84 protein-coding genes, 18 tRNA genes and 1 pseudogene are annotated in these 115343 nt (G+C 67.1%); 54 read left to right on the forward strand and 49 right to left on the reverse strand.

Annotation, left to right across the window (positions count from 1 at the left end):
- Positions 1–275 precede the first annotated feature (275 nt).
- Positions 276–1439, forward strand: a complete 1164-nt coding sequence (locus OXU32_08400; protein MDE0073985.1) for a site-specific integrase — start codon at positions 276–278, stop codon at positions 1437–1439.
- Between the two features lie 282 nt (positions 1440–1721).
- Positions 1722–4808, forward strand: coding sequence for an AAA family ATPase (locus OXU32_08405; protein ID MDE0073986.1), 3087 nt, complete (start codon positions 1722–1724; stop codon positions 4806–4808).
- 80 nt (positions 4809–4888) lie between these two features.
- On the opposite strand, the gene OXU32_08410 is transcribed toward OXU32_08405, so the two are convergent.
- Entirely contained in the window at positions 4889–6484 is a 1596-nt protein-coding gene (locus OXU32_08410; protein ID MDE0073987.1) for an alkaline phosphatase family protein, read from the reverse strand.
- Positions 6485–6680: 196 nt separating this feature from the next.
- Here OXU32_08410 and OXU32_08415 point away from each other — a divergent pair, with 196 nt between their 5' ends.
- Together OXU32_08415 and OXU32_08420 are read left to right on the forward strand one after the other, a co-directional pair.
- Positions 6681–7229 carry a hypothetical protein gene (locus tag OXU32_08415; protein MDE0073988.1) on the forward strand — a complete coding sequence of 183 codons (549 nt, stop codon included), beginning with the start codon at positions 6681–6683 and terminating at the stop codon, positions 7227–7229.
- 47 nt (positions 7230–7276) lie between these two features.
- Positions 7277–7349, forward strand: a tRNA-Asn gene (locus OXU32_08420).
- 36 nt (positions 7350–7385) lie between these two features.
- Here the strand turns inward: OXU32_08420 and OXU32_08425 are convergent.
- The 5 genes from OXU32_08425 to OXU32_08445 all read right to left on the reverse strand — a co-directional run bounded on the left by OXU32_08425 (position 7386) and on the right by OXU32_08445 (position 13527).
- The gene (locus OXU32_08425; protein MDE0073989.1) at positions 7386–8540 is read right to left on the reverse strand and encodes a hypothetical protein; all 1155 of its coding nucleotides are present in this window, start codon (positions 8538–8540) and stop codon (positions 7386–7388) included.
- The gene (locus OXU32_08430) at positions 8537–9430 is read right to left on the reverse strand and encodes a hypothetical protein (GenBank protein ID MDE0073990.1); all 894 of its coding nucleotides are present in this window, start codon (positions 9428–9430) and stop codon (positions 8537–8539) included. The genes OXU32_08425 and OXU32_08430 overlap by 4 nt, the downstream gene beginning before the upstream one ends.
- Before the next feature lie 13 nt (positions 9431–9443).
- Entirely contained in the window at positions 9444–10832 is a 1389-nt protein-coding gene (locus OXU32_08435; protein MDE0073991.1) for a sigma-54 dependent transcriptional regulator, read from the reverse strand.
- Between the two features lie 147 nt (positions 10833–10979).
- Complete coding sequence (locus OXU32_08440; GenBank protein MDE0073992.1) at positions 10980–12488, reverse strand: HAMP domain-containing sensor histidine kinase; 1509 nt, start codon at positions 12486–12488, stop codon at positions 10980–10982.
- 76 nt (positions 12489–12564) lie between these two features.
- A complete protein-coding gene (locus tag OXU32_08445) occupies positions 12565–13527 on the reverse strand; it encodes a hypothetical protein (protein ID MDE0073993.1) in 963 nt (320 codons plus the stop codon).
- A 188-nt stretch (positions 13528–13715) separates the two neighbouring features.
- On the opposite strand from OXU32_08445, the gene pyrE reads away from it, so the two are divergent.
- Positions 13716–14306, forward strand: coding sequence for an orotate phosphoribosyltransferase (pyrE, locus tag OXU32_08450; protein MDE0073994.1), 591 nt, complete (start codon positions 13716–13718; stop codon positions 14304–14306).
- 36 nt (positions 14307–14342) lie between these two features.
- Here pyrE and dnaN read toward each other — a convergent pair whose 3' ends face one another.
- Together dnaN and dnaA are read right to left on the reverse strand one after the other, a co-directional pair.
- The gene (gene dnaN / locus OXU32_08455; GenBank protein ID MDE0073995.1) at positions 14343–15458 is read right to left on the reverse strand and encodes a DNA polymerase III subunit beta; all 1116 of its coding nucleotides are present in this window, start codon (positions 15456–15458) and stop codon (positions 14343–14345) included.
- A gap of 295 nt (positions 15459–15753) precedes the next feature.
- A complete protein-coding gene (gene dnaA, locus OXU32_08460) occupies positions 15754–17142 on the reverse strand; it encodes a chromosomal replication initiator protein DnaA (GenBank protein ID MDE0073996.1) in 1389 nt (462 codons plus the stop codon).
- Between the two features lie 276 nt (positions 17143–17418).
- Here dnaA and rpmH point away from each other — a divergent pair, with 276 nt between their 5' ends.
- From rpmH to OXU32_08555, 19 genes and pseudogenes are all read left to right on the forward strand, one after another.
- Entirely contained in the window at positions 17419–17568 is a 150-nt protein-coding gene (gene rpmH, locus OXU32_08465) for a 50S ribosomal protein L34 (protein MDE0073997.1), read from the forward strand.
- Positions 17569–17618: 50 nt separating this feature from the next.
- The gene (rnpA, locus tag OXU32_08470; protein MDE0073998.1) at positions 17619–17948 is read left to right on the forward strand and encodes a ribonuclease P protein component; all 330 of its coding nucleotides are present in this window, start codon (positions 17619–17621) and stop codon (positions 17946–17948) included.
- Complete coding sequence (gene yidD, locus OXU32_08475; protein MDE0073999.1) at positions 17945–18166, forward strand: membrane protein insertion efficiency factor YidD; 222 nt, start codon at positions 17945–17947, stop codon at positions 18164–18166. Before rnpA ends, yidD begins: the two co-directional genes overlap by 4 nt.
- On the forward strand, positions 18163–19830 hold the full coding sequence (gene yidC, locus OXU32_08480) for a membrane protein insertase YidC (protein MDE0074000.1): 1668 nt from the start codon (positions 18163–18165) through the stop codon (positions 19828–19830). Before yidD ends, yidC begins: the two co-directional genes overlap by 4 nt.
- 42 nt (positions 19831–19872) lie before the next feature.
- Positions 19873–21345 (forward strand): tRNA uridine-5-carboxymethylaminomethyl(34) synthesis GTPase MnmE, encoded by a 1473-nt coding sequence (mnmE, locus tag OXU32_08485; protein ID MDE0074001.1) that lies wholly within the window; start codon positions 19873–19875, stop codon positions 21343–21345.
- Positions 21346–21476: 131 nt separating this feature from the next.
- Entirely contained in the window at positions 21477–23420 is a 1944-nt protein-coding gene (gene mnmG, locus OXU32_08490) for a tRNA uridine-5-carboxymethylaminomethyl(34) synthesis enzyme MnmG (GenBank protein ID MDE0074002.1), read from the forward strand.
- 2 nt (positions 23421–23422) lie between these two features.
- The gene (locus OXU32_08495) at positions 23423–23779 is read left to right on the forward strand and encodes a hypothetical protein (protein MDE0074003.1); all 357 of its coding nucleotides are present in this window, start codon (positions 23423–23425) and stop codon (positions 23777–23779) included.
- Positions 23780–24008: 229 nt separating this feature from the next.
- Positions 24009–24812, forward strand: coding sequence for a ParA family protein (locus OXU32_08500; GenBank protein MDE0074004.1), 804 nt, complete (start codon positions 24009–24011; stop codon positions 24810–24812).
- Positions 24809–25726: a ParB/RepB/Spo0J family partition protein gene (locus OXU32_08505; GenBank protein MDE0074005.1), complete on the forward strand. Its 918-nt coding sequence runs from the start codon at positions 24809–24811 to the stop codon at positions 25724–25726. Before OXU32_08500 ends, OXU32_08505 begins: the two co-directional genes overlap by 4 nt.
- A gap of 31 nt (positions 25727–25757) precedes the next feature.
- Positions 25758–26465, forward strand: a complete 708-nt coding sequence (locus tag OXU32_08510; GenBank protein ID MDE0074006.1) for a M23 family metallopeptidase — start codon at positions 25758–25760, stop codon at positions 26463–26465.
- Positions 26466–26525: 60 nt separating this feature from the next.
- Positions 26526–26912 carry a polymer-forming cytoskeletal protein gene (locus OXU32_08515; protein MDE0074007.1) on the forward strand — a complete coding sequence of 129 codons (387 nt, stop codon included), beginning with the start codon at positions 26526–26528 and terminating at the stop codon, positions 26910–26912.
- A gap of 240 nt (positions 26913–27152) precedes the next feature.
- Positions 27153–27905, forward strand: coding sequence for a Nif3-like dinuclear metal center hexameric protein (locus OXU32_08520; GenBank protein MDE0074008.1), 753 nt, complete (start codon positions 27153–27155; stop codon positions 27903–27905).
- A 97-nt stretch (positions 27906–28002) separates the two neighbouring features.
- A pseudogene (locus OXU32_08525) lies at positions 28003–28125 on the forward strand (zinc ribbon domain-containing protein).
- Between the two features lie 63 nt (positions 28126–28188).
- Entirely contained in the window at positions 28189–28761 is a 573-nt protein-coding gene (locus OXU32_08530) for a hypothetical protein (protein ID MDE0074009.1), read from the forward strand.
- A 51-nt stretch (positions 28762–28812) separates the two neighbouring features.
- A complete protein-coding gene (locus tag OXU32_08535; GenBank protein MDE0074010.1) occupies positions 28813–29988 on the forward strand; it encodes a DUF819 family protein in 1176 nt (391 codons plus the stop codon).
- A gap of 342 nt (positions 29989–30330) precedes the next feature.
- The gene (lipA, locus tag OXU32_08540; GenBank protein MDE0074011.1) at positions 30331–31365 is read left to right on the forward strand and encodes a lipoyl synthase; all 1035 of its coding nucleotides are present in this window, start codon (positions 30331–30333) and stop codon (positions 31363–31365) included.
- Positions 31358–32422 carry a pyruvate dehydrogenase (acetyl-transferring) E1 component subunit alpha gene (gene pdhA / locus OXU32_08545; GenBank protein ID MDE0074012.1) on the forward strand — a complete coding sequence of 355 codons (1065 nt, stop codon included), beginning with the start codon at positions 31358–31360 and terminating at the stop codon, positions 32420–32422. The genes lipA and pdhA overlap by 8 nt, the downstream gene beginning before the upstream one ends.
- Before the next feature lies 1 nt (position 32423).
- Entirely contained in the window at positions 32424–33404 is a 981-nt protein-coding gene (locus OXU32_08550; protein ID MDE0074013.1) for a pyruvate dehydrogenase complex E1 component subunit beta, read from the forward strand.
- A 58-nt stretch (positions 33405–33462) separates the two neighbouring features.
- Positions 33463–34782, forward strand: coding sequence for a dihydrolipoamide acetyltransferase family protein (locus OXU32_08555; protein ID MDE0074014.1), 1320 nt, complete (start codon positions 33463–33465; stop codon positions 34780–34782).
- On the opposite strand, the gene msrA is transcribed toward OXU32_08555, so the two are convergent.
- Complete coding sequence (gene msrA, locus OXU32_08560; protein ID MDE0074015.1) at positions 34779–35327, reverse strand: peptide-methionine (S)-S-oxide reductase MsrA; 549 nt, start codon at positions 35325–35327, stop codon at positions 34779–34781. The two genes, OXU32_08555 and msrA, sit on opposite strands and share 4 nt — an antisense overlap.
- Before the next feature lie 110 nt (positions 35328–35437).
- Here msrA and OXU32_08565 point away from each other — a divergent pair, with 110 nt between their 5' ends.
- The 20 genes from OXU32_08565 to OXU32_08660 all read left to right on the forward strand — a co-directional run bounded on the left by OXU32_08565 (position 35438) and on the right by OXU32_08660 (position 42052).
- Positions 35438–36826 carry an ectonucleotide pyrophosphatase/phosphodiesterase gene (locus OXU32_08565; GenBank protein MDE0074016.1) on the forward strand — a complete coding sequence of 463 codons (1389 nt, stop codon included), beginning with the start codon at positions 35438–35440 and terminating at the stop codon, positions 36824–36826.
- Between the two features lie 102 nt (positions 36827–36928).
- Positions 36929–37002: transfer RNA gene (locus OXU32_08570), tRNA-Met, on the forward strand.
- 270 nt (positions 37003–37272) lie between these two features.
- Positions 37273–37345 (forward strand) — tRNA-Phe (locus OXU32_08575).
- Positions 37346–37387: 42 nt separating this feature from the next.
- Positions 37388–37460: transfer RNA gene (locus tag OXU32_08580), tRNA-Trp, on the forward strand.
- A 16-nt stretch (positions 37461–37476) separates the two neighbouring features.
- Positions 37477–37548: transfer RNA gene (locus OXU32_08585), tRNA-Glu, on the forward strand.
- 30 nt (positions 37549–37578) lie between these two features.
- Positions 37579–37652 (forward strand) — tRNA-Asp (locus OXU32_08590).
- Positions 37653–37691: 39 nt separating this feature from the next.
- A tRNA-Ala gene (locus tag OXU32_08595) sits at positions 37692–37764 on the forward strand.
- A 24-nt stretch (positions 37765–37788) separates the two neighbouring features.
- Positions 37789–37873: transfer RNA gene (locus OXU32_08600), tRNA-Leu, on the forward strand.
- 67 nt (positions 37874–37940) lie between these two features.
- Positions 37941–38024, forward strand: a tRNA-Leu gene (locus OXU32_08605).
- Between the two features lie 53 nt (positions 38025–38077).
- Positions 38078–38151 (forward strand) — tRNA-Arg (locus OXU32_08610).
- A gap of 42 nt (positions 38152–38193) precedes the next feature.
- Positions 38194–38267 (forward strand) — tRNA-Val (locus OXU32_08615).
- A gap of 35 nt (positions 38268–38302) precedes the next feature.
- Positions 38303–38375: transfer RNA gene (locus tag OXU32_08620), tRNA-Ala, on the forward strand.
- Between the two features lie 32 nt (positions 38376–38407).
- Positions 38408–38480: transfer RNA gene (locus tag OXU32_08625), tRNA-Thr, on the forward strand.
- A 46-nt stretch (positions 38481–38526) separates the two neighbouring features.
- A tRNA-Gln gene (locus tag OXU32_08630) sits at positions 38527–38599 on the forward strand.
- Between the two features lie 4 nt (positions 38600–38603).
- Positions 38604–38689 (forward strand) — tRNA-Ser (locus OXU32_08635).
- Between the two features lie 431 nt (positions 38690–39120).
- Positions 39121–39204, forward strand: a tRNA-Ser gene (locus OXU32_08640).
- A 330-nt stretch (positions 39205–39534) separates the two neighbouring features.
- A tRNA-Pro gene (locus OXU32_08645) sits at positions 39535–39608 on the forward strand.
- Between the two features lie 56 nt (positions 39609–39664).
- Positions 39665–39747 (forward strand) — tRNA-Ser (locus OXU32_08650).
- A 131-nt stretch (positions 39748–39878) separates the two neighbouring features.
- Complete coding sequence (locus OXU32_08655; protein MDE0074017.1) at positions 39879–40736, forward strand: DUF1295 domain-containing protein; 858 nt, start codon at positions 39879–39881, stop codon at positions 40734–40736.
- A 173-nt stretch (positions 40737–40909) separates the two neighbouring features.
- On the forward strand, positions 40910–42052 hold the full coding sequence (locus OXU32_08660; protein MDE0074018.1) for a peptidyl-alpha-hydroxyglycine alpha-amidating lyase family protein: 1143 nt from the start codon (positions 40910–40912) through the stop codon (positions 42050–42052).
- A 13-nt stretch (positions 42053–42065) separates the two neighbouring features.
- Here OXU32_08660 and OXU32_08665 read toward each other — a convergent pair whose 3' ends face one another.
- The 12 genes from OXU32_08665 to OXU32_08720 all read right to left on the reverse strand — a co-directional run bounded on the left by OXU32_08665 (position 42066) and on the right by OXU32_08720 (position 61132).
- Positions 42066–42557: a protein-disulfide reductase DsbD family protein gene (locus OXU32_08665; GenBank protein MDE0074019.1), complete on the reverse strand. Its 492-nt coding sequence runs from the start codon at positions 42555–42557 to the stop codon at positions 42066–42068.
- A 56-nt stretch (positions 42558–42613) separates the two neighbouring features.
- Positions 42614–43741 (reverse strand): ASPIC/UnbV domain-containing protein, encoded by a 1128-nt coding sequence (locus OXU32_08670; protein ID MDE0074020.1) that lies wholly within the window; start codon positions 43739–43741, stop codon positions 42614–42616.
- 21 nt (positions 43742–43762) lie between these two features.
- Positions 43763–45535 (reverse strand): VCBS repeat-containing protein, encoded by a 1773-nt coding sequence (locus OXU32_08675; protein MDE0074021.1) that lies wholly within the window; start codon positions 45533–45535, stop codon positions 43763–43765.
- A 92-nt stretch (positions 45536–45627) separates the two neighbouring features.
- Positions 45628–46137 (reverse strand): hypothetical protein, encoded by a 510-nt coding sequence (locus OXU32_08680; GenBank protein MDE0074022.1) that lies wholly within the window; start codon positions 46135–46137, stop codon positions 45628–45630.
- An 82-nt stretch (positions 46138–46219) separates the two neighbouring features.
- Positions 46220–47473 carry a RagB/SusD family nutrient uptake outer membrane protein gene (locus OXU32_08685; protein MDE0074023.1) on the reverse strand — a complete coding sequence of 418 codons (1254 nt, stop codon included), beginning with the start codon at positions 47471–47473 and terminating at the stop codon, positions 46220–46222.
- A gap of 77 nt (positions 47474–47550) precedes the next feature.
- Positions 47551–50568: a TonB-dependent receptor gene (locus OXU32_08690; GenBank protein ID MDE0074024.1), complete on the reverse strand. Its 3018-nt coding sequence runs from the start codon at positions 50566–50568 to the stop codon at positions 47551–47553.
- Between the two features lie 155 nt (positions 50569–50723).
- Positions 50724–52379, reverse strand: a complete 1656-nt coding sequence (locus OXU32_08695; GenBank protein ID MDE0074025.1) for an amidase family protein — start codon at positions 52377–52379, stop codon at positions 50724–50726.
- A gap of 69 nt (positions 52380–52448) precedes the next feature.
- Positions 52449–53894 (reverse strand): amidase, encoded by a 1446-nt coding sequence (locus OXU32_08700; protein ID MDE0074026.1) that lies wholly within the window; start codon positions 53892–53894, stop codon positions 52449–52451.
- Positions 53895–53908: 14 nt separating this feature from the next.
- A complete protein-coding gene (locus OXU32_08705; protein ID MDE0074027.1) occupies positions 53909–55186 on the reverse strand; it encodes an MFS transporter in 1278 nt (425 codons plus the stop codon).
- Positions 55187–55313: 127 nt separating this feature from the next.
- Positions 55314–57116: an ankyrin repeat domain-containing protein gene (locus OXU32_08710; GenBank protein MDE0074028.1), complete on the reverse strand. Its 1803-nt coding sequence runs from the start codon at positions 57114–57116 to the stop codon at positions 55314–55316.
- Positions 57117–57124: 8 nt separating this feature from the next.
- Positions 57125–58549: a DUF1552 domain-containing protein gene (locus tag OXU32_08715; GenBank protein MDE0074029.1), complete on the reverse strand. Its 1425-nt coding sequence runs from the start codon at positions 58547–58549 to the stop codon at positions 57125–57127.
- 132 nt (positions 58550–58681) lie between these two features.
- Positions 58682–61132, reverse strand: a complete 2451-nt coding sequence (locus OXU32_08720) for a DUF1592 domain-containing protein (GenBank protein ID MDE0074030.1) — start codon at positions 61130–61132, stop codon at positions 58682–58684.
- A 325-nt stretch (positions 61133–61457) separates the two neighbouring features.
- On the opposite strand from OXU32_08720, the gene OXU32_08725 reads away from it, so the two are divergent.
- On the forward strand, positions 61458–62357 hold the full coding sequence (locus OXU32_08725; protein MDE0074031.1) for a creatininase family protein: 900 nt from the start codon (positions 61458–61460) through the stop codon (positions 62355–62357).
- Positions 62358–62420: 63 nt separating this feature from the next.
- On the opposite strand, the gene OXU32_08730 is transcribed toward OXU32_08725, so the two are convergent.
- The 8 genes from OXU32_08730 to OXU32_08765 all read right to left on the reverse strand — a co-directional run bounded on the left by OXU32_08730 (position 62421) and on the right by OXU32_08765 (position 75004).
- The gene (locus tag OXU32_08730; GenBank protein ID MDE0074032.1) at positions 62421–64319 is read right to left on the reverse strand and encodes an amidohydrolase; all 1899 of its coding nucleotides are present in this window, start codon (positions 64317–64319) and stop codon (positions 62421–62423) included.
- A 207-nt stretch (positions 64320–64526) separates the two neighbouring features.
- Positions 64527–64991: a hypothetical protein gene (locus OXU32_08735; GenBank protein MDE0074033.1), complete on the reverse strand. Its 465-nt coding sequence runs from the start codon at positions 64989–64991 to the stop codon at positions 64527–64529.
- A 75-nt stretch (positions 64992–65066) separates the two neighbouring features.
- Entirely contained in the window at positions 65067–67319 is a 2253-nt protein-coding gene (locus OXU32_08740) for a TonB-dependent receptor (protein MDE0074034.1), read from the reverse strand.
- 165 nt (positions 67320–67484) lie between these two features.
- Positions 67485–67838 carry a hypothetical protein gene (locus OXU32_08745; protein ID MDE0074035.1) on the reverse strand — a complete coding sequence of 118 codons (354 nt, stop codon included), beginning with the start codon at positions 67836–67838 and terminating at the stop codon, positions 67485–67487.
- A gap of 112 nt (positions 67839–67950) precedes the next feature.
- Complete coding sequence (locus OXU32_08750) at positions 67951–71106, reverse strand: efflux RND transporter permease subunit (GenBank protein MDE0074036.1); 3156 nt, start codon at positions 71104–71106, stop codon at positions 67951–67953.
- A 12-nt stretch (positions 71107–71118) separates the two neighbouring features.
- On the reverse strand, positions 71119–72666 hold the full coding sequence (locus OXU32_08755; GenBank protein MDE0074037.1) for an efflux RND transporter periplasmic adaptor subunit: 1548 nt from the start codon (positions 72664–72666) through the stop codon (positions 71119–71121).
- Positions 72663–73922 carry a TolC family protein gene (locus OXU32_08760; GenBank protein MDE0074038.1) on the reverse strand — a complete coding sequence of 420 codons (1260 nt, stop codon included), beginning with the start codon at positions 73920–73922 and terminating at the stop codon, positions 72663–72665. Before OXU32_08760 ends, OXU32_08755 begins: the two co-directional genes overlap by 4 nt.
- Before the next feature lie 50 nt (positions 73923–73972).
- Positions 73973–75004: a cation diffusion facilitator family transporter gene (locus OXU32_08765; GenBank protein MDE0074039.1), complete on the reverse strand. Its 1032-nt coding sequence runs from the start codon at positions 75002–75004 to the stop codon at positions 73973–73975.
- Between the two features lie 403 nt (positions 75005–75407).
- On the opposite strand from OXU32_08765, the gene OXU32_08770 reads away from it, so the two are divergent.
- On the forward strand, positions 75408–76304 hold the full coding sequence (locus tag OXU32_08770; GenBank protein ID MDE0074040.1) for a creatininase family protein: 897 nt from the start codon (positions 75408–75410) through the stop codon (positions 76302–76304).
- Positions 76305–76366: 62 nt separating this feature from the next.
- Here the strand turns inward: OXU32_08770 and OXU32_08775 are convergent, their stop codons facing one another.
- Together OXU32_08775 and OXU32_08780 are read right to left on the reverse strand one after the other, a co-directional pair.
- Positions 76367–77998, reverse strand: a complete 1632-nt coding sequence (locus OXU32_08775) for an amidase (GenBank protein MDE0074041.1) — start codon at positions 77996–77998, stop codon at positions 76367–76369.
- A 34-nt stretch (positions 77999–78032) separates the two neighbouring features.
- The gene (locus OXU32_08780; protein ID MDE0074042.1) at positions 78033–79823 is read right to left on the reverse strand and encodes a creatininase family protein; all 1791 of its coding nucleotides are present in this window, start codon (positions 79821–79823) and stop codon (positions 78033–78035) included.
- 320 nt (positions 79824–80143) lie between these two features.
- On the opposite strand from OXU32_08780, the gene OXU32_08785 reads away from it, so the two are divergent.
- Positions 80144–83509 (forward strand): amidohydrolase family protein, encoded by a 3366-nt coding sequence (locus OXU32_08785; GenBank protein MDE0074043.1) that lies wholly within the window; start codon positions 80144–80146, stop codon positions 83507–83509.
- Between the two features lie 197 nt (positions 83510–83706).
- Here the strand turns inward: OXU32_08785 and OXU32_08790 are convergent, their stop codons facing one another.
- From OXU32_08790 to OXU32_08805, 4 genes are all read right to left on the reverse strand, one after another.
- Positions 83707–84084 carry a hypothetical protein gene (locus tag OXU32_08790; GenBank protein MDE0074044.1) on the reverse strand — a complete coding sequence of 126 codons (378 nt, stop codon included), beginning with the start codon at positions 84082–84084 and terminating at the stop codon, positions 83707–83709.
- A 216-nt stretch (positions 84085–84300) separates the two neighbouring features.
- A complete protein-coding gene (locus OXU32_08795; protein MDE0074045.1) occupies positions 84301–84894 on the reverse strand; it encodes a YdeI/OmpD-associated family protein in 594 nt (197 codons plus the stop codon).
- A 44-nt stretch (positions 84895–84938) separates the two neighbouring features.
- Complete coding sequence (locus tag OXU32_08800; GenBank protein MDE0074046.1) at positions 84939–86636, reverse strand: GMC family oxidoreductase; 1698 nt, start codon at positions 86634–86636, stop codon at positions 84939–84941.
- Positions 86633–87244 carry a gluconate 2-dehydrogenase subunit 3 family protein gene (locus tag OXU32_08805; protein MDE0074047.1) on the reverse strand — a complete coding sequence of 204 codons (612 nt, stop codon included), beginning with the start codon at positions 87242–87244 and terminating at the stop codon, positions 86633–86635. The genes OXU32_08800 and OXU32_08805 overlap by 4 nt, the downstream gene beginning before the upstream one ends.
- 75 nt (positions 87245–87319) lie before the next feature.
- Here OXU32_08805 and OXU32_08810 point away from each other — a divergent pair, with 75 nt between their 5' ends.
- The gene (locus OXU32_08810) at positions 87320–88192 is read left to right on the forward strand and encodes a TIM barrel protein (protein MDE0074048.1); all 873 of its coding nucleotides are present in this window, start codon (positions 87320–87322) and stop codon (positions 88190–88192) included.
- A gap of 90 nt (positions 88193–88282) precedes the next feature.
- On the forward strand, positions 88283–88636 hold the full coding sequence (locus OXU32_08815; GenBank protein ID MDE0074049.1) for a GYD domain-containing protein: 354 nt from the start codon (positions 88283–88285) through the stop codon (positions 88634–88636).
- A 28-nt stretch (positions 88637–88664) separates the two neighbouring features.
- On the opposite strand, the gene OXU32_08820 is transcribed toward OXU32_08815, so the two are convergent.
- Positions 88665–89723, reverse strand: a complete 1059-nt coding sequence (locus OXU32_08820) for a D-2-hydroxyacid dehydrogenase (protein MDE0074050.1) — start codon at positions 89721–89723, stop codon at positions 88665–88667.
- 315 nt (positions 89724–90038) lie between these two features.
- Here OXU32_08820 and OXU32_08825 point away from each other — a divergent pair, with 315 nt between their 5' ends.
- Both OXU32_08825 and OXU32_08830 read left to right on the forward strand, forming a co-directional pair.
- Positions 90039–92660, forward strand: coding sequence for a M14 family zinc carboxypeptidase (locus OXU32_08825; protein ID MDE0074051.1), 2622 nt, complete (start codon positions 90039–90041; stop codon positions 92658–92660).
- Positions 92661–92727: 67 nt separating this feature from the next.
- Entirely contained in the window at positions 92728–93711 is a 984-nt protein-coding gene (locus OXU32_08830) for a 2-dehydropantoate 2-reductase (protein ID MDE0074052.1), read from the forward strand.
- Positions 93712–93747: 36 nt separating this feature from the next.
- On the opposite strand, the gene OXU32_08835 is transcribed toward OXU32_08830, so the two are convergent.
- The 7 genes from OXU32_08835 to OXU32_08865 form a co-directional block, all read right to left on the reverse strand.
- A complete protein-coding gene (locus OXU32_08835; GenBank protein ID MDE0074053.1) occupies positions 93748–96018 on the reverse strand; it encodes a DUF2723 domain-containing protein in 2271 nt (756 codons plus the stop codon).
- The gene (locus OXU32_08840; GenBank protein ID MDE0074054.1) at positions 96018–97199 is read right to left on the reverse strand and encodes a YncE family protein; all 1182 of its coding nucleotides are present in this window, start codon (positions 97197–97199) and stop codon (positions 96018–96020) included. Before OXU32_08840 ends, OXU32_08835 begins: the two co-directional genes overlap by 1 nt.
- Positions 97196–99181: a hypothetical protein gene (locus OXU32_08845; GenBank protein MDE0074055.1), complete on the reverse strand. Its 1986-nt coding sequence runs from the start codon at positions 99179–99181 to the stop codon at positions 97196–97198. The genes OXU32_08840 and OXU32_08845 overlap by 4 nt, the downstream gene beginning before the upstream one ends.
- Positions 99182–99263: 82 nt before the next feature.
- Entirely contained in the window at positions 99264–100112 is an 849-nt protein-coding gene (locus OXU32_08850) for a DUF481 domain-containing protein (GenBank protein ID MDE0074056.1), read from the reverse strand.
- 47 nt (positions 100113–100159) lie between these two features.
- Positions 100160–100615: a rhodanese-like domain-containing protein gene (locus OXU32_08855; protein ID MDE0074057.1), complete on the reverse strand. Its 456-nt coding sequence runs from the start codon at positions 100613–100615 to the stop codon at positions 100160–100162.
- Between the two features lie 55 nt (positions 100616–100670).
- Positions 100671–101585, reverse strand: a complete 915-nt coding sequence (locus tag OXU32_08860) for a methionyl-tRNA formyltransferase (protein ID MDE0074058.1) — start codon at positions 101583–101585, stop codon at positions 100671–100673.
- A 3-nt stretch (positions 101586–101588) separates the two neighbouring features.
- Positions 101589–103628 carry a S9 family peptidase gene (locus OXU32_08865; protein MDE0074059.1) on the reverse strand — a complete coding sequence of 680 codons (2040 nt, stop codon included), beginning with the start codon at positions 103626–103628 and terminating at the stop codon, positions 101589–101591.
- Between the two features lie 157 nt (positions 103629–103785).
- Here OXU32_08865 and OXU32_08870 point away from each other — a divergent pair, with 157 nt between their 5' ends.
- Complete coding sequence (locus tag OXU32_08870; protein MDE0074060.1) at positions 103786–104259, forward strand: hypothetical protein; 474 nt, start codon at positions 103786–103788, stop codon at positions 104257–104259.
- On the opposite strand, the gene OXU32_08875 is transcribed toward OXU32_08870, so the two are convergent.
- The 3 genes from OXU32_08875 to OXU32_08885 form a co-directional block, all read right to left on the reverse strand.
- A complete protein-coding gene (locus OXU32_08875) occupies positions 104256–105689 on the reverse strand; it encodes a DNA-processing protein DprA (GenBank protein MDE0074061.1) in 1434 nt (477 codons plus the stop codon). The two genes, OXU32_08870 and OXU32_08875, sit on opposite strands and share 4 nt — an antisense overlap.
- Positions 105689–107767 (reverse strand): RecQ family ATP-dependent DNA helicase, encoded by a 2079-nt coding sequence (locus OXU32_08880; GenBank protein MDE0074062.1) that lies wholly within the window; start codon positions 107765–107767, stop codon positions 105689–105691. Before OXU32_08880 ends, OXU32_08875 begins: the two co-directional genes overlap by 1 nt.
- An 89-nt stretch (positions 107768–107856) precedes the next feature.
- Positions 107857–109419, reverse strand: coding sequence for an amidase family protein (locus OXU32_08885; protein ID MDE0074063.1), 1563 nt, complete (start codon positions 109417–109419; stop codon positions 107857–107859).
- A gap of 227 nt (positions 109420–109646) precedes the next feature.
- Between OXU32_08885 and OXU32_08890 the strand changes: the two genes are divergently transcribed.
- Positions 109647–110567, forward strand: coding sequence for an NAD(P)-dependent oxidoreductase (locus OXU32_08890; protein MDE0074064.1), 921 nt, complete (start codon positions 109647–109649; stop codon positions 110565–110567).
- A gap of 65 nt (positions 110568–110632) precedes the next feature.
- On the opposite strand, the gene OXU32_08895 is transcribed toward OXU32_08890, so the two are convergent.
- Positions 110633–112939, reverse strand: coding sequence for a penicillin acylase family protein (locus OXU32_08895; GenBank protein MDE0074065.1), 2307 nt, complete (start codon positions 112937–112939; stop codon positions 110633–110635).
- A gap of 140 nt (positions 112940–113079) precedes the next feature.
- Here OXU32_08895 and OXU32_08900 point away from each other — a divergent pair, with 140 nt between their 5' ends.
- On the forward strand, positions 113080–113682 hold the full coding sequence (locus OXU32_08900; GenBank protein MDE0074066.1) for a hypothetical protein: 603 nt from the start codon (positions 113080–113082) through the stop codon (positions 113680–113682).
- An 8-nt stretch (positions 113683–113690) separates the two neighbouring features.
- Here OXU32_08900 and OXU32_08905 read toward each other — a convergent pair whose 3' ends face one another.
- Entirely contained in the window at positions 113691–114875 is a 1185-nt protein-coding gene (locus OXU32_08905; protein ID MDE0074067.1) for an NAD-dependent epimerase/dehydratase family protein, read from the reverse strand.
- A 16-nt stretch (positions 114876–114891) separates the two neighbouring features.
- Positions 114892–115305, reverse strand: a complete 414-nt coding sequence (locus OXU32_08910) for a hypothetical protein (protein ID MDE0074068.1) — start codon at positions 115303–115305, stop codon at positions 114892–114894.
- Positions 115306–115343 lie beyond the last annotated feature (38 nt).

Raw genomic sequence — 115343 nt, forward strand, 5'->3', positions numbered from 1 at the left:
TGCAGCGGCAAATCGAGCGGCTCGACGGGCAAGTGACACGCTTGGCCGAGTACTATGGGACATCCGCCGTCGCGAGACCGCGCGGCCTCCGTATCTGATGCGCCGCCCGGGACCGGATCGCGATCAGGGTCCGAGCCGCTGAGATGGCGTCCAGTCGCTTGCCACCCGAACGCCGTAGCACGTGGCGCGCCGCCGACCGCCGGTCTGGCGGAGAATCCCTCCCGGCGCGAACTTCCAACCGCGCAGATCGTGCGGTCCATCACGAGAGGAATCGAATGATGGCACGCACGAAGCGGGACCGGCGCAGCTACAGCGCCGGCGAGTGGGGCCGGAACCGGGTGAGGGTGTTCGCCGATCCCAAGACCGGCCTCTACCAGATTGAGTGGCGGGAGAACGGGCGCAGGCTCACCAGATCGCTGAAGCACCGCGATTGGGTGAGAGCGAAGCGGCAGGCGGACGAAGCCGCTGCGGACTTCGCGATGCTTCAGCCCAACGGCAAGGCGGAAGCCGAGCCCGAGCCGCTCACGCTGGGGATGCTCTTTGACATCTACGGTGAGGAGGTGACGCCCACCAAGGGCGGCACGTCCCGCATGCACGACCGGGCGGCGACGGCGATGTTCCTCAAGTTCTTCGGCAGGGACCGAAGACCTGAGACGCTATCGCGGAGGGACTGGGACCGGTTCATTCGGGAACGCCGGGCGGGAAGGATCGGTCCGAGCGGAAAGCCCGTGTCCGACCAGACCGTCGGAGGGGACCTCACGTTACTGATGGCGGTCCTCAACTGGGCCGCGAGGTCGAGAGACGAGCACGGCCGCCTGCTCCTCGACAGGAACCCGCTCAAGGGTCTCAGGAAGCCCGTCGAGAAGAACCCGGTTCGCGTTGTCGTCACGAACGAAGAATACCGGGCTTTGCTCGGGGTCTCCCGGCAGGTGGGATGGCGGTTCCATGTCGCGCTCGTGCTTGCGCACGAAACGGGACACCGAATCGGGGCGATCCGGCATCTGAAGTGGTCGGATGTGGACATCGACGGCGAGGCCATCCGGTGGCGCAGCGAGCACGAGAAGACGGGATACGAGCACCGGACTCCGTTGTCCGCCCCGGCGCTGGCCGTGCTCAGGCAGGCGTGGAGGAAGAGCCCCCGGATCGAGGACGCGCCGGTGCTGCCCTCTGCAAACCATCCCATGAAGTGCCTGAGCCCGTCGCAGCCGCACGTCTGGTGGCGCAGGGCCGAGCGACTCGCTGGGATGGAGCGGAAGCGCCGAAGGGGTTGGCACTCGCTGAGACGCAAGTTCGCCAGCGACCTCATGGACCAGCCGCTGAAGGTGCTCTGCGAGCTTGGCGGCTGGAGAAACGCCAAGACGGTGCTCGCCTGCTATCAGCAGCCCGACGAGGGACAGCTTCGGAAGGCTCTGGAAGCCCGCCGAGGGGCACACGGCTAGAATCTCACTTGGCGGGAACCGAACAGCGGGAACTGGATTGAGGAATCCCGTAAGATCAAGTGATCCCAGCATATAGCCAGTATCGGGATCAATGTCCGCCCAACGTTTCGTTTGGTGACCTTCGGCGGCCCCACGTTGTACGCCGGCACCAGGCATCTTGCGTTGTCTCCCCTCAAAGCGGCGCTACTCGGCATGCTCGCGGCCGCGCCGGGCGGCGTGTCTACCGCGCGCGCCATCAGACTGCTCTGGCAGCCTGCGCCGTCCCGTCGGCTCAGACACCGGATGAGTCAGCTCATCTATTCGCTGAACCGCGAGTTTCGCGAGCGGCTGGTCGTGAGGAAACATGACCGCCAGTGGCTGAGTGATGCGATTGCCACGGACTACAGTGTCGTGTTGGCGGCGATATCGGACGAACGCCTGGCTGAAGCCGCGGCACTGTGCAAACGAGGGTTCCTCTCGGAGCTGACCAAGTCCCCCTCGGATGTGTTTTCGGAATGGCTGGACGAAACGAGCCTCCAGCTCCGGTCCCGGATCCGACAGGCTGCCGTGGAACAGTGGACCCGTCTGACCGGCCAGGGCCGCTGGCATCACGCCATCGAACCGGCTCGAGTCCTGATTTCGTTCAATCCGTATGACGAACGCGCACTTCGGATGCTGATTCGAGCCGAGGCCATGTCCGGAAGGGTGGGCGAGGCGGAGGCGGCCTTCCACAGTTTCGTTGAAAGGTCCGGGATGGGTGACCCCGACTGGTCTCCACATGCGGAGACGCTGTCACTGGTCGGCCATCTCCATGACATGCCCGGGCAGGCCAGCAGCGAGAGCGCTGGCCGACCGATCGTCGGCCATCCCCTGATCGGACGCTCCGAGGAACTGGCCGCGCTCCTGGGTGCGATGCTCCCTCGGCCCGGCGACGGGTTACGCGTGGTCGTATTGCGCGGCGAGCGCGGCATCGGGAAGACGCGGCTCGCGGAAGAAGCCCTGGCTCGGGGCCTGCTGACCGGTATCCGGGTCATTCGCAGTCACGTGACGAGCCCCACGCAGGTCTCCTTCCTGGACACCCTGCTGGATGCGCTTGGATCCTCCGATCTCGACGCGGAAATCACCCAGCTTGCGGAACCGTGGCGGGGCATCATCCTGAGACTGTTGCCAAAGGCCACCAGCCGTACGGAGTCATCCGCCGAACGGGCTGCGGCTGCGGCCGGTAGATCCAACCGGCGATGCCTTGAAGCAGTCTGGCGGTTGCTCATGGAGGTTGCCCGCAACAAGCCCACCGTTCTCTTCATCGATGATTTCCAGTGGGTTGATTCGGATTCGATAGCCGGTCTGCAATACGTTCTGGAGCGATGGCCCTCCCTCCCATTGGCCGTCGTGCTGGCGACCCGGACGGATAGCCTGCGTGAGAAGGACGCCGTCAGCCGGCTGCTTGGTGGTTCCCTGATGCGATACGAGCCGAGCGAGTTCTTTCTCGGCGAACTCACCAGGAAGGCTGCCTCGGAATTGGTGGACACCATTTCGGAGGGCCGGGTCGAAGGGGAGATGCAGGACCGGATCTTTGAACTGAGCGGCCGGAACCCGTTCTTCATTGTGCAACTCACCAATCACGCAAGCGCGGGCGGGCGTCTGCCGAACCTCGATCCCGGCGACTTCGTGCCGGCCCCGCAGTCCATCGCCAGTGTTTTTGCGGGCCGCCTGGCAGAGTTGGATGACGACGCCGAGCGCGCATTGCAGCTCCTCACCGTCCTTGGGCGTCCCATGGACGTCGACACGTTGGCCGAATTGACCGGCAGCTCGCACGACTCGTGCCTGCAGGCGCTCGACCAGCTGCAGGAGTCCCGGCTCATCGAATGGGACTCGCGGGGGTTTGTTGCCCGCTACGACCTCATCCTCCATACGGTCTACGATCGAATGAACGACGCGCGCAGGGCATGGACCCACGGTCGCGTTGCCGCGCATCTGGATGGTTTGAACAATCCGGCGAAATCGGGGGAACTGGCGACGCACTATCACCATGCCCGAATGCGGGCTCACGCGCTCCGGCACGCCCTCGCCGGAGCCAGGATCGCCGAGAAGGCGGGTGGATTCGCGGAAGCCGCCAGGCTGTTCGCCGTTGCCAGGGAAGACACCGAGGATCCGCGGATCCTCGCCCGGATCACCGCCCGCATCGCTCGTCTTCACTACGTGCGCAGAGACATCGTGGAGGGGCCGGCGTGTTTGACCGAGGCGGCGATTCAGCTTCGAAACGTCCAACGCCGGGAGAGCGCCCTGGTTGCCGACATCCTGCGCGTCGATCTGCTCGCGAGCAAGGGCTCCCGTTCTCCGCGAGAGGCGGCAGCCGGCATCCGTGAACTCGGACGGGCCGCCTGGGAGCAGGGGCACTGGAAGGCGGGCGCCAAGGCTATCGAACTCGAGCTCCACATCCACAGAAGGGAAGGACACGGCCCCGAGGCGGACCAGGTCGCCGCTCGCGCCAGAGAGCTGCTCGATCGCGTTGCGCCAAAGTCGCGGGGCCCCCTGCATGCCATCCTCGCGCTACATCATCAGGGTGACCTGGATGCCGGGCTGGGGCATGCCCGCGAAGCCATCGCCATCGCGCGCCGCAAGCGCGCCCCGGATGAACTGCTTCGGGCACTGGTGCGCCTCGTTGCGATTCAGGGCGCCAAGGGACTCATTACCGACCCGGAGGTCACATCGGCGGTGGAGGAGGGGGAGACGCTTGGCGGGAACCGCGACGATTTCGTCGATCACTACGACCTGTTAATCAGTGCCGGTACAGGATACCGCGCGCTCGGACGCCTCGACGAGGCAAGGAACTGGTTTGCCAAGGCCGGCCCGCTGCTTGCCGGAGTGAATGTCTGCGAAGCCCATGTTGCCCTGGAATGCAAGATGGGAGAGCTGGCGCTGGAGGCGAGGGAGTTGGACCTGGCCGCCGCGCATTTTGCCCGCGCCCGGCAGTTCTTGACACCCGGTATGGGGAGCCATCTGGGAGTCATCAGCCATTCGGGCGTCAGCCTGACCGCGCTGCGAATGGGGGAGATGTCGGTTGCTCGCGAGATGGCGGGCGACATCCCCGAGCCGCCGGCAAGCTGGTTCGAAGATCCATGGGTGTTCGCTCTGTGCACGGCGCGCCTGTGCGAGTGGAGGGGCGACATCAGCGAGGGTGTGGACACCGTCGGCAGCATCGCGTCGCTCATCGAAGCATCTCAGCCCGCCCATTGGGCTCGGCTCAAGTTCGAGGAGGCGCTCCTGCGGTTGCGGCATTCGCTCCCGCAGCGATACGAGGTCGCGGAGACGGCTGCGGAAGCGGCGGCCAGCCTGGGGATCGATCGCCGGGTCAGGCTCCTGAAGGCGGCGCTACGACGAGCGCGATAGCCGGGGATGGCTGGTTGAGCCGGTGGCCCGGTACCGGGGTGCGCCGGCTAAGCCGTCGCGACGGGTCGCGCGCCCCGGTGCTAGCGAAACAGATCCCGCCCCGCGAGATTCGCCGGCGCCGCGATGCCCGCCAGCGCGGCGAGGGTGGGCGCCACGTCGACGGTGCGCACGCGCAGGTCCGAACGGCCCGACCGAACGCCCGCCCCCAGGAAGATCAGCGGCACGTGACGGTCGTGCCAGTACGGCGATCCGTGGTTGGTCCCGCCCCCGGTGTATTCCACCGTGCCGTGAGGGAGCCGGATTTCCAGGTGGACGCCGTAGCGGTGCAGGGGCCCGGGCATGCGCCCGGCGAAATGGGAGTTCTGCTGCAGCCGGATCAGCGAATCCGCGGAGGGTGGGCCGGTGAGCTCCGCCTGGGTGACGGCGTCGGCGACGAAGTCCAGTTCTTCCAGCACCTCCGCGATGCGCTCCTGCTCCGGGCCCGACACGGCTCCGGCCACATCCGGGAGCGCTTCCCGCACGAGCCGGGCGGCGGCCCGGAACTCCCTGCCTCCGACGCGGCCCCCCGGCTGCCCCAGTTCCTGCAGGTATTCGGGCACCGGCTGCACTCCGTGGTCGGCGCTGAACCCCAGCACCCAACCGCCTGAACCGACCGCGCCGTCCAGGAAGGCGAAGAATTCGCCCAGCAGCCGGTCGAGGCGCAGGAGCGTGTCGAACTGCTCCACGCTGAAGGGCCCGTAGCGGTGGCCCACGTAGTCCACCTGCGAGAGCGACACGCTCAGGTAGTCCACGATGTCGTCCTCTCCCATGCCCAGCTCGCCCACCGCCGCCATCGCCAGCGCCATGGTGGCCGCGTCCACCATGGGCCGCTCCGCGATCCACTCGTTGAAGCCGGCGGGCGACGATGCGTCACCCTCCTGGTCGAATCGATGCGGAAAGGTCGTGTGGATTCCGTCGGCTTCGTAGGGGGCCTCATCCCCGCGCGGCACGACCCGCTCCAGGCCCGGGGGGATGGTGCTCTGCCAGACCGAATCGGACAGCAGGCGTGTGCGGGCATCACGGTTGAAGTCTTCGACCCAGGCGGGTACTGCCTGCCGGTACCAGCTGGAGGTCACGTAGCGCCCCTGTTCGGCGTCGAGCCAGTAGACGTGCCCCGGCGCCCTTCCCGCCATCGTGATCGCGGCCCGGTCTTTCTTCGAGACCGAGACCACGTGGGCTCCGGAATCGGCGTCCAGGGCCCAGTCGGCCATGCCGCCGCGCACCAGGTTGCGGGGCGAGCGTCCCGCGCGCTCGGGGATGCCGATGATGGAGGACAGGCTGTCCGCGACCGCGTAGACGAATCTCGCTTCTCCAGCTGTGTCGAACTCGTACCAGTCGTTGGCGACGATCCCGTGCGTCTTCGGGTAGACGCCCGTCGAAAGCGTCGCATGTCCCGCAGCGGTTTCCGTCACGCCGTGGTCGTGAGCCGCGTCGTCGTAGCGGAAGCCTTCGTCCAGCAGCCTGCGCAGCCCGCCCGAGTAGTGCTCGTCGTAGCGGTCGAGCTGTTCCGGGATGAGCTGGTCAACCACCAGCATCACCATCAGGCGCGGGCCGTCCTGCGGCTCGGGATTGGCGCAACCGGCCGCCAGAAGGAGAAGGAGTGGCGCCACGAACGGGTGCTGGGTGGAACGCAACATCGGAAACCGGCCTCCGTCAGCGTGTTGTGTTGATCTGGCAGTCCGCGGAATTCGCCGGCCGGGGCACGCGCGGATTCCTCCTCGGACTGCTAGTGAGATCGCCCATTCCGCAATCGAGGGCAACCGTCGCCGGCGAGGATCCCCCGACGTCCCATCCCGCCATTCCGTCGCCCGAGGTGTTCCGCTTGCTTGTACCATGCCGCCGACGCACAGCAAACTGATCCACGACCAGTCCCGCGGGAGCTTCCGGTCGGTCTACAGCGACCTCGCGCGCGAGGCCCGGCACATCGATGCAGCGGTAGATCGGATCCGCCTCTCCGGCATCGATCTCGCCTACGAAGAGCTGGCGTCCGTGGAAGAGCTGCGCGTGCTCATCACCGAGATCAATGCGGCGACGCTCAAGTTCGAAGCCGAGTCGATGCTGGCCGATCCCGAGCGCAGCCGGAATCTGCGCGTCGTCATGCGCCTGCTCGCCGAAGAACGCCTTCGGGTTCGCTGCGCGCCCCTCCTCGACTGGGCGCCCAACTTTTCCGTTTTCGTGGACGGGCAGGGCCGCTGCGATCTGCTACTGGGCGTCCACTGGTTCCAGATTCCCTATCCCTCGCGCGGTCCGGCGCTCGCCGTGGTGTACAGGGGCGGGCAGACCGACGGGGTGCGAGCGCGATTCCAGGAGATGTGGGACCTGGCGCACGACATCGGTCCGGCGCTGCGCGGCGTCTTCGAGGCCGCCGAGCGCGCAACTTGACACGCTGACGGGCTTGGGGTACGGTTGCTGGCTACTGTAGGCGGTCTTCCGGCGTAGCTCAGTTGGTAGAGCAGGTGGCTGTTAACCACCGGGTCGCAGGTTCGAGTCCTGCCGCCGGAGTTGGAGTCTCCTCAAGCGACCCAGGCCTGCACGGCCTCAGGGCCGGTAGTTGAAGAACAGCGATCCGCTGTAGCGCTCGAAATAGGCGTCGCCGATCTCCGTCTCCGCGCGTGTCCAGCCGATTCGGAAGCGGCCATCGACGGCGTCGGTGAGTTGCCGGCTGACGGCCACGTACACCCGCGACGCATTGTCCGCCTCTTCGCCCGGAATCAGGCGGATGAACTCCGTTTCCGTCAGGTAGTCCTTCGCGGTCAGCACCGCCGTGAAATGGAACCTCATGTCCGCGGGCATGGGGATCGACACGACGGTGTTCACCGAGACGGCGTTGTATTCGGTCCGGCTCGCGTTCGACCTGTTGATGGTGCCGTGGATGCCCACCTCCGCGGTGACCCCCGGCAACTCGAACCCATCCGAAGACTCGATCCCGTCATACCGCCACAGCGCACCCAACTGATAGGCCTGGTCCCGGCGGAAGGGATCGGGTTCATAGCTGGTGCCCTGCTTCGGATACCGGAATTCGGTGAACGATCCGTAGAAACGCATCGTCATCCTCGCCGCGTTCCACATCCGTGCCTGCGCGGCACCCAGTTCGAACCCGATCTTGTTGCGGTCGAGCAGATCGAGTTGCGGCACGATTTCCTGGGCGTTGTAGTCGGCCCGGCCGCCCTCGACGCTCGCGTCCCAGTAGGTCCCGCCTATTTCCCGCGTCTGGAAGAGCGCCGAGCCTTCGTAGTTCGTGTATCCGGGCTCCAGGAAAAGAGGAGTGGGCGTGCGGTCAGCCACATCGCGCCCGCCCGCCCGCCCGCTGAACTGCAGGACGCCGCGGTTCGTCGTTGTGCGGAACACGGCGTCGAGGACCCCGCTCGAAACACGGGGTGCATAGTCGCGCAGTTTGAAGCCGTACGCGTCGAACTGCCGGACACCGCCATCCACCGTGACGGTGAGGCCGTCGAACCCGTTGGCGTTCGAGCTCAGAACGGCCCGGACCCCCAGTTCGGCGCTCGTCGCCCAGGCCCGATCGACGCTGTCGACCACGGCAAGCGTCACGGACGGTATTCCGCCGCCATACCGTTCCACATGCGTCCCGCCGGTAAAGACCAGGTCGGTCACGCGCGCCTGAGCAGAGAGCGTCGTACCCCATCCGGTACCCATGAGGACGACAAGTGTCGCGACCCGGGTGGAGCGGCTCATGCGGTGTGCTCGCCCCCGATGCGTTGGCGAAACTCCTCCGCTCGCGCTCTGGCGATATCTCGTCTCTCGATCACGAACTCCCTGGACTGTTGCAGTTCCTCAAGGCGCTGCGACAACTCCTCGCCGCCGATCAGGTCCTCCGCATTGTCGGATGTCGCGTCCGGACGTCCCATGGGCACGCGCAGGTCGCCGAAACGGGAGAGATCGGCTCCGAAATCCCGCACCATGCGCGCATGGCGCTGCCGTTGTTCGACCAACTCGATTTGGGCATCGATGTCGAGCAACAGCAGGTCATGGCGTCTCGCACGCCGCTCCAGCAGGTCCACCTTGGCCCTTATTTCCTCCCGGGTGTCGCCGGGGTCGATGTTGATTTCCGGGAACGGATCGTCGTCGATCTCGATGGGGCGTTCAAGCTGGTCGGCGTCGCCGTGCAAGAGGGCGATCCGGCGGTTGATGAGGTCTCGCTCGCGCGCATCCGCGGCCAGGGCAAGTTCCTCATACAACTCGTCCAGTTCGTCGAGCACGCTCGACAGGTAGGAGCGCCGAGCCTGGTCCAGCCGGCCCGCGGCGTCGGCCAGCTCCCTGTCGCTCTGCTCCAGCTCCCGCGCCTGATCCTGGTAGATCGCCAGGGCCCGCTCGTACCGCGCCTGATCGCCCGACAGGCGTGCCTCGGTCACCTCGTCGAGGGCGTCGTCGAGCAGGTCGCGCTCGAGATCGCGGGCGCTGAGGGCGGCGTTGTAGGCACTCTCGGCCGCGCGATACTCGGACTGCTCCACGTCCTGCGATGTCGCGGCGGAGGGAAGGACTGCGCACAGACCCGCGGCCAGGGCCACCAGGCGGAGCAGGCCCGCCGGCTTCCGTCCTCTGCCCTGTGCGGCCGATGGGGCCATGACCCGCCTCGGTTCAGGCGTCGATGCCGTATTTCTCGAGCTTGTAGTAGAAGGCGCTCGACTTGAGTCCCAGGTCTCTGGCGGCCTTCGCCTTGACTCCTCCCGCCCGCTCGAGAGCCTGCCTCAGGAGCCTCTCCTCAATACCCTCGAGCACCTCGTTCAGGTTCTTTCCGTTCTCGGGCAGCTCATCCGTCCGGGGCACGACGTCCCCGGCGTTCATCGCAGGCAGATCCCCGGCGTCGATCGTGGGACCGTCTGCAAGCAGGAGCGCCCGCTCGATCACGTTCTCGAGCTCGCGAACGTTTCCCGGCCATGCGTAGCCGGTCAGCTTGTCCATCGTCTTCGCCTCGACGCCGCCGACCCGCGAGTTGGTGCGTTTGCGCAACTTCGCGATGAAGTGGTCCACCAGGAGAGGGATGTCCTCGACGCGGTTCCTCAGGGGCGGCAGCACGATCGGGACCACATGCAGCCGGTAGAAGAGGTCCTTGCGAAAGTCCTCGCTGGCCAGGAGTTCGTCGGCGGGAGTGTTGGTCGCCGCGATGATGCGCACATCCACGGGAATCGTCTTCTCCCCCCCCACGCGCTCGAGTTCGCGTTCCTGGATCACCCGCAGGAGCCTGACCTGCGTCATGGTGGAGATGGTTGAGATCTCGTCGAGAAAGATGGTCCCGCCGTGGGCGAGCTCGAAGCGCCCCCGCCGCCTCCGGTCCGCACCCGTAAAGGCACCCTTCTCGTGCCCGAACAGCTCGGAGTCGAGCAGGCTCTCGGCGAGGGCTCCGCAGTTTACGCGCACGAAGGGGCCGTCCCTGCGCGTTGAGCTGGCGTGAATGGCGCGGGCTACGAGCTCCTTGCCCGTGCCGGACTCTCCGTAGATCATGACCGTCGACTCGCTGGGAGCCACCCGGCTGATCCAGTCGTACACCCGCTTCATCGCGGGCGCTTCGCCGATGATCTGCCCGTAGCGGGCCTCGGTCTGCTCCTTCAGCGACGTGTTCTCGATCCGCAGCGCCACGTTCTCCCGCCGCAGTTCGTCGCGTTCTTCCCGCTCGCGCAGCAGGCGGCCCACCTTCACCGCGAACTCCTCGGGAGAAAACGGTTTGGTGATGAAGTCGACCGCCCCCAGCTTCATCGCCTCCACGGCCCTGTCGACGGTGCCGAACGCCGTGATCATCAACACGTCCGTCTCCGGGGCTTGTGCCCGGACCTGGCGGAGCACCTCGATGCCGTCCATACCCGCCATCCTGAGGTCGGTGACGACCAGCTCGGCGCCGTGCTCGCTGAGCAGATCCAGGCCCTGCCTGCCGTTCTCGGCCGAATAGGTCCGGTGGCCGTGCTTGCGCAGCAACAGCTCAAGGCCTTCACGGATGGCATCGTGATCGTCGATTATCAGCACTCGGGCCATGGCACCGGATGGACGAGCCCGCTGGGGGCGGTGAAAGGAAGGCGAACAAGGGCCGGAGCCCGGAGGCACGCATGGCCTGCAACCCGGGATGCGCGCGCTGCTCGATCCCCGGGCGAGCCGGCGGCAGGGTTCTGACTGGCGCAGGAGCTAACGCCCATTCGCTTCGCTTCGCGCGACCGGGAACACCTCCGAGCCGGGTAAATATAGACGGAACTCCGCGCCATTCCCAGCAGCGCCGTCGCCCGAGACCAGTTCGACCCTGCCGTCGTGGGCCCGTGCCACGCCCGCTACGATCGCGAGCCCCAGGCCCGCGCCCCGTTCCTTGCTGGTGACGAAGGGCTGGAAGATTCGTCCCCGCAACGATTCCGGCACGCCGGGCCCGTTGTCGCGCACGGACACGATGACTTCGCCGTTGCTGAACGTACCCTTTAGCCACACCCGGTCACCGGCTTCGGCGGCGTTGCGCAGCAGGTTCAACACCATGCGCTTGACCTGCCCCGAATCCGCCACCACCTCCAGCTGCGCGTCCGGCAGATCGACCTCGAGGCTGCCTCCCCGCGACTCGAGTTCCGTCGCAACCAGCTCGGCCGCCTCCCTGAGCGGACCCCGGATGTCGTGCAGCGTCGGCTGCGGCGCCCGGGGACGGGCGTACACCAGAAAGTCGGTGATGATGCTGTTGAGGGCATCCACTTCCGCCTGGATCTTGCGGAAGAGCTGGGCCCGTTCCTGTGGATCGGCGCTGTCTGCCGCAATGGCCGAGAAGAGTTTCAGCCCGCCCAGAGGATTCCGGATCTCGTGAGCCACCTGCGCGAGCATGAGCCGGAGTTGCTCGTCCCGCTGGATGATTCCCAGGCGCATGCGTTCCATCGCCCGCGAGAGACGGCCGATCTCGACACCCGCCTCCACTTCGACCGACCGCGTGATGCGGCCCCGCTGGATGCGAAGCGCCACCCTGCTGAGCCGCTCCAGAGGCTTCGCGATGCGGGCCGCCAGGCCGATGGCGACGAGAACCGAGAGCATGACCGTGATCGCTGAAGCGAGGAGGACCGACCTCTGCAACCTAGCCAGGGGATCGAGGTAATCCGCCGGCATGAGAACGGCGAGCGCGACGTCGTATTCGTCGTCGGATTCCTCCAGCCGCGCGAAACCGTACTTGTAGGAGCGGCCGTCCCTTCCCTCGAAGGCCGTCGAGGTCGCCGATCCGTTCTCCCAGAGGCTGCTCAGGTCGTAGGCGGAGAAGATGAAAACGTCGGTACCGATGATCGGAACGGAGTCGGCCGACTCGGTCGAAACGATGGCCGTATAGGGCTGATCGATGGCTCCGCTTCCGCCGGGCACCGTACCCTCTCCGGGAGAGGCCGGGCTCTCCCGACGGATGATCCACGCGGCGTCGACATATCCGCGGTCGACCAGACTGCGCAGGCGGTCGTACGCCTCCCTCCAGAAGAAATTCTCTTCGTCTCCGCGGCCGAGATGAAGCAGATTGGTCGCGTCCAGCCCGGTCTCCGCCGCCACGCCCGCTGTGACCTGGAGCTTGTCGTCCAACTCGTCCTCGAGCGCCCGATCGGTGACCGAGAACGCCATCCAGCTGCTCGCCGCCGTGAAGATGACCGCGAAGGCGACCAGGACCAGCACGTACAGGCGTCGAAGAGGCACTCTCGCGATCTCCGTTTCCGCTTTGGCTCCGGCTCAGGAGCACGCTTTCCGGTTTCGCCCGGCCCGCTGCCCCGGATCACAAACCACAGGGCACCCGCTCCAGGGCAACTTCACTGAATTGAATCGCCGATCCCGTCCGTGGCGCGATGACGAAGTGGAAGGGGGTCTCCACCACCGCCGCGGGCGAGCAGAAGTCGCCCGGGGCGAGTTCCACGAGTCTTACGATCGCGCCGTCGCGGATGGCCTGGATTTCCCTGATCTCCAGAATGCTCCCCGCCTCCTGTCGGGCGCCGTCCGCCGCGACCACCACCATATCCGCCTCCCAGTCGATGTCGGGAGGGAAAGCGCTACCGGCGTGCCGCCCCCAGAAGTCCCCCCACCCGGCCGGTGCGTCGCCCGCTTCGGGCCCTCCGAAGAACACCCGGGATACGAGGTCCGGTTCACCGGGGTTGGCACCCTGGGCGAGGCTCGCGAACGGCACGCTCAGGTGGTAGACGCTGGTGGCGGAATCTCCAAGGGTGCGGTCGTGCACGAGCCTGGACACCTGGATCACCCGGCTGGCGTGAATGTCGGGTCCGGACCCGGCGGGGTTAAGCGATCCGAGGGGGCCCTTGGCACACCGGATCCAGCTCTTCTCTTCGCTCCTGATCTCGTCCTGGATTCGGAGAGTTACGCGGGCCTCGCCGTCACATTGCGGGTTCAGATTCGGATCGAGGTCGTCGATGAAGAGATCCAGGCCGGCCGCTCCGTGGATCTGAGTGACCAGGGTGGCGTACGATGCGGTGAACGCGCCCGCAAGCCCCGGGCTCCGCGTGGTGGTCTCGCTTCCCACCACGCCTCGATAGGCGATCGACTCGGACAACTGCCAGGCGCCGGTCGACCGCCAGGTGAGCGTCTGACGCAGCTCTCCCATGCCCCGCGATGGCGGAGACCGTCGCGGGGTCACGACCTCCACGACCAGTTGACCGGACTGGCCAAAGCGCAGCATGGGTGGCTCCACGCCGTTCTCCTCGCACGCGGACGCGGTGGCCGCCAACATGGCCACCCGAATCCATGGAACCCCGAACTTGCTCGTCACGCCGATACCTTCGTCAGCCCCTTCGCTGGTTTGACGATGCCGAACTGGCGGCATCAATATAGGGCGCTTCCCGCCGTCCGTCCTGCTGCCCCGCCGCTGCGGGCGGAGGCATGCGATCGTTCCCCGGGCCTTCGCGCAAAAGGAGTCACATGGACACCCGCGACCGCCTGCTTGCCCTGTTGATCGAGCGGTCTCTCCGGGTTGGCCGCTTCACGCTCGCCAGCGGTGCCCGCTCGACGTACTACGTAGATGCGCGAGCGACGACGATGACCGCCGAGGGACAGGCGCTCGTCGGCCGGGTATGCCTGAGTTACCTCCGGCGCGCCGGTCTGGATCCAACACACGTCGGCGGCCTTACTATGGGCGCCGATCCGATCGCCTACGCCATCGCGCGCCAGAGCTGGGAGGAGGGCCGGCCCATCGACGCGTTTTCCGTCCGCAAGGACGCGAAGGAGTACGGCACCCGGCGCAGGGTCGAGGGGGGGCTCCCGGCGGATGCGCGCGTGGTGGTCATCGAGGACGCCATGACGACCGGCCGGAGCACCCTCAAGGCCATCCGGGCGGTCGAGGACCACGGCGCCCGGGTTCTCGCCGTCCTGGCACTCGTCGACCGTGAGGAAGGAGCCCGCGAGCGTATCGCGGCCGAAGGGCATGACGCGACAACCGTGTTTCCCGCGAGCGAACTCCTGGCCGCCCGCGAGGAGCAGGCCGGCGCAGAGTTTCCAGGGGCGCCGGGCTAGCCCCACCCAACCCGACGTCGGCCCATCGCCGACCGGTCAGTCGAGCAGTCGGAGGGGCATCACCAGGCAGAGGTAGTCGATCGCGTCGCCGTCCTCCGCGGGCACCGGCTCGACAGTTGCCGCACGCTCCGGCGCCTTGAACGCCAGCCGAACGTCATCCGTGGGCATATGCTGGAGCACCTCGATGAGATAGCTGGCGTTGAACCCGATATCGAGGTCGTCGCCCTCATATCCGAGATCCACCTCATCGTAGCCCTCGCCCAGATCGGGAGTACTCACGCTCAAGTTCATCCGGCTACCGGAAAAACTGAGCTTGATGCGGTGCGTCTGGTCGCTGGCGACGACATCCATCCGCTTTACGGCGGCAAGCAGGCTGTTCTTGTCGACCACCGCGAACTTGTCGTTGTCCCGGGGAATTACCTGCTTGTAGTTCGGGTAGGTGCCGTCGATCAGCCGGGTGTAGACCTCGGTTGGCCCCGAGCGGAAGCCGAGGAAGTTGCCGTCGCGGCCCAACTCGAGTTCATCCCCTTCACCGAAGAGCCGCTGAACCAGCCTCAGTGCCGAGGGGGGAACGATGAGGTTCGACGCCGCCGGCCCGGACGTCTCGGTCTTCACCGACATCCTCGCAAGCCTGTGGCCGTTGGTCGCCACCATTCGCATCTCGTTGCCGCGCAACTCCCAGAGCACTCCGCTCAGGATCGGTCTGCTCTCTTCGCTCGATACCGCGAAGGACGTGTTGCGGATGAGCGACAGGAGATCGGCCCCGGAGATAGTCCACGCCTGATCGAAGTCCAAGTGGGGCGACGACGGGAAATCATCCGCGGGCAGACCGTTGAGCTTGAAGCGGCTCTTGCCGCAGACCAGCTCCATCTGGCTCCCCAGAGTGCCGGCGAGCACCGGGCGGTCGGGCAGCGCCCGCACGATTTCCTGGATCTTCTTGCCCGGGACCGTCAACGAACCTGTCTCCTGAACCTCCGCGGCTACGCGGGTCCGAACGGTGACATCCAGATCCGTGGCCGTGATCCAGAGGCCGTCTTCGGTTGCATCGAAGAGAATGTTGGAGAGAACCGGCAGCGTGGTGCGGGCTGGAACGGATTGGGAGACTGCCGTGAGTCCCTGGTACAGGTTCTGCCGAGTCAGGGCAAGTTTCATCTGGTTCGGATCCTGGGAGATGGGGTTGCGATCTTGAGGGAATCCACGGGAAGAAGTTCGAGTTCTACCCTTCTACTGCAAGAAAGTAGTAGTAGTAGAGGCTGTGGAGTTGTAGACAACGCCTCGCCTCCGCCCGGGTAACCTGGTTCTTCCCAACGGTCTCGGGAATGGAAGGATGACGTGGATTCCGGATGCAAAAGATCATCCGGTTTTCCATGAATCCACAACTGGGGCCTCGGGAGTGGAGCAAGCCACGCAGTTTCCCCGGTTCTCCCCAGCGGTTTGAACATGATTCTCAGACTCCGCCCGCGAGAATCTGCTCCCGCAGACGGGAGACGCGGCTGGCGAACTCCTCGTCCGTCTGCAGATCCCGATCCACCTTTCTTATCGAGTGGATCACCGTGGAGTGATCCCGTCCCCCGAAGGCCGCGCCAATCCTGGTAAGGGGCAGGTCGAGGATCTCCTTGATCAGGAACATGGCGACCTGGCGGGGCACGGTCACGTCGCGAGTACGCCGCTTCGAGACGAGGCCTCGCGGTTCCACTCCCCATGCCGCGGCGGAGGCGTTCAGGATGTCGGTTGCCGATGTGGACGGGGACGGGACGAGGGTCGGGATTCGCGATTCCTGCAGGGCCTCGTGCGCGAGCGTGATCGTGATCTCCTGATTCGTCAGGGACGAGAAGGCGAGCAACTTGATGATCGCGCCTTCCATCTCCCGGACCGAAGAGGTACACGAACGGGCTACAAGGTCAATCACGTCATCCTCCAGGAAGAGCCCGTCGGCGGCGGACTTCTTGCGGACGATGGCGATCCGGGTTTCGTAGTCGGGGGGCTTGATGTCTGCCACCAGACCCCACGCGAACCTCGACACCAGGCGTTCCTCGAGCCCGGACAGGCTGCTGGGCGCGCGGTCGCTGGTGAGAACAATCTGCTTCTGCGCGTCGTACAGGGCGTTGAAGGTGTGAAAAAACTCTTCCTGTGTGCGTTCCTTGCCCTCGAGGAAGTGGATGTCGTCGACGAGCAGGAGGTCGATATGCCGATAGCGCCGACGGAAACCGGGGGTGGCGCCCTCCTGGATGGATGTGACCAGCTCGTTGGTGAATTGCTCGGTCGGGACGTATGCGATGTGCGTCTGCGGGGCGTGCTGTTGCAGATAGTTGCCGATCGCGTGCATGAGATGGGTCTTTCCCAGTCCGACCCCTCCGTAGACGAAGAGGGGATTGTACATGCGGGCCGGCTTCTCGGCGACGGCGCGGCAGGCAGCGACCGCAAGCTGGTTGTTGTTGCCCACGACGAAGCGGTCGAAGGTGTACCGTTCGTTCAGTTTGTCGGAGGGGACCGTCGGCTTCGACTCGGAGATCCTGGACCGATATGGGGGCGAGGAATAGGTGGGGCCATCCGTGGGCAGAGCGAAGGCCGCGGGCGAGGGGTGTGAAGCCGACGAACGGTAGGAGACCGACAGGGGGCGTCCCAGCCTCTGCTCGATGCTCCTGCGGAGAAGCGCGCCGTACTTGTCCTCGATCCACTCCACGTGGAACTGGCTGGGGGCCTCGACCAGCAACTCGTCGTCCGAGAAGCCGACCGCCTCGGTGCCGGAGAGCCAGGTCTGAAAACTCTGCTCCGGAAGGTAGGTCCGCGCGGCCGCCAGGGCGTGAGCCCAGATCTCGGAAGCAGAGAGTTCCATCGAGGAAGGACTGGGGGAGGAGAAAGGGCCGGGGCTTGCGCGGAGAGCCCCCGGGGCAGCGAAGGATGCAACGGTATCCCGGGAGTGTGGAAAAGTCAATCGCCAATGGCGGGCCTGCGCCCCCGGGCGACGGTGTTCGCGCGCGTGCGGCACGGCGCGGCGGGGTTGACGGCCCGCGCGGATTTCCGGTAGGTTCCTCGCCCGTCCCGCGTTCGTCTGCCGGCCGGTACACAGGGGTCGACAGGATGCGGGTGGTTCCCTTCACGACCGTTCCTCATGAAACCGACATACAGACCACGGAACCGAAAGAGAAAGAACACCCACGGATTCCGCGCCCGGATGAGCACTCGGGCGGGCCGCAAGACGCTGTCGAGGCGGCGGAGGAAGGGGCGCCGCCGGCTGGTCGTGGAGGTCGGCTCGAAGTAGACGGCGCAGCCGCCGAGCCGGGGCCTTCAACCGAAGTATGCTTCCCTCCCGTGAGACGAATTCGGCGCTCTGGCGAAATCCGTGGCCTGTTGAGGCGGGGGAAGCGACGGAGGACGTCCGAACTCGACGTCTTCCTCGCGGCTTCCCCCACATCTTGTGCACGCTTCGGGGCGATCGTGCCAAAGCACGGCCACACCATCGTGGATCGCAACCGGCTGAGGCGCCGACTGCGTGAGATCGGGCGACTCGAAGTGCTGCCGCGGCTGGACACCCACCTTCGGGATCTGGACTTCCTGGTCAGGGCCAGACGGGAGGCGTACCACGTGTCGTTCCAGCAGCTCAGGACTCAACTGGTAAAGCTGACCGAGGAGCTCCTCTGAAGTTCTTGCTGAGCGGCATTCGATTCTATCGCGCGGCGATCTCTCCGTTGGCGCCGCCTGCCTGTCGGTTCGTGCCCAGTTGTTCGGCCTACGCACTGGAAGCGCTCGAGCGGCACGGAACCCTGCGCGGCTGCTGGCTGACGCTGCGGCGGCTCTGCCGGTGCCATCCCCTTGGCGGGAAAGGGTTCGATCCGGTGCCTCGGGGACACCCGCGATGAGGCCGGAACTGCGCTTCGTCCTCGCCATCTTTCTGATGGTCGGCGTCCTGTTCGGAACCAACCTGCTTTTTCCGCCGCCCCCCGCCCCGGAGGCGCCGGTACCCGCGGCCGTGGAAAGCGAGCCCGAACCGGCGGAGCCGACTGAGCCTGCGGTCTCGCCGAACAGCGGGATCGCGGCCGCGGCGCCGGATCCGCCGGTAGTGCCGGAGCGCCGGATCCGCGTCCGGGGACCGCTCTACGAATTCGAGTTCAGCAACTACGGGGCACAGCTCCATTCCGCGATGCTGCCGGGGTTCAGATCGTTCGCGGACGACGGTCCCGTACAGCTTCTCCTGCGCAACGGGCCGGGCGCGCTCGGCAGCCGGGTCGCGGTCGCCGGAGACACCCTCGATTTCTCCGTGGTGCCGTTCGAAGTGTCTCCTGCCGAGGGACTTGCGCTGGTCGAGGGAGATGACCCGCAGGAGTTGAGCTTCACCTTCCGCAGTCCCGATGGGCGGACCGGTTTCGAGATTCACTACCGTTTCGACCCCGACTCGTACCTGATCGACGTCCGCGGGCGCGTTCTCGGGGTTGATCGGGGTCTTCTGCTCACCGACCTGGGCGAGGGACTGGCGTTCAACGAAGCACGCCCCGCGGATGATGAACAGGCGCTGGCCTACGTGGTCAACCATACCCAGGACGGCATCCGGCAGCGGCCGCTCAGGAATTTCGAAGAGGATCGGGTCGAGGACGGTCCGCTGCTGTGGGTCGCGCTCAAGAGCAAGTATTTCCTGGCGGCCCTGCTGGCCGGGGAGGACCGGGAGACGGAGCGTTTCCTGGGCGGGGTGTTCGCGCGGCGCCCGGTCGACCTGTACGGCGGAGAGGAGCCGCGGGTATCGGTAACCGCGGCGCAGAGCCTCCTGCCCGACGATTCGTTCGCCTACCAGATCTACCTGGGGCCGCAGGACTTCACCCGGCTGAGGGCGATCGGCGGCGACCTGGAGGATGTAAACCCGGTCGGCTGGAGGTGGCTGCGGCCCGTCATCCAGCCGTTCGCAGCGATCATCACCACCATCCTCATCTACCTGCACAACCAGTTGGGCTGGGGCTATGGATGGGTGTTGATCCTGTTCGGGGTCATGATGCGCGTCGTGCTCTTTCCGCTGAACCAGAAGGCCATGCGCGCGCAGCTGAGGAACACCGCGGTCGCGCCCATGGTCAAGGAAATCCAGGCCAAGTACAAGAACGACCCGGAACGGCAGCAGAAGGAGATGATGAAGCTGTACAGGGAACACGGATTCAATCCGCTGGCCGGATGCGTTCCCATGCTCATCCCCTTCCCGGTGCTCATCACGCTCTTCTTCGTCTTCCAGAACACCATCGAGCTTCGCGGCGTCTCCTTCCTCTGGCTCCCCGATCTCTCCGCCCCGGATCCCCTTTACCTGCTTCCCGTCTTCCTGGGCTTATCCATGTTCCTGCTGCAGTGGGTGAGCATGCGTACGATGGATCAGGTGAACCCCCAGATGAAGATGATGCTGTGGTTCATGCCGATCTTCATGGTTTTCATCTTCTTCCAGTTGGCCTCGGGGCTGAACCTCTACTATGCGACGGCCAACATCGCCACGTTGCCCCAGCAGTACTGGATCGCAAGGGAGCGGCAGAAGGCGAAGAACAAGGCATCCTAGGCCGGAGGCGCTTGCCGGCCAGGCGTGGTACAGGGAGCAGGATTGACGGACACCATCGTTGCAGCGGCCACCCCGCCGGGGCCCGGCGCCCTCGCAGTGGTGCGCATCTCCGGGCCGGGCGCCTTTTCCCTCAGAAGCGCGCTTGCGCCGGATCTTCGTGCCCCAGCGCACCGGCGAGCGATGCTGGCGGGACTGCACGACCCGGAGACGGGAGAGCTCCTGGACCGGGGAATCGTCACCAGCTATCCGGCGCCCGCCAGCTACACCGGAGAGGACATGGTGGAGATCTCCTGCCACGGCGGATATCTCATCCCGGGCCTCCTCGTGGAACACGCGCTCGAAGCAGGCGCCCGCATGGCGGAGCCCGGGGAATTCACCCGGCGGGCCTACCTGAACGGGAAGATGGATCTGCTACAGGCGGAAGCCGTGTGCGATCTGGTGGGCGGGCGCAGCCGGGCGCTGCACCGGGTGGCCGTGCATCAGATGGAGCGTGGGCTGTCGGCCAGGATGACCGCGGCGCGCGAGTCGCTGGTCACGCTGGAGGCACTGCTCGTCCACCATCTGGACTTTCCGGATGAGGACGAGCCCCCGACGAGCCTCGAGTCAGTAGCCCGCGAGGCGCGGGAGGTGCGTCTCCGGCTGGAGGGCGTGCTGGCCACGGCACCGGAGGGGGAGCTGCTCAGAGAGGGCGCGCTGACCGTCCTGGCCGGGCGCCCCAACTCCGGTAAGTCCAGTGTTTTCAATGCGTTAGTGGGATACGAACGTGCCATCGTCACCGAAGTGCCGGGGACGACGCGAGACGCGCTTGAGGCAACCGTGTCCTTGAGTGGGTATCCATTTCGGCTTGTGGATACCGCCGGGCTCCGGGAAACCGGGGAGCGCGTCGAAGCACTGGGGATCGAGGTTGCCCGCCGCTATCTGGCGCGCGCGGACCTGGTGCTGTATTGCGCAGAGAGCGTCGAAGGGGTGTCCGAGGCGGATCTGGAGTTTCTGGGGGCATGTGATCGGCCGTTTCTGGTTCTCGCAACCAAGGCCGATCTGGCCCGGCGGGGCAACGGTGCCACGCGCAAGTGCGTCGACGCCGGTGAGAACGGGTATTCCGGATCGGAAGCCGGACCGGACCGGGTCGGCATTGCGAAAGCCGGGCAGCGGGGTCGCCCCCTCGCGGCCGCTACCGGTCGAAGCGAAGCCCTGCCTCGGCGAATCGCCACCTCCGTGGTCACGGGGGAGGGACTGGAGGAGCTGGGCAAGGTCCTGCCGGGGATGGTCTTCGGAGGACTGGTCCAGGCGAACGCAGACACGCCGATCGTGACCCGCAGGCGACACCGACGCGCCCTCGAACGAGCAGTAGAGGAACTGAATGCGTTTGAAGGCGCCCTGGCGGACGGGATTCCGGCTGAAGTGGCCGCAACCCATCTAAGGCCGGCGGAGACGGCGCTGGAGGATATCCTTGGGATTGTTACCCTTGATGAGGTGCTCGACCGGGTGTTCCGCGACTTCTGCATCGGCAAGTAGGTACGTGACGGAAGGCACCGCGAGAGAGGGCTGTACGGGCTTGGCGCGAACAAGGTAAGTTGTTGTTAGTAATGATGTTATAATACGTGTCGGGCCGCTCCGGCGGACGGTACGGGAAGCGCGGATTGCAGATCGTGGATAGAACGTACGACGTGATTGTGGTTGGCGGAGGCCACGCCGGGGCGGAGGCGTCGGCGGCAGCCGCCCGCCTCGGAACCCGGGTCTTGCTGATCACCCCGGACCTTGCGCGCATCGGTCAGATGAGCTGCAATCCTGCGATCGGAGGCATTGCGAAGGGCGTCGTTGCCCGCGAGGTCGACGCGCTCGGGGGCGTCATGGGGCGGGCCACGGACGCATCGCGCATTCATTTTCGCATGCTCAACCGCTCCAAGGGGCCGGCCGTGTGGGGTCCGCGCGCGCAGTGCGATCGGACCCTGTATTCGCTGGCGGTGCGGCGAGTGCTGGAAGAGCTGTCGACGCTTGACCTCTTTCAGGACATGGTTTCCGATCTCGTGCTTCGGGGCGACCGGATTGCCGGCGTGCGTACGCGCACCGGACTCGAGTTCAGGGCCCCGGCCGTGGTCATCACGACAGGGACATTCCTTCGGGGCCGCATTCATGTCGGCCTGGCGGGCGGGGTGGAGGGAGGGCGCGCCGGAGAGGAGGCCTCGGTCGAGCTGGCCTGTGCGCTCGAGGGTCGCGAGTTGGAGGTGGCGCGTTTCAAGACGGGTACGCCGCCCCGCATCGATGGCCGGTCCGTGGACTACGGCAAGCTGGAGGAGCAACCGTCGGAGCCCGGGGCTCGCTTCTCGGCGTTCGTGAGAGAGGAGTTTCCGGGCGAGCGTCCCTGCTGGATTACGTGGACGGGGAAGGAACTCAGGGACATCGTGCAGGAAAACCTCGAGCGGAGCGCGCGGTTCGGTGGGTCCATCGCGGGCCGGGGGCCGCGGTACTGCCCGTCCATCGAAGACAAGATCGTCCGGTTTCCCGACGCACGCGGGCACCAGGTGTTTCTGGAGCCTGAGGGGTTGGACACGACCGAACTCTATGTGAACGGTTTGTCGACCTCCTTGCCTCCCGAAGTGCAACTCCGGTTCCTTCGGAGCGTGCCGGGGTTGGAGCGGGTGCGCATGACCCGTAGCGGGTATGCGATCGAGTACGACTACTTCCTTCCGCATCAGCTGCGGCACACGCTGGAGGTGAAGTCGGTAGAGGGGCTCTTCTTCGCCGGGCAGATCAACGGCACGACCGGCTACGAAGAGGCCGCGGGACAGGGGTTGGTGGCCGGTGCAAACGCCGGCCTGGCCGCCCTGGGGGAGGCACCCCTCATTCTGGAGCGCGACCAGGCGTACATTGGCGTGCTGATCGACGACCTTGTCACCAAGGGGGTGGATGAACCCTATCGACTCTTCACCTCGCGTGCGGAGTTTCGGCTGCTGCTCCGCCAGGACAACGCGCTCTCGCGCCTGGGACCGGTGGCGCGCGAAAGGGGTCTGTTATCGCCCAGCCAGGCCCGGGTGCTTGAAGAACGCCTGGAAACGGAAGGACGTCTGATCGAGTGGTTTCGATCGACGCGCCTGAAGCCCGAGCAGGTGAACGACGCTTTGGCGGAAGCGGGGTCGAGCCCATTGCGCACTCCCGCACGGGCGGTGGAGTTGTTGAGAAGACCGGAGGTGAGTTCGGACGCGCTGATTCGGGCGGCAAATGCGTCGTTTGTTGACGAGGGTTGGGAGGAGGCGCTGCTGGCTGTCGAGGTCGACCTGAAGTACACGGGATATGTGCAGCGCGAGCGGGATCGAGCGGCCGCTCTTCGGGCGCGAGCGGCATTCCGCATCCCGCAGGACATCGTGTACGAAGGATTGGTGACGCTGTCGCACGAAGCCCGCGAAAGGCTCGATCAGGTCCGACCGGCCACACTGGCGCAGGCCTCGAGGGTCTCGGGTGTCTCGCCGGCAGATCTTCAGAACCTCGTCATGGAGATCCGGAAGCAGGGGAGCGTCGCTCCAGAACGTTTCACGGGAAACATGACGGTGAAACAACATCGTGGAACGGACGGTGTTTCACGGGAAACATGACGGTGAAACAAGACGCATCTCGGGAGTTCGACATCGGGTTCCTGGTGGGGGTCCTCGTTGGAGAGGGACATTTCGGTGGAGATGGGCGGCAGCCGCACGTCACGCTCCGCATGCACACCGACCACAAGGCGCTCTTCGACTGGATCATGGAGCATTTCCCCGGTGGGAAGCTGTACGGTCCCTATCGGCACGGCGGACGGCAGTACTACCAGTGGATGGCGCGCGGATCCTTCCTGCGGGAACACCTGGTTCCCTTGCTGGACCGGTATCTGGACGAGAGGCTGGACGCAAAGGCCGCCCACCGCTTCCAGGCGATGAAGGCGCGGTACTTCCCTGATTCGGACGCCGGCGCAGGCTAGGAGCACTGTCCGGCACGGACCGGGGACAGCGGGCAGCAAGCCCATGTCAGGATGACCCGCAATCGGGCGCAAGACTCCCATGCCGGCGACGCGCACCCACCTTTTCCGCAAACCTGGGGTCAGGTAGCTTTCGAGTGCGACCTTTTCCCCCGCGTCCCGAGTCCGACCCAGGCATCCTGCCCTTGTTGTGGAAAAACCTCGCCCCGGAAAGAGCTGACCACGGCTAGCCATGTCCAGAGTCATTACCATCGCCAACCAGAAGGGGGGGGTAGGCAAGACCACAACTGCGATCAACCTGGGAGCTGCGTTGGCAGTGGCTGAACAGCGCACGCTGGTCATTGACATGGATCCACAGGCCAATGCGAGCAGCGGATTGGGCCTCTGGGGCCATGATCAGGTCTCCGGCATGTACGACGTCATGATCGGGGGGCGCTCGATCGAGGAATCAAGGGTTCGCCAGCTTCACTTCCCCTATCTGGACATGGTGGGCACCACGCGCGACCTCGCCGGCGCGGAGATCGAACTGGTAGGTGTAGAGGCCCGCGAATCCGTTCTGCGTGCGGCACTTGAGCCCATTCGCGAGGACTACGACTACATTCTCGTGGACTGTCCCCCCTCGCTGGGCCTCCTGACGCTCAACACGCTCACGGCGGCCGACTCCGTACTCATCCCGATTCAGTGCGAGTTCTACGCGCTGGAAGGCCTCAGCCAGCTTCTCAACACGGTGCGCATCGTACAGCGGGGGTTGAACACGGGCCTGGAGATCGAGGGCGTTCTCCTGACGATGTTCGACAAGCGGCTCAACCTCTCGAAACAGGTCGCCCGGGAAGCCCGCGAGTACTTTGGGGACAAGGTCTTCACCAACGCGATTCCCAGGAACGTTCGGCTTGCCGAGGCGCCGAGCTTCGGCAAGCCCATCATCGTATACGACGTCCTCTCGGCAGGGGCCCGCTACTACCTCCGTCTTGCGAGGGAAGTCATTCAGCGCACGCAGCACAGGATTACCAGGTCGAGGGCCCGAGCAGCTTCATGAGCGTTGCTCCGAACACTCGACTCGGACGCGGTCTGGGCGCCCTGCTTGGCGATCATCTCGATCGGCCCGTGGAAGGCGAAGTCGCACGCCTGCCCCTGGATTCCGTGGGTCCCAATCCCTTCCAGCCTCGTCGTCAGTTCAAGGAGGAGGAAATCCGGGAACTCGCGGCGTCCATCAACGCGAACGGATTGCTTCAGCCCGTTCTCGTCAGATCCGCGCCGGAGCCCGAGCATTGGGAACTGGTGGCGGGAGAGCGCCGGCTGCGAGCCGTCACGAGGCTCGGCTGGAGCGATGTGCCGGCAATCGTCCGCGAGGTGGATGATGAAACCATGCTTGTGCTGGCGCTTGTAGAGAACCTCCAGCGCCGCAATCTCGGCGCGCTGGAGGAAGCCGAGGGCTACAAGGTGCTTGTGGAGAAATTCAAGCGCACACAGGAGGACATTGCGCTGGCTGTCGGGAAGAGCCGGGCCACGGTAACCAACATCCTCCGCCTTCTGAAGCTCCCCGTCGAGGTCCGCCAGTTGCTGGGGGAAGAGAAGCTCACGCCGGGACACGGGCGAGCGCTCCTCGCCGTCGACGACCAGGAATGGGCCGCCGAGTTGGCTCGAATGGTGGTCGAAGGCGGTTGGTCCGTTCGCAGGCTGGAGGAGACCGTGCGCACGAACCCGACGCGTCCGCCTGGCAATGAGAACGCGCTGGAGCACCGAAAACGGCGGGCTCGGCCGTCAGAAGCACTGGATCCGGTGCTGCGCGCGTTGCAGGAAGAGTTGCGCGCCGCGCTCGGCACACGAGTCGTAGTTCGACGGCAGCGAGGGAGCAAGGGGCGCATTGAGATCCCCTTTCACGATGATCGGGATCTCGAACGTGTCTTCGCGCTGGTGTCGGGTCGGGAGGCCGCGGATGTTCTGGAATAGGAAGTCTCGAAACCGTCGGGCTCTGACGGTCATGTTGCTCGCCGATGGCTCGACGGATGCCCAGAGCTATGAATTGACCGCGACCCACGCTGTACTGGTTTCGCTCGGGCTGATTGGACTGCTTTCCGCGGGCTACGCGGCCGGCGTTACGGTGACCACGCATCGCGTGGACATCATGTCGGACTCGCTTGCGGTCCAGGCGGAAGGGATTCGGGCGCTGGGCGCGGACATCGATACGGTGGAAGCACGCTACCGGCGGATTGCGGAACTCTTTGGAGCCCGCCCAACCGCGCTCTCGGACCTGTGGCTTCCGCCGGTAGGGAACGCAGCAAACGCCGGTCGGTCCCTGGTTGACGAAACCAGGCCCACCAGCTGGCCGCTCACCGAAAGAGGCTTTGTGACCCAGGCCCTGATGGAAGGCATGGTAGGGGAACATCCAGGCCTGGACATCGCTGTTCCCACGGGCTCCTACATTCGGGCTGCGGGCGCAGCCATCGTAGCCGAAGCGGGAGAAGATCCGCTCTACGGGCGGTTTGTGCGCCTTGACCACGGCGACGGATACACCAGCTTATATGCCCATGCCTCCATGACGTTTGTGGAAAGCGGAGACCTGGTGCGCCAGAACGAGGTCATTGCATTGAGTGGATCAACGGGCCGGTCGACGGCTCCGCACCTTCACTTCGAAGTCCTTCGAAACAACGAACCCGTCGATCCGTTGACGATCCTTGTGCGACCTTGATGGTTGCCGGAACCCGCTTCCATTGACTCCACCCAAACTTCCAGTAAGGGAAACACCAGGATGAGCAAACAGCGCCCGACGTCACCCCCCGCGTCCCCGGACAACACGATTTCGATCATCGGACCCGGGATGACCGTAGTCGGAAACTGCAAGACCGAGGGGACGATTCGCATCGAAGGCAGGATCGAGGGGGGAGTGGAGGCCGGAAAAGCCGTTGTCGTCGGCAGGAACGGAACGGTTGTCGGCGACATCTCCACCCAGGACGCGGTGATCTCGGGGCGACTCAAGGGGAGCCTGAAGATCGCTTCGCGGCTCGAGCTCCAATCGTCCTGTGACGTGGACGGCGATATCGACACCCGTCGGATCGTGCTCGAGGAGGGCGCCACCGTCAACGGAACCGTCAAGATGGGAAGCCGGGGCGCAAAACCACCCTCCTCCCGGAAGTAGCAATGGGCGGGATGCCGATGGTTTCGGTGTCCGTCGGGGAGTTTCCACACTTTGCCACAAGGCGTGGACAATCTCTCAAGTCCATAGAAGCCCTAGGCTTGACGTCCCGTCCGACCACCACCCTGAGCGCGTTGTCCACGACACTTCTGTTTTTCCACGATCCTGCGGGAACCCGTTGAAACCGCACCTGCTCGTCGCGGGCGTTCGTGCGCATGACCCCATCAGGAAGGGGGCCGGGGCATGAAGCTGGAATCGCTCGTCGAGTATGTCGACGGCTACCTGCAGGTGCCGGGTTTCCCCGACTATCCCAACGCCTACAACGGCCTTCAGGTCGAAGGGACGGCAGAAGTACGCAGCATCTGTGCCGCGGTGGACGCCAGTGAAGCCGCCATAAACGCCGCTGCCGCGCGCGGAAGCAACCTCCTGCTCGTGCACCACGGGCTCTTCTGGGATGGGGCGGCTCCCGTTACCGGCAGGCGTTTCCGGAAGCTGTCGGCCCTCCTCCGCAACGAGGTGGGTCTCTACTCGGCTCATCTGCCGCTGGACGCACATCCCGAGGTCGGCAACTGTGCCTTGCTCGCGCGCGCGCTGAGCATCGAAGTCGAGAAAGGATTCGGCTCTTACCAGGGCGTTGATGTGGGCTGGATCGGGACGACCTCGGAGACCCGTCAATCCCTGCGGGATCGGGTGGCCGAATCTCTGCAAGTCCCAGTCCGACTTATAGATGGAGGATCTGCCCACATCCACCGCGTCGCGGTAGTGACGGGAGCGGGCGGGTCCATGATCGCCGAAGCGGCGGCGGCGGGCGCCGATGCGCTCGTCACGGGTGAAGGCGCGCATCATACGTACTTCGATGCGATGGAATGCGGGATCAACGTGTACTATGCGGGCCACTACGCCACCGAGACCCTCGGGGTGCGCGCCCTCGCCGCCCATCTGGAGGCGCGCTTCGGCATTCCCTGGGAGTTTCTCGACTTTCCCACAGGCTTTTAGACAACCGTCCGAAGCCGTTCTGCGCCGGCCGAGCCATGTCGGCGAGTCACCCTGGACCAGGAGCCGAAAGACCGATGACCGAGGAGCGGGGAGGATCATGAAATGCCCGCAGTGCGGCTCGGATGCCGCCGGCAGGTTCTGCGCGGAATGCGGCGCGGCGATCCGACCGCCGGAATGCCCTTCCTGCGGAGAGGCGGCCCAGGCTGGAGCGTCGTTCTGCATCTTATGCGGCACACCCCTCCGGCGCCGGCGGCCGAAAGCCGCGGCCGCGGGGGGCAGGAGGGTGCTTTGGGCCAGCGGCGTGTTCGCCGGCGTGCTGATCATCGGCGCCGGGTACTGGGCGCTGGCACGGGATGAGCCGGAGGAGGCGCCGCGCCCCGGCCCCGCGGCGGGCCTGATGCCCGCTGCCGGGACGCCTCCGGATCTGAGTTCCATGACGCCGCGAGAGGCGGCCGATCGGCTGTACGATCGCATCATGCGGGCCGCGTCAGCCGGGGACACCGCCGAGGCGCTGGCGTTTCTGCCGATGGCACTTGACGCCTACGGCCTGGTGGTGCCGCTGGATGCGGACGGCCACTACCACATGTCCCTGCTGCACGCTCTGGGCGGGAACTACCAGATGGCCCGGGACGTGGCCGAAGGTGCGCTGGCCGACGCACCCAGCCACCTGCTCCTCCTGGGCGCGGCGGCGCGGGCGGCCTCCGAACTCGGCGATAGTGATGGAGCCAACGCCTATTACGCCCGATTCATGGAGGCGTGGGAAAGCGAACGGGCGCGCGGGCTCGAGGAGTACTCGATGCACGCCATCCCGCTCGCGGAGATGAGGGAGGCGGCAGAGGCTCGGGCCGGTGGGTAGTGCCGAAGGACGTCGACCGATGTCGCAGCCGGTCGGGAGCGTCATCCCCTCGTGATCGAGTCCCCTCTCGCGCTCGTCGCCGCCATTGCGGGCGTCGTGGTGCTGGCGCTCTGGCTGGAGCGTCGCCGGGTGCCCGGGCTCTGGAAGCTGGGTGCCACCTTGCTCGCCATCGCCATCGGCGGGGTTCTCTCCAACACGGGGCTCGTGCCTCCGGCTTCGCCCATCTACCAGGCCATCACCGGCACCGTGACCGATCTGGCCATCGTGTGGCTGCTGCTGGCGGTCAACCTCGCCGACCTGCGCAAGGCCGGCGGGGCCATGCTGGTCGCGTTCGGCATCGCGGTGGCGGGGACGGCCCTCGGGGCGTTCGCGGGGGCGTTCCTGTTCGGAAACGCGGTCGGCGACGAGACGTGGAAGCTGGCGGGAGCGCTCACGGGGACCTATTCGGGAGGATCGCTCAACTTCACCGCGGTCAGCCGGGCGGTCGACATGTCCGACGCGCTCTTCGTGGGCGCCACCGCCGCGGACAACGTCGTCACCGGTCTCTGGCTGGCGGCATGCGTGGTGCTGCCCCGATGGATCGGGCGGTACTACCCGCCGCCGGCTTCATCGGAAGCGGTCCCGCCGGGTTCGCCGACAGACCATTCCTCGCAGGACTTGAGCCCCGACGACGACGAATCCGCGCATCCGCTCTTCGCCTGCGCATCGGTTTCCACACATCAGGTTGCCTTTCTGGTCGCGGCAGGATTCGCGATCGTGATCGCGTCCCGGACCGTCGCGGCCATCACTCCCGGAATCAATCCGGTGCTCTGGCTCACGACGCTGGCCCTTGTTGCGGGCCACGTCATGCCATCCGGGGCGAAACGGGGCGCGCTCCAGCTCGGCAACCTCGCGCTGCTGTTCTTTTTCGTGGTGATCGGCATCTACTCGCGGATCGCGGAAGTGCTCGCGGTGGGCGTCCAGGTGCTCTTCTACGCCCTCTTCGTCGTCGCCGTCCACGGAGTCCTGCTCTTCCTGGCGGGCCGCTTCCTGCGCGTGGACATCGGCACGCTGTGCGTAGCTTCCCAGGCATCCGTGGGAGGACCCGGGAGCGCACTCGCGGTAGCGGTGGCGGGGGGATGGCGATCCCTCATTCTGCCGGGCATTCTGGTGGGTCTCCTCGGCTACGCGCTGGGTACGTACGCAGGGATGGGCATCGCGGGGGCGCTACGGGGATTCGGCTTCTAACGGCCGATCGAATGCCGGGGGGGGAGTTTGTCGACGGGTGCCGGAGCATGCCCCGCACCGGCGTGCTCCGTTGCCGTAGAAAGCGTCGGGGTTTTATCATTCCAAGCTACGCACCGGGACGCGCAAATCGTGCCCGAACCCGGGATGGAGACCCTTCGCGGCCCGCATTTGCCGGCGGGCCCTGACCAGCCAGAATTGCGATCCCCGGGGGGCCGATCCGGGTCCGGCTCAAGGGAACGAGCGACGGAGAACTCGAGGTTGAGCCAGCCCCTCAAAGCCTGGAAGGGATACGCGCCGGCGCGGAAGGACACGGGCACCGTCACGCCCAAGGGCACTTCCCGCATACGCGCCCACGAGGGCCTCGCCACCATATCCCCGAACGAGCGCAAGCCGTCCTGGCTCAAGGTGCGTTCTCCCGGGGGCCCGAACTATCTGCGGCTGAAGCGCCTCATGCGCAGCCGGGCGCTTCACACCGTGTGCGAAGAGGCGGGCTGCCCCAACATCGGCGAGTGCTGGGAGGCCGGCACGGCCACCTTCATGATCCTCGGCGATGTCTGCACGCGCGCGTGCAAGTACTGCGCGGTCGCCCACGGACTGCCGACCGTGCTGGACCGGGACGAACCCCGGCGCGTCGCGGATACCGTGGCCGCCATGGACCTCGAGCACGTCGTGATCACCAGCGTGAATCGGGACGAGCTGCCGGACGGCGGCGCCGCGATCTATGCCGAGACCGTACGCAGCATTACCGACCGGCTGCCGGAATGCTCGGTCGAGGTGCTGATTCCGGACTTCAAGGGCGACGAAGGCGCCCTGGCGATGGTCCTGGGCGCCAAGCCGGCGATTCTCGGGCACAACCTCGAGACCGTCGAGCGGCTCCACCCCGAGGTACGCCCGGGAGGCCGCTACTGGCGCTCGATCTCCTTTCTCGGAGCCTCCAAGCGCCTGGCCCCGCGCATCCTGACCAAGACGGGCATCATCCTGGGGATGGGGGAGCGCGCATCCGAGATCCGGCAGGCGATGAGCGACCTTCGCGAGGCCGGCGTCGACATTCTCACCCTGGGCCAGTATCTCCGCCCGTCGCTGCAGCACATTCCCGTGGCCCGCTGGGTGACGCCGAAGGAATTCGACGACTGGAAGCGGATCGGCGAGGGAGAATACGGCTTCCGGCATGTGGAGTCCGGTCCCCTGGTCCGCTCCAGCTATCATGCGAAGGATCAGGCGCGCCAGGTATCCGCCGGCGCGGCGGGTTCGATTCGGCACGTGCTGGAGACCGATCTGTCCGCGCCCGCGGAGGTGCCCGGGCTCCGGCTCGTCCAGATCGAGGCGCGACGTACTTCGACAGCGGAAGCGGATGGAAGGGGGGTGGCACATGCCTGACAGCGCCGTGCGGGACGCATCCACATCGGCCGCTCCAGCCGTTATCGAGGGCTTTCCGGCCGAACAGGTGCTGGGCTTCCTGCGGGAGATGCTTGTATACCGGCGGTTCGAGCAGAAGGCGGAAGAAGCCTACGCGATCGGCAAGATCGGCGGCTTCTGCCACCTGCATACCGGTCAGGAAGGGGTGGCCCTGGGCTTCGTCGGACCGCTTCGCCCCGACGACTACGCCATCTCCGCCTACCGCGAACACACCCTGGCGCTCGCCAAGGGCATCTCCGCGCGCGCGGCCATGGCCGAACTCTATGGGCGGGTCGGCGGGTGCTCGGGCGGCAAGGGCGGCTCGATGCACCTGTTCTCCGCGAAGCACAACTTCATGGGTGGATGGGGCATCGTAGGTGGCCAGATCCCCCTGGCGACCGGGTTCGCCTGGGCGAGCCGCTACCGCGGCGAAGACCGCGTCTGCGTCTGCTTCCTGGGGGACGCGGCCGTCAACCAGGGCTCATTCCACGAGTCGCTCAACATGGCGGCCATCTGGAAGCTGCCGGTCATCTACGTCGTCGAGAACAACGGGTACGGCATGGGGACGGCCTTCAACCGCGTGACCACGACCCCCATGGTCGAGAAGTCACGGGCGCACGGGATTCCCGCGCACTACGTGGACGGTCAGGACGTGCTTGCGGTCTGGCGACTGATGGAAGATCTGCTGGACCGCGTGCGCGACGGTGCCGGACCCCAGTTCGTGGATGCGGAGACGTATCGCTTCAAGGGCCATTCGATGTCCGATCCGGTATCGGGCACCTACCGCAGCAAGGAGGAGGTCGAGTCGCGGGTCCGCGAGGACGACCCCATCGCCCATGTGCGCGACCTGCTGATCCAGAGCGGGCATCTCACCCGGGAGAGCCTGGAGCGGATGGACGAGGAGGTGCGCGAGCTGGTCGAGGACGCCGCCGACTTCGCCGACCGCTCGCCGCTCCCCCCCGAGGACAGCCTGCACGAATTCGTCTACAGCGACATGGACGTGCACGGAAGGCTCTTCTTCGATGGGCGGGGAGGCTGAGATGGCGGTCATGACCTACCGGGACGCCCTCAACGAGGCGCTCGCGGAAGAGATGGAGCGCGACGACTCCGTTTTTCTCATGGGTGAGGAAGTGGCGGAGTACGACGGCGCCTACAAGGTGTCCCGGGGCCTGCTCGAGCGCTTCGGCGCCGCACGGGTGGTGGACACGCCGATCAGCGAACTCGGCTTCGCCGGGCTGGGCGTGGGCGCGGCGATGGCCGGGCTCCGGCCGGTCATCGAGTTCATGACCTTCAACTTCGCGTTCCTCGCTCTCGACCAGGTCATCAACAACGCCGCCAAGACCCACTACATGACGAACGGGCAACTGCACGTTCCCATGGTCTTTCGGGGACCGAACGGGTCGGCCCTGCAGCTCGCGGCGCAGCACTCGCAGGCGTGCGAGACCTACTATGTCCACGCCCCCGGGGTCAAGCTGGTGAATCCGGCTACGCCGGCGGATGCGAAAGGGCTGCTCAAGGCCGCGATTCGCGACGACGATCCGGTGGTGGTGATGGAGTCCGAGCTGCTCTACAACGCGCGCGGCGACGTTCCCGAAGGCGAGCACGTCGTGCCGCTGGGCGTAGCCGATGTGAAGGCGGAGGGTACGGACGTCACCATCATCTCGCACGGACAGATGGCCCATGTGGCCCTTCAGGCCGCGCGCACGCTGGAGAAGGAGGACGTCTCGGCCGAGGTGCTCGACCTGCGCTCCCTCCGTCCGCTGGACATGGAGGCGATTCTCCGCTCCGTGCACAAGACCAATCGCGCCGTCTACGTGGAGGAATGCTGGCCGTTCACGGGCATCGGCGCGCAGATCGTCGCGCTGATTCAGGACGAGGGCTTCGACGATCTGGACGCGCCGGTGCAGCGAATCACCCAGGCGGACGTGCCGATGCCCTACGCCAGGAATCTGGAGAAGCAGTCGAAACCCGACGCGGCCCGGGTCGTGGACGCGTGCAGGAAGGTTCTCTACCGCAACTGACCCTGGCCGCGCCGTCCGACGCGACGTAACCGCCGATCCGACCACCCGAGGCTAGTCGATGGCCACCAAAGTGCACATGGAAGCCCTCTCCCCCACCATGGAGGAGGGGCAGGTCGTCAAGTGGCTCAAGGCGGAGGGTGACCAGGTCGCGGCCGGCGACCTGCTGGCCGAAATCGAGACCGACAAGGCGACCATGGAGCTGGTGGCGCGCGGCGACGGCGTGTTGCGCGCCATCCTGCTGAGCGAGGGACAGGCGGCGCCCGTGGGAGACGTGATCGCGGTGATCGCGGCCGTGGACGAAGACGTGTCGGCGCTGGTGGCGGCCGCTGGGCCGGCCTCGACCGCATCGCCGGCCACCGAGGCGGAGGAAGAGCCGGTTCGGACGGCCGCTCCAACCGCAACGCCTCCCTCCCCCGCGGTGCCGCCTGCCACAACGCCGCCTCCGACCACTCCGCCCCCCACACCTCCCGTCGTCCGGGCGGATACCCCGGCCGCGCCTGCCGCGGAGGCCCGCCAGGACGGCGGCCGGCTGAGGGCATCGCCCGTCGCCCGCCGCCTGGCGAGCGAGGCAGGCCTCCGTCTGGAAGCAGTCGTGGGATCCGGGCCGCGGGGCAGAATCGTCAAGCGCGACATCGAGGCCGCCCTGGCCGCCGGAACGGCGACGGCTCCCGCGCCCATTCCGGACGTCCCGGGCGAGGACTTCGTGGACGTCCCGCTCACCCAGATCCGCAAGACGATCGCGCGCCGGCTGGTCGAGTCCCTGGGGCCGGTACCGCACTTCTTCCTCACGGCCGATGTCGACATGGCCCGGGCGACCGAGCTGCGCCGCCAGTTCAACGAGCTTGAACTGGGCGCCCGCATCTCCGTCAACGACATCGTCATCAAGGCGACGGCGCTCGCGCTTGCCCGCCATCCCGAGTGCAACGCCTGGTGGGGCGGCGACCATGTGCGCCGACACAACCGCGTCCACATCGGCGTCGCGGTGGCCATCGACGACGGGCTCATTACGCCGGTGGTGCGCGATGCGCACGCGCGCCCGATCGCGGATATCTCCAACGAGGTGAAGGAGCTGGCTGCGCTCGCCCGGGCGAAGCGCCTGACGCCCGATCAGTACACGGGATCCACCTTCTCGATCTCGAACCTGGGGATGTTCGGCATCGAACAGTTCACCGGGGTCATCAACCCGCCCGAAGCCGGAATCCTGGCGGTGGGCGCGGTCGAGGAACGGCCGGTGGCGCTCGATGGCCGGGTCGTGGTCCGGCCCCGCATGCGCATCACCATGAGCTGCGACCACCGCATCATCGACGGAGCCCAGGGGGCTCGCTTCCTGGCGACGCTGAAGGACATCCTGGAGAAGCCGCTGAGCGTACTGCTCTAGGTCCTCCTCAGCCTGTCGAAGAACTTCGCCCGCGCCTTCGCGACCTTGGGCGCCACCACGGCGCGACAATATCCTTGGCTCGGATTGCGCGCAAAGTAGTTGCGGTGATAGGCCTCGGCGGGGAAGAACCGGCCCGCCGGAACCAGTTCGGTCACGATCGGAGAACGCCACAGTCCCTGATCCTCGAGCTCTGCGATCACCTCCCGCGCCACGGCCTCCTGCTCCGGCGAATGATGGAAGATGGCCGAGCGGTACTGGGTGCCCACGTCGGCTCCCTGGCGGTTCAGGGTCGTCGGGTCGTGAATCGTAAAGAAGACCTCGAGCAGCTCCCGGAACGTGATCTCATCCGGGGAAAACATGATGCGGACCACTTCGGCATGCCCGGTGGCGCCGGTGCAGACCTGTTGGTAGGTCGGGTCCTGCACATGACCGCCGGCGTATCCCGAGTCCACCCCCTGCACGCCGCGCAACTCCAGGTACACCGCCTCCAGGCACCAGAAACATCCCCCGCCCAGGGTGGCGGTCTCAAGACCTCTCTCGCTCATCTCGACCCGTCTCCTCCTTCAAGAGCCGCCCGCATGCAGCTATTATTCGCGGCACTCGTTCCCCTCCCCGCCCGCTTGATCGCGGACGGATCCCTCCAGGAGAGGTTGCCGTGCTGCCGGAAGCCGTGAAGATGACCGCAGAGTTCCAGCGCTACAAGGGGATTCGCCGGGCCGGCGGATCGTGGATCGGCCGAGGATTGCGTGCGTCGGGCCTGACCTCGGCCGGGATCGTCATTCTGGCGCTCTGGCTGGTGGGCTGCACCAGTGTGCCACAAGCCCCGGGTGGCGGTGACGCGGCCGCGACCGCCGAGTCCGGTCCGGGAGCCGGCCGGAACGACCCCCGCCATCTCGACAAGCCTTATGTCGTAATGGTGTCGTTCGACGGGTTTCGGCACGACTACGTGGAGATGTTCAACACACCCAACTTCGACCGCGTGGCGGCCGAGGGTGCTCGCGCCGAAGGGCTCATTCCGGTCTTCCCCTCGCTGACCTTCCCCGCGCACTACTCCATCGCTACCGGGCTTTACCCAGGGAGCCACGGGCTCGTAGCCAACACCTTCTACGACCGGGAGTTCGACCGCTTCTACTCCCTCTCCGACCGCGAGACCGTGGAGGACGGCCAGTGGTACGGGGGCGAGCCCATCTGGGTGACCGCCGAGAAACAGGGGATGGTGAGCGCCGCGTTCTACTTCGTGGGTACCGAGGCAGACATCCAGGGCATCCGGCCCAACCGCTGGAAGCGCTTCGACCCCATCGTCCCGAACCGGGAGCGCGTCGACACGGTGCTGACATGGCTCGCTCTTCCAGCCGAGACACGCCCGCACATGGTCTCTCTCTATTTTGCGGAGGTGGACTACGCCGGGCATCGGTTCGGCCCCAGAGGGATTCCCGAGGTGGCGGAAGCGGTGGATCTGGTGGACCGGGCGCTGGGACGCCTTCTGGATGGCATCGACGCGCTGCCCCACGGAGACGAGGTGTACGTCGTGCTCGTGTCCGACCACGGGATGAGCAACGTCCGGCCGGACGGGCACTACGCGCTGGACCATATCGCCGACATGTCCGGTGCCCACCTCACCTCGGGAGGGACCGTGGGCATCCTGCACGTCGAGGGAAGCGACGCGCGGATCGAGGAGCTTCGCGCCTCGCTCGACGAGGGGATGCCGCACGCGCGGGTCTACCGGAACCGGGAGGCGCCCCCGGAACTGCATGTGAACGGCCACCCCCGTTTCGGAGATCTCGTCGTGGTCCCGGAGGAGGGGTACACGATCGGCATCGGCCCGCGCCGGGGAAGCAGTCGGGGGATGCACGGATGGGACCCCTCGTATTCGTCCATGCACGGCATCTTTCTCGTGAAGGGACCGGGAATCGAGCCGGGCACCCGGCTACCCCGAATCGAGGGGGTGGACATCTATCCCTTCATGGCGCGCGTGCTGGAACTCGAGCCTGCGGAGGGAATCGAGGGTGATCCAGATGCCCTGGCGGCGCTCGCACGCAGATAGGGCGCGCGGCCGTAGCCTCGGCGGCGTGAGAACGCGGATTGGTCGCATGGCCGATCTGCGCTTGACACGCTTCGCGGGATCGCTTTACCTTTCGCTTCTTGTTGCGGGGTGGAGCAGTCTGGTAGCTCGTCGGGCTCATAACCCGAAGGTCGCGGGTTCGAATCCCGCCCCCGCTACTTGGAAGCGCCGCCGAAATGGCGGCGTTTTTCCACGTAGCAGGACAGTTTGACGAGAGAAAACACAGGAAACCGAGGCGGGAATCATGCCGGAAGCGACCGAAACGCGACGACCGTGGCCTTTCCGGAGGTCGGGCCGCGTGCGGGCGCTTCGCTGGTTTGCGTCCGATACGTGGTCGAGCCCTCGCGGGCGGGGAGGCGGGACTCGCCGGTAGCCCCCGGCGAACTCCCGATCCAGCCGCCCGCACCGAAAGGTTCGGGCGTTTTTTTGGCCAGGTAGCTCAGTTGGTAGAGCACGCGACTGAAAATCGCGGTGTCGGCGGTTCGATTCCGCCCCTGGCCATCTACCGGCTCACCGGCCAGAGATGGCGGGTCGTGTGCGCGGGGGTCCGTAGCTCAACTGGTAGAGCACCGGTCTCCAAAACCGGGGGTTGGGGGTTCGAGTCCCTCCGGGCCTGTACAACTGGGGGGAGAGCCCTCATCGTCTAACGGCTAGGACACCACTCTTTCAAGGTGGCGGTCGGGGTTCGATTCCCCGTGAGGGCGTTTGGAAGGACGCGCGAAGAGCGCGGAGCAGGGGCTGTAGCTCAGTTGGTTAGAGTGCCGGTCTGTCACACCGGAGGCCGCGGGTTCGAGTCCCGTCAGCCCCGCTGGTGGTTTTTTGAAAATCTGGGTCGTGGAGCGGGTTTGGGGCCGTAGCTCAGTTGGGAGAGCGCCTGAATGGCATTCAGGAGGTCAGGGGTTCGACTCCCCTCGGCTCCATTCACCGAATCGATGTGCCGAAAGGCTCGGGTGGCGGAATTGGTAGACGCGCAGGATTCAGGATCCTGTGGGGGTTAACCCCGTGAGGGTTCGAGTCCCTCTCCGAGCATGGCAGGTCCCGGTGCGGGTACCGTCGTCGGATGCCGGCGCCCACCGTGGTTTGGTGCAGGACATTTGCCCACGTGCTGGAATTGGTAGACAGGCTGGTTTGAGGGACCAGTGTCGGAAACGGCGTACAGGTTCGAGTCCTGTCGTGGGCATTCGGAGGTGGCCACAACGGCTGGCCGCTTCGGTGGAAGGCGGCAGGAAACCAGCGCCCGTAGCTCAATTGGACAGAGCGCTTGACTACGGATCAAGAGGTTGGGGGTTCGAGTCCTCCCGGGCGTATTTCCCTTCGGGGATGTCAAGGCCAGGATGGTTCCGGCCTGGGGGCGCGTAGCTCAGCTGGTTAGAGCGCTACGTTGACATCGTAGAGGTCAGAGGTTCGAGTCCTCTCGCGCCCATCGGTTGATACGATTCCGTGAAAGCGATTGCGCAGGGGGCCGTAGCTCAGTTGGGAGAGCGCAGCGTTCGCAACGCTGAGGTCAGGGGTTCGATTCCCCTCGGCTCCATTCCTGGTTGGCCGGCGACGGTCGGCATGGCCGCCACCATAGCTCAGCTGGTAGAGCACGTCACTCGTAATGACGGGGTCGTCGGTTCGAATCCGACTGGTGGCTTGCGGCTTGCCAGCCTGGGCGGTGAGCGCGCAAATTGGTGGTTGAATGCCCCGTGGTGTAACTGGCAACACGTCTGACTCTGGATCAGAAGAGTCCTGGTTCGATCCCAGGCGGGGCAATTTCGGAGGGGTGGCCGAGTGGCTTAAGGCGGCGCCCTGCTAAGGCGTTGACCCGAGAGGGTCTCGTGGGTTCGAATCCCACCCCCTCCGCTCGCGAGCAGGGCTCGCGCCGGAGGGGGTGGGCGTTCGAACCCGGGGTTGAGGTTGCGGAGGCTGCGCCTCCTCACCTCACCTTCGGCGCCGCTGGTGCGGCGCCTCGGTTGCGAATCCCACCCCGTGTGTCACAACGGGCGCGGGGGCGGCCTGCCAGTCTGGCTCGGGGTTGAGGCTGTGGGGGATTTCGTCTCCTCGTCGCGCATTCGGACCTGCTTCGCGGGGCCTCGGCTGCGAGTCCGGCTTGGGCCTGAAAGGCGCGCATTTGCCTGTCAGGCAACCGGGCCTGGGATACTGAGGCCCCAACCTTGCCTCGCTCGTTGGGCAGGTATTCCTTTCATTCGCTCAGGCGGCTTGTTTGCTGCGGGCGAACGGGCCGTTGCTTCGTCAGCGGGTTCCCTGCAGGTGGCAGTGGCTGCATATGTTTCGGACGGGTGGCCGAGTGGCTTAAGGCGCACGATTGGAAATCGTGTGGGCTAACGCCCACGTGGGTTAGAATACCACCCCGTCCGCTTGCGGGCGGAGCCCGCCATCGGACGGCGTGGGCGTTCGAACCCAGGGTTGAGCCTCCGGGCGCTTCGCGTCCTCGGCTCACCTTCGGCGCCGTTGGCGCGGCGCCTCGGTTGCGAATCCCGTCCGGTCGTGGCGGCGGGGCCGTCTCGGGGGCGGCTATCGAACCCAGCGATAAGGTTGCGGACGCGGCACCTCCTCGGCTCGCCATCGGACCCGCTTCGCGGGGCCTGGGCTGCGAATCGCCTGCATCCGCCGGGGCGGCCATCTTGCTGGCGAGCGGGTGGGGCCGCCAATTGTGTGCATCGTCGCCTGTTGGCGGCAACGACTTTCGGGGCGTGGCTCAGTCCGGTAGAGCGCTGCGTTCGGGTCGCAGAGGTCCCCGGTTCAAATCCGGGCGCCCCGATTTTGACAGCAGGTTGAGAGGTTTCCGTCCTTGAGCCGATCGGCCCGGTTTCGTCCGGAGGCGTAGTCTAATTGGTAAGGCACCGCACTCGAAATGCGGCGGGCGAAAGCCCTTGGGGGTTCGAGTCCCCCCGCCTCCGCTCCATTCCGGTGTCCACTCCCCGAGCCCGCGCCGAGCCGGATCCGCCAGTATCATTGGTCTTGTGTTCCGGGATGGCGCTGATGCCGGTCGCTGTTCGTTAGCGGGCATCTGATCGACGGGAGACTCGCCATGCTCGGGCTCGATTTTATCGACCTTCCCCTGGGGGGCACGCCGTTCGGGACCGCGCTCGAATTGTGCCTGGTGCTCGCGCTGGTGGCCTGGCTCCTGTCCGTCATCACCCGCGAGGTCTCCTGGATCGACCGGCTTTGGTCCATCTGCCCGCCGGTCTATTGCCTGATCGTCGCCGCCTCGGTGGGCTTCGCCTTCCCGCGCGTGATGCTCATGACGGCGCTTGTGGTCGCATGGGGCGTCCGCCTGACGTACAACTTCGCCCGCAGGGGCGGGTACCGGCCGGGCGGCGAGGACTATCGCTGGGCGCACGTCCGCAAACGGTTCGGCCCGGTGGGCTTCCAGGTGCTCAACATCACCGTCGTCCACCCCGGCCAGATGCTGCTCATCTGGCTGTTCACCTCCCCGGTCCACCGGGCGTGGCAATTCCCGGACACGCCCCTCGGCTCGCTTGACTTCCTGGCCGCCGCCGTGTTCCTCACCCTCCTGGCCGGCGAGACCATTGCCGATCGGCAGATGTGGGACTTCCAGCAGGACAAGAAGCGCCGGATGGCCAGCGGCGAGGAGATCCGGCAGCCGTTCATGACCCGCGGGCTCTATCGCTACAGCCGGCATCCCAACTACTTCTGCGAGATGGGCATGTGGTGGGTGTTCTACCTGTTCGCGGTCGCCGCATCCGGTGAATGGGTGCACTGGACGGTTCTCGGCTGCATCGGGCTCACGCTTCTGTTCGTTCCGTCCCTGCGCATGACCGAGGAGATATCCGCCGCGAAGTATCCCGGCTACCGCGAGTACCAGGCAGTCGTGCCCGCGCTGATCCCGTTTCCCCGGAAGGACGGGGCAAAGACCGCGGATTGACTTCAAGGCGCCGGCCCCCGCCCGCCGATCAGCGTAAGCTGGAAAGCGGACCCCCTGACCCCGTCGTCGGCCTGCCTCGCGCCCCACACTCGCCCGGCACGCCTTCGTTCGCCCCGCCCCTGCTCGTGGCATAAGTTGCGTGTTCGGGTCAATTCGTTACCGGGAGGTGCCTCATGTTCGCGACCGACGACTCCAAGCTCGCCATCAGCCTCGCCATGGTCCTCGCCCTGGCCGCCGGGGCATGCGCGCCAGCCGACAGCGGAGGGGACGAATCCGCTGGGGCCGAGATGGCCGATCCGACCGATGTGCCCGATCCCGCCATGGCCGGCGATCTGCCCAACCCCACGTCCGAGGTCGTCATCGGCTTCGGACCGCTGCCGGATGAGCGGGAATGGGGGTCCACGGCGGGTGTGGACATAGGGCCCGACGGACAGCTCTGGGCCTACGACCGCTGTGGCGGGAACGCGCTCACCGACGGCTGCGGCACATCCGACGTGGATCCCATCCTCAAGTTCGACCGCGAAACCGGAGAGGTGCTCACCAGCTTCGGCGCGGGGCTCTTCATTCTCCCGCACGGGCTGCACGTGGATCAGGACGGGAACGTCTGGGTCACCGACTCATCGGGCGACGCAGAGCAGACAAAGGGCCATCAGGTCTTCAAGTTCAGCCCCGAGGGCGAGATCCTCATGACGCTCGGGACGCGCGGCGTCGCCGGGAGCGGTCCGGATCACTTCAACCAGCCCTGCGATGTCATCACCACGCCCGAGGGCTACATCTTCGTATCCGACGGCCACAGCGGCCAGAACGCGAACGTTCCTCCCGGCGCGACCGGGCGCATCATCAAGTTCAGCCCCGAGGGCGAGTACATGATGGAATGGGGCCAGATCGGGACGGGCCCCGGGGAATTCCGGACGCCGCACGCGTTGGAGCTGGACTCCCAGGGACGCCTCTTCGTGGCGGACCGCGGCAACCACCGCATCCAGATCTTCGATCAGGAAGGCAACCTTCTCGACACCTACTACCAGTTCAGCCGGATCAGCGGGCTCTTCATCGACGACAACGACATGCTGTACGCCATCGACTCGGAGTCGAACCCGAACAACCATCCGGACTGGATGACCGGGATCCGCGTTGGCCACGCCAGCGAAGACAGGGTCACGGCGTTCATTCCACCCCACCCGGTGGAAGACAGGCCCCACGGCGCCGCGGGAGAGGGTGTCGCAGTGGACGCGGAGGGCAACGTCTACGCCGCCGAGGGCCCGATTTCGCGGCCGTTCGCGGGCGGAGGGCTGACGAAGTACGTGCGGGCTCCCTGAGACGGAGCCGGCTTCAGCGTCCTCCGGGTCCCTCCGATGGTCCGCTCCACCCAATCGGGATGGGCAGCCTGGCGGGCGGATAGCACCGTTGCGTCACGTCGTTGCAAATCTGATATCGAAGGATGGCAGTCGCCTCCGTATCAGGCCTCGGTGCCGGTACGAGCAGAAACCCGAACTCGCCCCGGCCCCTCAGCACCTGCGCCCTTACCCCGTCGTCTCTCGTACCGGCTGGCGCGGCGGTCATCTCGACGCCCACCCCGGTTCCCTCGAAGTCGGGGAAAGAGAACGAGAACGGAATGAAGAATCCGTCGTCCCCCTTGTCGATGTACCCATGATGTTCGCTCGGGACCTCCACCGAGATTCGGAGCGACAAGGCATCCGCTTGCCGTACGATGCTTCCCGGCACCACCTCGGCAGAGACCGCAGGGCGACCGGGTACGGGTCCGTGCAGGCGCACCTGCGCCTGAAGAGGCACCGCCGTCAGGATCGGGACGACGGCGGCCAACGTCGGAGCAACCTTCCCCCGAACCTGCTCGAACCAACAGGACGCCGCGCCTCTGATCACTTGCCGTGCTCCTGATTCTCGAGCAGGACGCGCAGTTCCGAGACCGACGGCGGTCCCCAGCGCACGAGGAGCACCTCACCCTCCGAATCGGTGACGACGGCTGCGGGGAGCCCGTCGATGCGCAAGGCCTCAAGTGCGCCCTGAATCACCGCATTGCGCTGCCCGGGTTTCAGCTCGGAGAGGATGCGATATGGTGGCTCGTATCGCGCCGACCAGGCGGCCAGGACCTCCGGCGACTCTTCCGGGTCGTAGGGCACCCCGAAGATCTCCAACTCCGCGCTTGTGAAGGAGGTTCTCAGTAGGTCGAGGCTCGGAAGCTCGGCGAGGCACGGGGCGCACCATGTGGCCACGGTCGTATAGAGGATGAGACGGGCGCGCTCGCCCGGAAGGACGTCCTGCGCGGCCCGGATCGACGCGTTCGCGGAACTGGTGGTGACGATGGGCTCCACGGATGCGGTAACCGCGGGCTGCTGGCCGCGTACCCGGTATGGCGTCAGGACGAACGGAGCCCCCGTGGGCGAAGCCGAAGGATCCTCGTAGGCGGTGACCAGCGTCCCCGCGGGGACGGCCGTGGCGTCGGACCGCCGCCCTGACGGCCAGCGTACTTCGAGCCTGGTCACCTCTTCCGCGTCACCGATTCCGACGTGCAGCGTCGCCGAGTTCTGCGCGGCGAGACCCTCGCCCGCGCGATGCTCGCGAAGCAGTTCGCGGCCTTCGACCTCCAGGATTACGCGGGCTCCGTACGCATCCCGGCTGCTCCACTCGCTGGCCGGGAAGGCAAACCGGTTTCCCCCCTCGAAGCGAATCGCCACCATCCGGCCCGCATCACCCCGCTCGCCCATCCGATTCCGGAAGAGCTGGAACAGCGGTGCGTTCGCGTTGACCACCGCTAGGTCCTGCCACCCGTCTCGATCGAAGTCGAGAACGGCGAACGCCCTGCTGTCTCCGGGATGATCCAGACCGGAGATGCCGGAGACCTCGACGTAGTCGTCGCCGTTCCGGTTGAGAAACACGTGATTGCGCTCGTGTCCGCTGAACGATGCTCCCGACTGGAGCCGCTCCGACGCTCTCGAATAGAGGTCGGTTTCGAGCTGAAGCGCCCCGGGATGTTCGTCCGAGCGCACAACTGCGCGCCAGTAGTCCGTTCATATGTCCACCGGCAGCTCGACCGCCGACGGAGCGGTATAGAACCCGCTCAGAGCATGGATGTCGAGATCCGAGTCGTTGTCCAGGTCGAGAAACTGGCTTCCCCATCCCCAACCCGCGGCCTCGACCGGCAGCCCGGGCCGCTTGAGGCTGGAGACCTGCTCAAACCCGTCCATCCGGTTTCGGAACAGCGTATTGCCACGGGCCATTCGCCTGAAGTTACCGTCGACGTCGTTCAACCGGGCGGCGATCCGCAGGCCCGCCTTGCTGTGCATGTTCGTCACATAGAGATCCTGCAGGCCGTCGGCGTCATAGTCTCCCCACGATGCCCCCATGCCGAAGCCGAGGTCGGCCGTTCCGGTCGCCGCCGTGACGTCCGTGAAGCCGCCCCCGCCGTCGTTGCGGTAGAGGTTGTTGGGCGCGAAGTCGTTCACCACGTACACGTCCATGTCGCCGTCATTGTCGTAGTCGGCCCAGGTGGACTGGTATGTGTTCCTGAAAAGGCTGAGCGTCGTGTCGTCCACGCGCGCGAACCGGCCACCGCCCCGGTTGCGCAGGAGGACGTTGGGCGGCCCGAACTTGTTCTTGATGACGTGATTATCGCCGCCGGTCGCAAGCGCCCACAGACGCTGTCCATCCGGCTGGTCGAGGAACGCCATCGTCTCGATCGGATGCAGGGCGGCGGCGAAGGTGGAGACGTAGAGGTCGAGCAGGCCGTCGCTGTCGTAGTCGACGGCGGAGACCGACGAGACGAGTGCCGGCAGCGGATCGTCGAGCAGGTCGAGCGAACGATCGACGAAACGGCCGCCCTCGTTCACCAGGTAGACGCTCGGCTGCAGCGTCCGGCCGAGAAAGACGTCCTGGTCGCCGTCGTTGTCGAAGTCGGCGAACAGCGCCGAGGAAGTGAAATGGGACACGTCGAGGCCGATTCGTGCGGCGACTTCCTCGAAGGTTCCGTCACCCTGGTTCTGGAAGAACTGGTTCGGACCCCAGCGTGCCATGACGTACACGTCATCGAAGCCGTCTCCGTTCACATCAGTGACCGCAACCCCCGGATGACGATCCGCCGACTGCACATCGAAATAGGGCGTGGGACGCTGGAAGCCGTCCGGATCGAGCAGGTACTCGAGGACGAACTCCTCGTGTATCGAGCGCCGGGCCGAGCCGAGCGCTTCGGGCTCCAGGACCTGATCCAGGATTTCTTCGAAGAGGAGCTGGTCGGCCGCCATCGTCCGCAGCTCTCCGGTTCGCCACTCCACGATGCTCCATGTGGGCGGCCCATCCTCTTCCAGCGGAGCCCCGGCCGTCCATGTGACCGTCAGGTCGCCGCGCAACCAGAGCCGGCCGTCCGGGACGCGTGCCAGGGCTTCGAAGCCCAGGTCGGTCTCGAGGCGTCCCGGATCGTCCTCCGACAGCTGACCGCGAATCACCTGGAACCTGGCGTGGTCGAAGTACTCAATGTGATCCAGGAGCGGCCGCCAGAGAGCCAGATCCCGTCGGGAAACGTTACTCGCCGCGGGATCGTGGGAACTCCGCCCGACCACGCCGAGCGCATTTCCGCTTCGGGGCTCGACCGAAACGAGATCCACGACCTCAACGACGTCTCCGAACACCGTCCGTGTGGACTCATCGGGGAGGTGGAGGTTCAGGATCGAGTGGCCGAGACGCTCGATGTGAGGTGAGACCTGAACGATGGCTTCCTCGGAGGCGACCATCTCTTCCCAACCGGACGGAGGCTCCTGGGCGCTGGCCGCCGTCGCGCAGATCAACATGGCGCCTACCCCCAAGCCACAACTCGAACGCGAGGAAGGCGAGGAAGCGCGAGCCGCCGGACGTGCCTCCTGGTTGGTCATAGGTTTCCGTGCTAGCGGGCCGGAATCTTGAACAGAGAGATCGCCGCTCTCCAAGCTGTGAATCCGGCCGGATCCTCCTCCACAGGTGGAAGTTCGGGGTTCGGGACGCCTTCGCCGAAGCTCGTAAGCATTGCGGCGACGACGGCGGCGCCGACCCCGGCGGTCAGCCAGGTTCGCCTGCGGTCGAGCTCGCGCTGCTCCAGCCGGGCGATGCGGCTGGCCGGGATCGTCAGGTCCTGCCCCAGGGATCTGGTCATGATTCCCACCGTCTGGTCCACGACCGAGACGCGCAGGATGAGCTGGTCGCTGTCGGCCCGAACGAGCGTGCCGTCCATCGTTAGGCCGGGAGCGAACTCCGCCAGGTCGTCAGGCCCTTCCTGCGTCAAGTGTACACGCACTCTCTCGCCAGGCGGCACGGTCCCGCGTTCCGCCGTGACATAGCCGAAGCATCCCGAACAGAGGACCTGGACGGCAGCCACGCAGACGTACTTTCGGATCGGGAAGTCTCTTGCGAGCAGCATTCTGCAGATCGCTCAGGAAAGGCGCGCCCCCACCGGCACCCGGTTTCGGGGGGCCCGCGGGGCGCGTCTCATTCCAACCGTTTCAGCCCGAGAGGCTGGGATTGTTGAATCGCTCCACATTGGGCAGGGGCATGCACTCGTTGCCCCCATATGTGATGGGGGTGAACGGATGCGTGCCCTTGGTCCACTCGTCAAACCCGCCGTAGCGGCGCAGGTCGCCGAACCTCTTCCCTTCAAGGAAGAACTCGCGCCGCCGCTCCTCGATGACCTGGGCCCGGATCTCGGCCTCCGAACCGCCCTCGAAGGGTGGGATGCCCGCCGCGGCATGCAGCTCGTTGATGATATCAACGGCCCTCTGGCCTCCCGCGACCTCGGCGATGATCAACTGGGCCTCCACATGGCTCGCGAGCCGATAGGGCGCGGAATCCGAACCGTACTTGGTCTGGAGCCACAGGTCCGTCACGCCGTCGGTTGTCTTGCCGCCCGTGTTCGCGACGTCCACCCTCGGATCGGGCACCCCCATCCAGGTCACGTCCCAGTAGTGCGGGTCGACGGAAATCCGGCGATTCTGGTTGTTGTTCAGGTAGATGATGTTCCGGCGCGCGTTGTTGGCGGACGAGCGGGTCACGTCGTAGCTGAAGCCGGGCGAGACCTGCTCGGCTGCGGAGAGCGCCGCTTGATTGTCTCCCAGCGAGAGATTGGCCCGGGCGAGCCCGACGTAGGCGGCATTCCTGATCTCGGCGTCGCCCGCAGAGGTGGCCTCGCTGAAGCGGTCTCTCGCCAGTTCGAACATGGCCGCCGGCTGCAGCTCAGGGCCGTTGTCGAAGGCCGCGGTGCACATTGCGTCGCCGAAGATGACGTAGTTGAACCCCGCGTACAGGTTGGCCTTCGCGAGCAGCTCGCCTCGGCCCGCCACCTCCTGGTCCGTCCAGGACTGGAGCCTCCCGATCACGTCGTCCGCAAGTGCGCGGGCCGTCGCCATCGGCGCGTACACACCGGTGCCGCCGCAGCCGCTCCCGACATAGTCGCTGCTCGCGGGCGTGATGTTGCGCTGCAGCCACTCGGCGCCTCCCGCCTCTACAAACCCGCCGATGATCTCCCCTCCCAAATGGGACGTGCCCCAGACGAAGCTCGAGTACGCACATTCGAACTCGCCCTGCACGCTGGTGGTTAACAGGGTGGCGAACCCCGGATCATCCAGTGCTTCGGCAGTTGTAGCCCCGGGGAGTTCCACCTCCAGAAGGTTGTCACACCCGAGGAATGACAGCGTCAGAACCAGCGTCAACCCGCCAACGCTCAGGTGATAACCGCGATGGTATTGAAATCGATTGCGCATGCGACCCCCTCTTTCGCCCACCAGCAGCGCTGGCAGGAAACAATTTCGTGCTCGGTCACTCGGCTGACAGCGAGTCATCAGAACCTCACCCTCAGCGTGGTGATGACGGAGTGTGGCAGGGGTGGGGGATTGAGCTGCCACCCGTACTCCCGGTCTCGCGCATGTTTCGCCTCCGGGTCCAGATCGGTGAAGCTCTCGTGCACGTACGGGGTCCAGAGGTTGCGCCCGGTCACGGTCAGGGTCGCCCGCGACATGCCGAAGCCCTCGACCAGGCTGGTCGGCAGGCTGTAGCTGAGAGAGACATCGCGCAGGCGGATGTGATCTTCCCGCTGGTGGTGCGGCCACTCCACTCCGGCCGTCAGGAAGGAGGCCGCCAGGATCGGATCGAGTTCGCCGATGCGAGCCTGGGCACCCTGGAGGGAGTTCCCGAACGAGTTGTCCCGCTTCCATTGCGTCGTGCTGAACCTGGTCCGGTCCGCGTACCAGGTGAACAGCGCATTGAGCGTCAGGTTGTCGCCGAGCGTCAACTGCGAGGAGAGGCTGCCCAGCCAGCCGGGTCCAGCCTGGGCGGTGAAGAAGTAGGGAGCGTTTCCGCAGGGGACGGGCGGGTGCTGGCCGATCTCGGACTCGTCCATGTTGAAGACACCCGGCGGTCCCCCATGGCACATGATGTTGACCAGATTGCGGCCCTGGGGTCCACCCCACTGCGCGGAAGCGACATGCCGGCTCCAGTTTGCGCCGAGCGGCCAACCCTCGATGTGCTGGAAGCGGCCTCGCCGGTCGATCTGGAGCGGCGGGAGCCCGCCGTTATCCGCGAGCAGGTTCGTGTTGTGGGAGACGGTGCCGGTCAGGCTGAAGCCCAACGCCCGCGTCTGGATGGGGCGCGCGGTGAGCGCCAGCTCCCAGCCGTTGTTCTCCACCCTGCCCGCGTTGACGAAGCGGCTGCTGGAGAAGCCGCCCGACGGCGCCGACGCCGCGATCAGGATCGCGTCGTTCGTTGTCTGCCGGTAGTGTGTCACCTCGAGGTTGACGTGGTCGCGGAGAAGGCTGGCATCAAACCCCACCTCCAGCTCCGACCCGACCTCGGGTTTGAGGTCAGGATTGCCCACTTCCCCGGGCCTGACCGTGGGCACGTTGCCCGGGCCCACGGAGGGGACATAGGTCCGGACCGCAGCGAACGCGTCCGGCTGCATCCCCGACCTCCCCCACGCGGCCCGCAGACGAAGGGTCTCGATGGCCGGCAGGTTGAAGAAGTCGGCGTCGCTGATCACCCAGCTTCCACTCAGCTTCGGGTAGTAGGCGGCGTTGAAGGACTCACCGAAGGCACTGTTGGCGTCGGCGCGCAGCGCGGCGGTAAGGAACAGCTGTTCGCGCCATCCCACCGTCTGCTGGCCGAAGACCCCGAAGGTCTTGTTTGCGACGTAGGACTCTCCGCCTGTCGCCACCGATCCGGAAGAGACCGTGGACACGGCCGGTGTCGGCATCTGGATGGCGCTCGCGGAGGTCACCCGGAACTCGCGCGTGAAATACTGTATCCCGAACGACGATGCCGCGGTCACCTCCGAGAACGGCTCGAACGACGCCGTCAGGTTGTAGTCGAAGGTCTGATTCACATCGCGTTTCTCTTCAACACCCTTCGCACCCTGGCCCCCGCCCTCGGAACCGTGGAAGCCGAAGTATGACGCCTCGTGGGTGTCCGGCATGCGGGGCACGAACGTCGAGAGCCTGGAGTCGGTGAAGTCCAGTCCCCAGACGACTCTCTGGCTCAACCAGTCGGTCGGGCGGTGGTTGATCGTGGTCGAGACCGTGCCCCGGTTCAGCCGGTCCTGCCAGTCGCGCAGCGCCGTGATTTCGGGTGGAGCATTGGAGAACCCCCGTAGCGGCGTGTCCTGGGTGACGGGAGAACCGAACTGGTGGGTGGCGATCAGGCCGAAATCGATGTCCCTCGCCGTGTGCCTGAGACTGCGCACGACGCCGAGATCGACAGCCATGTCGAGCTCGTCGGTCACAGCCGCCTGAACATTCGCCCGTACGTTCGTCCGGGTCTTGTCGTTGTTGGGCAGGTAGCCTTCCTCGTCGTCGAAGGCTCCCGAGAAGTAGTACGTGAGGTTGTCCCGTCCACCCCTGACGTTGACCACATACCCCTGGACCATTCCCGTGCGGAAGACGTCGCGTCCCGCCGCCGACTCGTCCTGGTAGGGATGCTGGGAGATGATGGTCCGTCCGTCCGAGGCGATCCCGTAGTTGGTCGGGAGCCGTCCGCCCGGATTGTGGAACCAGTTGGCGCCCTGCCGGGCGACGACCTCGACCGTCGCGCGACCCGGGATTCCTTTCTTTGTGATGACCTGGATCACTCCGGCGGAGGCTTCCGTACCGTAGAGGGTGGCCGCCGCCGGCCCCTTGATGATCTCGATCCGCTCAATCTCCTCCGGGTTGAGGTCATTGAGGCGGGAAGTGCCGTCGCTGGTCCACGGACCGAAGCCGACGACGCCTCCGTTGGCGCGGACCCCATCGATGTACAGCAGGGGTTGTGTGCCGAGCGCCACCGTGCTGCGCCCACGAATGATGATGCCGCTGCCGGACCCGACCGAGCCGCTGCCCACCTGGACGGACACCCCGGGGATCTGTCCGGTCAGCATCTGCTGAATGTTCGCGGGCGCGCTGGTCTCGAGCGCCTCGGCTGCGTTCATTGTTCCGACCACGTTGGCGACCGCTCGGCGTTGAATGGTGCCAACGGTGCCGGTAACGACGATCTCGTCCAGACCGAGAGCTTCGATGTCCAGCTGGAAGTCCACCGTTGCAGTCTCGCCGGATCCCACCGTGACCGTGGTCTCCTGCGTTCCGTACCCGATCATCTGGACCTGAAGCGGGTGCGTGCCGACCGGCACGTTGAGGAAGAGGTAGCGTCCCTGGCTGTTCGCCACGGCGCCGATTCCGGTTTCGGGGATCGAGACCTGCGCGCCGGCCAGGGGGCGAAGCGTTTCGCCGTGGACGACGGTGCCGGTGATGGTGCCGCCCTGCGCCAGCGCGGGAGTCGCTGTGAGGAGGAGGAAAGCGAACAGACCGAGACCAACGAAGAACCCGCGACGACTCATACCGCACCTCCTCACAACGAGTGGCCCCGAGGGCATCGACGGAACGTCGACAGGAGTGACCTTATGAGCGCGGGACCACGTACGAACTTAAATCCAGCATTCTAGCGGAGTTGGAAGGCCGACACAAGCTGCCCGGCGTCATCCTGTGTGTTCCGTCAACTGCCGCCGGAGCCTGCCGGCCGCGGCACATTCTCCCCCGGGAGAGGCGGCGTGTGGAGCGGGTCCCGCCGCGCGCGCGCGGCCTGCTCGAAGGCGTAGCCGAGGGCGAACAGCCTAGACTCGCTGAAGGCGCGGCCGAGGAAGGAAATCCCCACGGGCAGACCCCTTCGGGTGAATCCCGCCGGCACGATGAGGTCGGGCAGCCCCGCGAGACTCGCGATGTTGGTGCCCACCATGCCGCCGAAGTGGTCGACGGCGGAGCGCAGGGCCGGAGGCGTGTTCGATGGGGGGTAGACGATGGCATCCAGGTCCTGGGCGTCCAGCATTCCGTGCACGATCGCCTGGACCATCGGGAAGCCGTGCTCGCGCATCGCCACGTACTCGTAGTCGGTGAGCTCGCCGCTGGCCTCCTCCTCCCTGAAGATGTTCCAGCGGACCGGGTTGGGGCGGGATCCGTCCGGCATCAGCGCAACGATCCTGTCCGACCGCTCCATCATCTCCCGCAGCGTCTTCGGGTACTCGGGGCCGAGGGTCGCGAGATAGTCCTCGATCTGGGAGCGGAACTCCGGGTAGCGAACCGTAAAGTACCAGTCACCCTTGACGGCCAGAAGCCACGGCGGAAAGCGCACGTCGACGACCGTCGCCCCCTGGGCGCGCATGGTCCCGAGCGCCGCTTCGATGACCCAGTTGACTCCGTCGTTCTCCCCCATGAAGTCGCGTGCGATCCCGATGCGGGCGCCCTCGAGCGCGCCCGCATCGAGGAACTGCGTGTAGTCGGTCTCGAACCGGCCTTCGCTCTTCCGCGTCGTCGGGTCGGCCGGATCGATGCCGGTCATGACCCCGAGCATCGCCGCGACATCGTACACGTGGCGGCCCATCGGGCCCGCCATGTCGAGCGTGATCGAAAGGGGAATGACGCCGTCGTGGCTCAACAGGCCGTGCGAGGGGCGAAGCGCGACGATGCCGTTGTCCGTCGCGGGTCCGCGGATGGAGCCGCCCGTGTCGGTTCCGACACCCAGCTGGGCGAACGACGCGGCGACGGCGATGCCGGCCCCGGTCGATGATCCCGATGGCGTGCGCGCGGGGTCGTGGGGGTTCTTGGGGAAGTAGTTGCCCACGGAGCTGAGGATGCCTCCCGACGCGAGTTCGCTCAGCGCGGTCTTGGCGAGGATGATCGCCCCGGCGTCGCGCAGCTTCTTCACGATGAAGGCGTCGTCGGGCGGGATCGCGCCGGCCAGCAGCGCCGACCCGCCGGTGGTGGGCATGTCTCCCGTGTCGACGTTGTCCTTGAGCGCCACGGGGATGCCGTGCAGCAGCGACCGTGGCCCGCTCCGCCTGCGCTCCTCATCGAGCTCCCGGGCCCGCTGGAGGGCGTTCTCGTTCAGCCACAGCATGGAGTGGAGCTCGGGGCCGGCCTGGTCGTAGGCCTCGATGCGCGCCAGGCTAATCTCGATTAGCCGTTCCGCGGTCAGCTCGCCGGAATCGAACGCCGCGTTCAGGTCCTCGATGGTGGCCCACCCGATTCCGCTCGGCTGTGCGGGCGTCTGGGCCTCGGCCGGCATCGCACCAACCGTGATGAGAAGGGGCAAGAGGGCCCGTTGGTCAAGGCGTCTGTGCGCGATGCGCGCAACGGTGAGTATCATGGCGAGCATGGTGTGAACCCTCCAGTCATGAGTATCCGCGGGCTGCTACAGGTAGGCGGCGCGCCGTCCGGCTGCAAGCTACGTCAGCCCCCAGGGCCCGAGATCCGGAACCGGCCGTCCCGCGCCGATCGCGCGCTCCAGCCCGGCGGCGACCGCCAGGAGTGACGAGTCCGTGCCATGGGGGGTGAGCAGTTGAAGGCCGAGTGGCATTCCGTCCGAGTCGCGGCTGGTGGGCAGAGTGATGGCTGCTGCCCCGAGAAAGTTGGCGGGGCGCAGGAAAGCGCCCAGTCCCGCGTGGCGCTCGTCTTCGGGATCGAGGGTCCGGGCGCTCTGATCCGAGCCCGGCATCAGCAGGCCGGCCACGGAGGCCATCTCCCGGGCGAAGCGCGCCCCGACCGCCTTCCTGCGCTCGAGCGCGGCGGCGTAGTCCGCGTCGCCCACGCCGGCGCCGGCCCGGATGCGCGCCCGTATGACGCTCCAAAGCGGTGCCGTCTCATCGCGGGCCAGGGCGCCGTAGCGCTGGTAGGCCTCATGGGCGAGGACGGTGGAGTTGTCTCGTCCCAGACGGTCGAAATCGAGGATCGCAGGCGGAGACCAGGTTTCCAGCGTCCAGCCGGCGCCGGCAACGCGCCCCAGCGCCCGGCGCCAGTGGTCCATCGCCTCCGGGTCCATCGGCATGGGCCACGCCTCTTCGGCCAGCACCGCCACTCGGCATGTGCCCGGAGGCATCGAAGTCGGCTGCGCGGTCAGCGTGACGGGGTCGCCCGAGTCCGGACCCGTGAGCACGGCGGTCAGGATGCGCGCATCCTCCACCGTGCGCGCGATGGGACCCAGGACATCCAGCGTGGGACTCAGCGGCAGGCAGCCGGCCCGGCTGATGAGGCCGGAGGAAGGCTTGTACCCGACAAGGTGGTTCATGAGCGCCGGCGCGCGCACCGAGCCCCCCGTGTCCCCCCCGATGGCGATCGGCGCCAGACCCGCAGCCACAGCCACCCCCGACCCGCTCGACGACCCCCCGGGCGCGCGATCATTCAACGCGTCCCAGGGATTGCGGGCGGTCCCGCAGGTCGGGTTCTGGCCGGAGAGCCCGAAGGCGAACTCGGTCATGGCCGTCTTCCCCAGGACCACCATGCCGCTCGCAATCAGCCGCCGTACCACCGCGCTGGTATGGTCGCTGATGCAATCGGCACGGGCCAGTGACCCTCCGGAGAGCGGCGTCCCCTCCCACGCGAGACTGTCCTTGACCGCCACTGGAACGCCGTGGAGCGGTCCCAGCACGATTCCTGCGCCGAGAAGACGGTCGGCCGCTTCCGCCAGCGCCTCGGCCCGCTCCTGGGCCACGTGCGTGAACGCCCTCAGCCCGGAGCCGTGTTCGATCCGGTCGAGAAACAGCCGGGTGAGCGCGCGCGAGTCCGTCTCGCCTGTGCGGATGGCATGGGCGAGCGCCGGGGCGCTGCGAAAATGCAGCGGAAGCTCCGGCTCCGGCGGTGGGGCGGACGGGGCTGGTTGCTGTGCTGCCGGCATGCGCGATCGAAGCGTCAGTCCAGGGGCTGACCGACCTTCTCGGGCATCTGCACGAAGGTCACGAGCGAGACCACCGCGCCTGCGAGCACCACGAGAAAGAACGACTGCTCCCTGCCGATGCTCTGCAGCCAGGTCAGCAGGTACGGCGTAAGGCCGCCCAGCAGCGCCACCGTCAGGTTGTAGGGGATGCCGATGCCTACGGCGCGCACGTTGGCCGGGAACTGTTCCGACATGATCGCCGGGGCGATGGAGGAGTACATCGCATAGAGCACGAGCCCGAACAGCTCCAGCAGGAGAATCGAGGTGAAGGTCGGCCGGATCGCCGACATGAGCGGATAGAAGAGGACGAGATAGCCCAGGGCGAAGAAGATCAGCTGGGGCCTCCGCCCGATGCGGTCGGAGAGGGCCCCGAACAACGGCTGCACCAGCATGAACACGATGAGCCCCACGGTATTGGCCGCGAAGGCCACCGATGCGTCCGCGCCGACCGCGCGGATCGCATATGTGGGCAGGTACGGAACGAAGATGTAGAAGGCGAAGGTGGTCAGGGTGGCGAACCCCACGATCCGCAGCAGGGCGACCGGATGCTCGCGCAGGAGAACATGCAGCGGGCGCTTCACGACGTCCTTGCCCGATGCGGCCGGCGATGCCTCGGGCTCCGGAACCGCAGTGCGAATCCAGAGGCTGATCAGCCCGCCGACGCCGCCCAGAATGAAGGGCACGCGCCAACCCCACGTGCTCATCGCTCCGTCGGTCAGGGCCGTCGTGAGCCCCCAGCCGAGCGCCGAGGCCACCAGGATGCCGGCGGCCAGGCTGAAGAACACGAAGCTCGAGTAGAAGCCGCGGCGTCTGGCGGGCGCGATTTCGGCGAGCAGGGTGGTCGCCGAGGCGTAGAGTCCGCCCAGCGACAGTCCCTGCACCAGTCGCGCCAGGGTCAGGATGACGGGCGCGGCGATCCCCACGGCGGCGAACGTTGGAGAAAGGCCGATGACCAGCGAACCGCCCGACATCATCAGGATGCTCAGAACGAGCGCGGCCTTGCGCCCCCGGCGATCCGCGAAAACGCCGATGATCCACCCGCCGAGCGGGCGCATGATGAAGCCCACGGCGAATATGCCGTAGGCGGCCAGCAGGGCGGTGGTCTCGTTGCCCGGCGGGAAGAACTGGCTGCTGAAGAAGATCGCGAAGGTGGCGTAGACGGTCCAGTCGAACCACTCGAGCGCGTTGCCCACGCTCGCCGCCACGATGGCCCGGCGGCGCGAGGGGGTCGGGGCGGGAGACGAAGCAGCCATGCGCGCGCCTGTTGGAAGGGGACTTATGACCAGACCTGGGGGTTCATGCGAGAGCGGGCCCGTTCGCGGATGGTTTCACGAACGGGCCCGTCCATAATCGTTACGCGCGAACACGCGCGCGCGAGAATCAGCAGAACACGCAGAGGTGGTTGTTGATCACGCCCATGCTGTCGAGCAGGTCGATCGTGTCGTAGAAGGGCGTCAAACCATTCGCGGGACCGTTGGCCATGTCGATGGTCGTGCGTCCCGACCGCCCCACGATGAGGGGATCGGCGCCATGCTCGACGAGATAGAGGATCACGTCGTTCATGCCGCGGCCCGCCGCGCCGTGGATGGTTCCGTAGCCGAGGTGGTCGCGAAGGGTGACGTCGGCGCCCAGTTCCTCGACCAGGTATTTCAGCGCAGGCAGCCATCCGTCCGGAACGTGCCGGTGGAAGTTGCCGGCGCGCCCCGCACCCTCGCCGGAGTTCCCCGACGCCGCGTGAATCGGATAGGTCCCGGGGCCGCCCGGAGGAATGGGGGGAACACCGGACTGGTCTGCCTCCGGTTCCGGGATTTCAAGGCCGACGTAGAGATTCCCGGCCGGCGCCTTGGTCGGCATGTGGGGATCGGCCCCGTATTCCACCAGCAGCTTCATCGCGGGGACATCGAGCCCGTGCGCCGCCCGCCAGAAGGGCGTGGCTCCCCAGGTGTTGACACCGATCCCGCCGAAGTTGTACGCCAGGAACCAGTAGTCCATGGTGAGCCGGGCATTGACATCGGCTCCCGCCTCCAGCAGGGCCCTCATGGTCTCGACGTGACTCGACTCCTGCTGTTCGAAGGCCCGCTGCTGGGGATACCGGGACTTGGACGCCCAGCGGGTGTTGATGACCGCGTAGAGCGGCGTGATGCCCGACGGATAGTTGGCGGTATTGGGGTCGGCTCCGCGTTTCAGCAGCTCCAGGCCAAGGTCGTAGTGCCCGTTGATCATGGCGCTGTTGAGGGGCGTGTTCAGGTCGCCGCCACTGGGCTGGTTGATGTCCGCCCCGCCCTTCAGAAGCGCGAACGCCGCCTCCCGGTGACCCTCTCGCACCGCGTGCAGGAGAGCCGTGAGACCGCCGTGGTAGCCGGCCCTTTCCTGTGAACTCGGGGCTCTTCCGGCGGTCTGCGCGGAATCCCAGTCGATGCGCACCACCGCCGACGCTTCGACCGGCGCTACGGCTTCATGGGCGCGCGCGGCCCGCAACGCTTCCTGAGTCTGGGCCAGCGTCGGCGCCCAGGTCTCCGGATCCGGTGACCTGGCACGGTAGATCTCGAGCACGGAGTCGCGCACCGCGGCCGTGAGCCTCTCCCGGTCCGCGAGGTCCTGGAACAGGACCACCTTGCTGGTGATGCCCACGCCCGCTCCCCGGTCGATCAACGCGTCGATCGCAGGCACGCGGTTGCGGGAGGCGGCGAACATCAGCGGGGTCTGGCCCCACCTGGCCTCCCGGGCGTTGACATCGGCCCCGTGGTCGGCCAGCGCCTCCAGGGTTTCCACGTTCCCGGACAGGGCCGCGAAGTGGAGGGGGGTGGTGCCATTGGCGTTGCGCGACCCCGCGTTCGCGCCGGCTTCCAGCAGGGCGCGAACGCTGCCGCTCTGTCCCAGTTCCGCGCCGATGTGCAGCGGAGTGAGGGCGCCGATGCGGGTCGGGGCTTCGAGGTCGGCCCCCGCGTCGACGAGCAGGCGGACCAGCTCCGCGTTGCCCAGTTCGGCGGCCCAGTGAAGCGCGGTCATGCCGTCGCTCTGCGCCAGGTTGACCTCGGCGCCTTCCTCTAGGAGCGAGCGCACCGACTCGATGTCGTCGCGCATCGCGGCATCGGCAACCGGCGACTCCGGCGGTGGCGCCGCCCACAGGAGGGCAAGCATCACCGCCGGAACCCACGCGTTCACATGCATCCTGTCCTTCACCGGACGCCTCACCCCGACGACGCCGCGTCGGCGGCCAGCCCGCCCGAGTAGCCCAGGCTGAAGGCTCCCGTGCTGTCGCCGAAGCTGGTGAGATCCGTGTGTCCCAGCTTGTGCAGCAGGGTCAGCATGACGTTCGCCAGCGGCGTGCCCTCGGGCGCGTGCAGGTGGACGTTGCCGTCCATCTGGCCGTTTGCGCCGCCCAGGACGATGAACGGCACCCTCAGGTGGTTGTGCACGTTCGGGTCACCCATGGGCGAGCCGTAGATGATCATGCTCTTGTCGAGCAGCGTTCCGTCGACTTCCTCCACCTTGTGCAGCTTCTCCAGCAGGTACGGGAGCATGCTGACGTGGTAGTTGTTGATCACCGCGAAGTCGGCGATCGCCTCCTCGCTGTCTCCGTGGTGGGAAGCGGGGTGGAACGGGGTGTCGACGCCACTCTCCGGGAAGGTGCGCGCCGAGGAGTCGCGGGAAAGCTTGAAGGAGAACACACGCGTCATGTCGGTCTGGAACGCCAGCACCTGCAGGTCGAACATCATCTGCATGTGTTCGCTGAAGGAGTCCGGCACCCCGGCGGGCGCCTCCGGCATGTCGCGCGGATCGCCGCTGGTGTTGCGCTCCTCGACCATCTGGATGCGCCGCTCGATCTCGCGCACGTTCTCGAGATACTGGTCCATGCGCTGACGGTCGCCGGGTCCGAGGGTCTGCTGCATCTCGGCCACCCGCTCCGCGATCCAGTCCAGGATGCTGCGGTTGGTGGAGCGCCGCGCGAGCCGCTCCTCCGCCGTCGATCCCGCCCCGAACAGCTGCTCGAAGGCGACGCGCGGGTCGCGGATCACCGGGAGGGGTTCCGTCGGAGAGGCCCAGCTCAGCGAGTCGGTGTACACGCAGGTGTAGCCGTACGCGCAGCCCCCGGCCTGGTTGATGTTCTCGATGCACAGCTGCATCGAGGGGATCGGCGTGTCCTGACCGAAGCGGTCCGCGTAGATCTGGTCCAGCGAAGCGCCCACGTAGACATCCGATCCCTCGGTCTGCTTGACGTGCGCCTGCGTCAGGAACGTCGCCGTAGAGCGGAAGTGGTCCCCGCCGATCTCCTCGGGGATGAAGGCTTCGGCCATCTTTACGTCGGTGTTGCTCACGATGGTGAGGTACCGGCGCCACGGCTCCAGGGTGCGCAGGGAGGTGGGCGAGAGGTCGAAGTCGCGGCCGATCGCGGAGGGGCTCCAGAAGTTCTGCTTCGCGCCCCACGTGGTGCAGCCGGCCGCCCCGTGCGACATCTCCATCGCGATCAGGCGCGTGGCATCCATGGCCCGGACGGCCTCCCGTCCACCCAGACCCGCCGGAATCATGGCGTCGAGCATGGGCAGGGCCACGGTGGCGCCCATGCCCTTCAGGAAAATGCGGCGCGGAATGTGCTTGCCGGTGATCAGTCTCATCGTTTTCTCCCTCGGTCCTGCGATTCGTGCTTCGCCGGTCGGCGGCGAAGCGACTCTTTTCTCCTGTATCCGTCTCACGCAACCCGCGGCTGGACCATCCGGCGTCCGTCGCTCGCGTGTTGCGACCAGCGGCTATCTGCTCGACGCCTCCTCGACGACGACGTCGGGTACCTGGCTATAGCGGAAGGCGTCGCTCTCGATCACGCCCGTGAGGAACGACGACATCCTGTAGTCGTTGGCTTCGGCGGCCGCCACGATCGCCCGGATCTCGGGCATGTCGTAGTACTCGACGCGGCGGCCCAGCGCGTATGCCATCAGGTTCACCGTGAAATTGCGAATCAGGGGGATGGGCCGCTGCAGGAGCGCTTCCTGCAGTTGCGACGGGCTCTCCACCGGCGTGCCGTCCCAGAGCGTCCCGCGGGTATCGAGCGGCATGCTGTGTTCGCGAATGCGCCACCGGCCGGTCACGTCGTAGTTGTCCAGCGCCAGGCCGATCGGGTCCATGAACTGGTGACAGGCGGCGCACACCGGGCTCGCGCGGTGACGCTCCATGCGCTCGCGGGTGGTCAGCATGCGGCCACCGTCGCTGCTCTCGATCTGATCGAGATCCGGTACGCCGGGCGGCGGTGGCGGCGGCGGCGTGCCGAGCATGACCTCCATCACCCACTTGCCGCGCAGCACCGGTGAGGTACGGTTGGCGTGGGAGGTGAGCGTGAGGATGCTCCCGTGTCCGAACAGCCCGCGGCGCTTGTCGTCGGGGTACCGGACCCGCTGGAAGGCTTCGCCGGCGACGCCGGGGATGCCGTAGTGCCTGGCCAGCCGCTCGTTCACGAACGTGTAGTCCGCCGTGAAGAGCTCCAGGGCGCTGCGGTCCTCCTGGACGATGTTGTTGAAGAAGAGCTCGGTCTCGGCGAGCATGGCGTTGCCGAGCTGTTCATGGTAGTCCGGGAAGAGCAGGCGGTCGGGATTGACCTTCTCCAGGTCCTCGAGCCGCAGCCACTGGGCGGCGAAGCGCGAGCCGAGCGCCTCCGCGCGCGGATCGGCGAGCATGCGCGTCAACTGTGCGCGTAACATGGTCGGATCGGAGAGCTCGCCGCGGTCGGCCAGGTCTACCAGGGTCTCGTCGGGAAGCGTCCCCCACAGGAAGTAGGACAGCCGCGAAGCCAGATCGAGGTCGGAGATGGGATACAGATCGCCCGCCCGCGCCCCCACCGGCGTTTCCTCCACCCGGAACACGAAGTCGGGGCTGGCCAGGATCGCCTGCAGCGCGGTGCGAACGCCGTCCTCGAAGCCATCGTCGGCCTTCAGGTCGTAGAAGGCCATCAGCGATGCGACTTCGGAGGACTCCAGTGGGCGCCGGAAGGCCTTGCTGCCGAGCCTCTCGACGATCTCGCGCGCGCAGGGGCGGGCATCGGCCGCCGACGAAGGCATGCAACTGAAGATGGCACGCCGGCTGGGCGTGTCCGATATCCCGGTCGGGTTGTCGGGACCGAGAATGACGAGGTCCTTCAGGTGGGCCAGCACGGTGATCCCGTAGCCGGAGCCGCTCCCGATCTTGCGGTCGCTGAGCGACCAGTCATGCGGCGAGAGGATGTCCTCGACGGGTCCGTCCGTCTGTCGAAGGAAGACCGCGCTCACCCGATGCGGTCCCGCGGTCACATGGAACGGCTCGGTGGTGAAGCTCATCCCGTTGGGATCGGCGACGTGCATCCAGCGGTCCACCTCTAGCAGGGCAAGAGGCTCGCCGTCGATGGAGATCTCGATCTGCTCGCCGGGAGTCACGCCGCCGGTGATCTCGCCGGTCGTGGTGTGCTCGAACCAGAGCTGGAAGGTGTAGTCGCCGTCCGCCGGGAAGTTGTGGACCACGCTGACGCCCCCCCGGGTGCCGCGGGGCGCGCCGGGCACGCGATCCCACTGCGAGGCGTAGCCCGAATTCGTATAGGTCACCGAGTTGCTGGGAGCGTCGGGTATCCCGACCGCCAGGCGGCTGATCTCGTCCGCGGCCCGCAGGTAAGCGTCCAGGTTGGTCGGCGAGAGCATCTGGACATCGGCGATGTTGTCGAAGTTTGCGCTCTTGGTGTCGAGCGGCAGGTAGTCGCCGCCGTCGATTTCGAGGTCGAGCAGGTCGCGGATGGATGCCGCGTACTCCGCCCGGTTCAGGCGCTGGAAGGAGCGGTTGCCCGGCGTCGGGTTGCCGGCGGCGGCTTCGTCGATGAGCTGCTCGAGGGTCTCGACCAGCATGACCAGGGTGTCGCCGGCGGGGCGCGGCATTCCGGGCGGAGGCATCATGCCCGCGCGCAGCTTGCGGATCATCTTCTCCGCGGTCTCGGCGGACTCCGGGGCGTTCTCGACGTGGAACGCGGCCAGGGTGAGATTGCCGGTCAGGAGCGCGTCGTTGTGGCACACCTGACAGTACATGCGCACGACGCCCGTCAGGTCTTCGGGGGAGACGTCCCGCGCGACTTCGGCGGCTGAGGAAAGGGGGACGGGCACGGGGTTCTGCTCCGCAACCGGCCCCGACTGATGCCCGACTGCCGCGGTGAAGCCGGCGACCGCCATCAGACTGGCGATGGGTAGCCTCATGACAACTCCGGATATGAGACCCGGTTGCTCGGACCGGTGCCGTCCGCCGCCAGCTTCCCGTCGTTCTGCCCGAGAGCAGGACGAGGTTGCAGGAGACGGCTAACCAGCATAGACAGTACGGTCACAAGACGCGTCGCCGCAAGACTCGCGGACATTTTCAGTCGCGTGCGGGCGCGCGAGCCCACGCGAGAAGCCCACACACGCGCAGTCGGCTCGCACGGACGAACGCCGTGTGCTAACGTGCCGGTACGCCCCTCGGCCCCAGGGGCGGCCGGGTCCTGAAGGACGTGGCCCGGCATGCCTTCCGCGCTTAAGGAGCATCAAGATGAAAGTATGGTCCGCTCTATCCGTTCTCATTCTGGCGGCGGTAGCGTTTCTCGTCATGCGTCCCGGCCAGGCCCCGGACTCGCAGGCCCCCACCGCCATGCAGGCGCCGACGCCCGAAGAACGGGAGGCCGCCTTCCAGGCCGAGATCCGCATGGAAAATCCCATCGCTCCGCTGAACTCCGTATGGATCGAGGAGCTGACCTGGATCGAGGTGCGCGACGCGATGGCCGCCGGCAAGACCACCGCCATCATTCCCACCGGGGGCATCGAGCAGAACGGCCCCTACGTCGCGCTGGGCAAGCACAACTACGTACTCGAAGGGGCGTGCGACGCCATCGCGCGCGAGCTCGGCAACGCGCTTTGCACGCCGATCATCAAGCTGGTGCCGGAGGGCGGATTCGAGCCCAAAACCGGGCACATGCGCTATCCCGGCACACTTACCGTGCGTGACGAGACCTTCCAGATGATGCTTGAGGACGTGGGGCACAGCCTTCACGTGCACGGCTTCGAGCACATCATCTACATCGGCGACAGCGGTGGGAACCAGACCGGAATGGCAGCGGCTGCGGCCGCCCTCAACGAGCGCTGGGGCGAGACCAAGGCGCACCACATCGCGGGCTACTACGACAACGCCGGCGTGGTGGCGCGCATGAACGAGTTGGGGGTGGAGGAAGGCCCCGGCGACGGCTATCACGACACCTACTGGCTGACCTCCATGCAGATGACGGTCGATCCCTCGACCGTGCGCTACGACGAGCGGGTCGCGGCCGGGAAGGCAACGATCAACGGCGTCTCGATCGCTCCCAAGGAGGAGACCATCGCTCTGGGCGAGCAGTTGATGGAGTGGCGCAACAACAAGACCGTGGAGCTGATCCGCGAGGCGATCGCCGGGAACTAGCTTAGTTTATCGGACTAAGCTAACACGGACCCTACTGCCCGGCGCACGGCGCGGGGGCGCAGGTCAGAACGCGAATCCCGCCCTGCGGAAGGCCGCGTTCCCGTCCACCAGCGTGAGCAGGACGCGGTCGCCCAGCTCGAGAATCCCGTCGGGCTCGCGCTCCAGCTCCCACAGGTCCTCGAGGTCGAGCACCACCAGGTCGGCCACCTTGCCCGGCTCCAGGCTGCCCGCCCAGTCGTCCGAATAGGTCAGGTAGGCGTTGTCGATGGTCATCCCGCGCAGCGCCTCCTCGAGCGTGACGATCTGCTCCGGTCCGTGCTGGTCTCCCCAGAGATCCGTGCGCGTGAGCAGAGCGTAGAGCCCGATCCAGGGGCTGTAGGGGGAGGTGCCGTAGTCGGAGCCCACCGCGATGCGCACGCCTGAGTCCAGGTAGCTGCGCATCGGCTTCAGCCGGGCCATGCGCTCCGGGCTCAGGTTGGCGGAGAAAGAACGGCCCTGGTGGTAGATGAACGACGGGTTGACGGCCGCGATGATGCCGTATTCGGCCATCTTGTCGAGCACGCTGGTTTCTTCCTCCATGGGCAGGTAGGCGTGGATGACGCTCCAGCGCAGATCGGCATCGGGGTCTTCGGCCCGGATGGAGTCCATCAGCTTCGCGTAGATGTCGACCGTCTGCTTCATGCCCAGGTCGCCGGTCGAATGGATGTGGGGCTCCCAGCCACGGTCGACGGTCGGGCGCAACTGGGCCTCGCGCACGTCGTCTTCCACCCAGTGGTACCCGTAGTTGGGCTCGCCTTCGATGGTCTCCCAGTCAACGAAGGGCTGTGAGACCCATGAGCTGCGCGTGCCCGCTCCGCCGTCGATCTGCCACTTGGTGCCCCGCCAGCGCAGGAAGCGGTCGCCGAGGTTGTTGAAGGGGAGGGTGGCGAAGTGGGCGTCGATCTCCTCCGGGGACTGGGTGTTCCACATGCCCTCGTAGACCTGCAGGATGCGGAAATGGAGCAGGCCGCGGTCGCGGGCGTCCTGGTAGGCGCGCATCACCCGTCCGCCGCCGCCGGGATCCACGATGCTGGTCACGCCCAGGCTGGTCATCTCGCGGCTCCCGTAGTCGATGGCGCGAATCTGCGCCTCGTAGTCGCGCTGTGGCGGGCTCACCGTGACCAGTTGCACCGCGTTGCCCAGGAACATCCCGGTGGGGACCTCCACGTCGCGTGTCTCACCATCCACCGTCAGCGTGCGCATCTCGCGGAAGACTCTGTCCTCGTAGTTGAACCAGTCCAGGTCCTGGAGCCACCAGTCGGGCCAGGTGGAGGAGTCGGAGTCGTCGATGCCCATCAGGCGGAAGGCGGCGGTGTTGACCGCGACGCCGCGGTACACCCGGCCGAGGCGGACCGGGTTGTCCGGCGTATGCTCGTCGATCTGCCAGCGGGTGAAGGGCCGCTCGTACTTGTGCTCGTCCCAGCCGCGGCTCGTGACCCATTCGCCGGGCTCGGGGTCGAGGCGCTCCATCAGGTCGGCGACCAGTTGCACGATCTCGCCGGTGCTCATCGCGTAGCGCAGGTCGTTCTCGAACTCCGCCTCGATCCCCAACTGGGAGAAATGGAGATGCGAGTCGATCAGGCCCGGCAGGACGACACGGCCCTCCAGGTCGGTCACGCGCGTGTCGGGTCCGGCGAGGGCGAGAACCTCCTCGTCGCCGCCGACCCGCATGATCTCCGAGCCGTTCGGGCCCTGGCGCCAGGCGATGGCCTCCGCAATCGAGAAGTCGTCGTCGACGGTGACGACCTGGCCGTTGTGCAGGATGCGGTCGGGGGTGACGGCGCCCGTGGACGCGCCCTGCTCGCACGCGGCCGCGCCGAGCAGCAGCACGCCCGCCAGGAACGCGGGAAACAGGCCGGCCCGGTGATGCGGGAAGAGGGAATCCGGGTGCCCGGGGGAGCGGTCGAAGCTGGATGCGCGCATCTGTCGTTCCGGTTGTGAGTGGCTGGCAGGAGACACCCGACCAACTTAGGCACCGATCGCCATCATCGCCCGAAATCCGCGCGCGCACTCCGTCGTCCCGAAACCGATCTCCCGGTCAGTTGGGGCTGGTGGTGGGCGAAAGCAACCCCCTCCCCGGAAGCCGGCTCCGGAGAGGGGTGCCCGCGTGGCGCAGCTGCCCGCGCCGGGTCAGCGCACGTGCACGTCAAGCGGCTCGGTCACGAAGTCGGCATGCCCCGCGCCCACGGGGCCGTGCATGAGGCTGAAGACGACCGTCGTCTCGCCTGCCGCTTCACCGTGCAGATGTCCGCCGAACTCACCCGGGGTGTCCTGTTCGAACTCGGCAATGGACTCGTCCGCCACTTCGACCTGCAGATGGAAGTCCTCATCCAGCTCGACCTCGTTTCCTTCGTGGTCCACGAAGTTCACGTTGATGTGAGCCGATTCCTCCCCGACCTGGCCTTCCAGTTCTCCGCTCCAGGCGCCCTCTTCGCCGTCGTACGACGCGATGGTGCGACCACTCATCACCAGGATGACGCCCTCGACCTCCTCACCATGTTCCTCCTCCGGTTCGGTGGCGCTCTCGCATGCCGAGAGAGCGAGGATTCCCGCGGTCAGCAGGGCGAACGACAGGCTGTGTCTCGTATGTGCCATTGTACTTTTCCTCATGGAGTCAAATGTGTGTAGATGATGGCGCGCAGCGTCTCCATGGCGATCCGGGTGATCCGTCTAGAAGACGACGCGATATGCCACGCTGATGGATCTTCCCGCTTCGGGCATGATCTCCTTCACGCGGGACAGGTGGTTTCTGTACTCGGTATTGCCAAGGTTTTCCCCCCGCACGGTGATCACGTTCAGCCGCCCTCCGACCGTGATGCGGATTCCCGCGGAGAGATCGAAAACAGCGTATCCGTCGGTTGCGCTCTCGAAGGGACCGGTCCGGTCCTGGCGGGCCGCAACCCGGGTCTCGGCCTCGACGAACCAGTCGCGCGGCGCGTAGCCGACGGCGAACCGCCCCTGCAGTGGCGGAATCAGCGGAAGCGCTCCGAGCGTACTCCGCTCGCGCACGTCATGCTGATGCTCCTCCGTGGCTGCTATCCTGCCGCGCACGTAGGATGCCACCGCCTCCACGGTCAGATCGCCGACCACCGCCCATTCGAGCGCGCTCTCGAAGCCGGCCAGGACGGCGTCTTCCCCATGGAACTGGAAGATGGGCAGCCGCACCCGGCTCAGCTCTCCGGTTTCGAGAGGGAAGACGTATCCCGAGATGGCGTTGCGGAACAACGTCATCTCCGCGTTGAGCCGGTTTCCGGTGACGCGAGCGAAGAGGTCGATGCCGGTTCCGAGCTCGGTATCGAGCGACGGGTTGCCGACTTCGAAGGCATATGCGGCCAGATGGGGACCCTCGGAGTAGAGTTCGTTGATGCTGGGGGTGCGGAAGGCCCGGGCGAGAGAGGCGCCCACCGTGAGACTGCTCGTCACCCGTGCCAGAGCGCCCACCGATCCCGATGCCGCGGCGAAGGATCTGGTGCGGATGTGGCCGATGTCGGATGAGGTATCCTCCCGGTGCGGTCGCGCGCGCGCCCAGTCGTAGCGCAGGCCGGCTTCCAGGCGCACCGGCTCCAGATCGACCTCTTCCAGCCCGAATACGGCAAAGGAGGTATGCGTGGAATTGGGGGTGTAGAGTCCGCCCCCGAAACCGAAGCTCTCCCAGGATGCCCGCGACCCCACCCCTCCCGACGAAAACGGACCCCAACTCGCGTGGCGGGCCAGGATCTCGCCGCTTACGGTCTGGCGATCGAAGAGCGTTCCCAGAATGTTGGGGGGTTCGATCTCCCTGTGCTCATACCAGGTGTGTCCCGCGTCGATCTCGATGGTCTCGAAGGCGCGCTCGGGCCGAAAGAGACTGCGGAACCGGGTCGCCGTTCGCTCCATCTCGACGCGAACCCCGGCTTCGTGACCTCCGACGAACCCTCCGGGAATGCCATAGTCATTGTCGTAGTAACGGAAGGTGGCGCCGACATGGCCCCAGTCATCCACCCAGGATGTCCCGCCGGAGAGCTCCAGCAGGTCCGTGCTCGTGTTCTTCAGCGTTCCGACCGGAGTCTTCAGGTCGCCGCCGGTGCGACGCGTGAATTCCAGCCGTACGGGGATGTGGTCGGTCAGGCCATAGGTGGCGTTCAGACTCCCGCTCGCCGCGTTGCTGGCGCTTTGGCCCTGCAGTGTGAACGCGCCCGTAAAGTGGTGCGGCACGGACGAGGGCACGTCATCGCGCACGACGTTGATGACGCCGCCGAGAGCATTGCTTCCGTAAAGAATCGCGCCCGGTCCGCGGATTACCTCGATTCGGCGCGCGGACGATGGATCGAGCGCGGTGGCGTGGTCGGGCCCGCTCGCAAACTGGTCGCCGACCCGTTCCCCGTCCTCGAGCATCAGGATGCGGTCTCCGCTGAGCCCCCGGATCACCGGCTGCGCGGAACCCGGTCCCATGCTGGTCACCGCCAGTCCGGGCTCGGACGCCAGGGTTTCCGCCAGGCTTCCGGCAAGCCGGCGCTGCAGATCCTCTCCCGCGAATACGGTGGTCGGGCGCAACGTCTCGTTGGCCGCTCGCGCCACGAGCGACCCGGTCGCCACCACGGCCGGCAGGGCGATGGGATTGGCTTCCAACGCCACCTGCAGCACTTCCGCCCTGGAGGCATCCACTTCGAGCGAAACCGTTCGATAGCCCAGGCGTTCGACGCGCACCGTGAAGATGCCCAGCCCGGGCACGGGCACGTGGAAAGTTCCGTCACCATGGGTGATGGCCATGCGCGCCGTGCCGTCGACGGACACCAGGGCGCCGGCGAGAGGCTCGCTCGAGTCCGCATCGCGCACGACGCCCTCGATCTCGCCCTCGTGCTCGACCTGAGCGGACGAGCTCACGGGCCCGAAAGCCATTGCCAGCACTGCCGGAATCGAACCGGCCAGACTCCTCATCGACATGCGCAGCCTTTCTTGAGCCCCACCGACGTGCCTGCTCATCGTGCAACGGGCCGTGGCGGATATCGCCGAAAACGCTTAAGCGGGTAGCGTGAATCGCGGGATGCACCCACTCCCGCGTAACGAACCGGGTGGAGACTTCCGGGAGGGCCAGCCGCCCGGAAGCGGTCAGACTCGCGGGGGGGCCCTCGGACCGCTCCCGCCCGGTGGAATCGGGCGGTTGGCCCAGGCAGTCGCGGTCGGGGTGCCGAGGCTGGCTTCGGATACCAGCCTGAAGTCGATCGGAATCGCGGTTCCAATGCCTGAAGAGAGCGTGCGCGTCAACTGACACAGCAGATGGCTGTGTCCCGTGTCGCAGTGCTCGCTGCCCTCCCCCTCGACGTGCACGACGGTGCTTGACCCCCGGGCTTCCAGCACCGCATCGGCCGCGGGCAGGGCGGCGAAAACGGCGCACTGAAGCAGCGCGAGGGCCAGGACGCCGAAGCGGCGGGAATCCCGCGAATGAGGAGAGATGTGCTTCAAGGAACTGGCCGTATGGCTGGGCCGCCAATCAAGGGGCGACCTGTCTGGGGCGAACAATCGTTGTCAAGCGCCCGGAAGCCCGGAACTGGTGGGCACAGCCGGACACCTTCCGTCATGGGGCACGTGAGGTCTCCGGGGATGTACCCGGGGTACCCGGGGAAGTACCCACGGAGATCCTGCCGTAGCGCATGAACAGAGCGGGGACCACGATCATGTTCAGGACGGTGGAGGTGGTCAGGCCGCCGAGCACGACCACGGCCAGCGGCGCCTGGATTTCCTTGCCCGGCTCTCCGATCCCCAGCGCAAGCGGGATAAGCGCGAGCCCCGCTGTCAGGGCCGTCATCAGAATGGGACTGAGACGCTCCACCGAGCCCCGCCGGATGCTGTCGGCGAGTGGAACCCCGCTCGCGCACAGATCCTGGTACCGGCTCACAAGGAGCATCCCGTTGCGCACCGCGATTCCGAAGAGCGTGATGAAGCCGACCAGCGTGGCGACGTTCACCGTTCCACCGATCAGCAATACGGCGATCACGCCCCCCGTCAGGGCCAGCGGCAGATTCACCATCAGGAACATTGCAGTCCTGAAGCTTCCGAAGGCGCGAAACATGATGAGAAAGATCGCGCCGACGGAGAACAGCGACAGGACCGTAATGCGGCGGGTGGCGGACTGGCCGCTCTCGAACTGGCCTCCGTATTGGAGGTAGTACTCGGGCTCGAGGTCCAGGTCGGCGGCGATATGCTCCTGGAGTTCGGTCACGGCCCCGATGACATCGCGTTCCGCGACGTTTGCGCTGACCACGATTTTCCGCTGCACGTTCTCCCGGGTGATCATGTTCGGGCCGTGCGCCTGTACGATGGAGCCGAGTTGCGACAGGGGGACGATCGGCCCGGCGGGGGTGGCCATGAGGGCGCTGCCGATGGCCTCCGGATCGGTCCGGTACTCGTCGGCGTAGCGAACCAGCAGGTCGAAGGTTCGCTCTCCCTCGCGCACGATGGATACCGCCTGACCCTGCATCGCGATATTGACGGCGTCCGCCAGAGTCCCCGGGGTGACCCCGTAGCGGGCCATGGTGCGGCGGTTCGCGCGGACCTGCAGCTGCGGCACCTCCGCCTGCTGTTCCATGGAGATGTCCACGAGACCCTCGACCTCATGGGCGATGGTCTCGATCAGGCCGGCGATGTCGCGCAATTCACGGAGGTCGGGTCCGAAAACGCTGATTGCGATCGCGGCGCGCGTGCCGGAAAGCATGTGATCGATGCGATGGCCGATGGGTTGTCCCACGGTGATGCTCGTGCCCGGTATGCCGGCGAGACTTTCGCGCACCTCGGCCAGCACTTCGGCGAGTTCACGCTCCTCGAGGTCCAACTGGGCTTCGACGTGCGAGGTGTTGACGCCCTGTGCTTCCTCGTCGAGTTCGGCGCGGCCCGTCCGCCTTGCAGTGGAAACCACGCCGGGCACCTCGAGCAGCCGCCGCTCCACGCGCCGGCCGATCTCGTCGGATTCCTGCAGCGACGTCCCCGGCACGCTGATGATCGCGATCGTGAGCGAGCCCTCCTGGAACTCCGGCAGAAACTCCCGGCCCAGGGTGGGAACGACCGCCAGGGTTCCGGCCAGCAGAATCGCCGAGCCAATGAGGACCCTTCCCGAGCGCCGCAGTGCCCAGTCCAGGACCCCCCGGTAGAGGAATTCGAGTCCCCGGACCAGCCAGGGCTCGTGTCTCCGCCTGATCGAGCGGTCGGTCGGCAGCAGCAGGTAACAGAGCGCCGGGGTCACGGTCACCGCGATGAACAGCGACGACAGAATGCTGATGATGTATGCTTCGCCGAGCGGCCTGAGCATCCGGCCTTCCACGCCGGTGAGGAAGAACAGCGGCACGAAGACGATGGTGATGATGAGCGTCGCATTCAGGATGGGATCCCGGATCTCGCTGGCGGCGCTGCGAATGATGGACAGGGGAGGACTGCGCTGGCCGTGCGGACGCCGGCGGTTGTCGCGCAGGCGCCGGTGCACGTTCTCCACAAAGATGATCGCGTCGTCGACGAGGGCCCCGATCGCGATGGCCATCCCGCCCAGCGTCATGGTGTTCACGGTGCCGCCGAGCGCACGCATCACGATGATCGCCACAGCCAGCGAAAGGGGGATGGCGACCACGGAGATGAGCGTGGTGCGGACGTTCCACAGGAAGAACACCAGGATGGCGATCACGAACAGGGCGCCGTCCCGCAGCGCGAGGATCACGTTGTCCACCGCGAGCGAAATGAAGTCCGCCTGCCGGAATATCTGTCGGTCCAGGGCGATGCCCTCCGGAAGATCGGCCTGGATCTGATCCAGCTCGGCGTCGATCCTGCTCGTGAGTTCCAGGGTGTTGGCGCCCGCCTGCTTCTGGATCGACAGGATGACCGCGGGTTCCGCGTTCACCGACCCGGTCCCGTACGTGATCCTGGGGCCGATCCGTACTTCGGCGACATCTTCGATGAGAACCGGGATTCCGCCTCTGGTCGCCACCACGGTGGCGGCGATGTCGTCGACGTCGGCGGGGCGCACGATCCCGCGAATCAGCACCTCGCGGCCGCTCGACCAGTAGATTCCCCCGGACACGTTCTCGCTGGATCCGGAGGTGGCGGCCAGCACGTCCTCGAGGCCCACCTGGTAGGCCAGCAACCGCTGCGGGTCGACCAGAACCTGGTACTCTCTCACGTCGCCGCCCTGAGTGATGACCTGGGAAACGCCAGGCACCGCAAGCAGTCGGCGGCGCACCACCCAGTCCGCCAGGGTGCGCACCTCCATGAGCTGCGATGCAGGCCCGCTCAGGCCGACGAGCATGATCTCGCCCATGATCGAGCTTATGGGCGCGAGCACCGGGGGATTGACGCCTTCCGGAAGGTCGAGCGCCTGGGCCTGCAGCCTCGCGCTCACGATCTGCCGGGCGAGGAAGATGTCCGTGCCCCACTCGAAATCGGCCCAGACGATGCTGATGCCGTGGGCCGACCGCGACCGCACCCGCCGCACCCCCAGCGCACCGTTCAGGGCGGTTTCGATAGGGAAGGTGATCGAGATCTCGACGTCTTCCGGGGCCAGCCCCTGGGCATCCGTCACCACCGTGACGGTTGGAGCCGTCAGGTCGGGAAAGACATCGACCGGAAACGTGGCCGCGATCCAGCTGCCCCCCACGAAGAGGCCCATCGCGAAAATCAGCGCGAGGAAGGGATTCTTGAGGGAGGCGCCGACAAAGAGGTCGAGGAAGCCGCGCTGCTCGGACGGACTCATCCCGGCTCCCTGCTAGTGAGCGTGGCCATCGGACGGCTCGATGGTGCCCAGCGCGGCGAGATTGACCTGATAGGCTCCCGTGGTCACCACCTGCTCCCCGATCTCGAGGCCGGAGGCGACGAGGGTCCACGATCCGTCCGAGGCACCCTCGTCGATCACCCGGCGGTCGAATGTGTCGCCGGTCACTTTGACATAGACGACGGAGAGGCCGTTCTCATCCTGAATCGCCGATGCCGGCACCGCCGGACCCCGCACCGGATCGCCGACGAGGATCTGCCCCTCCGCCAGCATCCCCACCTTCAGGGCCCGTTCGGCGTTCGCGACCGCGAACCGTACCGGAAGGGTGCGGCTGGCCGGGTCGATCACGTCTCCAACGGAAAGGACACGGGTTGCGGTGTAGGTGCTCGAGCCCCCTTCCACGGTGAACCAGGCACCCCGGATCCGGCTCGTCTCCGACGCGTAGCGGGCGGGGACCCTGGCCACGAACCAGAGCGTCGCCGCGTTCACGATCGTGAACGCGTGCTCCCCGACCGCGACCTGCTGGCCGAGCGCCATGTCCCGGGCTGCGACCACGCCGTCGATGGGACTGCGAAGGCGATAGAGATCGGAATCGGGATCATCGCCGTCGACGCTGCCCGGAGCGCCTCCGATCGCCTCGAACGCCGAAACCGCGACGTTGAGATCCCGCCTCGCCTCCTCCAGCCGGCGCGCGGGGATGGCGCCGGCCGAAAGGAGGCGCTCGGCCCTCTCGGCCTCGCGTTCCGCCGCGACCACGTCGGCGCGTGTCCGCGCATACGACTCGTTCAGGCTGGTGGGCGCGATGAGGGCCAGGACCTGTCCGTTTCGGACGAAGTCGCCCGGCCCGAGCGACGGTCCGTCCACTTGCACGAGCCCGGCAACCGGAGAGGAAACGTGCACCAGGCCGCCGGGAGGGGCCACGAGTTCGCCCGCCGCGGCAAAGGAGGCGGGAATCTCGCGCTCTTCCGCGACCGCGATCGCGAACGGAAACGACCACTGCTCTTCCTTGGCCAGCGTGATCGACCCCGTGACCTGTTCCGCGTGCACCTCGTCTTCCGCGTGGTCGTGTCCTTCGTGCGAATCGACCTCGTCCTCGTCCCCGAACACCTCGATCTCGCCTGCGTGTATCGCGTAATCGCGGCCGTCGACCGACAACGCGAAGTCGACGCTCCAGTCTCCGGCTGCCGGCACCATGGGAGAAACGATGTACACGCCGGGAATCTCGGGCTCCGCCGGGATCTCCTCGCGCATGCCGCCGGGTCCGGACATGGACATCGTCACGGTCGCGCCGTCGACGGGCCGCCAGCCTTCCACCCAGGTGAAATGGACTTCCCAGGGCTCCTCGCTCTCCGCGCCCTCGATCAGGTGCGGGTACTCGACGAAGAGCTCGATCCCGTCCGCGAGCCGCGTAAAGAACCCCCCGCCCACGTGCGGATCGTGGGCCGGGTCGGCCGCGCTTTCGTCCGCACCTCCGCCGCAGCCCAGGAATCCCAGGGCCAGCAACGAAACCAATATCCGGGCATCCACTACCTTGCGTATCATCGTTCCTCCTCCGGGGCCGTCCCCATGGCGCGAAGCAGGTCGTAGTAGGCGATCCATGCTTCCGATCGCAGAGACAGCGCGCTCAAGCGTGCGTCCTGGAACGCGCTGGCGGCGTCGAGCAACTCCAGGAGCGTCATTTCGTTCTCGCCGTAGGCGGCTGTCGCGGACGAAAGCAGGGCCTCGCCATCCGCCAGGAGTACATCCGCCGCCACCTCGACGCGGGCGCGGCTGGCCGCATAGCGATCCGCAGCGTTGAGGAGGTCGTTCTCCGCCAGCCGCCGCCTCAGGTCGAGCCGATACGCCGCCGCGGAACTCTGGGCCGCCGCCTCTTCGCGAGCCCCCGCTCCCCGATCGAACAGCGGAAGCGGAAGATCCAGACCCAGGCTGGCCCCGGCGAAGCCGTCGAGATGATGCCTGTATCCGACGCCGAAGACAGGGGCCGGTACCCAGTAGGAACCGGCAATGTCGACTTCAGCCTGCGCGGCGTCGAGTTCCCGTGCCGCCGCTTCCAGGTCCGGCCTTGCAGGCAGAAGGCGCAGTGCGTCCTCGCGCGCGATCGGCGGCGGCACGCCCCGCAGCGCCGCCGACGGCCCCACCTCTTCCGCCTCCCTCCCGGGTGCGATGAGCGCGGCCAGCTGCCTGCGCGCAGCCCGGGTCCGGATCCCCGCCTCCGTCACATCCTGTTCCGCCCGCACCCGCTCCAGCCGCAACCTCCGGGCTTCGTACGCGGAGATGTCTCCCGCTTCCAGACGGACCTCGGCGTCCTCCGCCACACCCCGTATCACATCGGCAGCCTGGCGTATGGTTAGTTCCGACTCTTCGGAGAGCCACGCCATGGCATACGACTCCCGAACTTCGAAGGCGAGCTGAATCGAGTCCGCCCGGAGGCGGGCCGCACCGGCATTGATGGTGTGGGTGGCGGCACGGCCGCGCGCCGAAGTCCGGCCCGGCCATTCAACCTGCTGAACGAACTGCATGGTCTCTTCCCAGAACTTCTCCGACCCATGCCCCAGGTCGTCGCGGCCGATGGTGAACGACGGGTTCGCGTACGCCCGCGACTGGCGCGCGGCTCCCGCGGTCCGGGCGGCCTCGGAACGCGCGATCTTCAACGCCAGGCTGTTCTCGGCGAACTCCCGGAGAGCTTCGGTCAGGGTGACGCGACGGACGGCGTCCTGAGGGGCCGCCGAGCGGGGCAGGCAGAGAAGGCCGACGAGCCCCAGAACCGCGAGAAGCGTTCGCGGAGCCGACTCCAGCATTCCTCTCCTCCCCGGACCGGCCATGACGAATCCCACGGCCGCACTCTCGTTCACATGCGTGCGGTCGCCAGCAGGTGGTCGACGTGGTGCGCCTCGAGACAGCGGCCCGCCCTGGTTTCAAGCTGCACGGTGATGTGGTGTATGTTGAATTCCTGGTACGCGATATCCCGGATCTGGTCCAGCAGCGATTCGTGCCCGACATCCGACTCGTAGCCGGGCTCGACAAGAATATGGGCGGTGAGGGCATCGTACCCCGGAGCCAGGGTCCAGCAGTGGACATCGTGGATGACCGTAACCCCGTCCAGCTGTTCGATCCGGTGGCAGAGCGAATAGACGTCGATGTGTTCCGGGGTGCCCTCCAGGAGCACCTGAACCACCTTGGACAGCAGGCGCCAGGTGCTGGACAGGATCAGGACGCCGATCAGAAGGCTCAGGGCCGGGTCGGCGCCATGCCACCCGAACGCCCAGACCAGCACGCCGGCCACGACGACCGCGACGGACCCCAGCAGGTCGGTGATCATGTGCTGATGCACGCCTTCGACGTTGACGCTCTTCTGAGCCGACCCGTGCATGATCCAGAGCGCCGATATGTTCACGACGAGCCCGATCGATCCCACGATCAGCATGAGCCCGCCCTGAACTTCCGGGGCATCGGAAAGGCGACGATACGCTTCAAGGAGGACAGCGACGGAAATCCCCCAAAGCGTCAGCGCGTTGATGAGACCTGCGAGAACTTCCGTCCGATGGAACCCGTACGTGCGCTCCGCGGTGGCGGACTGAGCGGAGAAACGCATGGCCACCAGCGCCAGCCCGATGGAGACGGCGTCCGCGAGCATGTGTCCGGCGTGGGCGAGCAGGACGAGGCTCCCCGACAGGTACCCGGCGGTCACTTCCGCGATCATGTATCCGACGATCAGCACCAGCGCGATCGTCAGGCTCTTCCTGCCTTCGGCCGCCGAGGCGTCCGGTCGGTCCGGACCGCCCTGCAGGAGATCGTGGTGACCCTGTGCGGAGTGATCGTGAAGGGCCGGGTTTCCCACCTGGGAACCGGCATCGGGACCACCTGACGTCGTCAATGTCATCTGACCTGCCCGGTCCGGGAAGACGGGAAGCGTGGCTGCCGGGTCACCTGCCACCATCGATTCGGCATGCGCGACATGCGTCTATTCATGACTCCCAACGCTGCAAAGAGCAAGCGACATTTCTTCGGCGGAATGCGACCTTTTCGGATGGCCGTCGGGTCAGGAAGCAGTATGCGACCACCTTCCGGCGAGCGTCAACAGGCCCGGAGACTGCCTTGTGACGTGCGCTGACGGCGAACGTGGAGCAACCCGGTCGGCTTGACGACGGATGACGCCTGCGCCGCGAGGAGGGCGCGCGCCGTCCACCAGGCGTTTGACCACTGCCCCCGCGCGGTTCACAATATCGGAACGCCCGGACTTGAGGGGGCGGTGACGACGGATCTGCCTGAGAGGAGCGGACGACATGAAATCGGCGAAATGGATCCTCGGAGTATTGGTGCTCACGCTGCTCCCGGCCTCCCCGGCCGAAGCGCAGGCCGGCCGCAACCTGACTCCCGAGCAGCAGGCCGACCGGCAGCGCCGCATGCAGGAAATGAGGACAGCCGCACGGCCCATCGAGGGCATCAATTCCATCTGGATCGACGAGCTGACCTGGATGGAAGCGCGCGACGAAATCGCGTCCGGGAAGACCATCGGCATCATCGCGACCGGGGGCGTCGAGCAGAACGGCCCCTACATGGCGGGCGGCAAGCATAACTACGTGCTCGAGGCGATGTGCGACGCGATCGCGCGCGAGCTCGGCAACGCGCTGTGCGCGCCGGTGATGAAGTACGTGCCCGAGGGGGATCCGGAGAACATCCGCTATCCGGGCACCCTGAGCGTGCGCCAGGAAACCTTCCGCATGGTGCTCGAGGATGTGGCCAACAGCCTGAAGAGCCAGGGGTTCACGGATGTCGTCTTCATCGGTGACAGTGGCGGGAATCAGAACGGCATGTCGGACACGGCGGAAAAACTCAACGAGTACTGGGGCGGCACCGCGCGGGCCCACTACATCGAGGAGTATTACCGCGAGGACATCTGGAGCTGTGAGTTCCTGGAGGAGGAACTCGGGATCTTCCAGAAGCCGGACATCTGCTCCGCCACGCGCGACATCTATCACGACGACGTGCACTATTCGTCGATCGTGGCCACCACGGATCCGGAACGCATCCGCGCTCGGCAGCGGATGGAGGCGGGGCTCTACTCGATCAACGAGGTGGAGTTGGGGCCGGTGGAGCGGACCATCGAGATCGGCGAGGCGCTGATTGCGTACCGCACCGAAATCACGGTGCGCGCGATCCGGGAGAGCATGGGGCGGTAGCCCCCCCAGTGGGGCCGGGGGTTTATCCGCTCGAGGGTCGGGAGGAGTTCGTCCGGGGGCTCCTATCCCAGTGTGGGCGCGAAGGTCGGCGCCCGGCGGTGCTGCGTGGCCTGCTCGAAGGCGTAGGCGATTCGGATGAGCACGGGCTCGCTCCAGGCGCGTCCGAAGAATGAGACCCCCGCCGGCAGCCCCGACACGAAGCCCATGGGCACGCTGATGTCCGGGTAGCCCGCGATGGCGGCGGGGCCGGCGCTGCTCCCGCCGTCGAGCCGGTCTCCCTTGATGTGGTCGGTGGTCCAGGGGAGGTCGCGGGTGGGGGCGACGATGGCGTCCAGTTGGTGCTCGTTCATCAGGGCGTCGATGCCCTCTTCCCGGTTGCCTCGCTGGATGGTGCGCACCGCGTTCAGGTAGACCTCGTCGGTCAGCGGGCCTCGCGCCTGTGACGCGATCATGCGCTGCTGGCCGAAGTAGGGCATCTCCAGTTCGGCGTTCTGCTCGTTGAACTCGATGATCTCCGCCAGGGTGCGCACCGGCGCATCCGGTCCCAGCGTCGCCAGGTACGCGTTCAGGTCTGTCTTGAACTCGTATTCGAGTACGATGAGCGGGAGTTCGTCCCTCCAGTTGGCCACCGGAAGGTTGGCGGGGTCCACGATCACGGCGCCCGCGTCGCGCATCGCCTGGATGGCATCCTCGAAGAGCGCCATGACGCGCGGATCGAAGCCGGTGAAGGAGCGTGCCACGCCGATGCGCGCCCCTTCGAGGCCGGCGGAGTCGAGGAACTGGGTATAGTCGGTGTGGAAGTTCCCCTCGCTGCGCGAGGTGGCTTCGTCGCGCGGGTCGACGCCCACGGCTCCGCCCAGCAGGATGGCAGCGTCGCGCACGGTGCGGGTCATTGGCCCCGCCGTGTCCTGGGAGTGGGAGATGGGGATGATGCCCGACCGGCTCCACAGCCCCACGGTGGGCTTGATGCCCACGATGCCGTTGCTGGAGGAGGGGCACATGATGGAGCCCCCGGTCTCGGTGCCGACGGTGAGGGCGCACAGGTTGGCCGAGGCCGCCACCCCGGAGCCGGAGCTTGAGCCGCAGGGGTTGCGGTTGAGGGCGTAGGGGTTCACGCACTGGCCGCCCCGCGCGCTCCACCCGCTGGTGGCCCGCTCCCCCCGGAAGTAGGCCCACTCGCTCATGTTGGCCTTGCCCAGCAGGATGGCCCCGGCGGCGCGCAGGCGCTCTGCCACGAAGGAATCGCGCGGCGGGATGGAGCCCTCGAGCGCGAGCGACCCCGCCGTGGTGGTCATGCGGTCGTGGGTGTCGAGGTTGTCCTTGAGCGCGACCGGAATTCCGTGCAGCGGCCCGCGCGGCCCGCCGGCGCGGCGCTCGGCGTCCAGCTCGTCGGCGATCTCGAGCGCGTCCGGGTTGATCTCGATCATCGAGCGAAGCTCCGGGCCCTGCCGGTCCATCGCCTCGATGCGGTCGATGTACGCCTGCGTGATGGAGCGGGCGGTATGCTCGCCCGACTCCATCATGCGCTGCAGATCGTCGACCGTGACTTCGTCGAACTCGAAGGGCGGGATTTCCCCCGCTGCCTGCCCGCTGGAGTCGACGGGCGAGTCGGAGGCGGGCGGGGCACACGCGGAGGTCAGCGCCAGTCCCGCACCGCCTGCCGCGGTCGTGCCTATGAAGGTCCTTCGATCCATGCTCGCTCTCCTTCCCTGTCGCCCCGCGATGGTCCTACCTGTTCCTGATGCTCTCCTCGACGAGGCGAGCGGTGCGCTCGGTGCGGGCGTCGGCGATCTGCCGCGCAACTTCGAGCGCCGCACCCAGGTCGGCGATGGAAACGCCGTTGATGACCGCCTGGCCCGTCCTCACCCGCTCCGCCCATCGCACCGAGGCCGGGTCGTCGAGCATCATGTTGAAGGTGATGCCGGGGCTGTCGTGCAGGCCGTCACGCGGCATGTCGTCGGTGACGATGCCCAGGTCGCGCAGCACATTCGGGGTGCCCGGCGGGGTGCGGTAGTACTCGGGGATGAAGTGCACGGCGGCCTCGTCGCCCCAGGCATCGTTCAGGGCGTTGGCCACGTTGTCCATGCCGCGCTGGTTCCCGCCGCTGTCGCCGATCAGGACGATGTTCTCGAAGCCGTGCATCTTCAGGCTGTGCGCGACGTCGGTCAGCACCGCCTCGAAGGTCTCCTGGCGCAGGCTGATGGTGCCCGGGCTGGTCATGTGGCCGCTGGGCGGATCGATGTTGCCTTCCGGCACGGTCTCGATGACGGGGGCGCAGAGCGCGTTCCCGAGCTTCTTCGCGATGGCGGGGCAGTTGGCGCGCAACACGTAGTTGTGCTTGCCGGTGACCAGCCAGGGGCCGTTGGGCTCGACGCCGCCGGTGGAGATGATTGCCGTGGTCTTGCCGTTGGCGAGGGCGTCGCGGACGTCCATCCACGTCATCTCCTCGATCCAGGGCGTGCTCACCTCGGGCAGCGGGTTGGGGGTGTCCACGCAGTTGTAGGCGTTGGCGCTGCAGTTGCCTCCGCCCATGGAGCGGGGATCGGGTTCGGGGCGCTGCGGCGGACCACCACCGCCCGCGGCCCGCATGGCCTCGAAGCGGGCGCGCATCGCGGACCTGTCGGGCGCCGGCAGCGTGCCCCGGTTGGCGATCGCGTTGCGGATGGCGCCCGCGGTATGCTCGGCGCGGAACTCCACGATCTCACGGGCCCACTCGAGCGACTGCACGCGGTCCTCGATGGAGACACCGTTGATGGTCGCCTTGCCCGCGGCAACCCGCTCGTCGAAGCGCACCGAGAACGGATCGTCGTAGAACATGTTGAGGGTGATGATCGGGTCGTCGTGGAGGCTGTCGCTCTCGCCGTCTTCGAGTCCCCGGAAGGCCATGTAGCGGGTGACGGAGTTGTAGTCGTAGTACTCCTGCACGTGCGCCACGACGGCGGCGCCCGCGAACTGCTCGTTCAGCCGCTCGGCGACGGCGCGCTGGCCACCCTGATTCCCGCCGCTGTCGCCGATGAAGATGATGTTTCGGAAGCCGTGCATCTTCAGGCTGTGGGCGACATCCGTGAGCAGCGCCTCGAAGGTCTCCTGCCGGAGGCTCAGGGTGCCGGGGCTGGTCATGTGCCCGCTGGGCGGATCGATGCTGCCCTCGGGGACCAGCTTGATGACCGGAGCGCACAGGGCATCGCCCAGCTCGCGCGCGATGGCGTCGCAGTTGGCGCGCAGCACGAAGTTGTGCTTGCCGGTGGCCAGCCAGGGGCCGTTGGGCTCGACGCCGCCGGTGGGGATGATGGCCGTGGTCTTGCCGTCGGCGAGGGCGTCGCGGACGTCCATCCACGTCATCTCCTCGATCCAGACCGTGTTCGTTTCGGGCAGCGGGTTGGGCGTGTCCCGGCAGTTGTAGACGTTGGCGGCGCAGTCGCCGCCCCCCATGCTGTTCGGGTCGCGCTCGGGGCGCTGCTGCGCCGTGGCGGCGGTCGAGGTGACGAGCAGGGCTCCGATGAACAGGGCGGTCTTCATGATCCTCTCCTCCTGGTTCCGATAGGCGCACGGGCGGAACGAGCCACACGTGCACGGGCAGAAGCACATCGTACTTCATGGGTGGTTTCGGTGCGAGGTCCCCGCGTAAGCAGGGACAGGGGACGACCGCTTAACGTTCGCCCTGCCCACCGCCGGGCGCGACCCCGGCGGGGGTGTCGGAAGCCCCTGCGTCCGGTAACTTGCCTCCATGATGCCGGCACGCAGGATCGGCGCGAGTTTGCGCATCGCGCGCCCTCACGCGCTCGCCCCACGCTCTCCGGCCGTCCGTATTGTCCCGCGACCCCTTCAGGAAGCATCCGATGCACAGTTGTCGCCTTTTCCCGCTCGCCCAGGCAATTCTCCTGGCGCTCGCTTTTGCCGGCGCCTCGGCCCTCGCCCCTCAGCGTGCGCTGGCGCAGAATCCAACGTCCGCCGACGCGGAGGACGACGCCCCGGAGAACGAGGACCTTCCCCTCCCCGTCGACCGCACCGTGTCCATCGACATGACCGAAGGCAGCTGGATCTCGCTGGACGTGAGCCCCGACGGGCAGACCATCGTCTTCGACTTCCTGGGCGACCTCTTCACCATCCCCTTCGAGGGGGGAACCGCCACCCAGCTCACGTCCGGGATGGCGTTCGACGCCCAGCCCCGTTTCTCGCCCGACGGCACGCGCATCGTGTACACCTCGGACTACGACGGGGGCCAGAACGTCTGGATCATGTCGCTGGACGGCTCCGACACGGTGCAGGTGTCGCGCGGCGCGTCGAATCGCACCGAATCGCCCGAGTGGATGCCCGACGGGGACTACGTCGTCGCGGCCATCGGTAACTTCCGGGGCGGGAATCTGCCGAAGCTGAAGATGTTCCACGTGGACGGGGGCGGCGGGATCGAGCTCGTCTCGGAGCCCGACAACATGAAGGTGACGGGGCCCGCGGTCTCGCCCGACGGACGCCACATCTGGTACGCGCGCCGCACCGGCGACTGGCAGTACAACGCGCAGTTCCCGCAGTACCAGCTCGAGGCCTACGACCGCGAGGACGGCGAGCGCTATCCGAAGTCGTCGCGCTACGGGTCCGCCGTGCGCCCCACGCTCTCGCCCGACGGGCGCTGGGTGGTATTCGGAACCCGCCACGACGACCACACCGGCCTCCTGATCCGCGACCTGGAGACGAGCGAGGAGCGCTGGCTGGCGTATCCGGTGCAGCACGACGACCAGGAGTCGCGTGCGACGCTGGACGTGCTTCCGGGCATGTCGTTCACGCCGGACTCGCGGTACCTGGTGGTGTCCTACGGCGGCAGGATGTGGAAGCTGCCGGTCGAGGGAGGGGACGCAGAGGAGATCCCGTTCCGGGTGCAGATGGAGCTGACGCTCGGCCCGCGGGTCGACTTCGACTACCCGATCGAGGACACCCCCACCTTCACGGTGCGCCAGATTCGCGACGCGGCGCCGTCGCCCGGCGGCGAAATGCTCGCGTTCACCGCGCTCGACCGGCTGTGGGTCTCCGACGCCGACGGCTCGAACCCGAGGCGGGTCACCGACGCCGGCCGCTCCGAGCACTTCCCGGCGTGGTCACCGGACGGGGAATGGATCGCGTACTCGACGTGGGACGGCGAGGTCGGACACCTGTACAAGTCCCGCGCCGACGGCGGGGGAGACCCCGAGCGGCTGACCCGCGAGCCGGCCGCCTATTTCTCGCCGGCGTGGGGGCCCGGAGACCGGCTGGTTGCGCTCCGGGGCTTCATTCGCGCGTACGAGAGCCAGGGCGAGGCCGGTACCCCGGGCAACGAGATCGTGCAGGTGTCGACGGAGCCCGACGATGATGACGGGGGTCCTGTGACCGTGATCGCGCCCAGCGACGGCAGGCGCGACCTCCACTTCGTGGAAGGCGAGGAGGACCGCATCCACATGTTCCGCCCGCCCGATCTGCTGGTGTCGATTCGCTGGGACGGGAGCGACGAGAAGGAACACGTGCGCGTGCGGGGCGCCACCCTCACCGGCGCAACCCAGGGACTCGCGCCCACGACCGTGCAGATGGCGCCGCGCGGGGATCAGGCGCTGGTGGAGTTGCAGCGCCAGATCTACAGCGTGACCGTCCCGAGCATCGGCATCACGCCCACCATCAACGTGTCCAACCCGGACAACGCCGCCTTCCCGGCCCGCCAACTGACCGACATCGGCGGGGAGTTCCCGGCCTGGGGCGCCGATGGCCGCTCGGTCCACTGGTCGCTCGGCAACGCGCACTTCGTTTACGACCTGGATGCCGGCGAGGCCTTCGAGGACAGCGTGGCGGCTGCGGAGGAGGAGGAAGAAGAGGCCGAAGAGGAGGAAGCCGGGGAGGAGGCGGAAGCGGAGGCGCAGGACGAAGCGGACGACGAGTACCGCGCCGCGGAGCTCCGGGTGCTCATCGACGCGACCCGTGATATTCCCGAAGGCGTGGCCGTGCTCCGGGGCGGGCGCGCGATCACCATGAACGGCGACGAGGTCATCGAGAACGCCGACATCGTGGTGCGCAACAACCGGATCGAAGCGGTGGGCGCGACCGGGTCGGTGGTGGTTCCGGACGGCGCCATGATGATTGACGTGTCCGGGCGCACCGTCGTGCCCGGCTACGTCGACACCCATTCTCACCTGCGCGCGCGCGACGAGCTGCACCGGACCGACGTGTGGCCCTACCTGGCCAACCTGGCCTACGGAGTGACCACCACCCGCGATCCCCAGACCGGCAACACGGAAGTCCTCTCATACGCGGACATGGTGCGCACCGGCTCGATACTCGGCCCGCGCGTCTACTCGACCGGACCGGGCGTTTTCTGGCAGGACCAGATCGACACCGCCGAAGAGGCGCACGACGTCCTGAAGCGCTACTCCGACTATTTCGACACCAAGACCATCAAGATGTATGTGGCGGCCGCGCGGAAGGGCCGCCAGCACATCATCATGGCGGCGCGCGAGCTCGGGCTCATGCCCACCACCGAGGGCTCGCTCAACATCCGGCAAAACCTGACCGAGACCCTCGATGGATATCCGGGGCTGGAGCATTCCATTCCGATCTTCCCGGTATATGACGACTACGTGCGGCTGTTCGCCGAGACCGGCCGCGTATACACGCCGACGCTGCTGGTGACGTACGGCGGTCCCTGGGCGGAGAACTACTTCTACAGCCGCGAGAACCCGCACGACGACGCCAAGCTGCGCCGCTTCACCCCCCACGACGAGATCGACAGCCGCACCCTGCGCCGCCCGCAGTGGTTCCGCAGCGACCAGCACACCTTCTCGCGCCACGGTGAGTTCGTGAAGGAGCTGGTCGCGGGCGGGGGCAAGGCGGGGGTCGGCAGCCACGGACAGCTGCAGGGGCTCGGGTACCACTGGGAGCTGTGGGCGATGGCCGCCGCGGACATGGACGAGCACGACGCGCTGCGCATGGCCACCATCTTCGGGGCCGAGGCGATCGGGCTGGACCAGGACCTGGGCACCATCGAGGCGGGCAAGCTGGCGGACCTGGTGATCCTCGAGGCCAATCCGCTCGACGATCTGCGCAACACCAACGCCATCGACCGGGTGATGCTGAACGGCCGGCTCTACGACGGCGACACGCTCGACGAACTCTACCCGCGGCAGAGGCCGCTGGCGCCGCAATGGTGGTGGGACGACGAGCCGAACGGGGTGCCGGGGGTGGGGCGGTAGGGATTGGCGGGTCGATGAACGGCTGGAACCTCAAAACGCACGGCCGCCCCCCGGGACCGTGTCGCGGAGGTCTTGGGCCTCCGCTTCCGCCACCCTAGGAGGTGCCTGGCACCCCGCGACGGTAGGATCCCGGGAGCGGCCGTCAGGGTCCGTGTTGTCGCCTACGGACCCCGTGCCGGGTTCAGGAGCGTCCTGCGCTAGCCGTCGGATCCTCCACTGACCATGGCGATCGCCGCGCCCGAGGCTGCCAAGAGGATGGCGCTGCCGATGGCCGCCCCGACGAGTTCGGCGTCGATCATTCCCGCCTCGACGCTGTGCGTCACGCTCAGCAACGCGCCGTAGACGGCCCCGCCCTTCGCGCCGTCCTTGGCATCGCTCACGCCCCTCCACCCGAGCACCACCGCGAGCACCAGGCCATGGAATAGGGCGCCGAGAAGGCCGAAGACCGACATATCGGCGTGTTCGTGATGCCCGTGCGGATGGTGGCCGCCGATGAACGGCACCATGTCGAGGATGAAGTCGGCCACAACGAACGCGATGGCCGCGACGACGGAGGCTGTCACCAGTTTCTTCATGTCCACAGTATCTCTCCCTGTTGGAGTGGACGGAGGGTGGCGGCAACGGGTGCAACGTGGGAACGAAAACGTGTCCCCGCAAGTATGAGCAAGGTTTGGCGATGATTTCGGGCTGCGATTTCTCCGGTCCCCGTCGCAGTTTCTCGCCCGTTCACGGCCCGTCAGGAGAGGGAGTTTTGCCTGCCGGCGGGGGGCCGGGGCGTGGATTGCGCGTGCCTATCCCTTGCGCTTCTCCACCCAGCGCATCAGGGGGATCACCTTCCCGCTGGCGCTGGACTCGATGAGGATGCCCAGGCGGCGCAGGCGGGTCTCCTCCTTCTTGGCGCTTACCACCCAGCGCGCCACCTGCTTGCGGTAGGAAGGGCGCGCGTTGCGGAAGTACTTCCAGGCTGCCGGCTCGGCCCTGATCCGGCTCTCGTACTCGGGTGGCAGCGCGGCGACATCCGGTTCGTACGCTGCCCTGTCCTTGCTCTTGTCGCGCCTTTCGTAGGCGGCCAGCCCCGGTTCGGCCACGACTCCCTGCGCGAGCAGTTGCTTCATGCGCCCCAGGTTGCGGGCGCTCCACTGGCTGCGGCGTCGGCGCGGGGTGAAGCGGATCTTGTAGGCCTTGTCGTCGACGGAGCGTTTCAGGCCGTCGATCCATCCGAAGCAGAGGGCGGCATCCACGGATTCGCCGACGGTGACGCTGGGGAGCTTCGTGGCCTTCTTGTAGTACCCGACCCACATCACGTCAACCATGTCGTGGTTGGCCTCGAACCAGGCGCGCAGGTCCCCGGGTGTGGGAAAGAAGTGAGGAGTGGTGTCTTCCATGGCGGGAGCGACTGATTACGTAATTTGCGTATTTTGTGTAATCTCTAGATTTCGCCCCGGCGCGAGGCCCACACGGCGTAGTGACTCGTGCGGGCTGCGAGCGCCATGTAGGTCAGCGACGGGTTCTGGCATCCGGACGAGGTCATCGCCGCTCCGTCGATGACGAAGAGGTTGGGTACGTCCCACGCCTGGTTGAAGCCGTTCAGCACCGAGGTGGCCGGGTCGCGGCCCATGCGCGCGGTTCCCATTTCGTGGATGGCCAACCCCGGAGGAGAGATGACCGGCTGGGGCCTGACGTCCCGACCGCCGGCCGCCTCCAGCATTTCGGCGGCCTGGTCGACGGCCTCGCGCATCATCGCGCGCTCGTTCCCGCTCCACTCGCAGCGGATGCGGAGCGTGGGGATGCCCCAGGCGTCGACCTGCTCCGGGTCGAGGGCCACATGGTTCTCCTCCCGCGGGAGGCACTCGCCGAAGGCGTGCAGCCGGAACTGCCAGGGTCCCGGGCGCATGAGCTCGCGCTTGAAGTCGGCTCCGAAGCCCGGCATGGAGACCCCGCGTCCCCATCCCACCCGCTCCGCCGCGCCCTGGAACCCGTAGCCGCGCACGAAATCGGAGGATGGCTCGGTGACGTTGGCGAAACGCGCGATGTAGATGCCGTTGGGACGCCGGCCGCGCGTGGTGCGATCCTCCCAGCCGTCGAAGACGGCCGTCGTGTCGTCGCACATGGCGTGGTCCATGAGGTACTTGCCGAGCACGCCGCTCGAGTTGGCCAGGCCTTCGGGGAAGTCGGACGACGTCGAGTTGAGCAGGATGCGTGTCGATTCCAGGGCCGAAGCTCCGAGGAAGACGGTGCGGGCGTGGAACTCAAGCTGTTCGTGGCTCTCGCGGTCGATGACGCGCACGCCGGTTACCCGTCCCCGCTGCGGGTCCCAGATGACGCTGGGCACCACGCTGTTGGGGCGGAGGGTCAGGCGGCCGGTCGCCTCCGCCGCGGGCAGGGTCGCGTTGATGGAGCTGAAGTAGCTGCGGGTGCGGCAGCCGCGGTGGCAGGGACCGCAGTAGTGGCAGGCGCGGCGGCCCTTGTGGTCGCGTGTGAGCACTGCGGTACGGCCGATGGTCATGCGCCGGGTGCCGCCGAACGCGCTCTCGATCGAGTCGCGCATGTGCTCCTCGACGCACGACATCGGCATGGGCGGCAGGAAGACCCCGTCCGGCACCTGGGCCAGCCCCTCGGCCTGTCCACTGATGCCGACAAAGGCCTCGACGTGGTCGTACCAGGGTGCGATGTCGGCGTAGCGGATGGGCCAGTCGATGCCGTGGCCATCGCGGGCGTTGGCCTCGAAGTCGAGGTCGCTCAGCCGGTAGCACTGGCGCGCCCACATGATCGAGCGGCCTCCCACCTGGCGCCCGCGGATCCAGAGGAAGGGCTCCTCCGAGTCGCTGGTGTAGGGGTGCTCGTTGTCGTTGACGAAGAACTTGCGCGCCACTTCGTCGCAGGCGTAGCACTGGCTCTGGATGGGCTGGTCGGCGGCCAAGGCCTTGCGGTCGTTCCAGCCCCGGTAGGGCATCTCCGACGGGCGGGTGTGCTCGGCGTAGTCCCGTTCGGGCACGATCGCGGGCCCGGCTTCGAGGACCAGGACGGTCGCGCCCAGCTCGGTGAGCTCCTTGGCCGCCCAGCCCCCGGACATCCCCGAGCCGACGACGATGGCGTCGTATTCCTGGCGCCTGCGGCGGACGTTCATGGGCCCCGTTCCGCCGCGGTCAGCGGGGCGCACCCCTCGAAGGCCGGGAAGGTGGTGCGGTAACCGATGGCCTCCAGGCCGACCTCCGAGGTGAAGTACGCGGTCAGGGTGAACCGCTTCACGTCGTGGAAGAAGTGCTGCGTCTCGTCCGAATCGGGGTCGTCGCGGAGGCGGGTCAGCTCGGCGTCGAGGTCGCCCACCAGGGCGGCCTGCTGGGTCGCGGTGCAGTCCGCGAAGTCGCGTCCGAAGCGGTCGCGGGCCGACGGATTCACGGTGTCAAGGCCGGCGAGGAAACGGTCGCGGTCGTCGTCGTCCAGCCACCCATCCACCAGGGCGGCCACGAATTCCGTCACCCCGGCCTCCGATGCACCCGGGGTGTCGGTCGCGGGGATGATCGCCTCGGCGATGGCGGCCATGGAGCGCGCGCGGGGTGGGGTGAGGAGGCTCGCGGCCACTTGTGGCGCAGCCTCGTTCGTCCCCACGGGCGACCCGGCGGAGGCGCGCACCCGGTCGGCCCAGGCGACCAGCTCCGCAAAGGCGCCTTCCGGCGCGAGCAGGGGACCGCCCACGATCCCGCCGAGCACGCCGATGGCCCGCCTTCGCTTCATGGGTTACCGTTTCCGCCGCCTGACGCGGCCGTGTCGGGACGAGGTTTCTCCGAACGAATTGGAGGCTTGGGAACGATGCCCAACCTTACACGTCGCGAAGTCCTGAAAGCAACCGGCGCCGCCTCGCTGGGGCTGATGGTACCGGGGGCCGGCCGGGCGCTTGCCGGCGCAACGGTCGCCCAGACCGGCATCACCCAGTCCGTGGCCCGCTGGTGCTTCGAGGACATCCCCCTGCAGCCCTTCTGCGCAGCGGTGGCGGAGATGGGGCTGCCCGCCATCGACCTCCTGCTCGTGGAGGAATGGGCGGTCGCGCACGACCACGGCCTGGCGGTCTCGTGCGGTGATGTCGGCGCGGGCACGATCGAAGACGGACTCAACGAGCCCCGCAATCACGCGGGCATCATCCGCGCCTTCGAAGAGCACATCCCCCGGGCCGCGCGTGAGGGCGTCCCCAACGTCATCTGCTTCTTCGGCAACCGCCGCGGCATGCCGAATGCGCCGGCCATCGAAAACTCGATCCGCTGTCTGCGGGAATGCGCGCCCATCGCCGAAGCCGAAGGGGTCACGATCCTGGTCGAGGCGCTCAACTCCAAGCCGGGCGGCCACGTGGACTACATCGGCGACCACATGTCCTACGCCCTCGAGATCATCCGCGCCGTCAACTCCCCCCGGGTGCGCATCCTCTACGACATCTACCACATGCAGATCATGGAAGGCGACATCATCCGCACCCTGACCGACGCCCGCGACTGGATCGGCCACTACCACACCGGCGGCGTCCCCGGGCGCGCGGAGATCGACGAGTCGCAGGAACTCAACTATCCGGCCATCGTGCGCGCGATCCGCGACACGGGGTTCACCGGCTACATGGCCCACGAGTTCATCCCCCAAAGCAGCGACCCCCTGCGCTCGCTGAGGGAGGCCGTGGAGATGTGCGCGCAGGCGTGAGCGGAACGAGAACGTAGCCCTGGGGATGGAAGCGGTCGGGGCTCTCGTCTCGTCGAGGCGGCCATCCTCTATGAGGGAGTAGATTGCCCCATGGCCATCGATCACTTGGGCAAGGAGAACAGCATGGCCAAGTACATGTTCCGAACCAGCTATACGCGATCCGGCCTGGAGGGGCTGCTCGCCGAGGGGGGCAGCGGCCGCGAGGCTGCCCTGCGTCAGACCGTCGAGAGCGTTGGCGGAAGTCTGGAGGGGTTCTACTACGCCTTCGGCGACACGGACCTCATTCTGATCGTCGACCTTCCCGACGAGGCGGCCGCGACGGCGCTCTCGCTCAACATCGCCGCCGCGGGTGCGCTCACGGTGTCCGTGACCGTTCTGCTAACCCCGGAGACCGTGGACAAAGCGGTAGGCCAGTCCGTGTCGTACCGGTTGCCGGGGGCCTGAGGTTGCGGAAAGCAGGCGCCGTGGCCTGTTAGTACATCCGCTCGCTCCGGAAGACGTTGCGCATGTCGCCCAGGCGTCCGTCCAGGTAGCAGCGGAGGTTGTGGCGGAAGATGTCGGTGATCTTCCGGTTCTCGCTTGCGGCGTTCGCAGAGGAGTGGGGGCTGACGATCACGTTGGGCATGTCCCAGAAGGGGCTGTCGGGCGGGAGCGGCTCATCCGCGAACACGTCGAGGCCGGCGAGGGCGATACGTCCGTCGCCCAAAGCCTCGAGGAGGGCTGGCTCGTCCACGACTCCGCCCCGCGCCACGTTGACCAGCACCGCACCCGGCTTGAGCGCCCGCAACGCGGCGTCGTCGATGAGCCTGTCGGTCTCCGGCGTGTGGGGGACGCTGAGGACCAGCGCGTCGGTTTCCGCCAGCATCTCGTGCATGGCGTCGTTCGGATGGAGCGCGTCCACGCCAAGCTCTGCGGCTGAGCGGCGCGATCCCGGGCTGGCCAGCGCCACGATCCTCATCCCGAAGCTTCGGCCGACCCGCGCCACCTGGCGGCCGACTTCCCCCGCTCCGATGGTGGCAAGCGTCCTGCCCTCCAGCTCCTCTCCGCAGAAACGTTCCCACAGGTGCCGGCGTTGGAGGTCGGCGAGATGCGCGAACTTGCGCACGTGTGCGAGCAGGATCAGGAAGACGAACTCCGCCAGCGGGCCGCCGTGCACGCCGCGCGCGGTCGTGATGAGCAGATCCGAGTCCAGGAGGCCCAACGCTTCGACCGTGCGGCCCACACCTGAACTGGTCCCCTGGATCCAGCGCACGTTGGGCGCGTATGCGAGCCCCCCGCTGCCGTCCGGATTGCGTGGCGGGAAGTCCCAGAGGATGTCGGCGCGCCCGAGATGCGCCCGCCAGCGAGCCTGCTGTTCCGGTGTGCGGCGGAAGTCGGCCGGACCGGTGTGGTCGGCTTCGTAGCGTTTGGGGGGAAGGACATCCGGGTCATGGACGACTTCGAGCCGCTCGGGGTCGACGGCGCGGATGCGCTCCACCTGTTCGGGCTCGAGCGGGCTGGCGATGAAGATGTTGAGGCGGTTCCGAGTCATTGGAGATGCTGGGGGATGTGCGGAATGGCGGGAGTCCATGGATTGGGCAGGGGTCAGAGCCCCCGCGTCCTCACAGGCCGTTGGGGAACGGCCCTCGAACAACCTACACGCCTGAGCCTCAGGCGCAGATGGGCGGCATCATGTCGGATGCCCGAGCTGCCGCCAACGCCGTGCCCCTCATCCCCTGTTCGGGCTCCCGCATGTTCCGGTAACCCCGCCGCCTCCTTAGAATCATCCGGTTCCGTCCGCGTGTCCTCTGGCTCCGCTCGCGTTGCGCGGACCACGCACGCCTGACCCCCATCCTCCGCGAGAATCATGCTTGCCACCATCGCCCTCGCCGCCCTGCTGCAGCTCCCCGGTCCCCAGGCGCCCGCCTCGCCGGGCGAGTTCGTTCCCGGTACGACGTACGACGCCGCCATCCCCACGATACAGTCCGTGGTGGGGCACGAGGTCTGGGAGGTGGTTACGCCGCCCGACCAGGTCGTGCGCTACTTCGAGGTGCTGGCCGAGGCGGCTCCGGACCGCACCCACCTGATCCACTACGCCGACAGCTGGGAGGGGCGGCCGCTGGTCATCATGGTGATCGGGTCGCCGGAGCGGATCGCGTCGCTGGAGGAGGTGAAGGCCGGACTGGCGCGGCTGGCCTACCCCGAAGGGCTGTCGGACGCCGAGGCCGACGAGCTCATCGCCGGGCTGCCGGTGGTTACCGCGCTCATGCACGGCATCCATGGGAACGAGATCAGCTCGAGCGGGGCGGCCATGATGGAGGCCTACCACCTGCTGGCCGCTCAGAACGACCCCGACGTCGACCTCATCTTCGCCGAATCGCTGGTGCTCATCGATCCGAACGAGAACCCGGACGGGCGCAACCGCTTCGTCCAGGAAAACACCATGGCGGCGGCGGTCCGACCCAACGTCGAAGCGTACTCGGCGGAGCACGACGAGCGCTGGCCGGGAGGCCGCGTCAACCACTACCTGTTCGACCTGAACCGCGACCTGTTCATCCAGAGCCAGTCGGAAACGCAGGGCAAGGTGCGCGTGTTCCTGGAGTACTGGCCGCAGATCGTCGCCGATCTGCACGAGATGGGCGGCGACGCCACCTACTTCTTCCCGCCCACTGCGCCCCCGGAGAACCCATGGTACGGAGAGCGCCAGATCGCGCTCATGGACGTGTTCGGGCGCGCCAACGCCGCCGCCTTCGACGCGCGGGGCTTCGCCTATTTCAACCGGGACGTCTACGACGCCTTTTATCCGGGCTACGTGGACATGTGGCCCATGAATCACGGCGCGCTTGGCATGACCTACGAACAGGCGTCGGCGCGGGCGCTGGTGCTCGAGCAGTCCGATGGCGACATGCTGACCTACGGGGACGGCGTCCTGCACCACTTCACGGCCGCGATGGCCACGGCGCACACGTCCGCCGTCAACCGCGAGAGCATCCTCCGCGACTACCTGGCCTTCCGCCGCGAGGGCATCGAACTGGGCGGCCAGGGCGTGGCCGAGTACGTGCTCCACTCGGCGCACGACCCGGGGATGGCGGATCGGCTGGCTCGCATGCTGGTGCGCAACGGCATCGAGGTGCGCGAGGCCGATGGGTCGGTCAACGTGGCGGGCAGGCAACTTCCGACCGAGGGGACCTTCATCGTCCCCATGGACCAGCCGGCCCACCGCTTCGCGCGCAACCTGCTCGACGCGCACGTGCCGATGGCGGAGGACTTCGTCCAGGAGCAGATCGAACGCCGCGCCCGGCGCGAGCCCGACCAGATCTACGACCTGACCGCGTGGAGCCAGTCGCTGCTCTGGGATGTGGAGGCGATCACCGTCGACCGTCCAACCGGGGCAGCCGGCGACCTCGTCGCCGCCAACCGCGAGCCGGAGGCGCTGGTGCTTCCCGCCGCCACCGTCGGCTACCTCCTGCCGTGGGGCACCAACGCGGCCGGCGCGGTCGTGGAAGCCCTGCGCGAAGGCGTGCGTGTGCGGGCCGCCGGTGCCCGCTTCACCCTGGACGGGCGCGAATTCCCGATGGGCACCGCGATCGTGCGCACGGCCGAGAACGGACCCGACCTGCGCGCGACGCTGGGGCGCATCGCCGGGGCCCACGGGGCGGAAGTGGTCCCGATCGACGACGCCTACGTGACCGAGGGAGCGTCGCTGGGCAGCCGGTCCACGCGGGGGCTGCGCGAGCCGAGGGTGCTGCTGGTCTACGACGAGCCCGGCCAGACCTACTCGGTGGGCTGGACCCGCTACGTCCTGGAGCGCCGCTACGCCCAGGCCACCACGGTCGTGCGCGCCTCCAGCCTGGGACGCGCTGACCTCAACCGCTACGACGTGATCGTCTTCCCCAGCGGCAACTACTCGGGCGCGGTCGGCGGCGGCCTGCAGGACCGGCTGAGCGAGTGGATGCGCGGGGGCGGCACCCTGATCACCATGGCCGAGTCGACCCGCTGGGCCACGCGGGCGGGGCTGCTCGCCAGCACCGCCGAGCGCCGCGGCGGCCGTGCCGAGGCCGACGATCCCCCGGACCCGGGCACGCCCGACCAGCCCATCGAATACCTGGATGCCATCGTCCCCGCGGACGAAGCTCCGGCATCCGTGCCCGGCGCAATCCTCAGGGTGCTGCTCGACGACGAGCACTGGCTCGCCTCCGGCACCGACGGCGAGATCGGAGTCCTGGTCGAGGGCTCGCGGGTGTTCCGCCCTGTGACCCTGGATGACGGAACCAACGTCGGGCGCTACGCGGACGAGGACGATCTCCTCCTGGGCGGGATCGTCTGGGAGGAATCCCGGCCCCAACTGGCCAACAAGGCCTTCCTGGTCCATCAGCCCGTCGGGTCCGGCCAGATCGTGGCATTCGCGGAGGATCCCAACTACCGTGCGTACGCGGAGGCGACCCAGCTTCTGTTCATGAACGCCGTCCTGCTCGGGCCGGGCCGCTGAAGAGCGGCGACAGGAACGCGCGCCGGCAGAATGCGTGCCGGCACCATCTCAACATGGGAACGACAGAATGAAGATCTGCGTGGTGGGCGCGGGAGCCATCGGCGGACTGCTCGCCGTGAAGCTCGCGAATGCGGGGGAGGACGTGACGGTCATCGACCAGGGTCCGCACCTGGATGCCATACGGGAGGGCGGACTCAAGCTGATCATGGCCGACGGCTCCGAGCACCATGCCGTGCTCGACGCCCGCGGCGACATGGACGGTGTGGGCGAGCAGGACCTCGTCATTCTGGCGGTGAAGGCGCAGGTGCTGCCGGTGGTGGCGCCGGGGGTCCGCGGCATGCTCGGTCCCGAGACGATGGTCGTCCCGGTTCAGAACGGGCTGCCCTGGTGGTACTTCGAGAAGCACGGCGGGCCGTTCGCAGGGCACCGGCTGCAGTCGCTGGATCCCGACGGCGTCCTGGCCGACAGCATCCCCGTCGACAACATCGTGGGCACCGTGACCTTCCCGGCGGGCGAGATCGCATCACCCGGGGTGGTGCGCCACACCGAGGGCAACCGCTTCCCCATCGGCGAGCTCGACGGCTCGCGCACGGAGCGCGCCCAGCAGCTCGTGGACTTGCTCACGCGCGCCGGCTTCAAGTCGTTCGTCATCGAGGACATCCGCGCCGAGATGTGGCTCAAGCTCTGGGGCAACCTCTCGTTCAACCCGATCAGCGCCCTCACCCGCGCCACGCTGGTGGACATCTGCCAGTACCCGCTCACGCGTCAACTGGCGCGCACGCTGATGGAGGAGGCCCAGGAGGTGGCGGGCAAGCTGGGGATCACCTTCCGGGTCGGGATCGAGCGGCGCATCGCGGGCGCGGAGCGTGTCGGCGCGCACAAGACCTCCATGCTCCAGGACGTCGAGGCGGGCCGCTCGCTCGAGATCGACGCCATCATAGGCGTGGTCTCCGAGCTCGGCCAACTGGTGGAGGTGCCGACGCCGAGCGTCGACGCCATCCAGGCGCTGGTGGCGCTGCTCGACAAGGGTGTGCGGGAGGGGACGGTCTAAAATATAGACTTAGTCCACAGAACTAAGTCCGATGTCCTACAGCCCCAGCTCGTTCCAGGCCTCCATCCGCTCCAGCATCCGGTTGGCGGTCGCGGTGTCTCCGCGCAGGCCGGCTTCCCGGTAGAGAGCGAAATAGGCGAGGGCGTAGTAGGTGGGGATTCCCAGGCTGCTTGGATCGCGCCAGTAGTCCCACCCCTCGGGGAGGCCGCTCCGGTGCACGTACACCTCGTCCACCAGCGTGCGCGTGCGCTCGGTATCCAACCACACTCCGACCCCCGACACCCGGTTCGGGTCACCCACCTGGGCGATCCCCCGGGCCTGCAGCGGCGCCGGGTCCCCGGGCCAGAGCCGATAGGCCACACCCTGCCGGACGATGTACCTGCGCAGCCCCATGTCCTCCGGGGCTCCGACGGCGGAGGCGAAGTAGATGGGCCGGTCGTCGATGGAGTTGGCGATGAAGGACAGCGCGAACTGCATCCACGGCTGCATCTGGCGCCCCTGCGCGACCGTGGCCGTGACCGGGCCCAGGCGAAAACGGCGCTCCTCGGCGAGCGGCGCGACGCCGGTCATGACGACCCGTTCGATCATGTCGTCGGTCAGCTCGGTGCTGACCACCGCTCGCGTCGGGGGCGAAATCGGCTCGCGCAGCACCAGCGGCACCAGTCCCGCGGCCTGCGCCGAGGCCGGGTTGTCGGTGTACAGCGCGCCCGTGCCCACGGGGGTGTAGGGGCGCTGGCAGAGGATGCGGGTCGGGTCCGCGTCCGGATCCTCGCCGGGGCCGCAGGGACGGCTCAGGCCCCGCAACTGCTTCACGTACCAGTCGGTGTTCAGGTACGACGTCACCGCGACGACGACATCGCGCCGGATGCCCTCCACCTCCTGCAGATACCAGAGGGGGAAGGTGTCGTTGTCGCCGTTCGTGAAGATGAGCGCGTAGGGTTCCACGCTCATGAGCAGATTGTAGGCCCAGTCGCGCGCGGAATAGTCGTCCGAACGGCTCGCGCGCTGGAAGTTGAGGACCAGCGGCAGCAGCGCCAGCAGGAGCACCGGCGAGGCCATCTTCATCGACCCCAGGTTTCTCGACAGCGACTTCCACAGGCCCGCGAGGCCGATCCCCGAGATGAGGCCCCAGACCGAGAAACCGACGACGAAGAAGTAGTCGCGCTCGCGCACTTCCTTCTCGATTCCCTGGTCGGGGAAGGAATAACCGAGCCTGAAGTTCAGATAGTAGACCAGCCCGACGGAGAGGATGCCGAAGAGCGAGGCCAGATAGAGCCAGCTGGCACGGTCCTTCCGGTAGTGCTCGCGCAGGCCGAGTGCGCCCAGCGCCAGGAACAGCAGCGTGAAGAGGAGCCGGCTGGGAGGAAAGCGGTTGTCCGCGAAGGCCACGCCGCGGGCCCACTGCCAGTCGAAATACTGCATCCAGTTGCCGTACTGGGCGAGGAGCGGCGCCTGACGGGGAACGAGCGGCGGCTTGGCGTACTGCTCCCGCTTGAGCGCCGATGACAGCTCCTCGCATCCCGCGTTGCCGTAGGTGGCGACGCTCACCAGCGCGTCGGAGACCCCTTCGCAGGTCGGCTGAGCCTCGTTGATGACCGGGTCGAGGTCGGAGCGGATGGGCAGGAAGAGGTGGATGCTCAGCCCGAGGAGGACCGCCACCAGCGAACTCGCGTAGAGGCGCGGGCTGAGGAGCGTGCGTGCGCGCACCGCGAGGATGAAGAGGAAGAGGGAGGGCAGCACCAGCAGCGCCATGAGGTGGTTCCCCACGGAGAGCGCCATGATGAACGCCATCAATACCAGCAGGTTGTCTTCCCTTCCCTTTCCGAGGTTCTCCTGCCAGCGGAAGGTGAGCCAGGTCAGGAGGGCGATGGTGAGGAGGGAGACGGTGTAGACCTTCTCGTTCACGTTGGACTGGTTCCAGACCGTGAACGCCGTCGCGCTGATCAGGACCGCCGCGCACGCCCCCACCAGCCGGAAGCGCCGGTCGGAGGAAAAGAAGCGCAGGATGTGATGGACGACGAGGAACCAGAAGCCGTGGGCGGCCGCGCTCACCGCCGCCGAGAGGAGGTTGATGCGGACTGCGGTCGAGATTCCCAGGGGAGCCAGCAGGATGTCCCAGGCGCGGGCGAGCACGACGAAGAGCGGGTTCCCCGGAGGGTGCGGGATGCCGAGCATGTGCCCGGTGGCGATGTATTCGCTCGTGTCCCAGAACGCCGTGGTGGGAGCCACGGTCGCCGCGTAGAGGAGGAACACGGCGCCCGCCACCCCGGCCGCCCAGCGGTAGGGAGGTGTGTTGCCCGAGGCCACTAGCTGGCTCCGGGAACCAGCGTGATGCCCCCCGCCTGCTTGCCTGTCTCCGCCATTCCCACTCGCTCGTAGGTCGCGAGGTCGATGACCTCGACGATGCCCGGCTGTCCCCCGATTCCTTCGACGGTGACGAAGGCGAAGCGGTTGTCCGACGTCACGACGACCCCGTGGGTAACCTCCTGGGTGCTCTCGATCTTCGCCAGCTGCTCGCCGGTGTCGAGATCCCACACCGCCAAGTGGCCGCTGCCCTTGAGGGTCGCGAGCAGACGCGAGCCGTCGTGGGTGAGGGCCAGGTTGTAGGGCGCGCCCTCGGCGGCGATGCGCCGGGCCACGCTCCAGGACTCGATGTCCACCTGGACGATCTCGTTGCCGCGGTTGCAGGCCACGTAGACGAAGCGCCCGTCGCCGGAGAGCGTGGTCCAGGTCGGGGAGCAGGCGGCCATGCCGGAGCCGCCCATCCCGCCGGCCATGTCACTGGTGGCTCCGCCGCCCATCCTGCCGCCCATCCTCGCGCCGTGGGCGACCGGCTCGTCGACCGGCTCTCCCGTCACCAGGTTGAGCCGCCGGGTCACCTCGAGCGAGAAGGTGGACATCTCCACCAGCTGGTCGTCCATCATGCACGCCGAGTAGTTGTACATGCCGTCCGGCGACATGCGCGACCCGTGCGGCATGGTGCAGGTGGTCACCTGCTCGATCTCGTACATGTCCTCGGTGTCCACCACCGACACCGTGCTCGGGACGTGGTCGCCGTAGAAGTTCGAGTTGACCGCGAAGGCCAGCACGCCGTCGGGGGTGAGCGACACGGTCGCGGGGAAGAACCCGAGCTCGGTGGCGGCCACCACCGTGTCGGGGCCGGTCTCGTACTTGAGCAGGTAGCCGTTCGGGAAGCCGTGCCCGAGCGTCAGGTACCAGTATTCGCCGGACGGGTCGAAAAACATCCCGTGCGGCCCCTCGATCTCGGCGGGCCAGCGGCCCACCCGGATGACCTTCTCCACCGAGAGCCCGGCTTCGGGCGTGAACTCGAGCACCGCCACCTCGTCCTCCGACTCCGCGGCCACGTATGCCCGGTACGACTGCGCCTGGGCTGGTTCGGGCGCGACGACAAGCACCGCCAGCAGCGCGGCGGCCGCGAGCCGGAGTGACTCGACGCGGCGATGGCGCCGCGACAGGCCCTTCGTCACGGAACCAGCGTCCTCCTCGGCTGCAGCCTCACCGACCAGAGCCCGGAGTGGTGCTCGGCGATGAACAGGTGTCCCTTGTGAATCTGCGGGCCCCAGCTGAATGGCGCGTTGGGCACGAAGGCGTCGGGATCGTTGGCGGCGTAGTGCGCGATCTCGCGGCCCTGCAGCCCCAGGTTGCCCTTGAGCTCGCCGGAGATGTCGATGACGCGGGTGCCACCGTTGTAATACGCTGCGTAGAGGCGGTCTCCGTCGATCCACATGTTGTGCGACCCGGCCTCCGGGATCTCGTAGCGCGCGACCTCTTCGGGGTTGTTGGGGTCGGTGAAGTCGACGACGTGGATGTAGCCGGCCATGCGCGGGGGCGTGCGCTCGGCGTCCAGGTCGTTGAAGCCGGGGCGGCCGATCTCGTCGCCCATGAAGATGTAGAAGCGGCCGGTCGGGCTCCAGTACGGGAAGGCCGCGTGGGTCGCCCCGCCGATGTCGGCGAAACGGCTCATCAGCACCGGGTTCGAGGGGCTGCCGCCCCGGTCGCCCCCGCCCACGTCGATGACCGCCACCCCGTCGGCCCAGTTGGACGTATACGCGATCCCGTCCACAATCCAGATGTCGTGAATGCCGTGGCCGGGGGTGTCCAGCTCGAAGCGGCCCACCCGGTGCGGGCTGGTCGGGTCCTCGATGTTGATCACGTCGAAGCGGACGCCGTTGTTCACCGCGTACACGTGGTTGTCGTAGACGAAGACGTTGTGGACGCCGCCGGTCAGCTCGTCGTCGAAGGTGGAGAGGATTTCCACGTTGCGCGGGTCCGAGCAGTCCACGATGACGATGCCGTTGCGCCGGTTGGAGGCGCCCTCGCGCGAGATCACGCAGACGCGGCCGTCCTCTGAGACCTTCACGTCGTTGGTGGTGCGCGCGTCCACCACCAGCGAGTCGGTCATGACCGGAGCCGCCGGATCGGTCACGTCCCACCAGTAGGTCGCGCCGTAGGCGCCCCAGGTGCCGGTGATGGCGTAGTCGCGGCCGTCGACCCCCTCCCACACCCACAGGTCGGAAGTGGGCACGTCGCGCACGGCGCCCTGGCCGATGAACTCCACCGTCTCGCTCACGTTGCGCGGTTCGATGCGGATGGTCTGGTTGGCAGAGTGGCCCGGAACGGTGGCCATGACCGTGTACACGCCCGGCCGGTACGCCACGAAGCGGCCCTGCTGGTCGATCTCGGCGGGCGCGAAGTCCGCGGTGGCCTCGATGTCCGCGTAGGGCACGACCGAATAGGTCACGGGGACGTCGCTGGCCTCGTCGCCTCCCATCGGGGTGGCTTCGAAGCGGATTACGTCGCCGGTACGACCCACCTCCTGGCTCCCCGACAGCGCAATCGAGGTGACCGGGCTCGCGACCACGTCGTAGACCACCTCTCCGGCGATCCCCTCGGCGGCCGCGGTCAGGGTGACCCGGCCGGGTGCGTGCGCGCTGAACACGCCGAAGCGGTCGACGCTGGCCACCGACTCGTCGCTGGTGCTCCAGCCCAGCTCCACGTCGCCGCGGACATCGTCGACCGCGTCGTACACGGCGGCCCGGTGGCGCATCACCGTGCCCACGTAGAAGCGCCCGTTCTCGCCCGGCGAGATCTCGACCCGGTCGAGGGCCGGGTACGGCACCGAGACGGTCATCTCCGCGCGGATGTTGCGGTCGGTGGCGACCATCAGCGTCACCAGGTAGTCACCCCCGTACACCGCCTCGACGGTGCCGGTGGTTCTGTTCACGTCCAAGCGCCCGCGCGCGCCCCGGGCCATGTACATGATCGGGGCATCGACGGCGTTCCCGTCGGCATCGACAACGCTGGCCGTGATCTGTCCGCTCTCACCGGGCTGGAGGGTGAGCACCCCTTCCTCCACGACGATGCGCGCAGGTTCCTGGGCGGTGAGGGACGACGCGCCGAGCGCGAGAAGGGCGAGGAAGCAGAGGACGCTGGCAGGACGGATCTTCATCTCGGTTACTCCATGCAACGGATCGACTGTCGGGCCTGAAAAAGTCGAAAGACCCGCGGGTTTGCGCAAATGCAACCCCGTCCTAGAAATTCACCACCAGAGCCATGGTGAGCACCCGGTCCGACTTGTCCAGCGGGATGGGCACCTTGCCCGCAGACTCCCCCTGCATGCTGGTGAGCGGGACGTCGACCAGCGACGGCCGGTTGTCGAACTGGTACTGGAACTTGGCCTGCAGCCCGAAGTGCTCGCTCATCGAAACGCCCAGCGAGGTCACCCAGTCCGCGCGCAGGTCCGCCGGATTGAAGCCGTTCTCGTCCACCACCAGGGTGCTCTTCAACTCCGTGTTGTCGGTCAGCTGGATCTCGTATTCGCCGGAGACCTGGAGTCCGATGAAGGTGTTGGCTGCGTCGGGATCGGGCACCACGTCGTCCTGCCTGGTCACGGTGAGCCCGTAGGAGCTGCGCAGCTGGTGCACTTCATCCTCCAGCCAGCGCGTCGACATGCCGGCGACCAGCACGTAGCGGCCATCGATGCCGGTGAAGGTGTTGCGGGTCCATCCAAGCTGGCCGAACACCGACGACCGCTCCGAGAACTCGCGGTCGCCGCGGAAGCGGATGTGGTAGTTCTCTGCGGAAACCCGGGTCTCGCTTTCCTCTTCGACCCTGTAATCGTCGGCGGTGCCGATGGCGGAGCGCTTGAAGCGGCTGGTGTTGGTGCGCAGAGCTCCGAACTCCAGCCTGGTCTCGGTCCGCTCCCACTCCGTAATCAGTTCGTTGGCGAGCCCGAACGTGGTCGACTCGGTGTTGCCCCGGGTCTGGATGAAGCTGAACTCGCTGGAGTTGGACCACTCCGGGGGGAGAGGAATCTGAGGGATCTGAGCGCTGGCGGCGGCGGTGCCAAGCAGAAGCGCGAGCACCAGGGAGAAAGGCATGCAGCCGCCCACCCCCGGCGGGCGCCCAGTCGACAAACGACCTCGTGTTACCAAACGCCCTCGTATCCGTCCGCGGCGAGATTCCACCTGGGCCCGTACACGTGAAGCCTCGTCGTCTGTGACGAGCCGTCGGTGAGTTCGCCGCCCGCGTGCGTCCAGGCGAGCAGGCTTCCCTCCAGGTTCAGCACCGGCACGCCCTTCCTGCTCATGCGGCGTGCGTACTTCGAGCTCCGCGCGCCCACAGTGCAGTAGGCGACCACGGTACAGTCTCCCAGTTCCTCGAGCTGGCCCTCGAACTCCTCGGGGATGATCGCTCCGGGCAGGGTGGACACCGCCCGTTCCGCCGGAGAGCGCACGTCGACGAGCACGGTATCGTTGGCGGGCAAGCGCTCGCGGAGCTCCGCCGCGCTGATGGTCCTGACCTCGGGAAAGCGACGGCCGACCTGCGAAATCATCCTCTCCAGCGCCCGCCTTCTGTCTTCCTGCGAAGCCGCGTTCTTCACGCCGTGTCCCCTGGTCCCAGGTGCATGCAGCCGTCTCTCGAATACGTTCCGTCCATCAAATGAAGAACATGCCTTTTGCCAACCCGGCCGACTCCGCCCACTCGCCCGCGGCCATCTTCTTCCCCCCTTCGGGCCGCACCTTGGCGATCAGCAACTGGCCGTCGGGTGCCGCGACGCGAATCCCCTTCGGGCCGATGCCGGTGACCTGCCCCGGGCGAATCGAAAGCGCCTCGTCGATCCGCGAAGCGCCGTAGAGCTTGACCCAGGCGCCGTTGAACGTACTCCACGCCCCCGGCTGGGGATCCGCGCCGCGCACGAGGTTCCACGTCCGGCGCAGCGGCAGATTCCAGGACACCCGCACGTGCTCGTGTTTGCACCATCCCTCGTAGGTGGCCGCGGAATGATCCTGCGGGATCTTAGGCGCCTCGCCCGCGCGCACCAGGTCCACGCCCTCGAGCATGGCGTCGACGCCCATGGGGAAGAGGTGGTTGAAGTAGAGGCTGCCCAGGGTGTGATCCCCGACATCGACTTCCTTCTGAAGGAGAATCGGGCCCTCGTCGAGCCCGTCGTCGGGCCAGAAGATCGAGAGTCCCGTCTTCTCCCTGCCCCAGATGATGGGCCAGTTGATGGAGCTGGGGCCGCGATGGAGCGGGAGCAGCGAGGGGTGATACTGGATGGTCCCGTGGGTCGGGATGTCGAGGGCCTGCTCGGGCACGAAGAGGGTCACGTAGGCCATCACCCCCAGATCGGGGCGAAGCGCCTTCATCTGAGCCCAGGTGTCCTCGTTCTTGAAGGAGGAGGGCTGGAAGAGGGGCAGGCCGTGTTGGCGGGCCGCTTCCGCGAGGGGGTCGGGGCGCTGACCGGGCTTTTCGGGACGGGTGTAGACGCCCACGATGTCCTCGCCGCGCTCGACCAGCGCCTTGAGGACGCTCGCGCCGAAGGCCTGCTGGCCGTTGACGATGATTCTCATCCTTCAGCTCACCGGACGGTTGGCGTTCATGACCCAGCGGTCGTACCAGGCGAGGTAGCGCTCGTAGCGGTCCTTCTGGTAGCTGGGGACGCGGATGCCGTGGCTCTGGCCCGGATAGACCACGAGCTGGGTGGGCACGCCCCGCCGGCGCAGCGCCTGGTAGAGCTGCTCGGAGTTGAGGATGGGCACGTTCCAGTCGACCTCTCCGCCCATGATGAGGGTCGGGGTGGTGACCTCGTGCACCTTGTTGAAGGGGCTGATGCGCTCCCAGTTGTCGCGGTTGTCGCCCTCCCAGGGGAGCCCGAGCTCGGCCTCCCACTGCCGCTGGTAGTGGTCGTGCCCGTAGTTGGCGATGTAGAGCACTTCGCTGGCCCCGGTGATGGCGCCCTCGAAGCGGTCGGTCTGGGTGATGACGTAGTTGGTGAGGATACCGCCGTACGACCAGCCGCCCACGCCGAGCCGGTCGGGGTCGGTCCAGCCCTGCTGGATGGCGTAGTCGATGCCCGCCATCACGTCCTTGAAGTCGGGGTTGCCCCAGTCCGCCCACAGTGCCGCCGAGAAGTCCTGTCCGTAGCCGGACGAGCCGCGCGGGTTGGTGCGCACGACCACGTAGCCGTGGGCCGCGAAGAGCTGCGACTCGAACTGGAAGGAGTGGCTGTACTGGGAGACCGGGCCCCCGTGGATGCGCAGGATGGTGGGATAGGCCCGTCCTTCCTCGTAGTCAGGCGGGAAGGTGACGAACCCCTCGACTTCGATCCCGCCCTCGGAGGGGAACTGGATGTTGCGGGTCTCGGCGATGTTGACCGTCTCGAGGAAGTCGTCGTTGTGGCCCGTGATGCGGCGGAGCGAGGCTTGTCCGTCATCGAAGTCCTCGACGGCGTAGATCTCGCCGGGGCGGTCCAGGTGGTTGACCAGGGCCGCGAAGGTGCCGCCGCGCCCGTCGAAACCCGAAGCCGACAGTCCTCCGGAAACCGGCCGCTCCAGATCCGAGCCGTCGGGACGAATGCGGGCGATGTGGTTTTCGGAGGAGTCCTCGAGCCCGAACCAGATCCATTCGCCGTCCGGCGAGAAGCGCGGGGAACGCACGTTGCGGTCCAGCTCCGTGGTGAGCAGGCGGGGCTCGCCCCCGTCCGCCGAGACCACGGCGAGGTGCGTGGTGGCGTACCAGATCAGGTCGGGGCGGATACCGGTGGAATAGGCGATCCAGCGTCCGTCCGGGCTCCACTGCGGTGAGCCGTCGGAACCGGGGTTGGTTGTGATTTGCCGGGGAGCGTCGGTGGGCTCCTCCAGGTCCGCCGAGACCACCCAGATGTCGTTGTTGGCGTTCAGGTCGGGATCTTCCGTCCGGTTGGAGACGAACGCGATCTGCGTGCCGTCCGGGCTCCAGACGCCCAGGGACTCATTCCAGCGCCCGGTGGTGAGCTGCCGCAACTCCTTGGCATCGATCTTGTAGACATACAGGTGCGTCATGCGTGAGCCGGTCAGGTATCCGGCTCCGTCCCGCTTGAACTGGATGCGGTCGATGACCCACGGATCCTGGGGAGCGTTGGGCTTCGCATCCTCATTCTCTTCCTCGGCATCGCGGATGGTGAGGAGGAGGCGCGTGCCGTCGGGCGACCAGCGGTATCCGCCGACGCCCTGCTCGACGTCGGTCAGGGGGAAGGCTTCGCCGCCGCGCCGGTCGAGCGCCCACACCTGGGTCGGGTCGCCGTCGCGCGCCGCCGTGAAGGTGAGGTATCGGCCGTCCGGGCTCCAGGCGGGGGAGCCGGCAGACTGCTTGTCGCGCGTGAGCGGGACGGGGTCGCCGCCCGCGACCGGCGCCATGTAGACGCGGGTATAGGAGCGTTCATCCTCCAGGGAGGTGCGAGAGACCGTGTACGCGACCCAGTCGCCCTCGGGACTGACCACCGGCGAGCCGACGTTCTCCAGCTCGAACAGATCGTCGACCGTGATGTTGCGCCGCTCCTGCGCGAGCGCGGCCGGGGGCGCGAGCGCCGACGCGAACAACGCGAAGACGAGGGCTGCCGTTGCGAGAGCCTTCATGATGAACTCCTGTACAGATTGAGTGACGATCCTGACCGAGAGGGAGGCGAAGATGAGTGATGAAGCCGGGGGAATCCGGGCGCACGCAAGAATAACAGCGACTGAACGGAGGGCGCGACCCGAATCGGCCGCGCGCCTGAAGCGCATGGAGGCAGCGATGACGATGGGGGGATCGGAAGTGTCCACCGCGGTGGACAGTGCCGCACCCGGGAGAGTCGGCGGAGTGGCACTTTTCCTCATGCGGGCGATGCTGGTGACTGCGGTGACCGCGCTCGCCACCGCATGCGCCGCCCGCGCCGGCGAGGGGAACCCGGCCATCACGCCCGGCCTCGAGAATCAGATCGAGATCCGGATCATCAACAACAACTTCAGCGATGCGCGGATGTACGCGGTGCACCAGCGCGGGCGCGAGTACATCGGCATGCTCACGGGGAAGACCGAGGCCAACTACACTCTCGACTGGGATATCTCGCAGACGCTCTCGATCGAGATCTCGCTGCTCGCGGGCGGCACCTGCACGACGGAGGAACTGATCGTGGATCCCGGCGAGGCCCTCTTCCTGAGCATCGATTCCACGCTGGCCACGATGACCAACTGTCGGCCGACCGCGACGGGGATCGGCGGGGGTTAGTTGCCGGTTGGCGTCAGGCCGAGTTCCTTGAGGTGATCACGGCCCACTTGGGTTAGCCGAAACCGCTGGTTGACGCTGCTTGGCTTCTCGGGAATCGTCATCTCGATCCAGCCCTGCTCAAGGCAGGGCTTGAGATACCGCTTACGCAGGTTTCCGAGGTTCCGGAGCCCCAACGCGGTCAAGATGTCTTGGCGGCTCATGTCGCCCGAGATGGACAGCAGCAGTTTCTCTCGAGGTGTGGCGAGGGAAGCAGTCTCAGCCAACTCGGGTCGGTGCTCGACGGCAGCGGTTAACGTACCGTCCTCCGGTCCATCGCTGGTCGCGTCCTCGCCTTGTGCCTTGGTCGACTGGTCCGGCCGATCCTCCCGTACTTCCGAGGACTCGGCAAGGGAAAGATCGTACTGCCCGGATTTGGTTGGAGCAGATGCGGGGGACTGATCTTCGAGGGGTTCACCTCGGAGAACTCGTTCCAATTCGTCTGGTGTCCGGGGATTCGGCCATGACGTGGCACCACGGTCAAGCAGGCCTTCGAGGCCTTTGGAGCGCCTGCCGCTGGCGCGCACGTAAACCGACACGAACCTCAGCTTGTCCAGTTGGTCGGTTGCCCCTGCCCAGGTACCCCCATGCCCATGGTCCGAGTTTACCACAAGGGCGGCGTCCGACAGCGCGTAGATGAGCTTGTTGCGCTGCATGGCATGGCCCACCACGAAGCGGGCTGCGGGATCGTAGGGACAAACAAGCACCAGTTGTCCCTCCATCAGGGCACTGCGGTTTCCTCGGTTCAGGGCCGCCCGTTCGAGCCCGTTGGCCAGGACGCCGACCGACCGACCTCCTGCCTCCAACGCACCCCTCATCGCGGCCTGGTCGACTCCGCGCGCGCAGCCGGAGATGATCGTCGTGTTGGCTTCAGCGCTGAGCTTGCCAACGTCTTCCGTGTACTCGATGAGGTCTTCCTTGACCTTCCTGGAACCCACAACCGCCAGCCCGCCACCGTCCAGAATCGTGCGATCCCCGCACCCGTAGAGGACCGGCGGGGCGTTTCCTCGCATCCGGGTCTTCAGCTTTCGCGGATAGTCCGGATCAGCCCGGGTAACCACCCACAGGGCGCGGGTACGCCATCGTTCGACCGCCTGCGCCAGGAGGAATCCGCGGCCAAGAAGCCGGTGAATTCGCTCGGCGTCCAGGCTGGCGAGGGATTCCCGCACCGTTTCCCGAGCGTCACTACCGAGCAAATCGGCTGGCTCGCGGCGGATGGCCCGAAGCCGCTTGGCGAAATCGCGATACTCAGCGGTGCTCAGTGGACGCAGCTTGGCCGCACCCACGCTCCCTCGCTGGGTCCGCGGCCTCGGAGGGCGTCTCCGCCGGCCCGCGAGCAACGGCGCGGTCAACAGCAGAATCGCCTGCGCGTTCGGGCTGAGATCGGCGTTCATCAGCTCCCTCGCAGTGATGAGAGGGCGAGCGGCCACACCTCGCCGCTTCCGTGGCGGCGCAAGAGCCATGCGGCCACGGTGAAGGTCCAGCGCGAACCGACGACATCGTCCACCAGAAGAACGGGCCCAGGCAGTGGCTCCTCGTGCACTTCCAGCACACCATCGAGGTTTAGTGCCTGCTGCAGGCTGTTGGCCATCGACTTTTGCTCTTCGGGCTCACCGGTCTGTTGGAGGACTGCGCGAAACGGCAAGCGCAGGGCACGTGCAAGCCGTCGGGCAAAGTCTGGAACCAGATCCGGGTGCCGGCGCGAGGGTATGCAGGTGATCCACTCCGGTGCAGATTGCGGCCTCCATCGTTGCAGCAGCCGGACGCAGGCGTCAACAAGTTCATCGTCGAATCTTCCTGCGTGTTTTCCCTGCCGGACCAACTCGCCCCATCCCCCATCGCGCCACACGGAGAGCGCCCTCCCTTCGTTCGCACGAAGCTCATCGGGAATCTTCCCCTTGATCTCGTATTGGGGCAATCCGCCAGCTGGCCACATCTTGCGCGGCTCGATCACCAGAGCCCGGCGGCGGAGGAATGCCACGGCCTCTCGCACGAGAACAGGGGCAACGCTCGTGGACAGTAACGGCAGATCCGGCGGTTCAAACGCTTCAGGGTCACCGTCGAGCGCTCGAACCAGGAATTCCATGTGTCCAGACCGGAGTGCGACGTATTCCTGCATCTCACGCTGCTCCTCTCGTCGCAACTCGGTCAATCGCTCGGCGCGGTCCCAGAAGGCCTGTCCCAGGGTTGCCGCCGTAAGCTGCCACTTCGAACCCTGCTTGACGACTGGCGGTGGCGACTCAAGAGACAGCAGTTTCATCGTCTGCTTGATACGGCCACCGCTGATGTTAAGGCTACGCCGCAGATCTGTTGGCGTTGCCCCCTGCGGTGACTCTTCGAGCGTGTCGATCACTCGTTGTACCTGATTGCGGGTAGGGAATGCGGTGTCGATGAAGTAGTCCGTGATGTCCGTCTCCTCGTCTCCGCTCAGCAGCACTCCGTAGGCGGTCTCCAGAGCCCGCCCGGCGCGGCCTACCTGCTGGTAGTAGAACACGACGGACCCCGGCGTCTGGTAGTGGATCACGAAACCGAGGTCGGGCTTGTCGAATCCCATGCCTAATGCGACGGTCGCAACCAGGGCCTTGACCTGGTTCTTGAGCAACGCACGTTCCAACTCCTCCTTTTCCTCTGTCTCCTTCTTCGCCGTATAGGCGTGTACGTCCAGACCCTGTGATTGGAGCCACTCCGCCACCAGCTCCGCATCGCGGACGGTCAGCGTGTAGATGATTCCGTGACCTGCAAGTTGCGGGACCGTCCCGGCGAGCCAAGCCAGCCGCTCCTCCTGACGACGTAGCCGGATCGTTTGCAGAAAGAGGGACGGCCGCGACAAGCTGCCTTGGTGGACCGTCAAATCGGGTCCGAGGACCTCCCGGAGGTCCTGCATTACGCGGTGATTCGCCGTGGCTGTCGTTGCGAGGAGTCTCAGGTTTCGGGGGAGCGTCCGGGCCATGCGTTCGATCAGTCGGTAGTCGGGCCGGAAATCGTGCCCCCAGTCGGAGATGCAGTGCGCCTCGTCAATGACGAGCAACGCAATGCGCTCGGCCATGTGGGAGAGGACATCGTCACGAAAGTGCTCGTTGGCCAATCGCTCCGGGGCAACCAGCAGGAGGTCCACCTCGTCACGGACCAGGAGTTCTTCCACCTCGGGCCATTCGTTCATGTTGGCCGAGGTTATCCACTCGGCACGGACTCCCATCCGCTTCGCGGCGGAAATCTGGTTACGCATCAAGGCGAGCAAGGGAGAGATCAAGAGGGTCGGTCCAGCCCCCATTTCCCGCAGCAGCTTGGTCGCGATGAAGTAGACGAAGCTCTTGCCCCAACCCGTCTTCTGCACAACGAGGAGTCGGCCGTCGCCTCTAACCACATGGCGGACTGCTTCTTCCTGTCCAGGGCGGAATCCGGCATCAGGAAGACCAGTACCAATTCTGAGTAGTCCAAGAGCACGGCTGCCATCGTATCTTGATCGCCACATGTCAGACTCTCTTGCAGCGGACGTGGACCCCAAGAACGCGAGTGTGCTCAAACAGAATCGCCGGCGGACTCGCTGTCCGCGTCGAGTCGCTAGCCCAGCGGTGGGGCGCTTTCTGGCGGGCGCCGGTGCCCCGTGGCCTGCTCGAAAGCATAGCCGAAGCGAATCAGCATCCCTTCAGCAAAGGGGCGGCCCAGGAACTCGATGCCGATAGGCAGGCCGTCCGGGGTGAAGCCGGCGGGAACGGTGAGCGCGGGCCAGCCGGTCAGCGGGCTGAGCAGGCGGTTGTCGCCAAGGCCGTAGTCGTCGGCCGGGGAGGGATTGGTCTCGACGTCCGGGGCGATGAGGGACGGCGGGTGGTCAAAGGTGGTGTGCACCAGCGCGTCGAGGTCGTGGTCGGCCATCACCTGGTAGATATCCTGGCGGAGCTGGCCGCGGGCCAGCAGGTAGGCCAGATAGCCGGGGTCGCGGGTGGTCTTTCCGAGTGAGTTCGCCAGCCCGGTCGCCCGCCAGGGCGTCACGCGACCGCTGAGCAGGATGGAGCGCAGGGTGGTGTGGGGCGGGTCGTCGAGCTCCGCCAGGTAGGCGTCGGTGGCGGTCTCGGTCTCGTGGGAGTTCATGGAGTAGATGGCGTTGACCCCGTCGACTCCGGGGAGGGCCACGCCGTCCACCACCTCGGCGCCGAGCGCGCGCAGCTGTTCGACGGCCGCATCGACGATCGCGCGAGCCTGCCGGTATCCCTCCGAATCCGTGTCCAGCGCCTGGTCCATGGGGTCGCGGATGATGCCGATGCGGGCCCCGTCGAGCCCATCCCCGGAGAGCCCGTCGCTGTAGGAATCGGGAACCTGGCCCGCCGACATCGCGGTCACCGGATCGTTGGGGTCGTACCCGGCGATGGCGTCCAGCAGGATGGCCGCGTCCATCACCGTGCGGGTCATCGGCCCCATGGTGTCGGTGGTGGGGTTGGCGGGCATCATCCCGTAGCGGCTGACCAGCTGGAGGGTGGGCCTGAGCCCGACCAGCGCATGCACCGCCGACGGGCCGCGGATGGAGCCGCCGGTGTCCTCACCGATACCGATCATGCCCAGGTTCGCGGCCACGCCCGCGCCCGTCCCCCCGGACGAGCCGCTCGGGTTGCGCCGCGGGTCGTACGGGTTGCGGATGAAGCCGAAGCCCGAGCCCACGTAGCGCGATGCGAACTCGCCCATGTTGGTCTTGGCGATGATGAGCGCGCCCGCATCCTTCATCCGGGTGACGATGGTGGCGTCCCGGGAGGACACGAAGTCCGCGAAGAGCGCCGATCCGTATGTGGTGGGCATGTCGCGGGTCTCGACCTGGTCCTTGAGGAGGACGGGGATGCAGTGCAGCGGCCCGCTGAGTCCGCCGCCGGCGAGGGCCTGATCGAGGCGAGCTGCTTCGTCGAGGGCGGCGGGGTTCAGGTTGGCGATCGTGTTGAGCCGCCGTCCCCGCTGGTCGTAGGCCTCGATGCGGTCCAGGTAGCCCTGCACCAGTTGCACGCAGGTCAAGTCACCGGAGAGGAAGGCGGCGTGCACCTCGGCGATGGTCGCCTCCTCGATTTCGAAGTCCTGGGCGAACGTCACGCCCGGCGCGGCCAGGAGCAGGCCTGCGGCCAGCAGGAGCCTGATCGGGCGCAAGGTGCGAGAGCGGGAGCGAGTCGTCCATGTCACAGGAAGCGATCCGGGATTCATCGGGTTTCTCCGGCGTGGTTGCGCGTTGGCAGAACTCGGTCGCGCGTCGGAAGAAGGGGGATGGAAGCGGAGCTTGCCGGTTCCGCGAGGGCGCTGACGATTGCCCCGGGCATCCGGCTCCAACACTATCGTGTCCATCACGCATCCTCCACAACCTGGCAGAGACCGAAGACATGGCTGATCTCGACATTCAACCAGGCAGGACCCGCATCGGCTGGATCGGGCTGGGCGTCATGGGCCGCAGCATGTGCGCGCACGTCATGGACCACGGGTTCGACGCGACCGTCTTCACCAGGACTCGGGCGACGGCCGCTTCGGTGCTTGAGAAGGGCGCGTCATGGGCCGACAGCCCGCGCGCGGTAGCCGAGCGGAGCGACGTGATCTTCAGCATCGTCGGCTTCCCGCGCGACGTGCGCGAGGTGATCCTGGGCGAGGACGGCGCCCTCGCGGGGTGCGAGCCCGGAAACGTGCTCGTGGACATGACCACCAGCGAGCCCTCGCTCGCGGTCGAGATCTACGAGGCCGCGCGCGCGAAGGGGGTGGCCAGCGTGGACGCCCCCGTGTCGGGAGGCGACATCGGGGCCCGCGAGGGCCGCCTGTCGATCATGATCGGCGGCGACGAGGACGTGGTGGAGGCGCTGGATCCGTGCTGGCGGGCGATGGGGAAGGCCATCGTGCGCCAGGGAGGACCGGGGGCGGGCCAGCACGCCAAGATGGTGAACCAGGTGCTGATCGGCCCGCTGATGATCGGGATGTGCGAGGGGCTGCTCTACGCCTACCGGTCAGGGCTGGATCTTGAGACGGTGATGCAGTCGGTGGCTCCCGGGGCCGCCGGAAGCTGGTCGCTCTCCAACTACGGCCCGCGCGTGATCGCCAACGATTTCGACCCCGGATTCTTCGTCGAGCACTTCGTCAAGGACATGGAGATCGCGCTCGCCGAGGCAGGCCGCATGAAGCTGGCGCTTCCGGGACTGGCGCTGGCGCACCAGCTGTATAACGCCCTTCGCGCGCAGGGGAAGGGACACAGGGGAACCCACGCGCTCCAGCTCGCGCTGGCCCATCTGTCCGACATCGACTGGATGGGACGGGACTGACGCGCTTTGCCCCGGCCCTGACATCTACTGACAACTACACTGACATCTGCTGGAAACTATCTGGTTTACGACCCTCCCGGAGCCAGCACCAGCCGATTCTCCGCCTGCGCCTCCACGGCTTCGCGCGAGAAGAGCATCGGGAAGTACTCCCGGTTGGCCCAGTCATCGGTGAGGTTGCCGTAGTAGGGGCTTCCCGGCCGGCCAGACTGTCCCGGCGCGTTGGTGAACAGCGACCCGTCCAGGTCGGCGAAGTCGACGATGTGCCGGTAGGTGGCCCCCGTCGCCGCCACCGTGCCCGCGCCCCCGGAGCGCTCCGCCGACGGCAGGTCGTAGGCCGTCACCAGGGCGTGCGGGAACTCGTTCGTGTGGTCGCGACCCCAGCGCCACTGGGCGGGGTCGTCGCCCTGGTCGAGTGCGATGCGGTCCAGGGCGGCGGCTAAGGCCGCCTCCAGCGCGGCTGCTGAATCCCCGCCCCCATCGCCCGCCGCCCGGTCGAGCACGTCCCCGTCGATGCGGCGGTAGATCGCGGCCGCCCGGCTGTCGCGGTCGAAGACGCCGTTCCAGGCCGCGAGTTCGGCCCGGTATGTCTCCACTGCCGCGTCGCTCGCCGTCCATCCCCCGAAGAGGGCCGCGTGGGCCGCGCCCGACGCCGAGTACGCGTCCTGCTGGAGCACCCGCGAGTCGTCGAGCGTGAAGTCGCTGCCCGCGTTCAACACCTCCTGCACGCGCGCGAAGCGGGCGAAGGGGCCGGCGGTCTTGAAAAAGAGCGGCGGGTCGTAGCCCGGCGGGTGGATGTCGTGGTTGGCCGTCCCCACCCAGCCGCGCTCCGGGTTGTACTCGGTGGGCAGATCATCGCGGAAGCCATCCCATTCGTATTCCCCGGTCCCGGGCACCGGCAGCCGCCCGTGCCAGTTGGGGCGGCTCGGCGAGAGCGCGGCGGCCTGCCAGGCGATGTTCCCGTCCGCGTCGCCGCAGATCATGTTCTCCGTCGGTGCCAGCCAGTAGCGCATCTCCTCCAGAAACGCGCTGCAGTCGGAGACCACGTTGAGCCGCAGACCTGCCAGGTATCCCGTGGTTCCCGGTTCGTGCATGGTCGAGCGCATGGCGTAGGCGAGGTTGTTCCCGGGATCCCGATGGAAGATCGGGCCGTGCCGCGAGAACTCGAGTTCCAGGGTCACGGGCTCGCCGTCCCTGACCTGGACGGTTTCGGTGATGGTCCGCACTTCCTCCCAGCCGTCGCCCCAGCGCACCTGCTTCGGGTTGTCCGGGTTCACCTGCTCGACGTACACGTCGGACTGGTCGGTGCCGACGATGGTGAGGCCCCAGGCGATGCGTCCGTTGTGCCCGATGGCCACGCCGGGCAGCACCGGCTCGGTCGAGCCGATTGTGGTCCACCCGGGCGCGTCCAGATGCACCACGTAGCGGAGCGACGGGTTCGTCACCCCGCGATGCGGGTCGTTGGCCACGATCGCATGGCCGCTCGCCGTGTGGCTCCCGTGAATCGCCCAGTTGTTGCTCCCGGGGGAGGTTTCGCGCGCCCCCAGGTTGAGCGCCATCTCCGACCCGGTCCAGCCGTCGTAGGGCGCCGCCAGCGGCGGGCTGCTCATCGCGTTGCGGAACCCGGTGACGCCCGCCAGCACTTCGCCCGAGATCAGCGACATGTCGACGCCGTCGGGGACGGCCAGCTCCCGCCACGGGGTCGGATTCGCCTGCCGGTTGGCTTCCTCCGCGCCCAGATCGGCCACGCGCAGCGCCAACTGCAGCTCCCGCCGCACATCCGCCACCGGCATCGCCGTCTGCATGCGCAGCAAAGGCGTCTCGGCGCTCCAGTATTCGGGCTCCAGACCCGTGAGCAGGAACTCCACGGGCAGCTCCCCGGCCGCCGTCGCATGGTCGATGTACGCGTTGATCCCCGAGGCGAAAGCCTCCAGGATGCGCCGGCCCTCCGGGTGGTAGGTGGTGAACTCGGCGTCGTCGAACGGACCCCGGAACATGAGCAGGCGCGCGACGCGGTCATGCTGCAGCGCCTCCGCGCCCAGCAGCTCGCTCAGCCGCCCCTCGCCGGCCCTCCGGTACATCTCCATCTGCCAGAGGCGGTCCTGCGCCTGGACGAAGCCCTGCGCGAAGAACAGGTCGTCGATGCCCGAGGCGTAGATGTGGGGGATCCCCCAGGGATCGCGCAGGACCTCGACTTCGGCTTCGAGTCCCGGAACTTCGATACGCCCGTCGATCTGGGGCAGCTGCCCCCGGGCCAGCTCCTCGAAGCTCGCGGCGGGCCCATCCGCGCACGCGCTGATGAAGGCCAGGAAGCCGAATGTGGCGATGGCGACGCCGGGGCGCCGGGTGAATCCGGAGATACGGATGGGGCGCATGGGTTTCTCCAGGGGAAGTGTTGCGGCTGGACGCGGTGCCGGAACGCGCGCAGGCTACTAGCTTCGGGACGAAGCCGGGTCCACGCAAACAGGAACAATCGATGAACTGCGATTCCAGGTCGACGAGGTGCGCTTCGTCGTTGTCCGCACTCGTTTCAGGGTTCCTTCTCCTGTGCGGCTTCGCCATGGGTGTGGCGCGCGTCGCGCATGCCCAGGGGCCGGAGATGGGCTTCGAGCATCTGGCGGGCATCGACGTCGTCCTCGCCTTCGACGATCCAACTGCCAATCGCGTGCTGGAAGCGGCGTTTCAGGAGTCGCTCGGACGCCGCATCGGGATCAACCTCCTCGCCACCGCGCAGCCGGATGCGCTGTCGGTGGTGGTGGTTGCGACCTGCGTGCCGCAGGACTGTGCGAGCGCCGAGTTCTACTCCGTGGCGCTTCTCCTGTCGAATCACTACGACGCCACCTGGGCCATCGAGTTGCTGTCCCACGAATCGCAGGAACTCGCCGACCTCTATGCCCCAAGGGTAGCCGAACTCATGGAGCCGCTCGGGATCTGGGCCGAGGCCTGGCGCCCCGGCGAATACCGGGCGCAGGTGGACGCGTTCGTGGATCAGCTCGAGGCCAGGTGCTTCGGGCCGGCCCTGGCCCGGCGGGGGATCATCGCGGCTCTGGCGCTCGGGGACAGCGCGCGCGCCCAACGGCTGGATCAGGTGGCCAGCGACGAGCGGGCGCTCTGTTAAGGACCCCGTTACGCGCCAGCCGCCCTCCACGCATCCAGAACCTCCCGCTCCCGCGCGCGGCTTATCCCGGCGCGCCGGTTGAGGCGCTCGTCCTCGGGCCGCGTCCCATCCCAGTCCACGGTGTCGCGGCTGGTCTCGGCCAGCGGACGGAAGGTGAGGCCGGCCGCGAGTGCGCGGTCGATGTCCACGTACATCAGGTCGGCTCCGGGCGCCCACGCCGGCAGATCGCCGAAGGGCCTCACCCCCTGGGCCTCCAGGAAGTCCTCGGGGACCCAGGTGAACTCGACCGGGGTCGAGGTGGCCGCGCGAATGCCGTAGAGCATCTCGGCCATCGACATGCGGGCGGCCGGGCCGGTGGCGTTGAAGTCGCCGGCGACCCCGTTCTCGGCCAGGCGCACGATCCATTCGGTGATGTCGCGCTGGTCGATGATCTGGTTGGCGTGCTCGGGGTTGCCGGGGGCGAGCACCTCGCCGCCCTCGAAGATCCGCAGCGGCCAGTAAGTGAAGCGGTCGGTCCGGTCGCCCGGTCCCACGATCAGGCCGGGACGCACGATGGTGGCGCGCCCCGGGAAGGCGGCGTGGGCGATGTCCTCGCTCAGCGCCTTCATGAGCCCGTAGTGGGCGTCGTCCCCGTCCTGCCAGCCGTCGGGAGGCGTGAAGCGCTCCGAGTCCTCGTTGATGATATGCTCGTAGAGGACGCGGTCCTTGTGCTCGTACGCGAGCCCGGGACTGATATAGGCCGAAATCGAGGAGACGAAGATGTACTGCTCGACGGCGTCCCGCAGCAGTTCGGTGCTCAACTGCGCCCAGCGGTAGTTCTGGGTGTTGTTGTCGAGCACGACGTCCCAGCTGCGCCCCTCGAGGGCCCCGAGGTCCCCGGCGCGGTCGCCGATGAGATGCTCCACGTCGGGCAGGTCCGCCTGCGCCCGGCCTCGCGTGAAGATGGTCACCTCGTGTCCGCGCTCCACCGCGTAGCGAACCATGTGCGGCCCGATGAAGCCGGTGCCGCCCAGGATGAGGAGCCTCTTGGGCGTGGGCGCCTGCTGGGGCCGCGGGCCGGATGCGGTGCCGGCTCGACGCCTGCGGCTACCGCTGCTGGAGGCGAGGCCGATTCCGGGGATGCCCAGCCCGAGTCCCAGTCCGGCCCCGGCGACGCCGGCTGTGCGCAGGAAGTCCCGTCGCGTCGGGTTCATGGTGTGTTCTCCCTGGTTATAGACGGGTCAGCGAGCCCGACAGGATTACGCGCCCGCAGAAGTCGGTGTCGGCATGCTCGGAAACCTCCGCGCTTCTCGCGAAGAACCTGACGGTCGAACTGAGCGTTCTGGTGGGACCGCAGAACTCCTCGTTGACCGAGGCGGAGAAGCCTCCACCGGTCAACTCGAGGAATCCGGTGGCGTCCAGTGTTCCTGTGACGGAGGGAATCTCGGCCGTGCCGCCGGCAGCCCGGATCTCCCCGGTAATCGTCACGCTCTCCCCGGCCTGTGCGACGACGACCTCCATCGATCCCTGTATGCCCTGCTGGTTCAGCAGGAACTGGACGATGAACGATCCGGTGTAGGTGCCCGCCACATCGGGAAGGGGTCCGGTCGGCTCATCGTCGCCGCATGCCGCGCCGGACAGCATGAGTACGGCTGCCGCAAGGCATCGTCGCCATGGCTGAG

It is taken from the genome of Gammaproteobacteria bacterium, from assembly GCA_028819075.1.
Lineage (GTDB): Bacteria > Gemmatimonadota > Gemmatimonadetes > Longimicrobiales > Gaopeijiaceae > BD2-11.

Bases quoted from the DNA above. Each gene is read 5' to 3' on its own strand.
- OXU32_08660 (MDE0074018.1), top strand. From the start codon at position 40,910: ATGTTCGCGACCGACGACTCCAAGCTCGCCATCAGCCTCGCCATGGTC.
- OXU32_08790 (MDE0074044.1), bottom strand. From the start codon at position 84,084: ATGAAGAAACTGGTGACAGCCTCCGTCGTCGCGGCCATCGCGTTCGTT.
- OXU32_08685 (MDE0074023.1), bottom strand. From the start codon at position 47,473: ATGCGCAATCGATTTCAATACCATCGCGGTTATCACCTGAGCGTTGGC.
- OXU32_08850 (MDE0074056.1), bottom strand. From the start codon at position 100,112: ATGCCTTTCTCCCTGGTGCTCGCGCTTCTGCTTGGCACCGCCGCCGCC.
- OXU32_08800 (MDE0074046.1), bottom strand. From the start codon at position 86,636: ATGAACGTCCGCCGCAGGCGCCAGGAATACGACGCCATCGTCGTCGGC.
- OXU32_08515 (MDE0074007.1), top strand. From the start codon at position 26,526: ATGAGCAAACAGCGCCCGACGTCACCCCCCGCGTCCCCGGACAACACG.
- OXU32_08725 (MDE0074031.1), top strand. From the start codon at position 61,458: ATGAAAGTATGGTCCGCTCTATCCGTTCTCATTCTGGCGGCGGTAGCG.
- OXU32_08715 (MDE0074029.1), bottom strand. From the start codon at position 58,549: ATGAGACTGATCACCGGCAAGCACATTCCGCGCCGCATTTTCCTGAAG.
- OXU32_08680 (MDE0074022.1), bottom strand. From the start codon at position 46,137: ATGCTGCTCGCAAGAGACTTCCCGATCCGAAAGTACGTCTGCGTGGCT.
- OXU32_08425 (MDE0073989.1), bottom strand. From the start codon at position 8,540: ATGAGCCGCTCCACCCGGGTCGCGACACTTGTCGTCCTCATGGGTACC.
- OXU32_08860 (MDE0074058.1), bottom strand. From the start codon at position 101,585: ATGAGAATCATCGTCAACGGCCAGCAGGCCTTCGGCGCGAGCGTCCTC.
- dnaA (MDE0073996.1), bottom strand. From the start codon at position 17,142: ATGGAACTCTCTGCTTCCGAGATCTGGGCTCACGCCCTGGCGGCCGCG.
- OXU32_08500 (MDE0074004.1), top strand. From the start codon at position 24,009: ATGTCCAGAGTCATTACCATCGCCAACCAGAAGGGGGGGGTAGGCAAG.
- OXU32_08400 (MDE0073985.1), top strand. From the start codon at position 276: ATGATGGCACGCACGAAGCGGGACCGGCGCAGCTACAGCGCCGGCGAG.
- OXU32_08735 (MDE0074033.1), bottom strand. From the start codon at position 64,991: ATGGCACATACGAGACACAGCCTGTCGTTCGCCCTGCTGACCGCGGGA.
- OXU32_08690 (MDE0074024.1), bottom strand. From the start codon at position 50,568: ATGAGTCGTCGCGGGTTCTTCGTTGGTCTCGGTCTGTTCGCTTTCCTC.
- OXU32_08550 (MDE0074013.1), top strand. From the start codon at position 32,424: ATGGCGGTCATGACCTACCGGGACGCCCTCAACGAGGCGCTCGCGGAA.
- OXU32_08795 (MDE0074045.1), bottom strand. From the start codon at position 84,894: ATGGAAGACACCACTCCTCACTTCTTTCCCACACCCGGGGACCTGCGC.
- OXU32_08780 (MDE0074042.1), bottom strand. From the start codon at position 79,823: ATGAAGACCGCCCTGTTCATCGGAGCCCTGCTCGTCACCTCGACCGCC.
- OXU32_08760 (MDE0074038.1), bottom strand. From the start codon at position 73,922: ATGCTGGAGTCGGCTCCGCGAACGCTTCTCGCGGTTCTGGGGCTCGTC.
- OXU32_08875 (MDE0074061.1), bottom strand. From the start codon at position 105,689: ATGAACGCCGATCTCAGCCCGAACGCGCAGGCGATTCTGCTGTTGACC.
- OXU32_08765 (MDE0074039.1), bottom strand. From the start codon at position 75,004: ATGACATTGACGACGTCAGGTGGTCCCGATGCCGGTTCCCAGGTGGGA.
- OXU32_08830 (MDE0074052.1), top strand. From the start codon at position 92,728: ATGAAGATCTGCGTGGTGGGCGCGGGAGCCATCGGCGGACTGCTCGCC.
- OXU32_08445 (MDE0073993.1), bottom strand. From the start codon at position 13,527: ATGTTGGCGGCCACCGCGTCCGCGTGCGAGGAGAACGGCGTGGAGCCA.
- OXU32_08815 (MDE0074049.1), top strand. From the start codon at position 88,283: ATGGCCATCGATCACTTGGGCAAGGAGAACAGCATGGCCAAGTACATG.
- OXU32_08410 (MDE0073987.1), bottom strand. From the start codon at position 6,484: ATGTTGCGTTCCACCCAGCACCCGTTCGTGGCGCCACTCCTTCTCCTT.
- OXU32_08770 (MDE0074040.1), top strand. From the start codon at position 75,408: ATGAAATCGGCGAAATGGATCCTCGGAGTATTGGTGCTCACGCTGCTC.
- OXU32_08705 (MDE0074027.1), bottom strand. From the start codon at position 55,186: ATGGCTGCTTCGTCTCCCGCCCCGACCCCCTCGCGCCGCCGGGCCATC.
- pdhA (MDE0074012.1), top strand. From the start codon at position 31,358: ATGCCTGACAGCGCCGTGCGGGACGCATCCACATCGGCCGCTCCAGCC.
- OXU32_08865 (MDE0074059.1), bottom strand. From the start codon at position 103,628: ATGAAGGCTCTCGCAACGGCAGCCCTCGTCTTCGCGTTGTTCGCGTCG.
- OXU32_08755 (MDE0074037.1), bottom strand. From the start codon at position 72,666: ATGATACGCAAGGTAGTGGATGCCCGGATATTGGTTTCGTTGCTGGCC.
- OXU32_08845 (MDE0074055.1), bottom strand. From the start codon at position 99,181: ATGAAGATCCGTCCTGCCAGCGTCCTCTGCTTCCTCGCCCTTCTCGCG.
- pyrE (MDE0073994.1), top strand. From the start codon at position 13,716: ATGGACACCCGCGACCGCCTGCTTGCCCTGTTGATCGAGCGGTCTCTC.
- OXU32_08750 (MDE0074036.1), bottom strand. From the start codon at position 71,106: ATGAGTCCGTCCGAGCAGCGCGGCTTCCTCGACCTCTTTGTCGGCGCC.
- rpmH (MDE0073997.1), top strand. From the start codon at position 17,419: ATGAAACCGACATACAGACCACGGAACCGAAAGAGAAAGAACACCCAC.
- OXU32_08430 (MDE0073990.1), bottom strand. From the start codon at position 9,430: ATGGCCCCATCGGCCGCACAGGGCAGAGGACGGAAGCCGGCGGGCCTG.
- msrA (MDE0074015.1), bottom strand. From the start codon at position 35,327: ATGAGCGAGAGAGGTCTTGAGACCGCCACCCTGGGCGGGGGATGTTTC.
- OXU32_08870 (MDE0074060.1), top strand. From the start codon at position 103,786: ATGACGATGGGGGGATCGGAAGTGTCCACCGCGGTGGACAGTGCCGCA.
- yidC (MDE0074000.1), top strand. From the start codon at position 18,163: ATGAGGCCGGAACTGCGCTTCGTCCTCGCCATCTTTCTGATGGTCGGC.
- OXU32_08700 (MDE0074026.1), bottom strand. From the start codon at position 53,894: ATGCCGGCAGCACAGCAACCAGCCCCGTCCGCCCCACCGCCGGAGCCG.
- OXU32_08810 (MDE0074048.1), top strand. From the start codon at position 87,320: ATGCCCAACCTTACACGTCGCGAAGTCCTGAAAGCAACCGGCGCCGCC.
- OXU32_08740 (MDE0074034.1), bottom strand. From the start codon at position 67,319: ATGTCGATGAGGAGTCTGGCCGGTTCGATTCCGGCAGTGCTGGCAATG.
- OXU32_08555 (MDE0074014.1), top strand. From the start codon at position 33,463: ATGGCCACCAAAGTGCACATGGAAGCCCTCTCCCCCACCATGGAGGAG.
- OXU32_08895 (MDE0074065.1), bottom strand. From the start codon at position 112,939: ATGCGCCCCATCCGTATCTCCGGATTCACCCGGCGCCCCGGCGTCGCC.
- OXU32_08890 (MDE0074064.1), top strand. From the start codon at position 109,647: ATGGCTGATCTCGACATTCAACCAGGCAGGACCCGCATCGGCTGGATC.
- OXU32_08510 (MDE0074006.1), top strand. From the start codon at position 25,758: ATGTTGCTCGCCGATGGCTCGACGGATGCCCAGAGCTATGAATTGACC.
- OXU32_08655 (MDE0074017.1), top strand. From the start codon at position 39,879: ATGCTCGGGCTCGATTTTATCGACCTTCCCCTGGGGGGCACGCCGTTC.
- OXU32_08820 (MDE0074050.1), bottom strand. From the start codon at position 89,723: ATGACTCGGAACCGCCTCAACATCTTCATCGCCAGCCCGCTCGAGCCC.
- OXU32_08720 (MDE0074030.1), bottom strand. From the start codon at position 61,132: ATGAGGCTACCCATCGCCAGTCTGATGGCGGTCGCCGGCTTCACCGCG.
- OXU32_08785 (MDE0074043.1), top strand. From the start codon at position 80,144: ATGCACAGTTGTCGCCTTTTCCCGCTCGCCCAGGCAATTCTCCTGGCG.
- OXU32_08435 (MDE0073991.1), bottom strand. From the start codon at position 10,832: ATGGCCCGAGTGCTGATAATCGACGATCACGATGCCATCCGTGAAGGC.
- OXU32_08505 (MDE0074005.1), top strand. From the start codon at position 24,809: ATGAGCGTTGCTCCGAACACTCGACTCGGACGCGGTCTGGGCGCCCTG.
- OXU32_08775 (MDE0074041.1), bottom strand. From the start codon at position 77,998: ATGGATCGAAGGACCTTCATAGGCACGACCGCGGCAGGCGGTGCGGGA.
- OXU32_08910 (MDE0074068.1), bottom strand. From the start codon at position 115,305: ATGCTGTCCGGCGCGGCATGCGGCGACGATGAGCCGACCGGACCCCTT.
- OXU32_08415 (MDE0073988.1), top strand. From the start codon at position 6,681: ATGCCGCCGACGCACAGCAAACTGATCCACGACCAGTCCCGCGGGAGC.
- OXU32_08695 (MDE0074025.1), bottom strand. From the start codon at position 52,379: ATGCTCGCCATGATACTCACCGTTGCGCGCATCGCGCACAGACGCCTT.
- OXU32_08880 (MDE0074062.1), bottom strand. From the start codon at position 107,767: ATGTGGCGATCAAGATACGATGGCAGCCGTGCTCTTGGACTACTCAGA.
- OXU32_08520 (MDE0074008.1), top strand. From the start codon at position 27,153: ATGAAGCTGGAATCGCTCGTCGAGTATGTCGACGGCTACCTGCAGGTG.
- OXU32_08405 (MDE0073986.1), top strand. From the start codon at position 1,722: ATGAGTCAGCTCATCTATTCGCTGAACCGCGAGTTTCGCGAGCGGCTG.
- OXU32_08905 (MDE0074067.1), bottom strand. From the start codon at position 114,875: ATGAACCCGACGCGACGGGACTTCCTGCGCACAGCCGGCGTCGCCGGG.
- OXU32_08805 (MDE0074047.1), bottom strand. From the start codon at position 87,244: ATGAAGCGAAGGCGGGCCATCGGCGTGCTCGGCGGGATCGTGGGCGGT.
- dnaN (MDE0073995.1), bottom strand. From the start codon at position 15,458: ATGAAACTTGCCCTGACTCGGCAGAACCTGTACCAGGGACTCACGGCA.
- OXU32_08730 (MDE0074032.1), bottom strand. From the start codon at position 64,319: ATGCGCGCATCCAGCTTCGACCGCTCCCCCGGGCACCCGGATTCCCTC.
- OXU32_08825 (MDE0074051.1), top strand. From the start codon at position 90,039: ATGCTTGCCACCATCGCCCTCGCCGCCCTGCTGCAGCTCCCCGGTCCC.
- OXU32_08675 (MDE0074021.1), bottom strand. From the start codon at position 45,535: ATGTTGATCTGCGCGACGGCGGCCAGCGCCCAGGAGCCTCCGTCCGGT.